118 protein-coding genes and 1 tRNA gene (1 of these 119 running past the window's edge) are annotated in these 115,343 nt (G+C 28.3%); 84 read left to right on the top strand and 35 right to left on the bottom strand.

Features of this window, described 5'->3' with window-relative positions:
• The 18 genes from J3E06_RS02555 to J3E06_RS02640 all read left to right on the top strand — a co-directional run.
• Positions 1-1,343: S-layer protein (locus J3E06_RS02555; RefSeq protein ID WP_259163851.1), on the top strand; the 1,343-nt coding region annotated here is incomplete at its 5' end.
• A 213-nt stretch (positions 1,344-1,556) separates the two neighbouring features.
• A complete protein-coding gene (locus J3E06_RS02560) occupies positions 1,557-2,201 on the top strand; it encodes a YczE/YyaS/YitT family protein (RefSeq protein ID WP_013180899.1) in 645 nt (214 codons plus the stop codon).
• A 609-nt stretch (positions 2,202-2,810) separates the two neighbouring features.
• Positions 2,811-3,125: a hypothetical protein gene (locus J3E06_RS02565; protein WP_013180900.1), complete on the top strand. Its 315-nt coding sequence runs from the start codon at positions 2,811-2,813 to the stop codon at positions 3,123-3,125.
• The gene (locus tag J3E06_RS02570; protein ID WP_013180901.1) at positions 3,125-5,050 is read left to right on the top strand and encodes a hypothetical protein; all 1,926 of its coding nucleotides are present in this window, start codon (positions 3,125-3,127) and stop codon (positions 5,048-5,050) included. The genes J3E06_RS02565 and J3E06_RS02570 overlap by 1 nt, the downstream gene beginning before the upstream one ends.
• Positions 5,047-7,083, top strand: a complete 2,037-nt coding sequence (locus J3E06_RS02575; RefSeq protein ID WP_013180902.1) for a hypothetical protein — start codon at positions 5,047-5,049, stop codon at positions 7,081-7,083. Before J3E06_RS02570 ends, J3E06_RS02575 begins: the two co-directional genes overlap by 4 nt.
• 12 nt (positions 7,084-7,095) lie before the next feature.
• Positions 7,096-7,587: a hypothetical protein gene (locus J3E06_RS02580; RefSeq protein ID WP_013180903.1), complete on the top strand. Its 492-nt coding sequence runs from the start codon at positions 7,096-7,098 to the stop codon at positions 7,585-7,587.
• Between the two features lie 15 nt (positions 7,588-7,602).
• On the top strand, positions 7,603-7,926 hold the full coding sequence (locus J3E06_RS02585; protein ID WP_013180904.1) for a hypothetical protein: 324 nt from the start codon (positions 7,603-7,605) through the stop codon (positions 7,924-7,926).
• A 287-nt stretch (positions 7,927-8,213) separates the two neighbouring features.
• Positions 8,214-8,336 (top strand): hypothetical protein, encoded by a 123-nt coding sequence (locus J3E06_RS02590; protein ID WP_013180906.1) that lies wholly within the window; start codon positions 8,214-8,216, stop codon positions 8,334-8,336.
• Positions 8,337-8,344: 8 nt separating this feature from the next.
• Positions 8,345-8,866, top strand: coding sequence for a hypothetical protein (locus J3E06_RS02595; protein ID WP_013180907.1), 522 nt, complete (start codon positions 8,345-8,347; stop codon positions 8,864-8,866).
• Between the two features lie 73 nt (positions 8,867-8,939).
• Complete coding sequence (locus J3E06_RS02600) at positions 8,940-9,338, top strand: hypothetical protein (protein ID WP_259163860.1); 399 nt, start codon at positions 8,940-8,942, stop codon at positions 9,336-9,338.
• Positions 9,292-9,849, top strand: a complete 558-nt coding sequence (locus J3E06_RS02605; protein ID WP_157209414.1) for a hypothetical protein — start codon at positions 9,292-9,294, stop codon at positions 9,847-9,849. The genes J3E06_RS02600 and J3E06_RS02605 overlap by 47 nt, the downstream gene beginning before the upstream one ends.
• A gap of 189 nt (positions 9,850-10,038) precedes the next feature.
• A complete protein-coding gene (locus J3E06_RS02610) occupies positions 10,039-11,382 on the top strand; it encodes an ATPase AAA (protein WP_048187254.1) in 1,344 nt (447 codons plus the stop codon).
• A 9-nt stretch (positions 11,383-11,391) separates the two neighbouring features.
• The gene (locus J3E06_RS02615; protein WP_013180911.1) at positions 11,392-12,183 is read left to right on the top strand and encodes a hypothetical protein; all 792 of its coding nucleotides are present in this window, start codon (positions 11,392-11,394) and stop codon (positions 12,181-12,183) included.
• Positions 12,176-12,547: a hypothetical protein gene (locus tag J3E06_RS02620; RefSeq protein ID WP_013180912.1), complete on the top strand. Its 372-nt coding sequence runs from the start codon at positions 12,176-12,178 to the stop codon at positions 12,545-12,547. Before J3E06_RS02615 ends, J3E06_RS02620 begins: the two co-directional genes overlap by 8 nt.
• Complete coding sequence (locus J3E06_RS02625; protein ID WP_013180913.1) at positions 12,547-12,954, top strand: hypothetical protein; 408 nt, start codon at positions 12,547-12,549, stop codon at positions 12,952-12,954. Before J3E06_RS02620 ends, J3E06_RS02625 begins: the two co-directional genes overlap by 1 nt.
• A 14-nt stretch (positions 12,955-12,968) precedes the next feature.
• The gene (locus J3E06_RS02630) at positions 12,969-13,328 is read left to right on the top strand and encodes a hypothetical protein (protein ID WP_013180914.1); all 360 of its coding nucleotides are present in this window, start codon (positions 12,969-12,971) and stop codon (positions 13,326-13,328) included.
• A 73-nt stretch (positions 13,329-13,401) separates the two neighbouring features.
• A complete protein-coding gene (locus J3E06_RS02635) occupies positions 13,402-15,483 on the top strand; it encodes a DUF262 domain-containing protein (protein ID WP_013180915.1) in 2,082 nt (693 codons plus the stop codon).
• Between the two features lie 238 nt (positions 15,484-15,721).
• Positions 15,722-16,279, top strand: coding sequence for a recombinase family protein (locus J3E06_RS02640; RefSeq protein WP_013180916.1), 558 nt, complete (start codon positions 15,722-15,724; stop codon positions 16,277-16,279).
• Here the strand turns inward: J3E06_RS02640 and J3E06_RS02645 are convergent.
• From J3E06_RS02645 to J3E06_RS02675, 7 genes are all read right to left on the bottom strand, one after another.
• Positions 16,274-17,296 carry a (p)ppGpp synthetase gene (locus tag J3E06_RS02645; RefSeq protein ID WP_013180917.1) on the bottom strand — a complete coding sequence of 341 codons (1,023 nt, stop codon included), beginning with the start codon at positions 17,294-17,296 and terminating at the stop codon, positions 16,274-16,276. The two genes, J3E06_RS02640 and J3E06_RS02645, sit on opposite strands and share 6 nt — an antisense overlap.
• A gap of 14 nt (positions 17,297-17,310) precedes the next feature.
• Positions 17,311-18,501: a hypothetical protein gene (locus tag J3E06_RS02650; RefSeq protein ID WP_013180918.1), complete on the bottom strand. Its 1,191-nt coding sequence runs from the start codon at positions 18,499-18,501 to the stop codon at positions 17,311-17,313.
• A 99-nt stretch (positions 18,502-18,600) separates the two neighbouring features.
• Positions 18,601-19,071, bottom strand: coding sequence for a hypothetical protein (locus J3E06_RS02655; RefSeq protein WP_013180919.1), 471 nt, complete (start codon positions 19,069-19,071; stop codon positions 18,601-18,603).
• Positions 19,072-19,596: 525 nt separating this feature from the next.
• Entirely contained in the window at positions 19,597-19,974 is a 378-nt protein-coding gene (locus J3E06_RS02660; protein ID WP_013180920.1) for a hypothetical protein, read from the bottom strand.
• 165 nt (positions 19,975-20,139) lie between these two features.
• Positions 20,140-20,466, bottom strand: coding sequence for a hypothetical protein (locus tag J3E06_RS02665; protein WP_013180921.1), 327 nt, complete (start codon positions 20,464-20,466; stop codon positions 20,140-20,142).
• Positions 20,467-20,673: 207 nt separating this feature from the next.
• Entirely contained in the window at positions 20,674-22,008 is a 1,335-nt protein-coding gene (locus tag J3E06_RS02670; RefSeq protein WP_013180922.1) for a restriction endonuclease, read from the bottom strand.
• 182 nt (positions 22,009-22,190) lie between these two features.
• Complete coding sequence (locus J3E06_RS02675; protein WP_013180923.1) at positions 22,191-22,574, bottom strand: winged helix-turn-helix domain-containing protein; 384 nt, start codon at positions 22,572-22,574, stop codon at positions 22,191-22,193.
• A 168-nt stretch (positions 22,575-22,742) separates the two neighbouring features.
• On the opposite strand from J3E06_RS02675, the gene J3E06_RS02680 reads away from it, so the two are divergent.
• From J3E06_RS02680 to J3E06_RS02710, 7 genes are all read left to right on the top strand, one after another.
• Positions 22,743-22,928 (top strand): DUF2080 family transposase-associated protein, encoded by a 186-nt coding sequence (locus tag J3E06_RS02680; protein ID WP_013180924.1) that lies wholly within the window; start codon positions 22,743-22,745, stop codon positions 22,926-22,928.
• Positions 22,928-23,089, top strand: a complete 162-nt coding sequence (locus tag J3E06_RS02685) for a DUF2080 family transposase-associated protein (protein ID WP_013180925.1) — start codon at positions 22,928-22,930, stop codon at positions 23,087-23,089. The genes J3E06_RS02680 and J3E06_RS02685 overlap by 1 nt, the downstream gene beginning before the upstream one ends.
• Before the next feature lie 13 nt (positions 23,090-23,102).
• Positions 23,103-23,273, top strand: coding sequence for a DUF2080 family transposase-associated protein (locus J3E06_RS02690; protein ID WP_013180926.1), 171 nt, complete (start codon positions 23,103-23,105; stop codon positions 23,271-23,273).
• 1 nt (position 23,274) lies between these two features.
• A complete protein-coding gene (locus J3E06_RS02695; protein WP_013180927.1) occupies positions 23,275-23,532 on the top strand; it encodes a hypothetical protein in 258 nt (85 codons plus the stop codon).
• Positions 23,533-23,601: 69 nt separating this feature from the next.
• Positions 23,602-23,847, top strand: a complete 246-nt coding sequence (locus J3E06_RS02700) for a DUF2540 domain-containing protein (protein WP_013180928.1) — start codon at positions 23,602-23,604, stop codon at positions 23,845-23,847.
• Positions 23,837-24,799 (top strand): tyrosine-type recombinase/integrase, encoded by a 963-nt coding sequence (locus J3E06_RS02705; RefSeq protein ID WP_013180929.1) that lies wholly within the window; start codon positions 23,837-23,839, stop codon positions 24,797-24,799. Before J3E06_RS02700 ends, J3E06_RS02705 begins: the two co-directional genes overlap by 11 nt.
• Before the next feature lie 102 nt (positions 24,800-24,901).
• On the top strand, positions 24,902-28,477 hold the full coding sequence (locus J3E06_RS02710; RefSeq protein ID WP_013180930.1) for a DEAD/DEAH box helicase family protein: 3,576 nt from the start codon (positions 24,902-24,904) through the stop codon (positions 28,475-28,477).
• A 365-nt stretch (positions 28,478-28,842) separates the two neighbouring features.
• Here the strand turns inward: J3E06_RS02710 and J3E06_RS02715 are convergent.
• Positions 28,843-28,927 (bottom strand) — tRNA-Leu (locus J3E06_RS02715).
• Positions 28,928-29,205: 278 nt separating this feature from the next.
• Here J3E06_RS02715 and J3E06_RS02720 point away from each other — a divergent pair.
• Entirely contained in the window at positions 29,206-29,964 is a 759-nt protein-coding gene (locus J3E06_RS02720) for a Bax inhibitor-1/YccA family membrane protein (RefSeq protein WP_013180931.1), read from the top strand.
• A gap of 182 nt (positions 29,965-30,146) precedes the next feature.
• On the opposite strand, the gene J3E06_RS02725 is transcribed toward J3E06_RS02720, so the two are convergent.
• From J3E06_RS02725 to comB, 3 genes are all read right to left on the bottom strand, one after another.
• The gene (locus J3E06_RS02725) at positions 30,147-31,463 is read right to left on the bottom strand and encodes a phenylacetate--CoA ligase family protein (RefSeq protein WP_013180932.1); all 1,317 of its coding nucleotides are present in this window, start codon (positions 31,461-31,463) and stop codon (positions 30,147-30,149) included.
• A gap of 153 nt (positions 31,464-31,616) precedes the next feature.
• Positions 31,617-33,188 carry a sodium:solute symporter family protein gene (locus J3E06_RS02730; protein ID WP_013180933.1) on the bottom strand — a complete coding sequence of 524 codons (1,572 nt, stop codon included), beginning with the start codon at positions 33,186-33,188 and terminating at the stop codon, positions 31,617-31,619.
• 506 nt (positions 33,189-33,694) lie between these two features.
• Positions 33,695-34,627 carry a 2-phosphosulfolactate phosphatase gene (gene comB / locus J3E06_RS02735; RefSeq protein WP_013180934.1) on the bottom strand — a complete coding sequence of 311 codons (933 nt, stop codon included), beginning with the start codon at positions 34,625-34,627 and terminating at the stop codon, positions 33,695-33,697.
• A 17-nt stretch (positions 34,628-34,644) separates the two neighbouring features.
• Between comB and J3E06_RS02740 the strand changes: the two genes are divergently transcribed.
• From J3E06_RS02740 to cfbA, 3 genes are all read left to right on the top strand, one after another.
• A complete protein-coding gene (locus J3E06_RS02740; RefSeq protein ID WP_013180935.1) occupies positions 34,645-35,301 on the top strand; it encodes a DUF116 domain-containing protein in 657 nt (218 codons plus the stop codon).
• A 280-nt stretch (positions 35,302-35,581) separates the two neighbouring features.
• On the top strand, positions 35,582-36,613 hold the full coding sequence (locus J3E06_RS02745) for a TRC40/GET3/ArsA family transport-energizing ATPase (protein ID WP_013180936.1): 1,032 nt from the start codon (positions 35,582-35,584) through the stop codon (positions 36,611-36,613).
• Between the two features lie 374 nt (positions 36,614-36,987).
• Positions 36,988-37,470, top strand: coding sequence for a sirohydrochlorin nickelochelatase (gene cfbA, locus J3E06_RS02750; RefSeq protein ID WP_013180937.1), 483 nt, complete (start codon positions 36,988-36,990; stop codon positions 37,468-37,470).
• 185 nt (positions 37,471-37,655) lie between these two features.
• On the opposite strand, the gene J3E06_RS02755 is transcribed toward cfbA, so the two are convergent.
• On the bottom strand, positions 37,656-39,038 hold the full coding sequence (locus J3E06_RS02755) for an MATE family efflux transporter (RefSeq protein ID WP_013180938.1): 1,383 nt from the start codon (positions 39,036-39,038) through the stop codon (positions 37,656-37,658).
• A 39-nt stretch (positions 39,039-39,077) separates the two neighbouring features.
• A complete protein-coding gene (locus J3E06_RS02760; RefSeq protein ID WP_013180939.1) occupies positions 39,078-39,554 on the bottom strand; it encodes a PadR family transcriptional regulator in 477 nt (158 codons plus the stop codon).
• A 227-nt stretch (positions 39,555-39,781) separates the two neighbouring features.
• On the opposite strand from J3E06_RS02760, the gene J3E06_RS02765 reads away from it, so the two are divergent.
• Both J3E06_RS02765 and glyS read left to right on the top strand, forming a co-directional pair.
• A complete protein-coding gene (locus J3E06_RS02765; protein WP_013180940.1) occupies positions 39,782-40,729 on the top strand; it encodes a triphosphoribosyl-dephospho-CoA synthase in 948 nt (315 codons plus the stop codon).
• A 195-nt stretch (positions 40,730-40,924) separates the two neighbouring features.
• Positions 40,925-42,679 carry a glycine--tRNA ligase gene (gene glyS, locus J3E06_RS02770; RefSeq protein WP_013180941.1) on the top strand — a complete coding sequence of 585 codons (1,755 nt, stop codon included), beginning with the start codon at positions 40,925-40,927 and terminating at the stop codon, positions 42,677-42,679.
• Between the two features lie 79 nt (positions 42,680-42,758).
• Here the strand turns inward: glyS and J3E06_RS02775 are convergent, their stop codons facing one another.
• The 4 genes from J3E06_RS02775 to J3E06_RS02790 all read right to left on the bottom strand — a co-directional run bounded on the left by J3E06_RS02775 (position 42,759) and on the right by J3E06_RS02790 (position 47,274).
• Complete coding sequence (locus J3E06_RS02775) at positions 42,759-43,277, bottom strand: nitroreductase family protein (protein ID WP_013180942.1); 519 nt, start codon at positions 43,275-43,277, stop codon at positions 42,759-42,761.
• Between the two features lie 201 nt (positions 43,278-43,478).
• The gene (gene hpt / locus J3E06_RS02780) at positions 43,479-44,042 is read right to left on the bottom strand and encodes a hypoxanthine/guanine phosphoribosyltransferase (protein WP_013180943.1); all 564 of its coding nucleotides are present in this window, start codon (positions 44,040-44,042) and stop codon (positions 43,479-43,481) included.
• A 260-nt stretch (positions 44,043-44,302) separates the two neighbouring features.
• The gene (locus tag J3E06_RS02785) at positions 44,303-45,718 is read right to left on the bottom strand and encodes an FAD-dependent oxidoreductase (protein ID WP_013180944.1); all 1,416 of its coding nucleotides are present in this window, start codon (positions 45,716-45,718) and stop codon (positions 44,303-44,305) included.
• A gap of 293 nt (positions 45,719-46,011) precedes the next feature.
• A complete protein-coding gene (locus tag J3E06_RS02790; protein WP_013180945.1) occupies positions 46,012-47,274 on the bottom strand; it encodes a THUMP domain-containing protein in 1,263 nt (420 codons plus the stop codon).
• A 249-nt stretch (positions 47,275-47,523) separates the two neighbouring features.
• Here J3E06_RS02790 and J3E06_RS02795 point away from each other — a divergent pair, with 249 nt between their 5' ends.
• The 3 genes from J3E06_RS02795 to J3E06_RS02805 all read left to right on the top strand — a co-directional run bounded on the left by J3E06_RS02795 (position 47,524) and on the right by J3E06_RS02805 (position 50,836).
• Positions 47,524-48,033 carry a DUF367 family protein gene (locus J3E06_RS02795; RefSeq protein ID WP_013180946.1) on the top strand — a complete coding sequence of 170 codons (510 nt, stop codon included), beginning with the start codon at positions 47,524-47,526 and terminating at the stop codon, positions 48,031-48,033.
• Positions 48,034-48,420: 387 nt separating this feature from the next.
• Positions 48,421-48,564, top strand: coding sequence for a 50S ribosomal protein L40e (locus J3E06_RS02800; RefSeq protein WP_013180947.1), 144 nt, complete (start codon positions 48,421-48,423; stop codon positions 48,562-48,564).
• A gap of 919 nt (positions 48,565-49,483) precedes the next feature.
• Entirely contained in the window at positions 49,484-50,836 is a 1,353-nt protein-coding gene (locus tag J3E06_RS02805; protein ID WP_013180948.1) for an SLC13 family permease, read from the top strand.
• A gap of 225 nt (positions 50,837-51,061) precedes the next feature.
• Here the strand turns inward: J3E06_RS02805 and yhbY are convergent, their stop codons facing one another.
• Positions 51,062-51,460, bottom strand: coding sequence for a ribosome assembly RNA-binding protein YhbY (gene yhbY, locus J3E06_RS02810; RefSeq protein ID WP_013180949.1), 399 nt, complete (start codon positions 51,458-51,460; stop codon positions 51,062-51,064).
• A gap of 404 nt (positions 51,461-51,864) precedes the next feature.
• Between yhbY and J3E06_RS02815 the strand changes: the two genes are divergently transcribed.
• The 15 genes from J3E06_RS02815 to J3E06_RS02885 all read left to right on the top strand — a co-directional run bounded on the left by J3E06_RS02815 (position 51,865) and on the right by J3E06_RS02885 (position 68,124).
• Positions 51,865-53,418 (top strand): methanogenesis marker 3 protein, encoded by a 1,554-nt coding sequence (locus J3E06_RS02815; RefSeq protein WP_013180950.1) that lies wholly within the window; start codon positions 51,865-51,867, stop codon positions 53,416-53,418.
• A gap of 298 nt (positions 53,419-53,716) precedes the next feature.
• Positions 53,717-54,886 (top strand): homocitrate synthase family protein, encoded by a 1,170-nt coding sequence (locus J3E06_RS02820; protein ID WP_013180951.1) that lies wholly within the window; start codon positions 53,717-53,719, stop codon positions 54,884-54,886.
• A 171-nt stretch (positions 54,887-55,057) separates the two neighbouring features.
• Positions 55,058-55,216 carry a hypothetical protein gene (locus J3E06_RS02825; RefSeq protein WP_013180952.1) on the top strand — a complete coding sequence of 53 codons (159 nt, stop codon included), beginning with the start codon at positions 55,058-55,060 and terminating at the stop codon, positions 55,214-55,216.
• Positions 55,217-55,515: 299 nt separating this feature from the next.
• Positions 55,516-55,941: a 30S ribosomal protein S19e gene (locus J3E06_RS02830; RefSeq protein ID WP_013180953.1), complete on the top strand. Its 426-nt coding sequence runs from the start codon at positions 55,516-55,518 to the stop codon at positions 55,939-55,941.
• A gap of 201 nt (positions 55,942-56,142) precedes the next feature.
• A complete protein-coding gene (locus J3E06_RS02835; protein WP_013180954.1) occupies positions 56,143-56,496 on the top strand; it encodes a DNA-binding protein in 354 nt (117 codons plus the stop codon).
• A 45-nt stretch (positions 56,497-56,541) separates the two neighbouring features.
• Positions 56,542-57,135, top strand: a complete 594-nt coding sequence (locus tag J3E06_RS02840; RefSeq protein WP_013180955.1) for a DUF7411 family protein — start codon at positions 56,542-56,544, stop codon at positions 57,133-57,135.
• 5 nt (positions 57,136-57,140) lie between these two features.
• The gene (locus J3E06_RS02845; RefSeq protein WP_013180956.1) at positions 57,141-57,296 is read left to right on the top strand and encodes a 50S ribosomal protein L39e; all 156 of its coding nucleotides are present in this window, start codon (positions 57,141-57,143) and stop codon (positions 57,294-57,296) included.
• 406 nt (positions 57,297-57,702) lie between these two features.
• Positions 57,703-58,374 carry a corrinoid protein gene (locus tag J3E06_RS02850; protein WP_013180957.1) on the top strand — a complete coding sequence of 224 codons (672 nt, stop codon included), beginning with the start codon at positions 57,703-57,705 and terminating at the stop codon, positions 58,372-58,374.
• A gap of 87 nt (positions 58,375-58,461) precedes the next feature.
• Positions 58,462-59,550, top strand: a complete 1,089-nt coding sequence (locus J3E06_RS02855) for a uroporphyrinogen decarboxylase family protein (protein WP_013180958.1) — start codon at positions 58,462-58,464, stop codon at positions 59,548-59,550.
• A 304-nt stretch (positions 59,551-59,854) separates the two neighbouring features.
• Positions 59,855-60,940, top strand: coding sequence for a uroporphyrinogen decarboxylase family protein (locus J3E06_RS02860; protein ID WP_013180959.1), 1,086 nt, complete (start codon positions 59,855-59,857; stop codon positions 60,938-60,940).
• A gap of 224 nt (positions 60,941-61,164) precedes the next feature.
• Positions 61,165-62,235: a methylcobamide:CoM methyltransferase MtbA gene (locus J3E06_RS02865; protein ID WP_013180960.1), complete on the top strand. Its 1,071-nt coding sequence runs from the start codon at positions 61,165-61,167 to the stop codon at positions 62,233-62,235.
• Between the two features lie 61 nt (positions 62,236-62,296).
• The gene (locus tag J3E06_RS02870; RefSeq protein ID WP_013180961.1) at positions 62,297-64,366 is read left to right on the top strand and encodes an ASKHA domain-containing protein; all 2,070 of its coding nucleotides are present in this window, start codon (positions 62,297-62,299) and stop codon (positions 64,364-64,366) included.
• Between the two features lie 106 nt (positions 64,367-64,472).
• Entirely contained in the window at positions 64,473-65,420 is a 948-nt protein-coding gene (locus J3E06_RS02875; RefSeq protein ID WP_013180962.1) for a CobW family GTP-binding protein, read from the top strand.
• A 203-nt stretch (positions 65,421-65,623) separates the two neighbouring features.
• On the top strand, positions 65,624-66,955 hold the full coding sequence (locus J3E06_RS02880; protein WP_013180963.1) for an MFS transporter: 1,332 nt from the start codon (positions 65,624-65,626) through the stop codon (positions 66,953-66,955).
• Positions 66,956-67,194: 239 nt separating this feature from the next.
• The gene (locus J3E06_RS02885; protein ID WP_013180964.1) at positions 67,195-68,124 is read left to right on the top strand and encodes a uroporphyrinogen decarboxylase family protein; all 930 of its coding nucleotides are present in this window, start codon (positions 67,195-67,197) and stop codon (positions 68,122-68,124) included.
• 116 nt (positions 68,125-68,240) lie between these two features.
• Here the strand turns inward: J3E06_RS02885 and J3E06_RS02890 are convergent, their stop codons facing one another.
• Both J3E06_RS02890 and J3E06_RS02895 read right to left on the bottom strand, forming a co-directional pair.
• The gene (locus J3E06_RS02890; protein ID WP_013180965.1) at positions 68,241-69,077 is read right to left on the bottom strand and encodes a helix-turn-helix transcriptional regulator; all 837 of its coding nucleotides are present in this window, start codon (positions 69,075-69,077) and stop codon (positions 68,241-68,243) included.
• 15 nt (positions 69,078-69,092) lie between these two features.
• Positions 69,093-69,695, bottom strand: coding sequence for a hypothetical protein (locus J3E06_RS02895; RefSeq protein WP_013180966.1), 603 nt, complete (start codon positions 69,693-69,695; stop codon positions 69,093-69,095).
• A gap of 353 nt (positions 69,696-70,048) precedes the next feature.
• Between J3E06_RS02895 and J3E06_RS02900 the strand changes: the two genes are divergently transcribed.
• On the top strand, positions 70,049-70,597 hold the full coding sequence (locus tag J3E06_RS02900) for a hypothetical protein (protein WP_013180967.1): 549 nt from the start codon (positions 70,049-70,051) through the stop codon (positions 70,595-70,597).
• Between the two features lie 641 nt (positions 70,598-71,238).
• Here J3E06_RS02900 and J3E06_RS02905 read toward each other — a convergent pair.
• Positions 71,239-71,853: a ZPR1 zinc finger domain-containing protein gene (locus J3E06_RS02905; RefSeq protein ID WP_013180968.1), complete on the bottom strand. Its 615-nt coding sequence runs from the start codon at positions 71,851-71,853 to the stop codon at positions 71,239-71,241.
• A gap of 526 nt (positions 71,854-72,379) precedes the next feature.
• Between J3E06_RS02905 and J3E06_RS02910 the strand changes: the two genes are divergently transcribed.
• From J3E06_RS02910 to J3E06_RS03010, 21 genes are all read left to right on the top strand, one after another.
• On the top strand, positions 72,380-73,015 hold the full coding sequence (locus tag J3E06_RS02910; RefSeq protein WP_048187642.1) for a helix-turn-helix domain-containing protein: 636 nt from the start codon (positions 72,380-72,382) through the stop codon (positions 73,013-73,015).
• Positions 73,016-73,217: 202 nt separating this feature from the next.
• On the top strand, positions 73,218-73,454 hold the full coding sequence (gene ehaA, locus J3E06_RS02915) for an energy-converting NiFe hydrogenase A subunit EhaA (RefSeq protein WP_013180970.1): 237 nt from the start codon (positions 73,218-73,220) through the stop codon (positions 73,452-73,454).
• 21 nt (positions 73,455-73,475) lie between these two features.
• Entirely contained in the window at positions 73,476-73,982 is a 507-nt protein-coding gene (locus J3E06_RS02920; protein ID WP_013180971.1) for a hypothetical protein, read from the top strand.
• A gap of 35 nt (positions 73,983-74,017) precedes the next feature.
• Positions 74,018-74,308: a DUF2109 domain-containing protein gene (locus J3E06_RS02925; RefSeq protein WP_013180972.1), complete on the top strand. Its 291-nt coding sequence runs from the start codon at positions 74,018-74,020 to the stop codon at positions 74,306-74,308.
• 72 nt (positions 74,309-74,380) lie between these two features.
• Positions 74,381-74,659 carry a DUF2108 domain-containing protein gene (locus J3E06_RS02930; RefSeq protein ID WP_013180973.1) on the top strand — a complete coding sequence of 93 codons (279 nt, stop codon included), beginning with the start codon at positions 74,381-74,383 and terminating at the stop codon, positions 74,657-74,659.
• Between the two features lie 109 nt (positions 74,660-74,768).
• Positions 74,769-75,044, top strand: coding sequence for an EhaE family protein (locus tag J3E06_RS02935; protein WP_013180974.1), 276 nt, complete (start codon positions 74,769-74,771; stop codon positions 75,042-75,044).
• Complete coding sequence (locus tag J3E06_RS02940; RefSeq protein ID WP_013180975.1) at positions 75,028-75,531, top strand: EhaF family protein; 504 nt, start codon at positions 75,028-75,030, stop codon at positions 75,529-75,531. Before J3E06_RS02935 ends, J3E06_RS02940 begins: the two co-directional genes overlap by 17 nt.
• Positions 75,532-75,708: 177 nt before the next feature.
• Positions 75,709-76,419: an EhaG family protein gene (locus J3E06_RS02945; protein WP_013180976.1), complete on the top strand. Its 711-nt coding sequence runs from the start codon at positions 75,709-75,711 to the stop codon at positions 76,417-76,419.
• A 158-nt stretch (positions 76,420-76,577) separates the two neighbouring features.
• Positions 76,578-77,240: a proton-conducting transporter membrane subunit gene (locus J3E06_RS02950; protein ID WP_013180977.1), complete on the top strand. Its 663-nt coding sequence runs from the start codon at positions 76,578-76,580 to the stop codon at positions 77,238-77,240.
• A 268-nt stretch (positions 77,241-77,508) separates the two neighbouring features.
• Positions 77,509-77,721 (top strand): hypothetical protein, encoded by a 213-nt coding sequence (locus J3E06_RS02955; RefSeq protein WP_259163931.1) that lies wholly within the window; start codon positions 77,509-77,511, stop codon positions 77,719-77,721.
• Position 77,722: 1 nt separating this feature from the next.
• Entirely contained in the window at positions 77,723-78,598 is an 876-nt protein-coding gene (locus J3E06_RS02960; protein ID WP_013180979.1) for a respiratory chain complex I subunit 1 family protein, read from the top strand.
• 185 nt (positions 78,599-78,783) lie between these two features.
• Complete coding sequence (locus J3E06_RS02965; RefSeq protein ID WP_013180980.1) at positions 78,784-79,023, top strand: hypothetical protein; 240 nt, start codon at positions 78,784-78,786, stop codon at positions 79,021-79,023.
• Positions 79,024-79,027: 4 nt separating this feature from the next.
• Positions 79,028-79,321 (top strand): energy-converting hydrogenase subunit EhaL family protein, encoded by a 294-nt coding sequence (locus tag J3E06_RS02970; protein ID WP_013180981.1) that lies wholly within the window; start codon positions 79,028-79,030, stop codon positions 79,319-79,321.
• Positions 79,322-79,407: 86 nt separating this feature from the next.
• Positions 79,408-79,821, top strand: coding sequence for a DUF1959 domain-containing protein (locus J3E06_RS02975; protein ID WP_013180982.1), 414 nt, complete (start codon positions 79,408-79,410; stop codon positions 79,819-79,821).
• Between the two features lie 160 nt (positions 79,822-79,981).
• Positions 79,982-80,443, top strand: coding sequence for an NADH-quinone oxidoreductase subunit B family protein (locus tag J3E06_RS02980; protein WP_013180983.1), 462 nt, complete (start codon positions 79,982-79,984; stop codon positions 80,441-80,443).
• Positions 80,444-80,615: 172 nt separating this feature from the next.
• The gene (locus J3E06_RS02985; protein ID WP_013180984.1) at positions 80,616-81,746 is read left to right on the top strand and encodes a nickel-dependent hydrogenase large subunit; all 1,131 of its coding nucleotides are present in this window, start codon (positions 80,616-80,618) and stop codon (positions 81,744-81,746) included.
• Positions 81,747-81,884: 138 nt separating this feature from the next.
• A complete protein-coding gene (locus J3E06_RS02990) occupies positions 81,885-83,144 on the top strand; it encodes a 4Fe-4S binding protein (protein ID WP_013180985.1) in 1,260 nt (419 codons plus the stop codon).
• 60 nt (positions 83,145-83,204) lie between these two features.
• Positions 83,205-83,687, top strand: a complete 483-nt coding sequence (locus J3E06_RS02995; RefSeq protein WP_157209416.1) for a 4Fe-4S binding protein — start codon at positions 83,205-83,207, stop codon at positions 83,685-83,687.
• A gap of 86 nt (positions 83,688-83,773) precedes the next feature.
• Positions 83,774-84,535 (top strand): 4Fe-4S binding protein, encoded by a 762-nt coding sequence (locus J3E06_RS03000; protein WP_013180987.1) that lies wholly within the window; start codon positions 83,774-83,776, stop codon positions 84,533-84,535.
• A gap of 378 nt (positions 84,536-84,913) precedes the next feature.
• A complete protein-coding gene (locus tag J3E06_RS03005) occupies positions 84,914-85,555 on the top strand; it encodes an HPP family protein (RefSeq protein ID WP_013180988.1) in 642 nt (213 codons plus the stop codon).
• Between the two features lie 262 nt (positions 85,556-85,817).
• Positions 85,818-86,207, top strand: a complete 390-nt coding sequence (locus J3E06_RS03010; RefSeq protein ID WP_013180989.1) for an HTH domain-containing protein — start codon at positions 85,818-85,820, stop codon at positions 86,205-86,207.
• Positions 86,208-86,238: 31 nt separating this feature from the next.
• Here the strand turns inward: J3E06_RS03010 and J3E06_RS03015 are convergent, their stop codons facing one another.
• Entirely contained in the window at positions 86,239-86,541 is a 303-nt protein-coding gene (locus J3E06_RS03015) for a monovalent cation/H+ antiporter subunit E (protein WP_013180990.1), read from the bottom strand.
• A gap of 356 nt (positions 86,542-86,897) precedes the next feature.
• Between J3E06_RS03015 and pfdA the strand changes: the two genes are divergently transcribed.
• On the top strand, positions 86,898-87,347 hold the full coding sequence (pfdA, locus tag J3E06_RS03020) for a prefoldin subunit alpha (RefSeq protein WP_013180991.1): 450 nt from the start codon (positions 86,898-86,900) through the stop codon (positions 87,345-87,347).
• 170 nt (positions 87,348-87,517) lie between these two features.
• The gene (locus J3E06_RS03025; protein ID WP_013180992.1) at positions 87,518-88,813 is read left to right on the top strand and encodes an amidohydrolase; all 1,296 of its coding nucleotides are present in this window, start codon (positions 87,518-87,520) and stop codon (positions 88,811-88,813) included.
• On the opposite strand, the gene pstK is transcribed toward J3E06_RS03025, so the two are convergent.
• On the bottom strand, positions 88,810-89,652 hold the full coding sequence (gene pstK / locus J3E06_RS03030; protein ID WP_013180993.1) for an L-seryl-tRNA(Sec) kinase: 843 nt from the start codon (positions 89,650-89,652) through the stop codon (positions 88,810-88,812). The genes J3E06_RS03025 and pstK overlap by 4 nt on opposite strands.
• A 207-nt stretch (positions 89,653-89,859) precedes the next feature.
• Between pstK and J3E06_RS03035 the strand changes: the two genes are divergently transcribed.
• The 5 genes from J3E06_RS03035 (at position 89,860) to J3E06_RS03055 (ending at position 96,247) form a co-directional block, all read left to right on the top strand.
• The gene (locus J3E06_RS03035; RefSeq protein WP_013180994.1) at positions 89,860-91,746 is read left to right on the top strand and encodes a bifunctional NADP phosphatase/NAD kinase; all 1,887 of its coding nucleotides are present in this window, start codon (positions 89,860-89,862) and stop codon (positions 91,744-91,746) included.
• Between the two features lie 262 nt (positions 91,747-92,008).
• A complete protein-coding gene (locus J3E06_RS03040; protein ID WP_013180995.1) occupies positions 92,009-93,118 on the top strand; it encodes an ABC transporter substrate-binding protein in 1,110 nt (369 codons plus the stop codon).
• A gap of 8 nt (positions 93,119-93,126) precedes the next feature.
• Positions 93,127-94,296: a FecCD family ABC transporter permease gene (locus J3E06_RS03045; protein WP_259163956.1), complete on the top strand. Its 1,170-nt coding sequence runs from the start codon at positions 93,127-93,129 to the stop codon at positions 94,294-94,296.
• Positions 94,297-94,383: 87 nt separating this feature from the next.
• Positions 94,384-95,160: an ABC transporter ATP-binding protein gene (locus J3E06_RS03050; protein ID WP_013180997.1), complete on the top strand. Its 777-nt coding sequence runs from the start codon at positions 94,384-94,386 to the stop codon at positions 95,158-95,160.
• A 286-nt stretch (positions 95,161-95,446) separates the two neighbouring features.
• On the top strand, positions 95,447-96,247 hold the full coding sequence (locus tag J3E06_RS03055; protein WP_013180998.1) for a Rossmann-like domain-containing protein: 801 nt from the start codon (positions 95,447-95,449) through the stop codon (positions 96,245-96,247).
• A 156-nt stretch (positions 96,248-96,403) separates the two neighbouring features.
• On the opposite strand, the gene J3E06_RS03060 is transcribed toward J3E06_RS03055, so the two are convergent.
• From J3E06_RS03060 to cfbB, 10 genes are all read right to left on the bottom strand, one after another.
• The gene (locus J3E06_RS03060) at positions 96,404-97,783 is read right to left on the bottom strand and encodes a TldD/PmbA family protein (RefSeq protein ID WP_013180999.1); all 1,380 of its coding nucleotides are present in this window, start codon (positions 97,781-97,783) and stop codon (positions 96,404-96,406) included.
• A 114-nt stretch (positions 97,784-97,897) separates the two neighbouring features.
• On the bottom strand, positions 97,898-99,304 hold the full coding sequence (locus J3E06_RS03065) for a lactaldehyde dehydrogenase (protein WP_013181000.1): 1,407 nt from the start codon (positions 99,302-99,304) through the stop codon (positions 97,898-97,900).
• A gap of 213 nt (positions 99,305-99,517) precedes the next feature.
• Positions 99,518-100,003, bottom strand: a complete 486-nt coding sequence (locus J3E06_RS03070; RefSeq protein ID WP_013181001.1) for a MogA/MoaB family molybdenum cofactor biosynthesis protein — start codon at positions 100,001-100,003, stop codon at positions 99,518-99,520.
• Positions 100,004-100,115: 112 nt separating this feature from the next.
• A complete protein-coding gene (locus J3E06_RS03075) occupies positions 100,116-100,970 on the bottom strand; it encodes an ATP-binding cassette domain-containing protein (protein WP_013181002.1) in 855 nt (284 codons plus the stop codon).
• A 198-nt stretch (positions 100,971-101,168) separates the two neighbouring features.
• The gene (gene cbiQ, locus J3E06_RS03080; protein WP_013181003.1) at positions 101,169-101,948 is read right to left on the bottom strand and encodes a cobalt ECF transporter T component CbiQ; all 780 of its coding nucleotides are present in this window, start codon (positions 101,946-101,948) and stop codon (positions 101,169-101,171) included.
• A 350-nt stretch (positions 101,949-102,298) separates the two neighbouring features.
• Positions 102,299-102,607, bottom strand: coding sequence for an energy-coupling factor ABC transporter substrate-binding protein (locus tag J3E06_RS03085; protein ID WP_013181004.1), 309 nt, complete (start codon positions 102,605-102,607; stop codon positions 102,299-102,301).
• On the bottom strand, positions 102,600-103,268 hold the full coding sequence (locus J3E06_RS03090) for an energy-coupling factor ABC transporter permease (RefSeq protein WP_013181005.1): 669 nt from the start codon (positions 103,266-103,268) through the stop codon (positions 102,600-102,602). The genes J3E06_RS03085 and J3E06_RS03090 overlap by 8 nt, the downstream gene beginning before the upstream one ends.
• A 409-nt stretch (positions 103,269-103,677) precedes the next feature.
• Positions 103,678-104,952 carry a homoaconitase large subunit gene (gene hacA / locus J3E06_RS03095; protein WP_013181006.1) on the bottom strand — a complete coding sequence of 425 codons (1,275 nt, stop codon included), beginning with the start codon at positions 104,950-104,952 and terminating at the stop codon, positions 103,678-103,680.
• A 290-nt stretch (positions 104,953-105,242) separates the two neighbouring features.
• On the bottom strand, positions 105,243-106,121 hold the full coding sequence (locus tag J3E06_RS03100; RefSeq protein WP_013181007.1) for a diadenylate cyclase: 879 nt from the start codon (positions 106,119-106,121) through the stop codon (positions 105,243-105,245).
• A 283-nt stretch (positions 106,122-106,404) separates the two neighbouring features.
• A complete protein-coding gene (cfbB, locus tag J3E06_RS03105) occupies positions 106,405-107,784 on the bottom strand; it encodes a Ni-sirohydrochlorin a,c-diamide synthase (protein ID WP_013181008.1) in 1,380 nt (459 codons plus the stop codon).
• Between the two features lie 363 nt (positions 107,785-108,147).
• Here cfbB and J3E06_RS03110 point away from each other — a divergent pair, with 363 nt between their 5' ends.
• Complete coding sequence (locus J3E06_RS03110) at positions 108,148-109,005, top strand: stage II sporulation protein M (RefSeq protein WP_013181009.1); 858 nt, start codon at positions 108,148-108,150, stop codon at positions 109,003-109,005.
• A 73-nt stretch (positions 109,006-109,078) separates the two neighbouring features.
• Positions 109,079-109,948 carry a TatD family hydrolase gene (locus J3E06_RS03115; protein WP_013181010.1) on the top strand — a complete coding sequence of 290 codons (870 nt, stop codon included), beginning with the start codon at positions 109,079-109,081 and terminating at the stop codon, positions 109,946-109,948.
• 53 nt (positions 109,949-110,001) lie between these two features.
• Here J3E06_RS03115 and rnp3 read toward each other — a convergent pair whose 3' ends face one another.
• A complete protein-coding gene (gene rnp3 / locus J3E06_RS03120; protein WP_013181011.1) occupies positions 110,002-110,793 on the bottom strand; it encodes a ribonuclease P protein component 3 in 792 nt (263 codons plus the stop codon).
• A gap of 152 nt (positions 110,794-110,945) precedes the next feature.
• A complete protein-coding gene (locus J3E06_RS03125; RefSeq protein ID WP_013181012.1) occupies positions 110,946-111,236 on the bottom strand; it encodes a DUF211 domain-containing protein in 291 nt (96 codons plus the stop codon).
• A gap of 372 nt (positions 111,237-111,608) precedes the next feature.
• Between J3E06_RS03125 and cfbD the strand changes: the two genes are divergently transcribed.
• The 4 genes from cfbD to J3E06_RS03145 all read left to right on the top strand — a co-directional run.
• A complete protein-coding gene (gene cfbD, locus J3E06_RS03130; RefSeq protein WP_013181013.1) occupies positions 111,609-112,823 on the top strand; it encodes a Ni-sirohydrochlorin a,c-diamide reductive cyclase catalytic subunit in 1,215 nt (404 codons plus the stop codon).
• A gap of 185 nt (positions 112,824-113,008) precedes the next feature.
• On the top strand, positions 113,009-113,953 hold the full coding sequence (locus tag J3E06_RS03135) for a replication factor C small subunit (RefSeq protein WP_013181014.1): 945 nt from the start codon (positions 113,009-113,011) through the stop codon (positions 113,951-113,953).
• A gap of 203 nt (positions 113,954-114,156) precedes the next feature.
• The gene (locus tag J3E06_RS03140; protein WP_013181015.1) at positions 114,157-114,606 is read left to right on the top strand and encodes a hypothetical protein; all 450 of its coding nucleotides are present in this window, start codon (positions 114,157-114,159) and stop codon (positions 114,604-114,606) included.
• A 176-nt stretch (positions 114,607-114,782) separates the two neighbouring features.
• Positions 114,783-115,343, top strand: partial view of a cobalt-precorrin-8 methylmutase gene (locus tag J3E06_RS03145; RefSeq protein WP_013181016.1) — the 5' portion only. 78 nt of this gene lie beyond the right edge of the window; 561 of the gene's 639 nt are visible here — the first part of the coding sequence; it begins with the start codon at positions 114,783-114,785; the stop codon falls past the right edge of the window.

The following is a 115,343-nucleotide window of genomic DNA, read 5'->3' on the forward strand; positions in this document are numbered from 1 at the left end:
TTCAAGATACATTATTAGCAGAATTAATACCAGCAGAAACATTAGATTTAGCTGCAGACTATAACGTATTATTAACAGCTGACAATGCTTCCGTAGATATCGGAACAATTACATTAAGCCAGTTAATAACAAACAATGCAAGCTTTACTATCGCTGGAATCACAGAAAATGGTACTATTAACTTAACAGTTAACGTAACAAACGGAACTAACAACTTCCAAGTAGCAACAGATGGTTTTAATGTATATATTATGCCATTAGACAGTGATGAAGAGGTTTCAGACGGTGAAACATTCGAAGTAGATGAAAATAAGAGTGTAGTTATCGTATCAGGCGAAACATCTGAAATTGTAGCTAATAATTCAATACCTGAAAATAAAACAATTAGTATTAAATTAAATGAATACAATGAAACAGGTACAAAAATAACATTGACACATAATATCACATTATGCAGAAATGTTACAGAAGATGAAAATAATATAAGCTATGTATTAGAACTTCCAAAAGATATAGTCATATCATCAACAAATAGTTCATGGAATAAAGAATTAATATTGCCTACAATTGTTACAACAAAACCTACTGTTGACGGCGCAAAATCCGTTGACGTAGTAATTAAAGTAGGTTCATATAATTCAACCATTAATTTCAGCAAACCTGTTAAATTAATTATACCAAATCAAAATGGTAAAAAAGCAGCTTTCAAAGATTTAGATGGAAACATTAATAAAATAACATATTACAGTACCTTAGATGCTTTAGAAACTGCTCTAAATACTACAAGTGAAGGTTATACCTATGTTGGAAACGATATGGTAATCTTAACAAAGCACTTCACTGAATATATTGCATATACCCAGGAAGACCCTGTTACACCAAGTTCGTCAGGCTCAAGCAGACATCACAGTAGCAGTGCTTCAGAATCAATAACTACAAGCAATTTAATTTCAAGTGCAAACATAGTTTATGCAAACTTAGACAAAAACTATGCAACAGAATTAAAGAGCTCAGTTAATAAATGTACAGAAGGATACACAATAAACGATGATACAATTATCGTAGGTGGTCCATTAGCTAACCCATTGGCAAAAGCATATATGAATGAATTTGCTGTATCAATCACAAATTCAAACCCTGGAGAAAATAAAGGTGTAATACAAATGATAACTGTTAAATCAGAAGGTGTTGGTATAATATCAGAGTACACCGTTGTATTACTCGCAGGTTCAGATAGATTTGGTACACAAGCTGCTGTTGAATACTTCAAAACACTTGAAGAAGTTCCCGAAGAACCTATTTACGTAGAATGGGTTGACGGAAAAGCAGTATTAGTTAAATAATCTTAAAACTTTACCTAAAAGTTTTATTACTTATTTTTTCTTTTTTTAATTTTTAAAATAATATTATCATTTAATTATATTATTGAGTATACTTTTAAAATATTTATTAATTTAGATTTATAAATTTTACTATATCTTTTTTATAAAAAGAAATAATATTAATTATATACTATATTAGTAAATTACATATTAAGTATATTAAGAGATGTAAAAATGAATAAATTTATATTACGGGTTATAACGTTTACAATAGGACTTTTCATCATGGCTTTTGGGATAACACTTTCAGTTAAAACTAATATGGGAATTTCTCCAATATCCTGTGTCCCGTATGTATACAGTTTTAAATTGCCTTTCACACTGGGGGAATTAACGATTCTTTTCAACGTTTTACTCATTATTTTACAAATGATTATATTACGTCGTAATTATCGTTTAATACACTTAGTGCAGTTGCCTGTTGTATTAGTTCTTGGTATATTCATTGATTTAACAATGTATATGTTTTCAGATGTGCATATTTCTAATTATATATTGCAAGTGTTATTATGCTTATTTAGCTGTGTTTTAATAGGATTCGGTGTTTTTTTGGAAGTAAAATCGAAGATTACATATCTGCCAGGGGAAGGGTTGGCGATGGCAATTTCTGACACGTTTGAAAAAGAGTTTGGTAAAGCAAAGGTTGGAGTTGACGTTTCAATGGTTGCCGTAGGTATTATAAGTTCTTTCATTTTTTTGAATCAACTACAAGGAATACGTGAAGGAACTATTTTTGCAGCCATATTGGTTGGTTTCTTTGTGAAGTTATTTAACAAAATATCTTTATCCTCAATTAGCAATAAGATTTGGATTAGGTAAACCTGTTTAATATTTTTTCTTTTTTTTAATTTTCTAAAATCGTAATTATTTGATATTATTTTTATTTTAAAATAGTATATTTATTAATTTAAATTTATAAATATTAATATATATTATAGAAAAAGGAGCTTGATAACTTAATATCAAACTCCTAAATCAGTTAGTGCAGGGAAAGGGATTTGAACCCTCGAACTCCTACGAGACTGGATCTTAAGTGCACCAGAGTTCAACATTTTATATAAATCTATAAAATGAACGTTAAATATTTTGTTAAGTTTTTTTAATTTAGCGACAGATTAAACCGTTAATTATTATTAGTTTTTAAGTTGTTTACGTAATTATTTTTATTTGTTAATATCCTTAATAAGTCGATTGTACCATATGCGACCGATTTATTCTTTAATATGGTTAACCTACCTTAGTATTTAGGGTTATATCGGTATATGTAGATATATTTATATATTACTTTAAACACATATTAAACTGTAATCTCCGTTTTGCCTTTTCTCCTCTGAGATTTTTCGATGATGAGGATGCTCATTTCCTAATATCTATCTCTATTTTTGTTATATCGAAATTTATGAATATATTATATTTTGAGGTGTTATTTTGATACATATTTGTCCTTATTGTATGAATCCTGTTCCTCACTATGATAATGATTACATTGGGGAACTTCAACCAGTAAACGTTGATAATGAAAATTTTAATTGTGGAGCTTTACAATCAAATGTAATTTTGAATAATGCAAAATGCTCAAATATTCAAGGATTAAAAGTAAACGGCGGTAAGATAGCTAAAAAGCTAAAACTTAACCAAGAACAAAAAGAATTATTTTTTAATAAGATAATTGAGATTAAACGAAAAAAGAACCGATTAAAAGATTATATTATTTTAGAAATCGCTATTAATTCGGTGATATAATGAAGAAAATTCTTTTATTTTTATTAATATTATTAAGCATTGCATCTGTTAATGCAACTGCTCCAACAATGCCTGTAAATTATACAACATCAGAATATAAAGTAGTTCTTGATGAACAAATGACTACTGAACAAACTACTTCTACATTATCTGTTTTTGATTATGTACAGTATGCTCCAGTAGTTTCGGGCATTAATGGAAGTACCATATATTTTGAATCTGAAAAAGATTTAGCACGTTTTTGTATGCATTTTACTCAATCAAATAAAAATTATGCATTTAATCATGAATACTCTGTTTTTATATCTGATAACCCAGTGCCTGTTTCTATAGTGTATGGTGAAACATACAGTTGTGGTAATGGGGCAAGACATGTATTGGTGAATGTAAATTCGAGTAAAATACAAACTGCATATGTGTTTGGTGCAGCTTACTGTGGTGGTTCTGGCGTTTCTTCTAATATGGTCTTAAACGGTAAAACTGTTACTAGTAGGGGTAGTCATGGTATGACGTATGGTTTTATAGATTCTCCATTTTATAAATCTAGCAACGTTTTTGATTTATATGCTTCTTCTTCTAGTTCTACAGGTGCTGGTGTAGATGGTTCTTTCTTAGTTTTTGATTCTATAACGTATACTGCAACAATGCCAGAACCCTCTGTAACACAAGATACTTGTACTCCATATGTTATTATTCCTCAAATGAATGTTATAATTAATTCTATCCCTGCTGTTTCCGTTTACGAAGGTGATAGTCTTTTAGGAACAACAGATAACGGCGGTTATTTAAAAATTAATTTACCCATTGGCGAACACTCTTTTAAATTTATAAAAGAAGGTTATTGGGATTATACTATTAATTTAAATGTTCAAAATGATACGACTATAAATCCTGAATTAGCACCTAAAACTTCACTATTCCATATTTCAAAACAGTTTGAGGAAAATATATATCCTAATTCTATTTCAAAAGTAAAATTAGACCTTGAACCTATTAAAAACGCTTACTCTACAAGATTAAGAGTTTCAGGGGCGGATGTAACCAAAGTATATTATAATACTCAAATATTACCAAAAACTACAGACGGTTCATATATATTAGGGGATATTTCAAACCCTCAAAGTTTAGAAATTGAATATAAAACTCCATCGTCTTGGGGTCAAAGAACATTTACTGTTGAATTAACTGCGACAGATTTGGAAGGTTCTGCATACACTAATTTAGAAACTATTAATTATGAAGTTTTAGAATTACCTTTCCTTTTAGAAATGCCTACTTTTGCAATAGGTAACAATAATGTAAAAATAACAGACCAATCTGGAAGTACTTATTCAGTATTATTATCATTATATAATTCTGAAGGTTCTGAAGTATGGAGTTCAAGTAACAATATTATAGAATATTGTGATTGTAGCTTTGAAGTTCCAATAACCGAACCAGGTAATTATATACTCGAATTAACTGCAAAAGCAGGAACTGTAAAATCTTATTATTCAATTGAGATAATAGAGCCTGTAAAATTAATTACAAATAAATTATCTAGTAATTTAGGAAAAGTAACCACTGCAAAATTTGCAATATATAATCCTACAGATAATGTAAAATATTATTATTCAACTTTAGAATGTCAATTTTTTAATGAATCAATTAATAAAACATTTTCAATTGCTCCAGGAGTTAATAAAACTGTAGAATTACCTTTTAAAGTTCCAGATAAACTTGACCTTGAAAATTACCAATTAAATTTAAAAATATATGATAATGAAAAATCAGAACCAATATGTTCTGAAGATATAATATTAACAATTTCTAAAAACTCATTTTTACCAATAAATATGGATTCTAATAATTATTTAATAATTTTAGGAATTTTAATTATAATTATTGGAGCTGTAATAATATACTGGAAATGGGGTAAAAAATGAATAAAATTCAACATTTTCAAATAATAAGTATTCTTCTATCTCTTTTTTTAATAACTCCTATTTCGGCATTTGAAATTGGAGGTCATGAATTTAATATCGGTGGTGATGACGTTGCAGCCACTGTGGCAGGTGCTGTTATAGGTGGTGCACTTGTAATCGGTGGTGCTGCAGTAATTGGTGTTACTGCACCCGTTTGGGCTGTAGCTGCTGGTGTTGTAGTTTGTGCGGTAGGGGTAGAAGCAGGATGGCGTTATTTAAATGGAAAGGATGCCGGAGACGTTGCAGTTGTAACAGGTGAGAAAAACGTAAGCAATACTAATTATATTAACAATACTGAAGCTTACCAAAAAATTGCAGGTTTTAAGCAGTATTCCGAAGAAGCATCTGCAAGAGATATTTTAGAATTAAGAAATACTTTAGATAGTTCAATCTGTAATTATAATTATAAAACTGAAGGTACTTTATCAGACGTCGTAATTAATATGGAAGGACCTGAAAAGATTTATGGATTTTCGGCTTTCCCAATTTCTGTTGAATTAACTGAAGCTATAACGGGTTCAGAAAATAAATCATACGTTGATATCGATTATATTTCCATATACTTGGTGGATTCCAGTGGTAGAAAATGGAATGAAAAAAGGATAAATGATATTCCTAAAATTTATAAAGATTGTGAAGAACATGAGTTTGACCCTCATAAATTATCATATAATGTAACTATGAAAGCACCTGACCCATACATTGGAAAGGCTAATTCTATGATTTCAAATATACCTAATAGGAATACTTTAAAAGAATTAATGGATGCAGAGGTCAATAAATTCGAAATAATTGTTGAAGTACACGGGGTTGCACAGTTGTATAAATTAGAACGTACTTCACACACAACAGAGGACGGACATACATACACCCGTGAAAGTGAAGAATTTGATAAAACTATTAATATAAATACTAAATTAAAATCTTTAGATGCTTGGAATAATGAAAAGAATGGTAAATATTATACTAATGGTGCATCTGCATCACTTCCTGTAGATTATATTAATAATTTGGAGTTAATCGCTTATGCTGGTTATTCTAACGGTGCAACATCTAATATTATTTCAAGAACCTGGGCAAGTTGTACCCACGTCTATAATTCAAGTTCAAAATACAGATTTGTAGCAATTGGACAACCTAACAACTTAGAACCAGTACCCGTTACTATAACTGATGATTATAGGGCAGTAGTTTTAAGATTAGATTCTAATTCTTCAACTTTAGTAAGTCAAACACCTGGAAACTTCCACGATATGGGTGTACACTCCGAGGTACAAACTGCATTAAATTATCTTTATAATAAAAATACTGAAACCTATGAAACTTATTTTTTAGTCGTTGCTGACGTGGATGACGGATATTCTAAAGTTCCTATTTGGTATATCACCAGACCCCTTATTTCTGTAATTAATAATCTCAAATATTCCATATCTGATGAAGATAGGAAAGAAATTGCAGATTTAACGGCTGATGGTTCAATATCTGAATCTGATAGAAAAAGGATTAATGAAATCATTGATTTGGCTGAAAAGTCTACAAAGCAAAAAAAGGACGTAGTTGAAGATAAGCAAAATTCTGGATATTATAAAAATAGTGACGCAGTGGATGCATCTAAAAACGCAATAAATGATTATTCTAAAGCTTTAGAATATTTGCAAAAGTCAAAAACGACTGATAATCCTGAAGATGTAAAAAGATATACTTATTTGTCGTCATCTTGCTATGAACCTGCTGGTGATTACTGGTCCCAAGCTGCTGAAAAGTATGAACAAGGATATACTGAAGAAGCTGAAGCACTTGCTAATAACGCTAAAAAATTAGAAGAGTTGGCTAAAGACTATGAACCTTCATTGATGTTCACAACAGGACAACAAATCATGGATAAAATACACGAATTAAAAGCAGGATTGGGTATTTCTCAAGTTCCAGATGCAGCAATAATTGTTATATTATTGATTATTTTATTTGGCATAATTTATTTAATTAAAAGATAATGAGGTGTTCTAATGGCTAAAACTAATTGGAATATGTGGATTATAAAGATGATAGCCACATCTTTGGGAGCTGGTGCAGTTTTCTGGTATGCAGGTCAGCACTCAATAGCATTAAATGAAATTATTACAACACTTGCAAGTGTCCCTTTTTTAATAATACTTTTAATTGAAGGTATTGATAAATTTGTAGATATGAAAGATGTTTTAACATCACTTTATCAACAGAGTTCTGGGACTACTGGATACATTTTAGTACTTGCTGGTGCAGTACTTGGATTTGCAGGTATTGTATGGGCTTTAGCTGGTACATTAACCTTAAATGTGGGTTCTATGAATCCAGCAATAATAGTAGTTGCAGGTCTTTTATCACTTTATATTCTAGCACCTGAAACTGGTGACGATGAATTAATTCTTTATATTTGGTTAGGGGCTACAATTGCAACAATGGCAAAATACTTTATTTTACTTCCATCGATTCCTGGATTGCCTGGATTAACTACTTAATTTCGGGTGATTGGAATGATTCAACAAATAATAGCAGTATTACTTGCAGCACTTGTAACTATTGCATATAATGAACCAATTTCTACCATCGGCAACATTTTGGGATTTTCAGAAGTGTTGGCGTGGGCAACCCCAACTGTTTTAATTTTGTTGTGTGTTTGGAAGTTAGCTTCTTCAGATTGGGGACTCGGTGATGCAATAGCGATAATTGTTTTAGCAACTCTTTCTATGTTGTATATTACTCAAAATATCGATAGCATACTTTTAGAAATCTCTAAATTACTGTTAGGTATTGGTACAGGGGTCATTATTGGTTATCTTGCAAAAGGTGGTAAGTAATGGCGATAGATACATCAACAATTTTAGTATTTTTTCAATCCCATATTTTAGAAATTATACTAATTGTAGCATTAATATTTATTTTAAAAAATTGGAAGTTGATTCTAATTTCTATTTTAATAATTGGTTTATTGAGTTATTTCGGATTTTTTGACAGTTTATTAAATAGTATTTTTCCAAGTACTGGGGTTATACCATTTAATTTTTTAAATAATTCATTATTGAATAATTCGATAAATCAAACATTAAATCAATCAATAATTAATTTTAGTTAACGGGGGTAAATTATGGCAAGAAATGTAGGTAAAATTAATAAAAAGAAAGGGGCGTTCTATTACGTTGATAAAGAGGGTAATGTAGTTGAAAAGTCACGTTCTGAAATGAATAAAAAGAAATCAAAAAAGAAATAGGTGATTAAATGATAAATAATAAAAATATTACAATCGGATTAATCATCGCATTAGTTTTAACCTGTGTCGGAGCTTATTGGATGGGTGGACACAGTGGCGATGGTGGCGGATTTTTATTCGATTTTTTAAAAAATAAAAATACAACAGATAATTCAACAAATAACGACACTAAAAATAATACATTAATAAATGATACTTTAATTAATTCAACAATTAATCAAACTACAAATAATACAATCAATTTTATTACATCTGCAGTATTTGATAATTCAACTAATAATTCAGTAATATCAATTGAAGCATCTTCTGAAAATATAATTGCATCACAATTAACAATATTTACAAGTTATACAAATGATTCATTTATTGAAGCTTACAGTTCTTCAGATGTATCATTGCCAAAAGTTGTAACATTGGCTGTAAATGCAAATAATTCAAATTTATATTATTACATAAATGTTGAATACAACAATAATACTTACAGAATTCCAAATGGAACAGAAGTTATTGAATTAAATTCTAATAATTAAGAGTGATAATATGAAAATATTAAAAACTCTTTTTTTTATTTTTTTAATTATTTTTATTAGTACATTTACTATTTTGAACATTCAGCAGTCTGAAGAAGATATTATAAATGAAAGAATGGAAGAATATGGCTATCCTTCATCAGGGTACATTATTACAAATAAAACCGTTCGTTATAGTGACGCTTCTTTTGTAATATTATCGAACTCACCTAAAAAGTATTCAATCGGTGGGATTCAAGCATTAAATAAAGCACGGGATTATTTAAATTCAGAATATAATCAAGAATTAGCAGAACATGACTATATGATTGATGTAGAACCTGAATCAATTGAAGAATATCGAGAGAATGATAATTATTATTGGATGTTTAAAATGAGATTTGGAAAGGTAGGAACCGAAGGCGATTTTATGGGTTATGTAATGGTTGATAGAAGAACGGGCCATTGTAAAATGGAAGGCTTATTCGGTTAATGGTGAGCGTGAGCTTATGAATAAAAATATAATAATATTATTAATATCGATTATATTAATTCAAATAATTCCAATTAATGCACAAACAACTAATACTAATCAAACTATGACTTTAAACGCATACGGTGCATTAGTGGAGCAACAACAAGAGAATATAACAAGTTTAGAAGAAGAATTAACTAAAAAAGATAAATTACTCGCTGAATATATATCATATAAAAAGAAAAATATTGAATTAAATAAAAATATAACAGAATTAAATAAGAAGATAATAAGCATAAAGACTGAAAAAGAATTCGTTGAATCTAAAAATAAAGATTATAAAGATATAATATCTGATTTAATTAACAAACAATCTAATGAAACAGCTAATAACTATGTAAATTCATACAACGATATGAAGAAAGATTTATTTAATTTTAAAATAGCTGGAATTTTTGGGGTAATAGTATGTTTAGTAATAGGTTTAATGATGATGAGAGCAAAGAAGAAGTACGAAATTCCATTGTAATTAATTTACAAGTACTAACTAAAATTTAGTTTTTTTATACTGTAACTACTACCACTACTACCACTACTAACGACCTATATGCCCTTCTTTTATTATGTTACTACTACCCAAACCCGGTGATTTGAGGGATTGAGGGTATGGCTAAAAATATCTACTCTTTATAATTATTAATTTGAATATAGTGATATTATGGATATAAACATGTTTATGGGATTAGGAAGAGCCGACACATCAAAGAAAAGAGACAAGACAAAAAGACATGTGAAGATGAGTGTAGGCGAAGCAAACCATATGATATTCTTAGGAAAATCAGGATATGGGAAAACTACACTAATGAGGGGCTTAGTTGAAGAAATAAATATCGCTCACAATATGGCAAAGATTCCTGCAATGATTATTGTATTGGAAAAGAAAACAGACCATACTAAAGCAGAAAAGATACATGAAATATATAATACGGAGACTGAAAAATCTTCAGACAATAAGATATATAAAAAATATGGGGAATGGGTTTGGAATTATATTGAAAATTATATTCAAATGCAAAATCAATATAAGGAACATTTGGGGATGATGGGAGATTTTGCTTTTGGTGTACCTAATATAATTGGAAAATTCTATAAATATGATGATAAAAATACATTTTTAGGACGTCAAGGCTTGCAACCTTATGTATTTCCAACAAGACGTTTTGTATTCAGACCAAGACGAAGGAAAGAATATATTTCAATGGATAATGGTTGGCATATGTGTAAGGTCTTTGATGGAAAAATACCCTATGATAAAATTCCATTCTCATTATTATCTGCATTAAGTAATTTGGGAGACCAGGCAATTTATGCTCAAAGATTAAAAAATATTTGGGAAGTTCAAGGAATAAAAGACCCTGATATAGTTAAAGGAATTGCATTGGAGTATGAAAATAATAAGTCTAATCCTTCAGCAACTTATTTAAGAATTGCAGAAACAATGTATCAAATAAAAAATGATAAATTATTTTCTAAAAAAGATACTTTATTTACTAACCTATCAACCGATGCAATAAACGTTATTGATTTTTCAAGTAATTCTGATTTAACCCATGAAGAAGAGTGTCTTATTTTTAAGTTTTTAGTAATGTATGCTATTAATTACGCATCACAGACACGAACACCTATATATTTTGTAGTTGACGAAGTTCAGAATATGTTAACCGATAAAAATGGACAATGGGCGGTTGATAAAATTTTAAGAGAAGGACGTTCTATGGGCATTAATTTAATTACTGCAACTCAATATATGTACGGTTTGCCTCAATCACTATTGATGGGAGCTTCACATGTTGGAATCATAGGACGATTAGCATCACATACAGACTGGAAAGTTTTAAATAAATTGATTGATGATTTTGAGGATTCGGTAGAACCACCAGACCCAGTTTCTACATATACTCAATATGAAGATTTTAAAAAGAAAATGAAATTTAAAGGGTGGTTTTCTTGGGATAAATCATATACTGATAGGATAGAATTCCGACAACCTCAATCTTTATAGGGTGATACTTTGGGGTTATTTAGTAAGTTTAAAAACAACTATTCAAAAAAAGAACAAGAATCTAATCAACAATTTAATAATAATACCAATAATAACAATAATAATCAATACACAAATCAGAACCAAGAGTCTGAAGAAGAAACTTCATCCAATCCACTACATAAATATCGAAGAAATAAAGAACAGAAAAATAAAGAGAATTTAATTATTAATTCATTAAAACCTTATTCGTGTACTCAAAAACTTATTTTATGGAACGATGGAGAAAAAGAAACTATTTATGGATACCCTGAAGCTTTAATTCCTTCTGAAACTGGTTATATAATATTGTATCGTAAACGAGCGATTGACTTTTTTGAAGAATTAATTATTAAATTAAGAAATATATTTTTAGGTTCCAAAGAACAATATAGAATTTTAAAAGTCCCTGAATACTGCATTCAAAAAGGAAATGAAGTATTAACAGTCTATGCACATAGTTTTAGAGTTATTAATCCATTAACTGAAGAAGTAATTCCAATAGAATGTAATGACCCACGACAACGAATATTTTGGGATATTGAAAGACAAAAAGCTGAAGCTTATAGGAATGCAATGACTAAAATTTTAGAGGATGAATTGCCTGTAATTTTAGAAAGAGCAATTGCATTAAATCCTACAATGAAAGCATACCAAGGTAGGGAAGGAATGAAAGGTAGAAAAGAGTCAAGAGCAAAAGAATTTTCCGGAATGGAAATGGGTTTTTCAGTATTTGATGAATTAGAGAATCAATTGAAAAAGGGGGCAGGTATTGATGAATAAAGTGAACATTCCACCAATGGAAGAAGTTATTAAAAAAAATAAAGAACCTGAAGCAATTGAAAATAAATTTGAAACAGTTGAAGAAGAACCTGCAGAACCTGAATTTAATATTCCTAATTTTAAAATACCGCCAATTAGTCCTAAAAAAGAAGTAATTGAAGATGACGATGAAGAAGAGAAAAAGAAACGAGGAAGACCTAAAACAGTTCAAGCTAAGATGGTATGTGCTAAAAGTATGCTTTTAATCTTTCAGAAATTACGAAAGATTCAATCAAAAACTTTACAAGACGAAATAAAAGAACTTGCAGATGATGCATTAATTGAATTAAATCATTTAAATCAAACTATAGATAAGGTGTTATAATGAACTTTTTAAACAGTATTAAAAGAAGCAATAACAGTATTGAGATACCAAACGAAGTAAAAGACTCAGAAACAAAGTATTCAGAATTACACAACGAAATAAAAGAACTTGCAAAAGATGAATTAAAATTATTTGAAAAAGATGCTTATTATTTAACATTAAATAAAATTGCTAATCAAAACGGCGTTAACGAAAGTGAAATATGGATTGATTATTATACTGGAAGGTTATCAACACATACTATCTGTATTACAAGATTATTAAGAATATTAGGACAAGATGCGAGTGTATTGGAAAATATACTAATCAATGAAAAGAATAGGGCTATTGAAGATATTAAAAGATGTGAAAACATTATGGATTTATTAAATACTGATAATATCAAGATAAAAAATACTGAAGAATAAATAAGGGTGGTAAAATGGGGTATAAAACTATATTAAACTACTATGAACGTTATTTAAATTTCATAGCAGTATTGATTATAATGATGGGTATATTTTATTATTTTAAATTAAATTATTTATTGGATGCAACTTTTTTAATCAGTTTAATATCATTGCTTTTAGCAAAACCATTAATTAATCATTATTATTCAAAATATCGAAGAAGTAATAAATTATTTAATTGGAAATTAAAAATAATATACAGTAACGGAACATCAAAAGTTTACACTCAAAAACATATTTATTCAATAAATTCATCCAGTGCAATTTTAGATGAGATTAATGAAAAATATAAGCAAGGTTTAACGATTGCGTCAGTTGAAGAAATAAAATAAATTATAATTTAAAATAATAAATTTAATATATGTTATGAAGCTAAGTTTCCATATCACTATATGGGGGGATAATTTGAATGCTGATGCAAAAAAATTATTAAGATATATGGAAGGAGCAGATAAACAATTCATAATTCCAGTATATCAAAGAAATTATGATTGGACTATTGAAAATTGCGGTCAGTTATTTAATGATATTGTTAGCATTGCTAAGGAAGAATATAATAATCACTTTTTAGGTGCTTTAGTCTCAATTTACCACGACGATGGTATTGGTCAGGATTATTTAATTATAGATGGACAGCAAAGAATAACTACAATATCTTTATTATTATTAGCCATATACAATTTAGTAAAAAATCAAAACTTAGAAACTAAATTTAATCCTGAACAAATATTAGAATCTTTTTTAATAAATAAATACACTAAATCTAAACGTATGAGATTAAAACCTATCAATGAAGATAATAGTGCATTTATTAAATTATTTAATAACGAAGAATCTGAATTTATACAAGAATCTAATATTACATCAAATTATCTTTTTTTCTTGGAAAGAATTAAAAAAGAAGAAGTAACCTTAGATGAATTATATACTGCAATTGGAAAATTGGAAATTGTTGACATTAAACTTCAAAGTAGTGATGACCCACAGTTGATATTTGAAAGTTTGAACTCAACAGGACTTAGTTTGCAACAGTCCGACCTTGTAAGAAATTTTATCTTGATGAATGAGGAACCAAAGGTCCAGGAAAAATATTATGAAGATTACTGGTTTAAGATTGAAAAAAATACTGGAAATCATATCAGCGACTTTATAAGGGACTATATAACATTTAAAGAACGAAATGCTCCAAAGACTAATAGAACCTACATAGCTTTTAAAAAATTTGTATCTCTTAAAGAACAAGATTATTCTAAAGAAAATTTATTAAAAGAACTCCTTAAATTTTCCAAATATTATAAAACAATCATTAACGAAGATGGGCCAAACGATGAAATTTCTAAAGAACTTAGTAATATAAATAAATTAGAGATCAAGGTTTGTTATCCATTTTTACTAGAGGTATTCGACGACCACGCCAATAGTATCATAAATGATGATGAATTATTAGAAATACTTAAAATTATTGAATCGTATTCATTTAGGCGCTCAATATGTAACGAGTCTACCGCATCATTAAATAAATTATTTATGACTTTAGGCAGAGATTTAAAGAAAAATGAGGATTATACGCAGAATTATTTGGACATTTTAAAATATGTATTGTCTAATAAAAAGTCAAAACAGCGATTCCCGAATGATGAAGAATTTAGTGAAAAATTACCCACTGTTGATATTTATGCGATGAAGAAAAAACTAATATATTTATTGCATACGCTAGAAAATTACGATAATAAAGAATATGTTGATGTAGAAAAATTACTTGCAAAGAATATGTTGACAATAGAACATATAATGCCCAGAACATTGACTAAAAGATGGAGAATAGCATTGGGTAGGGATTATGGCGAAATCCACGAAAAGTATGTGGATACAATAGGTAATTTAACGCTGACTGCATACAATAGTGAGATGAGCAATAAATCATTTAAAGATAAGAAAACTATGAAAAATGGATTTAATAGCAGTAAATTATCAATAAATGCAGGTATTTCTACATTTAAAAATTGGAACTCCCAGTCAATAGAAGAAAGAGCATTGAATATTACTAAAAAAGCCCTTAATATATGGAGTTATCCTACTACAAATTATATTCCAAAAATTGAATTAAAAAATATGTATTATTTGTCTGACGACTATGAATTTACTGGCAACAAAATAAGATCCTTCACTTATAATGGTAAAAAATATGAAGTTGATAGTTGGATTGAATTTTATCAGCGAATAATAGAAATCATATATTTGGAAAAAACCTCTGAATTTGAAAGTTTGCTATATGATACTGATAATAATGGTAAAAAACGTAATGGTAAAATATTATCTAAACAATCAAATACGTATACTAGACATTTTAAATTATCTGATAATATTTATGTAAATAAAAATCTTTCGGTGGATTCAATAATTAGCAATATAAAACAACTATTTAGAAAATGTAACATAAATTTAAATTCTATTACCCTATATTTAAGAGACTTGAATGATAATTAGTATTTAATAAATTAAAGGCCTAAAAAAATAGATATATTACTTCAACTACTACATTCTTTTTTAGTACCAATAACGGTCGTTATTGGGAATATTTTTATTTTATAAATTATTATTATTTTTTGTTAAAATATTGGTTCCAAAACTCGTACCAAAATCAAAGTATTTTTAGTAAATAATTTTATGAGTTTTGGGAATCTTTTTTATTTTATTAATTTATTATAATGTTATTGGTGATGTTATGATTATAGGTTATGCAAGAGTATCAACCAAAGAACAAAATATTGAAAAATATATTGATGAACTTAAAAGAGCAGGTTGTGAAAAAATCTATTTTGAAAAGATTTCTGGCGGTAAATCAGAACGTCCAGAATTCAATAAAATGATGGAAACTATTAGGGAAAATGATATTGTTGTAGTTTCAGATTTAACTCGTTTGTCTCGTAGTATGAAAGATTTAATAAATACTATGGAACTTTTTAAATCCCGTGGTGTTCAGTTAAAAAGTTTAAAAGAAGCTTGGATTGATACAACAACTGCACAGGGCGAACTAATGTTTAATATATTTTCAGCATTAGCAGAATTTGAAAGAAAACTAATAAAAGAAAGGACTAAAAACGGTTTAGAAGTTGCACGTTCACGTGGTAGAGTTGGCGGTCGTCCAAGAGTTGATAAAAATAAATTAGAAATGGCCATTAAACTTTATAATTCGGGTGAATGTACCTTAAAAGAAATAAAAGAGATTACTGGAATAAGTAAGACTACATTATATAGGTATCTAAGAAGTAATATATTATAGGTCAATAGCTAAATCAGTACGGAACGATTTAAGAAATTTATGTTGTGATGGCCATATATCTTTTAATTTATTTAAAATTATGTAGTTTTCCTTATTTTCTTCAAGTATGAAATATACTAGAATAGCAATTGGTTGTCTATATAGTTTATTTTTATGATAACCTGTATTAATATGGTAATCGTATTCATAGTATTTTATATCATCTAAATTATTGGTATCTTTTATTTTTATAAGTATATTATTGGAAATTAACTCATAAAGTTCTTCTATTATATATAAATTTAAGTTTTCAGAATAGTCTTCCTTAAATTTGTCCTTGTTTTCACTAGTTAATATTTTTTCATATATAATTTTAAGGTTTGATAGTATATCATTATACCTTTGATCCTTTTCAGAGACTATTTCATCAATTTCTGTATACATATCATCAACAACTTCTATAAGTGCCATACATCTAGCAACACATCGATCTGATTTATTATTAAGATTAACTGTTTTATATAATTTATCATGGGTAAGTTCACTATAAGAATGCTGCAATAATGTTCTAATTTGTATTTCACAAGGGGTATTTTTTGGAATAATGATATTATTTTCTAAAGTTATACTTTCCTTGTTTTTAACGATGTAATGGTCAGATTGGTAATCGAAAACTTTGGGATTGTTATTTCGTTCTTCTACAATATCTCTATCTTTACTATATTCCCATATATCTATTTCTTCAATAATTTTATTAATTTTTTTAATATCTTTATTTAATAATACTACGTATCTAATCCCTACTTTATCAGTTATTTGATTGTATGGATTCTCATAATTTTTGTTTCGATATAATGCTTTTTGAACAAGAGATTCTTCATTTTTTATGCGAACATTACATTCTATCTTCAAAAAAATGTTCAAATCAATCTTTTCTTTTATTAATTCTCCATTTATAGTATTTTTTACATAATCCCCCCAAGCTTTAAAAATATACTTTTCTTTTTTATAAATTGCTAGTAGTTCTTCTTCATTCATAATTATCCACATTATTATTTATTCAATTTTCCATTTATTTTAATAGTGGTATACTCTTCTGAGGATTCAATAATTTCGATGTCGGTAGATTTTTCCGTAGGGTATTTAATTTTAATGCCTGAAGAAAATTCAAGCGTAGTTGTAGATAATGTTAGTTGTATTGGGGCAGTATCTTTTGGAATACTGTTTAATGGATAACCTATATCATTAATCCCAATCATAAAGTCAGCCTTATATTTATTAGGTATATACTCATTTACAAAATCAGGGATATGTATTTCAGAGGTATTGGAGGATAAATAAGCACGTGCACTATTTTTAAGAGTTATTATTTCTGATGTAGATATGGTTTTTCCATCATTATCTTTTAGATTATTTATTATTTCAGGTATTTCTTTTAAAAATTTTTTAGTATATTGTGCAGGATCCTCTAATGAACATCCCAAAAAAGAGTCGTAAAAATATTTTGCAGCACCATTATTATCACTACTTTTACGAATCGTATCATCAAATACAAATGCTATAAAATCTTCCTCGTTTCGTATAGGTTCTCCCCTATTTTCGGAATTTTTATCGATAAACATTCCAACCTTATATAATTTTTGACTTTTGGTTAATAAAATGTTTGTAACATATTTTAACTTATTACTTTCATCATTATCATTATCATTATCATTATCATTATCATTAGCATTATCATTAGCATTATCATTAGCATTAGCATTAGCATTAGCATTATCGTTATATTCAAATCCATCATCTAATTCTGCTTTTATAATTGCTGAAAAATCATATTTGACACCCAATCCTGTTCGACCACTAATAATAATTACAATACCACCTGGCGTATTACTGTTTTTTTGAATATTATGCAATGTTTTTGCAATATTTTGGGTAGTTTCAATATAGTTTATCCAAAAATTTGGATCATTAATTCCTTCACGGGGTTTATTGTGTACATATGTGGCCAAATAAGACATTTTTTGAAATATGCTATCTTTCCCCGTATCTTTTATTTTTAAATCCATACGTTTGGATTTTTTATTTAAAACTGTTATTAATCGCTCTTGTAAATGACTTTTAATAGCATCATCCATATCTTCAAATTTGCTATTTAATATACAGCTATCTTCATCCTCATGTTTTCCAGGTATTTTGTGAGCAATTACTTTATCGATCCTAATATTTCTTAATATATCTGACATACTTCACCTTATTATTTTTAATCCTACTAATAAAAAGTGTTGTAACATATATTAATTAGTTATTAATTAACCATAATAAAAAGAGTTAAATATAATAATTTAGATTGAACTCTTTAAAACATTAATAAAAAAAATTAGCTTTCTTTTAACTATCTTTTCTAATTTATTGCTATAACTTATTTTTGAAAGTATGCTTTTGACATCTTTTTTGTCATATCCTAAATCTACTAAACATTTACCAACTTTTGTAAAATCTTTTTTTTCAGGACTATACTTCGTAAAATCCACCAAAATTTGTTCAATAAAATTTAATGACACAATATCTACATTTTCTGCGGTTATGCTTAGGAAGTATATTAGGGCTATTTCATCGTATCCCGGATATCCAGGATGGAGAATAACACATCGATCCTGGGAAATAATATACCTTTTAAGAATACTCCAAACGTCCGCTATGCCAAATTTATCCAATAATTTTTTAAAATTATCTGATATTAAATAATTTCCAATATCTAATAATATTAAATTTTCACATAATGGTATTATTTTTTTGTTAATGTTATAGTGCATATTATCACCATTTATTTTTTTTAATTATTACACGTAATATCTTCATAGAAAAAAACATTCTACAAATTGTAAGCTATATAACTAGTACGTATAATTTATAGAATATTTATTCGATACATAACATGATACTGTTAGGCCAATTTATAATTTAATTAGGATTCTATTAAATACGAAATTTAAAAAAGACAAAATAATACAATAAGACGTATAAAATTGTAGTAAATATAATCGCACTGTTGAATTCAACAGTAATAGTGTTAACCCATATAAAATAAGTTGTTTTTACCAATTACTGGATAATAGATTATCTTTAATTTTATAACTTGATAATAGCTTATATTTGATCAATTAGTTACTCATTATATTTTATTTTAAATATAATTGTAAAAAAGCATTATAATTTTGTATTTAATAGAATCTTATATATTACTTGCCCCCCCATATTATATAAATATAATCGTAATGATATTATCACCTTTAATAGTTACTAAATAAATTTATAAAAATAATAAAAACAATAAAATTTTAAACTAATTTTTTAAGTTCTTCATATAATTCTTTCATGGATTTACTGGAACCCTGAATTGTAATTGGCTTATATCCAACTGCATATATTTTAATCATAAAACTAAAAAGACTACCAACAATGATTACTGTTCCCATAATTATTGCAATAATTGGTATTAATATAAAATTTATTAAATAATATACTATTAATCCTGATAATATAACAAAGATACCGAAAAAAAGACCTGAAATAACCCATCCGTTGTATAATTCAACAGCAGTAATTTTATCAATCGAAACATAAGCTTTTTTAGATGAATTAATGCTTAATACATTATCTTCAATTTTAATTTTATATCTCGATAATACATCCGTATTTGGTGAAGTTTTTAACATATAAATCGCCTTTTTAATTATAAATAATAAAATAGTATATATATAATTATTAATTATTTTCTAAATAATCCCAATAAAAAGAGTTATATATAATAAGTTAGAATTCAAAAAAATGAATAAATATTTGGAATAATATTTGTAAGTATCTGTTTTCTATTTTGTTAGTTATATCTTATATTCTGGTTTTTCTTCAATAATTTTTTCATAGTATTCAATACCTTTTTCTGATATTTCATACCACTCTAGATAATTTTTTTGAATTTTTTCTTCGTTAGAGTCCGGAATTACCATAATTCCGGGGTTTAAAAGTTGATATTCCTGAGTATGCAAAAGAGCTATACTAAATTCTAGAAGTTCTTTAGCACCCTCAAACTGATCTTCCCTAATTTTTAAATTATTTAGTATATCACTTAATCCAAATTTTGGATTACCCTCCTTATACCGAAGCATTGCATATCTTAATATTGTTAATTCTGTAGCCCCCATTTCCATTTATTTCACCCTATTAAATATTTTAAAATGCTCATCTAAGACAAGACATATTAATATTTTTAATAGTTTGTATATGCTAATATCTATTAAGTTGTGATAAAAATGGATATTAATATATTTAATAAAATAAATATTTATATTTCTTAATAAATTAAATAAAAAAAATAAAATTTATAATTTTAAATTATTAATAAAAATAAATAATAATTAAATTATTAGGCTAAATATGACCACTCCTAGTAGTAATAACAACATTGAAACGTATTTATCACATATTATTTTATGGAAAATATTCATATTTGCCCACTGTTCAATAAACATATAATGAGATTGTGGTGAGGAAAAGTATATGTTTTGTAGGAGTAATTTTTGAGCGATACGATGTTCTTGACATACTGGGGACTTATCGAGGTAATCAAATATTGTATGCTTTTTACAAAGTATCTTTCCACAAACTGGACAAATGTATCGATTTTTGGCTTTTTCTCCGCATACTTTACAACAAGTTAATTCATTGTTTAATTCTAATACTGAAGTTTTATTTGTAATAATTTTTTGAGAATATTGATTCTGATTAATGTTTATAGTATTGTGATATGTGGGGGAGTATATTGCAGACGTTTTTTTAAGAAATATATCTTTTTTAAATGGATAACATTTTTTATTATAGGGTCTGTTGTTTTTACCTGTGTAATATACGATTTTGGTGTATTTTTTAATTATTAAATCTATTGCTTTATCTTCTATTTCTTTTTGAGAGAATTCAAAAGGTTTTAGATCTTTTAAATCATTTTCAGGAATTTTTATAAGTTTTGAGTTTTCATCATATATCATCTCGATATCTTCACAAGCTGCTCCAGAAACTCCATCCAATACAATTTTTTTATTCTTTTCATTCACCCTATAGATACAACCAACCATAGTTGAAGTACTTGAGTCTACGCTATAAGGAACAAAAAAATAAGGATGGTACGTTCTAAGGCATTTAATATCATATTGAACTTTTTCAATTCCTGTAATATTTTTTAAGTTATTAAGTGCATAATTAAACTGTTCTTCTTCAGAAATATTTTCAAAGGTTAAATCACTATTGATTTGTATTTTACCATTCTTTACAATGATGTTTGAAGCTTTACATCTTTTAATTAGTTCTTTTCCGTCAATTAATTCTAATTCCATAGTTTCGGAATACATATTATTTATTTCTTCAGTATATTCAATAGCACCTTTTGTAAATGTTCCTGAAGTTACTATCATACCTTTAATATACTGGCTATCACCGAGCTCGTGTAATAGTGCACCTTGTAATTTTTGAACTACGGGTCTTCCAACACTTTTTTGGTGCTTGCATTCTACAACAACGGGGTATTTAAATTTTTTACCCTTTTTTGACTTTGCTATAATGTCTTTACCTTTATCGTTGCTTCTTTGGGTTACAACTACATCTTCATAGTTATTATGTCTTAATATTTGTGCAACAAATTCTTCAAACTCATAACCATCTAAACTATCTAAATTATAGTATCCTTTTTTATTACTCATATAATTCCCCTGGCGTGTAGTTAATAGGTATATAATACTCTTATCATTAAATAATTAATATAATGGACTTGTATATAATAAATTAGCAACCATAAAATATAAATATTTGTATAATTATTTTAAAATTTAAAAGAAGAAGTTAAAAATAAAAATTAATGTTAACTTTTACAAAATAGCAGGTATTATTTTTTTATAGTAATATTGGAATCTTTAGTATCTCCAATTACTATTCCAGAATTATTTATAACTTTATTTTTAGAATTATCGATTATATTTTCATTTTCACAATTTGTATTATCTAAATTTTCAATTTTATTAATTTGACCGTAAACTTTCAATACTTCTTTTCCTTTTTTACTTATTGAATAATACGCTTTTGGAACTAAAATATCTTTATCTTCCCAGCGTTTACAAATTAAACCCTGTTCTAATAATCCATTTAATAATTCGCTTAAATTTCTCGAATTTATATTTAATTTCTTTTTTATTGCATTAAAGTGGATTTCTCCTTCATTTATACACTTTAATATTTCTTTCACGTGCTTTTTAGATATTAATTTTAACATTTTATAACCTTTTATAAGCTTAATAATATCAAATCTATAAATCAAAATATATATACATCAAGTTGTTAAATAACAACTAATTACAAATAATAACATTTATATAGTTCTATAATTATACAATTAATTGTAATAAAACAACTACTTGTATTATGATTTTAGAGGTGACTTATGGCAAATACTGCTAAACTCGATACTGATGTATATTGGGGCATTATATCCCCACACGGTAATTCAGCGAGATTTTCTTTACCTAAGGTCGAATTGGGTAAGGAAGCTATCTTAATAATCTTGCCAGATAATGAATCCATTAAAGAAAAAATAATCGGTTCATTGGTAAGTATTGAGGGTCAATAATGATTATCTTAGATGAAAAATTAGTAAAACCTTACGGAACAGGTGCTAAAATAAATCTGTCTCGTAAGTACTTAAGGAAACGTGCAATAACAATAATTATCGAAGATGAAGAAGATTCAGAGAATTTAAATGAATTATTTTCTAAAAATAATATTTTTTAAAAGATGATAAGCAATGATAATCACAAAAGAACGGTTAATAAAACCAAGAGGCAACGGGGCTGAAATTGGCGTATCCCGTAAACACTTGGGTAAATTAGGTATTGCTATAGTTTTAGAAGATGAAAACGAGCTTAAACGATTAAAAAATGACCTAATAAATTTAGGTTATAGTATTAGGGTATAATATGACGGTTAAAAAGAATGCTGAAAAAATTAATACTGTAAAAAAACTTGTTTCTGAAGGTTATGGTATCCAAGAAGCTTTGATTATCCTAAATGATGGAAAGAATGCAGACCCTTATTTTTCAAAATATGGCGTTGCAGTGGCAATTGTAGGTTCTAAACCCATAAATTTTTACATGGAATCAAAAACGGAATTATTAAACGTATGTAAAAAATTGTCTAGAATATCTAGGGTACCTTTCATTATTTCAGAAGACTAATAAAGATTTAAACGATTAAAAAATGACCTAATAAATTTAGGTTATAACATCCAAGCATAGGGTGGTTTGATGAGAAGATACTTCAATTTATACAAAAACATCGGAGCACGTGAATTAAGATATTACGTGCATAAAATGGAGAATTGTGAAAATATAGCCCCTGAAACAATCGCAGAAATAAAAAATAGAAACTTAAAGACTAAAAAATTATTAACATTATCCGATAAAGAGAATGAAATAGTTTCCAGGTACGGAATAGGGGCAAATTTTCTATTAAATTGCATAATATTCCAAGAGGAAGAATATGAATGCTAATATGAAAGATTTAATTCTCGTAAACACTGGTAGAAGCAAAACAGAGATTACAGACGAAAACAAATGGATAGCACAATTTAGAGAAGAACGAGAATTCGACCGAATAAAAGAAAACACGATTAAAAGCGATATTTCAAGACTCAAAGTCTTCTTAGCATTCTGTAAAAAATTAGACAAAGAACCTGACACCTTGAACAGGTCGGAGTTTACCAAATTTTTTAATTATTTGGAAAATGAACGAAAGTTGGGAAATTCAGTAATTCAATACTTTAAGCTTTTAAAAGTATTTTACAGGGTTTTAAGATTACACAACTTCAAAGAATTTGAAACAGAATGTAAAGAGCGAAGAAGATTCAGCAAATTTGAAGTAAAGCACTATGATTCAATTGATTCAAAAATATTAAATGAAATTTTAAAAGCAATCTTACAGCACCGCAGTAGGTCAAATTTAAGAGACGCTTTAATGATTAGAATGCTATGGGACACAGGTTGCAGAGTTTCTGAAGTAATAGGAATCACTTACGAAGACTGTGACTTTAAAGAAGCTAAATTCAGAATTAGGAATACTAAATCCAGTAATGAGCGGTTCGTAGTATGTTCAAGTGACACATTGAACGCTTTAAAGGAATACGTTAAATATAACGTTAACACTGGCAACAGCGACCCTATATTCCAAAGTATAAGGGGAGGACCTGTAAGAAGAGGCTGGTTAAGCCAAGTATACAGGAACGCAGTAGTCAAGCTAAAAGAGCAGGGCAAAATCCCCAAGAATAGAAGGGTAGTAGTTCATTCCTTAAGACACGGGAGAGCCGTGGAACTATTAAATAAAGGTGTTCCGATTGAAGTTGTTAAAGAATACTTAGGACATAGTAGTATTGAGACAACACTATTCTATGCACACAGCAAAGAAAGAACAAACATATTATTGAACACCATTAAAAAGAATTTATAAATTTATAAATTTATTAAATTAAAAGATAATAAAAAATTAAATTTAAAAAATAAAATTAAAACTAAAAAAATAATAAAAAGATAAAATAAAAGATTTGGTACTATGAAAAACTATAAACAATACAAAAAAACTGATAAGAAGCAATTAATTAACCATATCGGTGTATTATTAACTTCAATTGCTAATTTTAGAAGTAAAATAGTATTGGGCGTAGCTGACGGTTCAATCAAAGAACTTAAAAAAGATTTAACCAAATCTGCAAAGAATATGAACTTTTTTGAAGTAAGATATTTGGTAGAATTAGATAAGCAATATCAAAAGCCAAATAATAGAAATTCCTGGGCATACTCTGAATTTATAGAAATCCCGGATTTTAACAGCAGTATTAACATCGCAAATACTGCCGAAACCATTTCAAACAAAATTTACGAAAAAGAACAACAAATAAAACAACGAATAGGGGCAAGAGCAAGAATAACAACTGTATCAATAGGCATAGCTCCAAGACAAGAAAAGAAAGGTACTTCCAAATCATCAACCGCTTGGTCATACATTCCAATTGATTTTGATATCGATGAATGGAAAGACAAAGAACCAACAAAGGAAGAAATGAACCAAAAAATAAATAATATATTTAATAAATTACCTGATGATTATACAAAACCTCATTTAATAGTTTTTACGGGTGGCGGTTTAAGATTTATCTACTACATCGACAGACCTATTTCAAGATTAGAGCTTCCAATCTTCTCAAAAATTGCTGAAGAAATAGGACACGGTGCAGACTCTGCAATGTACGACATAGCAAGAGTTGACAGACTCCCTGGAACCAAGAACAGAAAAGAAAAATATAAATCTGAAAGAAATTGTAAAATTTTATACATAAAAAATAGTTTAGTTCCAATTACTCCTGAAGTATTTATATTTAAATTCGGAATCGAAAATAAAGAATATATATCAACCGTAAAGGAATCCAACGAGACAACCGAGTCATTTGAATTAATTAATAAATTAAAAAAAGCTAATATTAAAATAAAAGATTTTAAATCTTTATCTAAAAAAGAATATAAATTTACAAAATTTATTCAAACAAAACTTACTGAGAAGTATAACAAAGATTGGATAATTGAATTATTCGATTATTTAAAAATTGGTTACAAATCAAATGGTAAATATATCAGTATATATTCGATATATTACAACGATGGAAACAACCCAGATTGTACAATATACCCTAACCAAGCACACAACGCTGTAGCAGTAGATTGGCACAATAACAGTTTAAGAACCAACATTGTAGCATACTTATGGGGCGGTTTCAAAGATAAAATTTTAGAATTTATAAAATTAAAAGGAATTTCAAATAACTTAGGCGATTACGTATCTGCAGAAGAATATTTAATTGAATTATTAAATAAAAATAAAGAAGCAAGTACAATAAAGTGTAACAAATATCTTTCATATGATGTATTGCAAACTGCAATAAATAAATCTATAAAAACCAAAGAAAGTGTAATCCTACAAGCTGAAACAGGGCGAGGAAAAACCTACAATATCACAAATAACATTGATAAACTTACCAATGATTATAAAGATAAAACAATAGTGCTATTGTTCCCTTACAGAACCCAAGTAAAGCAAACACAAAGCAATTTACTAAATAAAGGAATTAGAGTTCCAGCATACTATGAAGGCAGTAAAGCAAAGCATAGAACCGCAAATGATACAAGATTAATCATAGGGACCTACAACCAATTATTTAACATTATGGATGATATCAAGTTCGAAAGTATCAAATTTGAGAAAACCAGCAAAGGAACATACGAAAGAGTACAAATAAGAGACGATGACGATGTAATATTAATCGTTGACGAATCTCACAATATGATACTTCAAAAGGACCTTAGAAGAGACGAAATTAATAAAATAGAAAATTATTCTGAAAAAGTTCATGCTTCAGTATATTTAACTGCAACGCCTGAACTTGTAAACCTTCAGAATAGAAAAATTGTAAAAGCTGAATTTAACGATAATAAACAATATTTTAAAAATACTTACGTTGTTGAATCAGACATTGGACATTTAGCAAATTATAATGTTATTAATTTCTGTAAATACATCACAACGGCATTCAATAGGGATTGTAAAAAGTCATTGGTATTAGTTGACTCTAAAAAAGAAATTGAAGTTATTAAAGAATTATTAAATATTTATAATTTTAATTCACCAATTTATGAAATTACAAGAGAATCAGTTGAGACCGATGAAGCTGCACAAATGATTATAAAACAAGAAAGAATTCCAGATGGTTTAATATTGGCTACAAGAGTCATTGCTGAAGGAATTAATATTAAAAATGGTTCTGAAAAAGAAGAATCAGTTCAAATGAACATTAAAGATAAAGTTGACATCGTTGCAGTTCTTAAAACTTCATCCGCTACCATAATGAGACAGTTTTTAGCAAGAGTTAGAAACGGCGGTAATACTTGTATCATATATTCACAAGCAGGTCACCAGCATAATATATTAAAATATAATAAAATGTTGGAGATTGCAAAAGAAGATTTATCATTATTCAATGAATATTTAATGACTGAATACAACGGCGAATTAATGAATAAAGATATGGAATTTAAATATACTAATATGATAAATCAGTTGCAAGTTTTAAAGTGGAAAGATGGTGAATATATCGTTGACGAATCTAAAATAGCGAGTCTTGTCAACAGAAAATTAGAAAGACAAATTGTAGCAGATTCAAGTTTATTAAAAACTTACTTTGAAGCAACAACCAATTCAGAATGGAAAATTCCTCATTTGGATATTGAAGGAACAGATGTTTCAGACATTATTGAAACAAGAAAATTTGTAAAAGAATTAAACCAATTTGAAGTTTTAAAAGTTGTAGAAATAATAAATGATAACTTTGAAGCTGTAGACACCGCCTTATTATATCATAAATATGATATGTTTACTGAAACTGAGAAATACCTCGTTATGAAGCACATAAAAATTTGTAAGCGTGTAATTAGCTACTTAAAACTACATAATGAATACCCTGAACTCTCAAAATTATTAATGGGTAAAGATGCAAGTACTGAAGAAATTGCTGAAGCGGTTTCAAGTTGTGCACCTGCCAAATGGGGTTCAATTAATAAAAGAATAAATATTGCATATAACATTGTTAAAGGACTTAAAAATAATATAAAGGATGTTAAAGGCTATAAACGAATATTTGAGTCAAAGATATTGATTAAGATATTCAAGTTAGGCAATAAATTAAACAATAAAAAAATAAACATCAAAAGCATCATTAACATCGTTAAAAGAGATTTAGGTATTAAGCTTAAATTTGAAGAGATAAAGAATATATTATCATCAATATACAGTTATAACTCATCAGAGTTAAAAACAAAGCGAGAAAATGCAACTATTCAAGTATTTGGGATAGATAACCTATTGAATAGTTTTGTAAAGGTATTTAATGATAATATTAAAATAGATTTAGATAAAGCAATCATCAATAAAGCTAAAGGTGGAATCTCAAAAACTGAGTTGTTGGAATACGTTACTGAAGTTTTAAAATATCCAATAGAGGCTTATGAACAGGTCATCAAAAAGTTAAAGATTGTCGGTGATTTGTTCGAACCTCGTAAAGGGTTCTTCATTAGCGAATAAATCTTAAAATTCTTTTTTTAAACTATATCCATATACTTAAATAAAACGATACATTTTTAACATAAATAATACATTTAACTAATATCTATACGTCAATAGACAAATAGATTTATACATTAAAATAAACCAATATTATAAACAATACTAAAAAAGCAAACTATCCAGTACCTACTCAATTTTTTTGAGAATATTATCTAAATGAGTATTCATTTACAACAAAGTCTCAATTTTATTGAACTGAATTTGTACCTATTTACTTACTGGATTAAATCCAGTCCCATAGGTATGGTACAATACCTAAAAAATTACTCCATATATAGAAAAAGGAGCTTGATAACTTAATATCAAACTCCTAAATCAGTTAGTGCAGGGAAAGGGATTTGAACCCTCGAACTCCTACGAGACTGGATCTTAAGTCCAGCGCCTTTGACCAGGCTCGGCGATCCCTGCTCATTACATTTGTACTTTTGTATTCTAATTCTTATTTCCATTTCATTAGTTGCAACTATACATATTACCACTTACTATATAAACCTTTCGTTGATTATATAATTTAAATATTTATATTTATCGAAAACTTATTTACAGTTATTTTTACTTCGAACAGTTTATATATTTAATTTCATATAGTATAGTTAAATAATTTATTATTTTATATATTATCTAAGAATATTATTAAATTATCTATATTCTGTATAATTTACATTAAATTAATTTAAGGTGAACATATGAAAAGTTCTAATCCAGTTTTCGGAAATCAGGTAATGGAAAGATATAGACAACTTGCAGGTAGTACTTCAAGTATGCCAATAACCGAGCAAATGACTATAAATGGTACTATAAACAAAATATTTATATTAACAATCTTTTTAATAGGTTCTGCAATCGTATCTTGGACAATATACTCCTCATCAGCAGGTTTTGCAAGTTTATTGGGTATCGGCGGTATAATCGTTGGATTTATATTGGCATTAGTTATCTCATTTAAAAATACAACAGCGCCTATTCTTTCACCCGTATATGCAATATGCGAAGGTTTAGCAATGGGTTTCATTTCAGCAGTATTTGAAACAATGTATCCAGGAATAGCTTTCCAGGCAAGTTTTGGTACTTTTGGGGTATTATTAACAATGATATTCGTCTATAAATTTAGGATTATAAAAGTGACTGAAAAATTTAAAACAGGTTTATTGATAGCAACAGGCGGTATTGCGTTATTGTACTTATTAACGTTTATATTAAGCTTCTTTGGAATATATGCACCGTTTATTTACGAAGGCGGATTAATTGGCATAGGATTTAGCGTACTTGTAATCGGTATAGCTTCATTAAACTTATTATTGGATTTTGATTTCATTGAAAAAGGTGCAGGATACGGACTTCCAAAATATATGGAATGGTATGGAGCATTTGGAATATTAGTAACTGTAGTATGGGTATATTTAGAAATATTGAGATTATTGGCAAAATTAAGACAAAATGAATAATATTAAAAATTAAAAATAAATTATTATATAATACTCTATCAAATAATATGGCAAATAATATAGCTAAAGTATTCTTCATTTTTTAACTTTTTTAAAAATAAAAATAAAAATAAAATTAATATTTAATATATTAATAAAAAAATGATTAAAATAGAATTAATTTTATACGTGATGTTAATTACTTATTCGCCAACATTTCTTAAATCTTTTATTCTTTTAGCTTTTCCTTCAAATCTCTCAAGTGTTTTAGGATTTACGAGGTTTACTTTAATACCTAATCCTAATACGGTTTTAAGCTTATGTTCTATGGATTTGCTAAGTTTTTCTAAACAACCGTAGCTTTCAAGGAGATTACTATCTAAAAGTTCTACATTAATTGCAATTTGGTCGAGATGACCTTTTGTAGTTACTACAATTTCATAATGTGGACCTATTTCTTTAACGTCAGACAAAACGGTTTCAATTTGTGATGGGAATACGTTTACGCCCCTAATTACCATCATATCGTCAGTTCTTCCTTTAATTTTAGACATTCTAACACTTTTCCTTCCGCACTCGCAAGGTGTATGTGTTAAACTTGTAATATCTTTGGTTCTATACCTTAATACTGGAAGAGCTTCTTTTGATAAGCTTGTTATAACTAATTCTCCTGTTTCTTCCTCGGGTAAAACTTCGCCAGTTTCGGGGTTTATAATTTCAGGTATGAAATGGTCTTCTGCAATATGCATACCACATTGATAGATACATTCTCCTGCAACACCCGGACCTATTAACTCACTCATTCCGTAGTTTTCAGTAGCCAATAATCCCCATCTTTTTTCTATTTCTTTTCTTGCATCTTCAGAACAACCTTCTCCACCAAATAGACCATATTTAATATTTAAATCTTTTTTAGGGTCGATTCCCATTTCTTCGGCAACTTCTGCCATATGTAATGCATATGATGGAGTACTTACTAATACGGTTGTACCGAAGTCCTTCATAATCATAATCTGTTTTTTCGTGTTTCCGCTTGACATGGGTATTACAGAAGCTCCTACTCTTTCCATACCATAGTGTAATCCAAATCCACCTGTAAATAATCCATATCCAAATGCAATTTGAACAGTATCTTCATCGCAAACGCCAGCTTGTGTAATTACTCTTGCAACTAAATCGGTCCACGTATTCATATCTTTTCTTGTATAGCCTACAACCGTAGGTTTCCCAGTAGTTCCAGAAGATGCGTGAATTCTAACAATCTCTTTTTTAGGTACTGCAAACATTTTAAAAGGATAATTTTGCCTGAAATCATCTTTTTCAGTAAATGGAATCTTCTTTAAATCGTCCAATGTTTGTATATCTTCAGGTTTAAGTCCAATTTTGTCAAATTTTTCCTTATAAAGTGGAACATTTTCATAAGCTCTTTTTATAGTTTCTTTTAATTTTGAGATTTGTATTTTTTCAATCTCTTTTCTATCCAATTTTTCCACTTCGTCCCATATTTTAATTTCAGACATCTAATCTCCTCAATTATGCTAAATTAGGTTATTGTATTATTAATTTACTATTAATTTACTATTATTTTACTATTATTTTACTATTAATTTACAATTATTATTTTATTTTTTATTTTTTAGTATTTTCTTTTTTCGGTATTTAATTATTTCTTCTTAATCTTTATTTTCTATTTTTTTATATCTTATATTTATCTTTTCAGGTATTTCGTGATTTTCAGAATTTTCTTCTTCTGCCGTATTATTTTCTATATTTTCTGAAATAAACCCTGTATCGTATATATAATCCAAATATCTTTTATCCATCTTTTTAGTGAACAAACTAACGAAGTAAACTACAAATATTGGTAATACGATTGATATAGCACTTAATGTAGGTATTAATGAACTATCCAATCCTACAACTGCAGAACCTCCTAACATAACAACCAATGCTGTGATAATACCTGCCCAAACACCTTTAATGGTTGTACCTCTCCAGTATAGTCCAAGTGCGTAAGGTCCAAGTAAACAACCTGAAACTAAACCCCAAGACAATGCAGCTAATGAAATAATCGGTGTAGGGAAGATTGCTAATAAGAATGATAGCACTACAAATACTAAACAGATTATTCTCATATTTTTCATTAATTCATTGCCTGTAATATTTGGTTTTACTTCTTTTAGGAAATCTACGACTACAGCGGAGCTTGAAGCAAGAACTAAAGATGCTAACGTTGACATTGATGCTGAAAGTACCAGTACTAAAATTATCGCAGCTACCCAGTCAGGTAATGCAGTATCTACCATTGTAGGAATTATCATATCGAAATTTGGTAATCCCATATACGAAGGGGGTGAATCGGGGAAAAATAACCTACCTAAAACACCCATAAAGTACGCTCCAAAGCTAATTACTAATGCAAATATTGTAGATACCCATTTAGCACTTATTACAGATTTTTCATCTTTAATCGTGTAAAATTTATGTATCATTTGAGGTAAACCCCAAGTTCCCAAACTTGTAAGAATTACCAATGATATCAATGGAATGAATCCAGGGGGTCCAATTGGGTCTACTAATTGCGTATTTATCGAGTATAACGCAGGAATTATGTTATCTATTCCACCAACAGTTGGCGTACCCACTACAAAGAATAACATTAATGCTACTCCGATTAACATAATAATACCTTGTATAAAATCCGCCAAAGTAGCGGCAACAAAGCCACCAAAGTACAAGTATAGTCCCGTAAGTGTGGTCATCAATAATAAAGCGTAAATCGTAGGAATACCGAAAATTTGTTCAAACAAATATCCTAAACCTTTATACACTGAAGCAGAATATGGAACCAAAAATAAAAATATAATAAACGATGTAACAGCTTTTAATTTTTTGTTATTGTATCTAATTTCTAAGAATTCCGGCATAGTTGATATATTGAGCCTTTGAGTCATTTCTCTTGTTTTTCTTCCCAAAATTCCCCAAGCTAAATAGCAACCTAATAACGAATTACCCAATACTATCCATAGGGCAGACATACCGAAGCCCCAACCAATTTTTCCAGCGTATCCAATAAATAGAACCGCAGAAAAATATGCAGTACCGTATGAAAATGCAGACATCCACGGATTAACGGAACGACCACCAAGGAAAAAGTCCGAAAAACCTTTTATTTTATTTTTGCTAATGTATGCAATAAATCCAATCATTGCAATGTATAATAAAATTGCTAATATATATAACATAATATCTCTCTTTAATTTTAGTAAATTATGATTAATCTTGTTATTTTTGAGTATATAATTTAAATTAGATTTTTGATTAAATAGGACTGATTAAATTGATTTTAAGACTTATTTTAATCGCAATAAAAATATTGTTTAATAATATAATCTTATACTATATGAGAATAGCGTACTTAATTTTTCGCAATTTTTAATCGAGTATATTACCCAATAGTTTCAAATAAAATAATTAATGTAATATAAAATCATAAGTTTAAATATTTATTAATTTCTATACATTGTATTGTACTCAATATATAACTAATGTACTTAAAATAATTAAATACGTAAACTACGTAAATATTTAAGATGTGTAAAATATACCATATATAAATTTTTAAAAATATTTTAACTATATTTAAAAAATGTTTAAAAAAGATTTATATTTCATATTATTATTATTATTATTATTATTATTTTAATTTTAATTTTATGATTATTCAGAATTACATTCTTCGATATCTAATTTATACTTTGTATATATAACTTTCTTTTTTATTATATTTGCCCACATTATTGCATATATTTTCTTGAACAGAGTATAATACATCGTAAGAATATCCTCTATCTCTTAAACCTTGCCCTGATTTTGAATTTAAGATGGTATTTTTCCAATCAAATTTTATAGTACTTCTTAACGGTATTAATTGTTCTAACTGGTTGGTAATATTATGTCCTGGAATTTTTAAAATATTTTCTACAATAATTGCAGCACCGATGTAGTCTTCAATTGCGAAATCACCACATCGATGTGAAGGTATTAATACAATATCTTTGTCTTTTTCAACTGCGGTGTTATATACTTCTTTTGCAACTGCTTCAGCAGTGTTTATTGAACCAACATATATGTCGTCGGATATTATACTGTTTAATACTCTAGTACCATTTGTAGTTGTAAGTACTAAATTACCGCCGTTTTTTGTAAAATCGATAATTTTATTTTTATCTTTTAATATTTCTATTGGTGAATTCCCATAATCAAATTCATCAATTTTTATGCCATTACGTTCTCCCATTTTAATAGAATTTGGGAAATTCATAGTTTTTTCGATACTATTTGTTATATATACTTTATCGTATAATTCTAATAATGTAGATATTGTTGTAGATGCTCTTAGTACGTCAATTACAATTGCACAATAGTTTGAATAATCTATCCTATCCTCACCTTTGAGGGGGGCATATTGTGAAACATGGTCTAATTTAGATAAGTCTTTAGAGTTAGTTAAATATACTAAATCATTAGGATTATTAACTGAAAGATTATTTTTAGATGATTCTGAATTAGAATTATAAGAATCTTCTATACAACAATCATCTGATTTAATATTTTTATGGTTTTCATAACCATATGCGTTATGGTCATAAAAATTATGGTCAATATATATATTTACACTCATAGAATCACCGTGATAACATGGATATATTAGGATTTGGAATTCAATCATTAGGAATTGTAGCTTTATTAATATTATGTGTCATTTGTACTATACTTACTTTGGCAATTTTTTTAGGTTATGTATTGATGAAAAGAGGAATTATATTATTACCTCGTGTTTCATTATATATACTAAATAATTACTACCCCATACTTTTAAAATTTTTCCTATGGATTGGTACAGAATACAGTTTTTACAACGTGGCAATAGATTTTTACAATAAATATTATTATAAAAAGTTCTTAGAATCCAAAAGGAAAGTTTTAATATTACCACACTGTTTAAGGGATTTAGAATGTCCTGCTAAGCTTGGAAAAGATGGTATTAAGTGCATACATTGTAAAAAATGCCCATTAGGCGACCTTATTAAAGCAGGTGAGGAATGTGGATATATGGCAACGTTTATCGTACCCGGCTCTACATTTATGAAACGTTTACTTAGGGAATGTAAACCCGACGGCATATTTGCAGTAGCTTGTCATGTGGATTTATTTATGGGTATGAATGGAGTATCTAAATTAGGAATACCTGTTCAAGGTGTTTTGCTACTTAAAGATGGCTGTGTATGTACTATAGTAGATAAAGAAGAAGTAATAAGACGATTAAAAGAAACTTGTGCCGAAAGTAAACATTAATACGTACAAAATTTAAATTGGATAAAATATAATTAAATTAAAAATACGAATATGATTATATAATTTATAATTTAGTAATTTAATAATTTAATAATTTTTATATTTGTTCAAATCAATGATTATAAATAGTTTAAACATAAATAACTTATAGAATTTACAATAAATATTAACTAATTAATCGATAATTATTTAAACATTATAATAAACATTATAAAATTATATATTTTATATGGAATTATATATCCTAATAATCATAGTTATGACACTATAAGGTGATAATTTGGTATTCTCCAAAATAAAAAATTCTTTAAAAGGAATTACTTCAAAAAAAATAGAAAGTGATGACGGAACAACAAAATACATCATGTTTGGTGGAAAAGGTGGAGTTGGTAAAACTACAATGAGTGCAGCAACAGGTATTTACTGTGCTGAACAAGGTTTAAAAACTGTTATTGTATCAACAGACCCTGCACACTCTTTAAAAGACAGTTTCGAGCAAGAATTTGGTCACGAACCAACAAAAGTAAATGGATTCGACAATTTATATGTTGTAGAAATTGACCCTGAAGCAGCAATGGACCAATATAAAGAAAAGTTAAAATCACAAATGGACGAAAACCCAATGATGGGCGGAATGTTAGAAGAACAATTGGAAATGGCTTCATTAGCTCCAGGTACTGATGAAAGTGCAGCATTTGATGTATTTTTAAAATATATGGATGGAAACGAGTTTGATGTAGTTGTATTTGATACAGCTCCAACTGGACACACTTTAAGATTCTTAGGTTTACCTGAAATCATGGATAAATATATGACAAAAATGATTAAGTTTAAGAAGCAAATGGGCGGCATGATGAAAATGATGAAAAAATTCATGCCTTTCGGTGGCGACAATGAAGAAGTTGACTACGATAAAGCTTTAGAAGAAATGGAAGTAATGAAAGCAAAAATCACAAAAGCAAGGAAAATTATGGCAGACCCTGAAAGAACTTCATTCAGATTAGTTGTAATTCCTGAAGAAATGAGTATTTTAGAAAGTGAAAGAGCAATGAAATCACTCGACAAGTTCAAAATACCTGTTGACGCAGTTGTTGTAAACCAGGTAATCCCTGCTGACGTTGAATGTGCTTTCTGTAAAGCAAGAAGAGGTTTACAAGAAACCAGATTGTCAATGATTGAAGATAAATTCGGTAGCAAGGTTATTGCACAATTAGAATTATTGAAAACTGAAGCAAAAGGTGTTGAAACTTTAAAAGAAATTTCACACAAGATATACGGCGAAGAAGCTGAAACAGAAGAAGTTAAAGCATAATATAGTTAATAAAATATAATAAATGCTTTGCTAACTTTTTTTAAGTTATTTAAGTTATTTAAGTTATATACTTTATGTTTATTTTTATTTTATTTTTATTATTATTAATTTTTATATGGTAAACATTATTGTATAATTATGCTATTTTAAGACATTATATTTTTGAAAAAAAATTCATTTTTAAAACTTCTGTGCCATATTTTTATGTTTTGAAGTGGATAGAAACATTTATAATGTATGATAACTACTTAAAATACAGTATTAAAAAGTTTAATAAAAATAATACTAAAAATATAAAATATCCAATATCGTAATACTATTATATAAGTTGTATGAAAAATGGTATTGGAATAATTTAGTATGAGGTTTTAACTATGGAAGCATTAGTTTTGGTTGGTCACGGTAGTAGACTCCCTTATTCAAAACAGATAGTTACAGAAGTTGCTGATAAAATCAGAGCAAAAGGACAGTTTGAAGTTGTAGAAGTTGGTATGATGGAATTTAACCACCCAACAATCCCTGAAACAATTCAGAAAGTAATAGATATGGGTTATAAAAAAATCATTGTAACACCTGTATTTTTAGCACCTGGAAATCACACCGAAAGAGATATCCCTACAATTTTAGGACTTTTAAAAGAAGAATGCCATGAAGAAGGTTGCGATTGCCACAACCACGCACATGAGCATAATCACGAACACGTTCACGGACATGACCATGCACATGCTCACGGACATGCACACAGCCACGGCGAACCAATGGATATACCAGAAGATGTTGAAATAATCTACAGAAAACCAATGGGTGCAGATGATAGGGTTATAGATATTGTTATGGATAGAGCAAAAGGATTATAATCTTTATAACCTTTATTAATAATTATATATCCTTTTAAATAAAAAATAGTTAAATAATATATATTTAATTACCAATTTATTATTCTATTTTTATATCTTATTTTAAAAATAATCTCAATTATGGATAATAAAATATACTATACTAAAATAATAAAATAATAAAATACTAAATAAAAAATAGTATTTTAAAAATCAACGGTACTTTTTGATAAAGTCTTTTTTAATTTGGTTATCACACTACGTCCTATTGCATACATAATTAGTACAGATATAATGTTTCCTACAAGGATTCCTATCCATACGCCCTCTAATCCATAGCCTAATGTAAATGCAAACACATATGAAGCTAATAACTGCATAAATATGGACCTGAATATAGTTAATACGAGGGAATAACGTCCTTTATTGATTCCTTGGAACATTGCAGATGTTAACATCCCTAATGGCACGGTTGGGTAGAATAAAAACATATATTTCATAAAGGTTATAATACCCCCATACAAATGTGCAGAACTCTCCGAATATGTAAACAAATATGCAATTTGTGGAGTAAGCATTAATATAATCACTGCGACTATTGCTTCGGCAATTACTGCAAATTTTATCGCAAATTTATACGCATCTTCTATTTTTTGAGGTTTACAAGCACCATAAGCAGCACCCGCAACTGCTACTACTCCACCAGCAATGGCGTGGAGTGGAATAACACCTAAAGAAACTATTCTCCAACCCGTAGAATATATTGCAATTCCGGCGGTTCCTCCTACAATTGCAATGATATAGTTCATTGCAAACATCGATAATGACATCGAAATTTGTGAAAGTGAAGCAGGAAATCCTACTTTAAATATTTCGTTGTATATCGCAAAATTCGGTTTTAAATTTTCCTTTGAAAATTTCATATTCACATAATTACTTTTACTGATAAATATCCAATATGCGAATAATAATCCGGTAATAAGCATTGAAATAACTGTGGCAAGTGCGGCACCTTTAATTCCCCAGCCTAATACATATATAAAGATTGGGTCAAGTATTATATTTACAATAGAACCTGCAATAATTGCATACATTGGTTTTTTAGTGTTTCCTTCGCCCCTAAGTATTGAAGAGCCCATATTCGTAAAGAATAATATAATTGAGCCTAAAATCATAATACTACCATAATCATATGCAAGATTAGATACGTCTTCTTCGAATCCGAGTCCTAAGAATATGGTTTTTAAAAATGGTATTACTACGATTACTACTATCCCTAATAATAGTGATAATAGTACACTCTGTTCAGCTATTGTAGAGGCTTTTTCTTTATTTTTTTGACCAATACGTCTTGATATTGCAGAACTGGCACCAATGCCGACACCGTTAGATATTGCCATCAATATGAAGAAGAAGGGGAAAAATACGCCCACAGCAGCAAGTGAACTATCTCCCAAGCCTGCAACCCATATTGTGTCCACTAAATTATAAAGGGACTGAATCAACATAGCAACTATCAAAGGCGTGGATATCTTAAGAATGGCTTTTTTAGGGTCCCCTAATAAATTGCTTACGCCTTGAGTTTCCATAATTTCTCCTTTTTAGTTTTTTTAATCTTTTTAATCATTTTAGTCTTTTAATTCATTTTCAGTATGATTTAATTTATATTCATAAACTATTTTTTCTAGTTCATTTGCAAAGTTTAGTATGCAACTGCTTACTTTTTTCTTTGTTTCAGGGTCAAACTTAGAATATTCTGTATGTATCACTCGATATACAGAATGTAGTTTATTACCTCCTAAAGAATGAAATTCTCGAATATTTTTTGTGCTTTCCAAAATTTCGTTTAATTTTTCGGAATTTTCTTTAAGGTATTCTACCCCTAAATCTGTAATTTCGTAAACTTTTTTATCGTCGTGTAAAATTACTTTAATATATTCTTTCTTTGTAAATTTTGATAAAACGGGATATATAAAACTTGGAGATATTTTAGGTACGCCAATATCTTTTGATATGTCGCAGATTAATTTATAACCGTGATATGGCTTTTCGCTAATATGGTGAAGTATTAAATATTCCATAAGTTCCTTTTTTTTTGTTCTCATATTTTTCCTATCTTTTATTTTATAATTTGATATAACGAATAATATATCATATGATATATTATTTTATATAATTTTATACACCTTATAAAATATATAAAGATATGTATTTTTTAAACAAAACAGTAGTATTTAAATAAAAATTAATAGGTATTATATTTTAAAAATAATGAATTTATCCATATATGATTATAGGATAATAATTTGTATGACTTGAAGGAAGTGTAATTATGAATTCTTTTGATATTATGAAAGCATCACAAATGGCCTGCTGTTTAGAGGTAAGTAGTTTTAAACCGGGAAATGTACACCGTAATCGTGATTACGACGATATAAAGTATCACCACTTTATAACTTCAGGGATAGCTTTTGGAAATGCGGTTTATGTGGCTTCAAACACTTTTAAAGATTTATGCTTATCCGAATTTACTAATAACAATACCAAAAATGAGCTTAACGTCGGTAAATTCATAAAAGAAGCGGTTGCTGAATCTGTAAAATGGTCACCTTCCAATGCAAATTTGGGTATTATAATGTTGCATATCCCGATTGCAATGGCGGCATCTAAATTGCAAGATAATAATTTTAATTTGGAAGATTTAAAAAAATATACGGAATATATAACAAAAAATACGACTGTAAATGACGCTATAGCAGTATATGAAGCAATAGAGATTGGAATGGCGTATGTAAACCCCCCTGAAGAAGGGCCTGATGTTAAAAATGATGATGCAAAAAAAGAGCTAATTGAAAAAAATTTAAACTTATATGACGTTTACAATATTTCTAAAGAGTGGGATACCATTTCTAAAGAATGGGTTTCGAATTTTAAAATATCTTACGAAGGTTATGAGCTTTTAAGAGCTAATTATATTAAATATGGCGAAATACACGAAGCTACGACAATTACATTTTTAGAAATTCTTTCAAAATATCCTGATACATTGATAGCAAGAAAAAAAGGTGAGGAAGTTTCCAAAATTGTTTCTGAAAAAGCAAAAGAAACACTTGAAAAATTTGAAAATACAAAAGATAGAACCGTAATTTTAGATTTTGATACATATTTATCTCAAGAATCAAATAAACTAAATCCTGGAACTACTGCAGACTTAATGGCTTCAGCATTATTTATTTATTTAATAGATAAGACCTTATCAAATGAAACAGTATTATTGTAATTATTAAAGTCATTATATTTACAATTTTTATTACACTTTATTACAATGTTAAAATTAAATAATATAAACAAATATATTAGAGTAATACATATATCTATCAAAAATAATAATTAATATTCAATTAATTAATTAATTATTAAAACAATGACCTTTAAGTTAATATAATTTAATTTATTTCATAATATTGGTGATTAAATGGAAAAAATCGATAAAAATGAAAAATATAATAAAATAATGGATTTAATCAAAAGAAGAGGTTATTTGTGGAATTCCTTTGAAATTTATGGGGGAATCGCAGGTTTCTTTGATTATGGGCCATTAGGTGCTATTTTAAAAAATAACATCGTAAATACGTGGAGAAAACATTATATTATTAATGAAGGATTTTACGAAATAGAGGGACCTACAATAAATCCTTATGAAGTTTTAAAAGCTTCTGGACACGTAGACAACTTTACGGACCCATTAGTACAATGTAAAGAATGTAATGAGTCATTTAGGGCAGACCACATAATTGAAGAAAATGTTGATATTGATACCGAAGGTAAAACACTCGATGAATTACAAGCTTTAATCACTGAAAACGATATAAAATGTCCACTTTGTGGCGGTGAATTTAAAGAAGTTGACACTTTCAATCTAATGTTTAAAACTTCAATCGGACCAAGCGGTAAAAGAGTAGCATTTATGAGACCGGAAACCGCACAAGGTATATTTATCCAATTTAAAAGAATAAACCAGTTTTTTAGAAATAAATTACCGTTCGGGGCTGTTCAAATAGGTAAATCATACAGGAATGAAATTTCACCAAGACAGGGAGTAATAAGACTTAGGGAATTTAGCCAAGCTGAAGCTGAATTTTTCATACACCCTGATAAAAAGAACTATGAGAAGTTTGAACGTGTAAAAGATATGGTTTTACCATTATTGCCTTCAAATAACCAAGAAGACGAAACATTGTCTGCAGAGGATAAAATCGTTAAAATGACTTTGGGTGAAGCTGTAGAAAAAGGTATCGTAAAAAATAAAGCTATTGCATACTTTATTTCAATAACTGCTAATTTCTTACTCGACGTCGGAATAGATGCAAGTAAAATGAGATTTAGACAACACTTGCCTAACGAAATGGCACACTATGCTTCAGATTGTTGGGATGCAGAACTTTATTCCGATAGATTTGGATGGGTTGAATGTGTGGGTGTAGCAGATAGAACCGATTACGATTTAAAATCACATATGGCTACAAGTGGTGAAGATTTAAGCGTTTTCGTAGAATATGAAGAACCTAAGGAAATTGAAACCTTTGATATTGAATTAAACTTTAAAGCACTGGGAAAAACATTTAAAGGAGATTCAAAAATAATTCAAAAATTAATTTCAGAAATGGATTATCAAAAAATTGAAGAAATGGTTTCCGGCATCGAAAATAATGAAAAAGGCAATAAATATATTTTAAAAGCAGAAGATGGTAAGGAATTTGAATTAACAAGTGAATACCTCACTGCTAAAAAGATAACTAAAACAGTAAACGGCGAAAAAGTAATTCCTCACGTTATTGAGCCTTCATACGGTGTTGATAGGATTACTTACTTTGTTATTGAACACGCTTTCAATGAAGAAGAAGACAGAACCTTTATGAAATTAGCACCAAGTGTAGCACCTATTAAAGCGGGCGTTTTCCCATTAGTAAATAAAGAGCAAATGCCAATTATTGCAAGGGAAATCGAAGAAACACTTAGAAATTCGGGAATAATCGCAGAATATGACGATAGCGGTGCTATTGGTAGAAGATATTTAAGAATGGATGAGGTGGGTACACCGTTCTGCATCACCGTTGACGGTGAATCCTTAGATAGCGGAACCGTAACAATCCGTGAAAGAGATGAAAGAACTCAAAAAAGATTAAAAATCGAAGAATTAGGTGAATATATTAATAATTCTTTAAAATAACCTATAATATGATATAATATTATATTATTAATTTAATACTCATTATTAATTTTTTTAGTAAATACACTTTTACCTATTTTTAATATCTATGTCTCCAATCATTATGGTAAACTCGTGAAATATCAAATTTTTCAATATCTTTTGGTTTTTCGGCAGGATATCCTAATGAAATCAATGAAAATGGTATTATATTTTCAGGAATGTTTAAAACTTTTTTTAAATCATTAATTAAGCTTTCTTTTGGATATACTCCAAGCCAAACCGCACCTAAGCCATTATCTTGTGCTTCAAGCAATATATTTTCTGTAGCTGCCGCACAATCTTGCTCCCAAAATGGGTCGCCTATAGTGTTAGTTCTATCTTTATTGCAACAAACTGCGATACAAACAGGAGCTTCTTTTAACATCTGTGAGTATGGGTGTACTCCTGTAATTTTTAATAAAATTTCGGGATTATCAATCACTAAAAATTCCCAAGGTCGTTGATTACACGCAGTAGGTGCGTACATTCCAGCTTTCAGTAAATCAAGAATTATATCTTTTGGTATTGGTTTTTCAAGGTATTTTCGTATGCTTCGTCTTTCAAAAATAGCTTCCACAGTATCACCTTCTTTATATAATAAATTATTAATTTTTTATTATAAATATTTGGTGAATTTAAAATTAAATAAAATATCTAAAAATAATTACTTATTTGGGTATTAACACTTATTAATTAAACAATTAGTTGATTTGAAAATAAAAAAAAGTTATGTTATTTAATTAGTTAATTAATTAATTATAAACTTATTATTTTGAAATTAATTTGATTCTAAAATTACTACACCGTTCTCTGTAACGTCTATTTTAACTAAAGTTTGTACATCATAGCCAGTTATTTCTTTAACTTTTGATTTTCCGTCGCCTCTTTCAATTACGCAAACTATATCAACTATTTCAGCACCTGCTTTTTCAAGAGCTTTAATAACAGCAATTAATGTCCCACCAGTTGATAAAACATCATCTACGATTGTAACTCTATCGCCTTTTTCAACACCGTTTAAGTATAATTCTCCTTTACTGTATCCGGTTTCTTGGTGAACAGGAACTTCCCCTTCTAAGAAGTACTGTCTTTTTCTCATAACTACGTAAGGAATATCTGTTGACATTGAAATAGCGGTGGCAATAGGGATTCCCATAGCTTCAGCAGTTACAATTTTATCAATATTTGTGTCTATTCTTTGAATGGTTCTTGTAGCAACATCTCTTAATAAATCAGATGTAAATAAAGGTACTCCATCAGCAATAGGGTGTATAAAGTAGTTATATTCTCCTCTTTTGATTATTGGGGAACTTTCCAATGTTTCATCTAAAACTTTTTTCAAAATTTCACCATTTTATTTTAACTAAAATGTTTTATATAATTTATATTTGAATACTTTTAATTATTTTTAAAATTTTAAAATAGATATAGTATAAAGTATCTTATTAATTTCAAAAATATGCAATATGGTAAGATAACTTTAAACATTTTTAAACTTTTCTAATATTAAAAAATATAAATATTGTTATATTATGATATTTGCATACTCGTATATTTACTAATTAAAAATTTTAGTATTACAAATTTAGTATTATAATGTATTTATTCTGATTGAATATTAACGTTGGTTGGTTGGTGTATGTTTTTAAACTCTGAAAGCATCATTTCGACTGAATAAGCTGCTCTCGTTATTCCCATACTACGAGGGTCTGAATCGGTGCCTACAACATAAAAATTATTTTTCAGTTTCGGGTATATGAAAAACTGGTCTATTGCACAGGAAGCATGTTCGGGAACTGTTTTTTGTACGTGCAACATATCAACTTTGTCGAGATTAATGTTTAATTTATTTTCAATTGCCATAATGGCATCTTTTTCAGGACTATTTACAAATGAAAAACCCATCAAATGTTTACCTTTTGGGGCAAGCCACGGGTCATAATTTGAGGTAGTTGTAGCCCAGCAAGGATAATCAACCCAAACCTCAGAACCTAAGTATGGGAAGTAATTTTCTTTATCGCCGACCCAGATGGTGGTAGATTTTGAGAATTTAATGTTTTCCAGTTTTTCATTATATTTATTAACTTCTTCAACGTTTTTAACAATATTAGGAATCGTTACGGCAGGTGCAGAATAAATTATGACATCTGCTTCATAAACATCATTTATAGTTTTAACATAATATTTATCGTTTTCTTCAACTATTTGCACAACTTCTTCATTAGTCTTTAAAGTGGTGTTTTTCATAGAATTACAGATACAATCGCAAATTGATTGCACCCCTCCCAAGGGATAACCTTGACTGCCGAATCTTGCTTCACCCATAAATTTAGTAATATATTTTTTTGATTTATTTTTAATTGATTTTAGTAATCCATCATCTACCATATTCCAAAGTCGGCCTGAATCAAATTTCTTGGAAATTGAAGTACGTAGTGGATTTATTCTTAAATCATTGTATATGAATGGAATAATATCATCTTCGGGGATATATCCAGCACCCGTAAATAACCTCCAAAGAGGCGTTTTATCCATTCCTTCACCACTTAAAAAGTATGAAAACGTGTCAAAAAATTCAGATGTAGGTTCGCTAAGGTTTAAATCTTTAACAATATCATATACTGAAGTATCTTTATCGAATCCAACAGTCATAAGGTCTATGATTTTCGAAGTAACCAATAATTTGTCTTTATGAGGAATTACTGCGGTTGTCATCCATTCGTGCATGGAAACAGGTATTTTATACAGTTGATTTGTTCTTATATAATATTCTCCGTACGGTTTAAAATTTGGAAGATACTGCGAGTACTGGTTTAAAAGTCTTATTAACGGTCCATTATTTAACATCGTAATAGCGTGAACTCCAATATCCACAGTATACCCGTGTATATTTTCGCTTCTGCATAATCCACCGATTTTATCGTTTTTTTCAAGTACTAATACCTCATGACCTTCTTTCCCAAGAGATAATGCTGAAAGTATTCCGGAGGTTCCCCCTCCTATGACTATGATTTTCATTTTAACACACTCCCTTATCTGCAAATTTATTAAAACTTTTTCATTTTCTTTTCCGATTGTAAACATTATAATTGGTATTATTTAAAAATTATAAATTTAAACTTATAAATTTATAAACTTATAAAATTTTATGCTATGAATAATACGTATATTAACCCATATTTTCAAGTATAATTATTAAATATGTTAAATATGCCATTAGTTTTATTTAAAATTTTTTAAAGTTATTTTAAATTATTTTTGCAAAAATATCCTATAACCATCATAATTAATTAATAATTAATAATTAATAATTAATTCACTTTTTTATAGACATGTATATATCGAGTTAAACTTTTATGAACTTTAATCGAATACAATTCTACTAATTCTAAGTTCAAATCCATAATACAAGGTGCTGCAAAGGACATATAACCGCCTTTTTTTAATAAAAAACATAATTTATCGAATATTTCAGACATATCTCCTTTTTTAGATGTAGAAATACCATATGGTGGGTCTGTAATCATAGCATCTACTTCCGTTAATCCTAATGAATTAATGTATGATTCGGCTTCATTTGCATCAAGTTGTTTTATGCAAATCACTTTATCGTTTAGTTCGTAAGTTTCTAAGTTTAATTTGGTTCCATTTACCATATTATAGTCAATATCGCTACCAATCAGCTTACAACCTATTAGTCCAGCTTCGATTAAAAAACCACCGGTTCCACAAAATGGGTCATATAATACATCATTTTCATTTACTCGGGATAAATTGACAATACATCTTGCTAATTTTGGCAATATACAACCAGGATGGAAATAAGCACGCATATGTGGGCGATTATGCTCAAAATATTCTACATCTCTTTTTGAAACCACCAATGATAGATAAATTTTGTTTTTTAATACAATAACTTTGATTATCCAGTCTGGATTTTTTAGGTCAACTTTTAAATTTCCGTTCATTTTTTGAGTTATGATACTTCCGATTCGTCTTTCGACAGGCATAGTTTTTAATTTACTATTTTTATACAATTTTTGAACCCTAACTGCAAAAGAACCACTTATTTGGGGGAATTCTATATTTTGAAGTAATTCATAAATGTTATTAATAATGTCTTCAGCACTTTTTAATTCCGTTTTTTGTAATTCATCTGATTCTTCGATGTATTCTGCTTCATATAATACTTTATGGGCTTCATTTACATAACCCGCCCGATTTATAATTTTAATCAACGTTTCGCAACTTAAGTTTTCATTATAAATTACATAATTGGACTTATTCGGGTTTTCTTTATTGTGTAAAGCATTATCCGAAAAATTACAAAATAGATTCTCTTTAACATATTTTTGTATATTAAAATCTTTGTTAATTTTTTTGTCCTGTTTTTCTGATTTCGAATTGATTTCTAAAAGTGCTTTTAATTCCGCAAATGGCAATTCAATATGCTCACCACTTAATAAAAATGCAGTTTTATAATTAAATTCGTTTAAATTTCCTATTTTATTTTCTAATTTATTATTAGTTATATTATTAGTTATATTATTGGTATTATTTGATAATATTTCCATATTCGCACCATTATGTATTATGTTTTAATTTTATATTGAAATATTGATTAGTTTAATAAAATTTTAAAAGTATAATATCTTAAATATCTTAAATATCTTAACAATAATGATATACTACATAATATATATAATTCTTTAAATATGTACAATGTATAATATATTGTAAATAACAATAATTGTAATAATATAATAATATAATAATATAATAAAAATAATAATATCAAATTAAAAAATTCAATAAGGGATTTTATGAATATATATATTTATCACGCCAAGCAATGCGACCCAAAACGTTGTACGGCTTTAAAAATGGGCAGATTAGGGTATGCAAAGATACTTACTAATCCTAAAAGACTACCCAGAAATGCCATATTGCTTAACCCATATGCTGAAAAAACGGTATCATTCGAAGATAGAGATATAATTGAGAAAAACGGGGTTATGGCATTAGATTGCTCATGGAAACAAGCTGAACAAGTTTTTAAAAAGACAAATTCAAAAACACAACGTAGTTTACCCTTTTTAGTTGCAGGAAATCCTGTAAATTATGGTAAACCCTGTAAATTAACTACTTTAGAGGCTACTATCGCTACATTATATATTGCAGATTATAAAGAAGAATCTTATAAACTTTTAAACGGTTTTAAATGGGCACATACGTTTATAGAATTAAATAAGAAGTTATTAGATTATTATTGTGGAAAAACGTCTGAAGAAATTATCGAATTCCAAAAAGAACTTTTAAAAGATGTTAAATAATTTAATAATAATGTATCAATTTTTATTTTTACAATCGCCTAATACTTAATTTAAAATTATTAATTTGGAGTATTGTAATAATATGATTTATATACTATAATGAAATATGTTTTATTAAATTAAGTCGTAATATATGAATCAACAATATTGCGCTATTAAATAATGGTAATGTTTAAATATCTTAGGAAACAATACCTATGAAGATATTTATTATACCTCATATTGCTATACAATTGTTATACAATATTTATTTATATTGGACTTGTATATTTATTATAAACAATGATAAATTATGATTTAGCAAAATAATTTTGAATTTTAGTCTGAACAAATTTAAAATTGGATATAATAATAGATATTGAATAAAACACAATAAATGGTGAAATTATGGCATTCGACGAAGCTATAAAAAGAGTTTTTACAAAAAAAATTTGTATGAAATGTAATGCAAGAAACGCTTGGAAAGCTACAAAATGTAGAAAATGTGGCTACTCAAACTTAAGACCTAAAGCTAAAGAAGCAAGAGCATAATCGAGCTACTTTATTTTTAATTTTAATATTAATATTAATCTTATTTTAATTTTAATTTTAATATTATTATGATATAATCTTATTTTACTTCTAATTTTAATTTTTAACTGTCGATTTTAAAAATGATAATTAATTGCTATTTTTGACTAATTTATCCGTGGTAAATTTGGTTTATACATATTTTATCTATTTTAAAGATATATAACAATTGCATAATTATCGTATTATTTTTGATAACATTTTACATAAAAAATATTATTTTTAAACAAGTATTTCATAAAAATAGTAAAATTAAATAAATAATAATATATATTATTAATACAATGTTATATTAGATGTTTTAAAACGTCGCTACTTTTTCTGTTTTGGATTTGTTATCTTTGTATGCTATGAACGTGTAATCCTGGGTGATTATGGCGAATAGTATAAAAAAATGTCAAAACAATTTATTTAGTAGAATAACTATCACAATTATAATCTTTAGATTGCTAACTTACTTATGATATGTAAAGTAGTGAATTAATTAGTATATTCTTAAATTGAAATATACTTAAACGTGAACTGTTAATCTTTATTACTATTTCTACAATAAAGTTTAAAAAATGTCTATATTTTTAATTTTTAGACCATAATGTAAATTTTAAACTATTAATTTAAAAAGATTCTCAATTATAACTTTATTTGTAATTGAAAGAATATATTGGTATTGTATTATTGTTTAAAACGGTATTTCTTTTTTAATGCAAGAAGAGAATCTATATAATATCGTTCCGTAAAATGAAAAAATATTAAAATCAAATATGTAAAATAAATATTCGAAAATAATCAAAAATGGGAACAATATTAAAAAATTAAGTTATATATTCAATTATTCGAGGTGAAATGAGCATATGATATAAGATAACAAGGAGGTGTAAATTTGAAAAAAGCAATAGTATTTTTTATAATATTTTTATTGGCAGTTGGGGCCACAAAATACGCATTTAATGGAGTCGAAAATACTGGAGAATTAAGCGCTGGAGATTTTGACCAGGAAAAAGCAATATTAACACTTATAATTTTAATAGTTGCGGGAGCAATGTTATTTACGGAAGCAGCACCCCTCGCAGCGACTGCGATGCTGGTACCCGTGGCGCTGAGTTTCCCCGGTATAGATGTACTATCAAGTGCAGACGCATTTAGTCAATTTGGGAATAAATGGGTAGTATTGTTTATGGCAGCGTTTATTTTGGGAGATGCCGTATTTAGGACAGGTTTCGCAGATAAAGTTGGACAATTAACAGTTAAAGGTGCAGGAAAAAATAAAAATTTATTATTAATCTTAGTTATGCTGGCAGTAGGTGGAATGTCCGCATTTTTATCAAATACGGGTACTACAGCGGTATTCATCCCTATTGTGATGGGGATATGTGCTTCTGCAAGTATAAAACCTGGTAAAATATTAATGCCAATGGCTTTTGCAGCTTCACTGGGTGGTACAATGACCTTAGTAGGTACGCCACCAAACGGTCTCGTAAACAGTACGTTAGAGCAAGCAGGATTGGCACAATTAAGTTTCTTTGACTTTGCACAAATGGGTTTAATCTTATTCGTAGCAGGTATCTTGTATTATGCACTATTGGGTCATAAATTTTTACCTGATTCAGATTCGGAATCTACTTTCGAAGAAGGAAATATTGTATATAGGCGAGAAAAAATGTGGGTTTCTATGCTTATATTCTTGTTCGTATTATTGGCGACAGTTTATAATATCGTTCCAATTACTACGGCTTTCATGTTAGGGGCTTGTTTAGTAGTTATTACAGGCTGTATAACAATGCAAGAGGCTTTTAATAGTATTTCTTGGACAACTATATTCTTATTTGCAGGTATGTTGTCTTTAAGCATTGCCTTAACAAACACTGGTGCAGCAGCAATGATTGCAAACATCTGTATCCATTACATAACTTCACCAATGGCTTTATTGGCTGTTACATATATATTAACGGCAATAACCACGAATTTTATGTCAAACACGGCTACAGCAGCTTTGATAATGCCAATAGGTTTAGCTTTAGCAGATGCGTTTGATGTAAGTGCCAAACCAATATTAATAGCGATTGCTATGGCAGCTTCAGCGTGTTTCCTTACGCCAATTGCAACGCCACCAAATATGATAGTTTTGGGGCCTGGTGGCTATAAATTTAAGGATTACTTTAAAGCAGGGTGGCCATTACAGTTAATATGTGGAATCTTGGTAATTACGATTACGCCATTGATTTGGCCTTTCTAATATGTATAACTTTAAAAATAATACAAAATGAAATAACCTAAAAAAAATAACCTAAAAAAAATATTATTATTCTTTTTTTAAATATTATCAAAATGAAAAAATATTCCATATACGTAAGTTAATTAATTTTAAAATAATAAAAAAAGTTTATTTTGAATATTTTAGATATATCCTTATTAATTTAAGTTTTACAATTTTTTTATAGTCGTTTCTTATAGGGTATATTTACCTATCCATAAGGTGTTTTCTTGAACGTAAACTTTCGAATTCTTCGATATATTTATCGCCAGTTTTAGCAGTTTTAGGCTTACACGTAGTGTATTTTTTCCAGCCTTCTTTTGGCTTAAATAATGTAATAACATTGCCTACTATCGAAACAACTTCTGAATCTGTTGAATCGGTTATTATTTTGGCAATTTCATCTTTTTCCATGCCTTCAATAGCACTTCTCCTAATTTTAATCTTTATGAGACTTTTATCTTTCAACTGTCTCCTTACTTCTTCAATAACCTTCTCAACGCCTTCTTTTCCAACCCAAACCACAGGTTCAATACTTTGGGATTGACTTCTAAGTATTTTTTTAGCTTTTGAGGTTATAACTTTGTTATTTTCTTCTGAATCCATATTATCACCGATAAATATCTATATAATTTTAAAAATATTATACGTCGTATAAAAGTAATAAATCAAATTATTTAATTTTAAAGTCTTAACTACTGTTATTTTATATAATAAAACTAACAGGTTAGATTTTAATATAATAGACATAATATAATAGAATTATTTCTATAATTATTTATTCTATAATATATATAATATACAGTTGATACATATAATTTAATATCGAATAATATATTATTATATAAACAATGTATGTTTAATTATATATTCTTATTGAAAATTGGATTATTTACTCCATTCATTTAAATATTTATTCTAATTATGTGTTTAATTTTTCAATTGTTATAAATTAATAATGGAATTGTTTAAAAAGTTAAGTTTATTTTTAATATCTTGGAGCGGTTAATATGGCAAGTAAAAACGTAAAAGTAAAAGTAAAAGTAAATAACGTCGAAAAAGAATTTAATGATTTTATTACTTTAAAAGATATTATAAAAGGGGAAACCTACCTCAAAGATTCGAATATTGCAATAGTAAAAGGTATTAATCAAGAAATATCCGAAAGTGCTATGAAATATCGGATAAAAACTACGGGGGGCACTTTCATATTAAAAGTAAGTGAAGAAAGTCAGGTGGTTGATTTTTGGAATAAACATTATAAGGAATTTGAAAATAAAAATTTAAGATGGAAATCAGTTTCTGATGCGGCTTTTGGAAGCATAAACATTGATTTAGATGTTAATACACAATCTGAAGATTTTGAACGTTGGGATGTATTATTGAGTATTTCAGGTCTCGATAAATCGGAAGGTCATCTCGTATTCATTAGAAAAGATACTACTGAAGCTTATGGACTTTATAATCCTAAATTAGGAACTTTAATCGGTGGTAAGCGACAATTGACTAATTTAAAACCTGGAGATAAGATATTATCGATTGAATTACTTAGGGAATCAAAAGAATCCATTGATTATGAAATTACAACCGATTTAACTACTAAAATTGAAGATGGTTGGGAAATTTACACTTATTCCGAGTTAAAGTTAAATGGTCCTGCTAAAACAACAGAACACGCTTTATCAATCTTTGAAAATGGTTATGCCGAAGTTTCTCATAATTCCAATACGTTTATCGCTGATTCAAGATTACAAACCTTAAAAATAGACGATTTAAATACATTACCTCGTGAAAAAGGTGCTATAACAGTTAGGAATACTGGGGTTGGTATGGGTAAAGTTTATATCTATAAAGAAGGTAGAACATCTTCTTTATCCCATACAAACGTTGGAAAAGTTGTAAATGGTCAGGAGTTGATTAATTTTTCAACAAATGGTATTATTACAACAGTTTGTAATCCTGAACGTATCAATTTAATTGGTAAATCGGTAAAAGAAGCTTTAACTTTATTGGATAAATATAGTATTGAATTAGAAAATAAAGATGAATTTTTAAATTCAGAAAAAGAAAACGCTGATGAAAATATAATCGTAGAGCAAACTCCTAATTACACATTGGAACTTTTAAATACCAAAAAAGTTTCAATAAAGGCCGTAAATCCTGAAAAAGTACTCCATATACAAATATATGACAAAGAAGCACCAAAAAGCGCCTGGTACTTTAGAAAATTAACGGGTTTAACCACAAAGAGAATTGGTATTCTTAAAACATACTTCACTCACCAAGACATGGCAATGTTCGAAAGAAATTTGGATTATGCAAAAGCGTTATTGCCCGAAAATACGCCGAAGAATAAATTAGATGCAAATAAAATAGCTATCACAAATATGGTTAAAAAATATAAAGGTTATGCAGGAATTAGAACCAGTGAAAGTGATAAATATGGACCTACTGGGGAAACTTTTGAAGGTACGAATATTGTAGGCGAAATTACTAAAAATGAAAACGTTTTAAAGAATTTAAAACCAAAAGATGAAATATACTTATATGAAGAAATCAAATAATTATCCGTTAAATATACGATAACTATAAAATGATTTAAAATTATGTAAAATAAAATTATGTAAAATCTTAATTATTTATGAAAACTTATTAATACTATAAAACATCATTTTGATATTTAATATAACATAATAATTGTCATAATTATGAATTCATATAGTATTTATACAATTTATATACTTTATAATAAATTTACTATTATTTTCTATATTGGACTATTTTGGCGTATGATACAAATAATAATTAAATAATTGTTAAATTAATTTAAACAGTAATTGCAATAATTAGGAGGAATAGTTTATGGAATGGAAAGCTACCTGTCCCTACAATCCAAAATTAGACTTAAAAGATTGTTATTTATACGATACTACACTTAGAGATGGCGAACAAACTCCAGGTATCTGTTTTACAAAAGAGCATAAATTAGACATTGCTAAAAAACTTGATGATATGGGTGTTAAACAAATTGAAGCAGGTTTTCCAGTAGTCTCAGCTTCCGAAAGGGATATTATTAAATCTATTTCTGCAGAAGGATTGAATGCGGATATTTTGGCACTTTGTAGGGTTGTAAAGGATGACATTGATAAAGCATTAGAATGTGATGTGGATGGTATCATTACATTTATTGCAACATCTCCAATACACTTGAAATATAAATTACATAAGGAATTAGATGAAGTTGAGCAAATGGGAATGGATGCTATTGAGTATGCAAAAGACCACGGACTTTTTGTGGCTTTTTCCGCAGAAGATGCAACAAGAACGCCCATTGAAGACGTTGTTAGGATTCATAAAAACGCAGAAGAACACGGAGCAAATAGGGTGCATGTGGCAGATACATTAGGATGTGCAACACCTCAATCAATGCAGTTCATCTGTTCAGAATTAAGCAAAAACCTTAAAAAAGCTCACGTTGGAGTACATTGCCATAATGATTTTGGTTTAGCAGTAATTAATTCCATATATGGACTTATAGGTGGTGCAAAGGCAGTATCTACAACTATGAATGGTTTAGGGGAGCGTGCAGGTAATGCATCACTTGAAGAGTTTGTAATGGCTTTAAAAGCACTTTATGAGTTTGATATGGGTTTAAAAACTGAAAATTTGAAATCTATATCTCAAACGGTTGAAGAATATTCTAAAATAAAATTAGCTGAAAATAAACCAATTGTTGGTAATATTGTATTTTACCACGAAAGTGGAATCCATGTAGATGCCGTTTTAGAAAATCCTCTTACATATGAGCCAGTATTGCCTGAAGTAGTCGGACAAGAGCGAAAAATTATATTGGGTAAACATTCTGGTTGCAAAGCAGTTGCAAGTAGGTTATTAGAGCAAGGAATTGAGACTGATAGAGAACACTTATGGGAAATTGTTAAAAAAACTAAGGAAACCCGTGAAAGTGGTGTGGAGATAACAGATAATGTATTTAAGGATATTGTAAAACAGATATTGGATAATAAAAACTAAATATAATTTTTATTTATTTTGCATTTATCTTTACACTTATTCTTACGTTTATATTTATCTTTGATTTTATTTTTTAAATTATCATATAATATTGTTATAAATAGAGGAAATTAGTTAAATATTATATGGAATTATATTAATTAATAATAAGGTTTACAAAATTGTGATAATATGTTTGATTTGATATCGATAATAGGCGTTATAGTTATAGCAATCGTAGTTTGGGTATTGCTTAGTTTATTCTTTAAAACAATGAAATTAATGATTAAAATTGCGTTGATTTTAGTCATAATGTTAATTGTGGCTCATTTTGTATTGGGTATTTTTTAAATAATTATTTTAATTTTTTTAATTTTTTATACGATTTTTACATTAATTTTATAAGATTTTTAAAGGATAAATAGCCTTTGATTTAAATTATCTATGTAAATTTAGCTTAATTTAAAAAATTAAGCGGTTTTATGGATTATATTCCCGATATTTCATAGGGGAAAATATTATATACTTGTAATACATAGTAGGAGTGCTCGGTTTTTAGGAAAGATTAATAATATATTTATTAGTTCTACGAATCCATAAGTAGTCAGCTTATTCGAACAATGGATTATATTAGAAAAAGAGGTGTTTACATGGTAACAGTTTACGAAGTATCTCCAAATGAATTAATTGAGAAATTAGCAGAAGAATTAAAAGAAATAGGCATTCAAGAACCAGAATGGACATTATATGTTAAAACAGGTGCACATAAAGAAAGAAGACCAGACGATGCAGACTGGTGGTTTGTAAGATGTGCTTCAATCTTGAGAAAAGTTAATATGAACGGACCTGTAGGTGTTGAAAGATTAAGAAGCGCTTACGGTGGAAGAAAAAACAGAGGATGCGCCCCTGAAAGATTCGTAAAAGGTAGTGGTAATATCATCAGAAAAGCTTTACAAGCATTAGAATCAAAAGATTTAATCTTAAAAGCTGAAAATGGCGGTAGAATTATTTCACCAAAAGGACAATCATTATTAGACAACGTTGCTAAAAAAGTTTCAGACGCTTCAAAAGAATAATTATTCAACACTAAAAAATAATTACATTTAAATAATTATATTTAAAATTTAAACGTTGAATTTAAAATATTATTATATAATATTAATTATTAATTATTAATTATGGAATTATAGATATTTTAATATGGATATTATGTAAATATAGTTAAAATGATTTTATTTACAATTGTAATGTAGTTATTTTAGTAGTTGGTGAATTATATGGACCCTGAAGAAATAAAACAACAAAAGTTAGCAGAAATGCAGCAAAGAGTTCAAAATGACCCGGAAGCTCAAGCACAAATGCAACAGCAACTTGAGGAACAAAGGGCACAACAAGAGCTTCAAAAACAAAAGTTAATGAGACAAATATTGTCTGAGGAAGCAAGGTCAAGATTGGCAAGAATAAAAATGGCAAAACCTCAGTTTGCAGAGCAAGTTGAGTACCAGTTAATTCAATTGGCACAATCTGGAAGATTACCTATTCCTTTAGATGATGATAGATTTAGAGTTATTCTTGACAAAATTCATGAAAGCACTAAACCTAAAAGAAGTTTCAGTATTACAAGACGTTAATTTTGTGAAACTATGGCATTACTCAATACGGCAGATAAAACCAATATGAACAAAGCTTATGTATTGTTCAGTGGTGGTAAAGATAGTTCTTTATCTTCTATAATCTTAAGTAATCTTGGATATGATATAGAATTGATAACAATAAATTTTGGAGTATTGGACTCATACATTCATGCTCAAAATACTGCTAAAATTATCGGTTATCCTCATAAAGTTATACGCTTGGACAGTGAAATTCTTGAAAAATCTGTCGATATTATATTGGATGATGGATTTCCATCAAATGGGATACAATATATCCACAAGGAAACATTAAATATCATTTCTGATGATTTTGAAGTTATTGCAGATGGAACAAGACGGGATGATAGAGTTCCGAAACTAAGTCATGCGGAAGTTCAAAGTTTGGAAATGAGAAAAAATGTTCAATATATAACCCCACTTATGGGTTTTGGACATAAAACTTTAAGAAATCTTGTTAATAATTATTTTGAAATTTCGGAAAAAGAGAGTGAAGAACTCTTAAAATCGGATTATGAAACTGAAATAAGGGCAGTATTACGGTCAAGAGGAGAAAATCCTTTGGATTACTTCCCTAAGCACATTCAATCAAGAGTGGTCGGATTAAAAAAGAGGTGAATTTTATGGCAAGTAATAAACCATTAGGTAAAAAAATAAGATTAGCTAAAGCTTTAAATCAAAACAGAAGAGTACCTTTATTCGCAGTAGCTAAAACAAAAGGTGCAGTAAGAAGCCACCCAAAAATGAGAAACTGGAGAAGAAAAACCCTTAAAAAATAAGGGTTATATCAAAATTTTCTTTATTTTTAATAAAATATTTATTTTCTATTTATTTTCTATTTATTTTACGATTATATCACATTTTTCCATATTTTTATTTTTAAAAACGCATATTTTTACATACTTTTTTACATACTTTTTTACGTAATTTTTCCATATTTTTATTTATGATTTTTTCCTTTTTTAATCGATATATCTTCCAAAATTACTTTATTTTGTAAATGTTATTAAATATAACTTTATTTTAATTAAAGAAATTATTAATAGGTTTATTTATAGTAATATTGGCTATTACGTTTCTTAATGAAAATTATAAATATCTTAATAGCCATACTATGAGGTGCTATAATCGAAACATTAAAAAATATAATTACCCTATTAAAAATATTAATATGTGAGGCTGAGTATGAGCGAATTACAAGAAACTATGATAAAGCAACTTTCAGAGGCTGTTTTAGAAATGGACGAAGATTTAACTGAAGAGTTATCTCAAGACTATATTAAAAATGGTTTTAACGCATTTGATGGAATTTCAAGAGGTTTGGCTGATGGAATGAATAGAGCCGGAGTCCTTTATGAAGAAGAAGAATATTTTATCCCCGAGTTATTGGTATGCTCCGATGCAATGTATAAAGGTTTGGATATTTTAAAACCCCATTTAGAATATGCAGAAAATGAAGAAAAAATGAAGGCAGTAGTTGGTGTTGTTGAGGGAGATACTCACGACATTGGTAAAAATTTATTTAAAATAATGTTGGAAACTCAAGGTTTCGAAGTTTACGACTTAGGAAGAGATGTACCGCCTATAGAATTCGTAGAAAAAGCTAAAGAAGTAAAAGCAGACGTAATCGGTTTATCCACACTTATGACTACTACAATGGACAATATGAAAGTTGTAATTAACATCTTAAAAGAAAAAAATATGAAAGATGATACTATTGTAATGGTGGGCGGTGGTCCTATCTCACAAAGTTTTGCAGATAAAATTGGTGCGGACGGTTATGCTCCTGAAGCATCAAAATCAGCAAGAATGGCAAAGGAATTGGTTTCAAAATTAAAAGATTCCAAATTAAACTAATTGAAAAATGTTATGGTAATTTTATATTATTTTACATTAATTTAATTCACATTGAACGATGTATAAACTATTTAAATTGTGATATAGATGACTGGCGACAAAATGAACCCTTTACAAAGAGCTAAAGCTAAAGCAAATGGGGAATCAATCGATAGATTACCTTGTAATCCAAATATTGGAAACGGTATTGCAAGAATTGCAGGTTATAAAATTTCAGAATTCAATCATAATTCTGATGCATTAGCTGACGCAGTTATACAATCATATAAAATATTTGGAATGGATGGTACGAGAGTTTTTACGGATTTATTTTTAATAGCTGAAGCAATGGGTGCAAAAGTTAATAAACCGGAAGATAACACTGCAGATTTAGAAGAACCTGCAATTGACGACGTTTCAAAAATTGATGATTTGAAAATAATAGACCCTTATAATGATGGTAGAATTCCTATACATTTAAGAGCTATGAAAAAAGTTAAGGAAGAAATCGGTGATGAAGTTTCAGTAACTGCTTCTGTGGTAGGTCCTTTTACAAATGCTTTCTTTTTGATAGGTATTGAAAGAATGACTAAAATGTTATTGAAAGACCCGGAATCCGTTCATAAATTATGCGAAATTTCTTTAAAAAATTGTATGAAATTAACTGATGCAGCATTGGAACAAGGTGTCGGTGTTACAATTTCAGAACCTTTATCTTCCTGTACTGTAATAAGTCCTAAACACTTTAGAAAGTACTCTGCACCTTACCTTAAAAGATTAATTGATTATATGCGGTCAAAAGGTATTGGAAATATTGTATTACACATCTGTGGTAAAACAGACCCTATATGGGATGATTTAGTTGACATGGGTGTTAATGTATTAAGTATTGATGATATAGCTGATTTAAAGCTTTGTGCAGACAGAGTTGGCGATAAAATGGCAGTTGCAGGAAACGTTGACCCCTCGGCAATAATGTATGCAGGAACTAAGGAACAAGTTAGAAAAGCTACATTAAAAAGTATTCAAGAAGGTTATAAGGCTAAAAAAGGCTTTATAGTAATGTCTGGTTGCAGTTTGCCCGTAGAGGTTCCAATTGAAAACATACAAGTTATGATGGATACCGTAAGGGAAGTGGGTTGGCCAATAACCGATGAGAAATTAGAAAATTTAATGAATAGTACAAAATATGAATAATTTAAAATTCGTTAAAAATGTTATAATTAATTTATAATATTTTTAAATTATCAAATAATCGTAAATTAATGGATATGTTCAAAATAAAAGGTTAATAAAGTTTATTAGATGTGTTTTTATTAATTTTAGTATAATGCCTTATAAATTATTCCTTATAAATTCATTAATTCTCCCCCGTTATAATATAACTCATCTAATGTATTATTTATTTACGATTAACCAAATTAAATTACTTTAATTTAAATTTCTTAAAGTTTGGTAATATATCAAGGCATACATAGTAAAATATTATTCGAGGCAAAATATGGAAGATAAGATGACTCCTTTACAAAGAGCTAAAGCTAAAGCAAACGGGGAATCAATCGATAGATTACCTTGTAATCCTAACCTTTCAAACGGTATTGCAAGAATTTCCGGCTGTAAAATTTCAGAATTTAACAATGACCCAAGAGCTTTAGCAGATGCAGTTATTGCAACGTACAGAAGATTTGGTGCAGATGGTGCAAAAGTTTTCACCGATTTGTTTTTGTTATCTGAAGCAATGGGTGCTAAAATGAAAATGCCTGATGATGATACCGTTGATTTATTAGAGCCTGCAATCAATGATATTTCAGAAATTGATAAAATACCGTTAATAGACCCTTATAATGATGCAAGATTACCTATTCATTTAAAGGCAATGGAATATGTCTACGAAGAGTTAAAAGACGAAGTACCTTGTACTGCTCTCATTGTAGGTCCTTTTACAAATGCTTTCTTTATAATTGGTGTCGAAAAAATGACAAAATTAATGATAAAAGACCCAGAATCAGTTCATAAATTATGCGAAATATCCCTTGAAAACTGTATACGATTTACCGATGCAGCCATAAAGACTGGTGTAGGTATAAGTATTGCAGAACCTATGGCTTCTTGTACCGTAATAAGCCCTAAACATTTTAGGGAGTTTTGCGCCCCATATTTATCAAAGTATGTTGATTTCATAAAATCAAAACTTAACGGTGTTTCCATACACATTTGCGGTCAAACTGCAGCAATATGGACTGATATCGCAGATATGGGTATTAATGCATTTAGTATCGATGATATCGCAGATTTGGAAGATTGTGCAAGTAAAATTGGCGATAGAATGGTTATTACCGGTAATGTTGACCCTTCAGCGGTAATGTATGCAGGAACTAAGGAAGAAGTTAGAAAAGCAGTCTTAAAATGTGTTCAGCAAGGTTATAAAGCTAAAAAAGGCTACGGTATTATGTCAGGCTGTGGATTACCTGTAGAAACACCTATCGAAAACATAGACGTAATGATGGATACTGCAAGAGAAATCGGTTGGCCTGTAAATGACGAAAAATTAGAATATTTATTAAGTATTGATAAATATGACGAATAATTTAGATTGTTTTATTTAATTAATACATAATATTGATTGAATGAACTATTATTTTTTAATTTTAATATTTTTATTAAAATTAGATTATTTTTATATGCATATTTCTATTTGTAAATTTTGTAAATTTATGCAGTTATATTTAATTTATTAATATATAATTTGGCTAATCAATAACGAATAACGTATATAATGGCATATTTGCAACAAATTATTTTGGTGATTATATGATATCCCCTAAAGAACGTTTAAAAATGGTATTGAAGGAAAAAGAGAAAACTGTGGATAGAAAACCTTGCATATGTCCTGGCGGTATGATGAATATGATAATCAAAGATATTATGGATATTACTGATATTTATTGGCCAGAAGCTCACAAGGACCCTCAAAAAATGGCCGATTTGACATATGCAATATACAAAAACGGTGGATTTGAAAATGTGGGCGTTCCTTTTTGTATGACTGTTGAAGCAGAAGCAATGGGTGCTAAAGTCAAAATGGGTACTGAAATAACCGAACCAAGAGTTACAGAATATCCAATAAATTCTGTAGTAGAATATACCAATTTAAACGAAATTCTTTCAAAAAATGGTAAAAATGACGAATACAACTACGTATCTCGAGAAGATGTGATATTAGATTCCATAAAAATACTAAAAAATAAAGATAAAGACGTACCGGTAGTTGCAAATTTAACAGGTCCTGTTAGTGTAGCATCTTCGCTAATGGAACCTATTACTTATTACAAAGAACTTAGGTCTAAACCTGAAAAAGTACACGAATATATGGATTTTATCACAGATAATTTAATAAAATTTGGTAAAGCTCAATTAAAAGCTGGTGCTGACGTTTTAGCGATTTCTGACCCCAGTGGAACTGGCGAAATTTTAGGTCCAAGAATGTTTAAACAGTATGCTACACCGTATTTAAATCGATTAATCGACGAAACACAAGATTATGCTGAAACGGGAACTATAATACACATATGTGGAAGATTAAAAAGTATATATGGTGAAATAAAAACTTTAAACAGTGATGCAATAAGTTTTGATTCAATCACCGACGTAAAACAAGTAGTTGAAAATGTACCTGGTAAAGCAATAATGGGTAATGTAAGCACTTTTACTTTAGAAAATGGCACCCCTCAGTCCATAGAACGAATGAGTAGTGCGTGCATAAAATTTGGCGTAGATATATTGTCTCCAGCTTGTGGTATTGGAGTTAGGACGAAATTGGAAAATATCCAAGCAATGGTAAATACTGCAAAAAATTTCGATAATTCAAAAATAAATAATTAAATATTAACTTATGGTATATTTAATAATTTTTTTATATGATAACCTTATTTAGAGGCTTAACATGGCAATAATTACAATAATTAATCCCAATATAAAAAATAATACTTTAAACTGTAGTTTTGGAGATTTACTTTTAAATATCTTACAAAAAAATGATTTAAAGATTGAAAGTCCTTGTGGTGGTGCAGGAACTTGTGGGAAATGCAAAGTTAAAGTTTTAAATCAAAATGAGAAAAATATTTCAAAACCAACCGTTGAAGAGTTAAATTATCTTTCAAAAGACGAATTAAATGCAGGAATTCGTTTAAGCTGTTTAACTACCGTATATGGCGATTTAACTATCGATTTACTCAAAGATGCAAATATTTCAAACAATGAAGAAAGTAGTTCTCATAAAATACTGGCTGAAGGTTATATTCCAAATTTCGACTATAATCCTAATATAATAAAAATATCTTGCCCTTTATCCAAAAATACCTTAAAATTAATGGATATAGATTATTTAAAGAATAAAAATATCAAAACTTTTGAAAATGTTCTGTTAAATTTGATTAAAGAGTATTTAATTGATAATTCAAGCAACATAAAAAAACTAAACAAAACAAACAAAACAAACAAAAAAATATTAAATAATGATATTAATAATTTAAATTTTACTGTTAATTTAAATGATTTGCAATTAATGGCATCAATACAAAAATTATCAGAAATATTGTCTAATAATTTATTCGATGACCAAAAAATATACGTTGATGCAATTTTTTCAGAAAATGAATTATTGGGTATAGAAATTAGGGGAAATAACTCAAATACCTCAAATACTTCAAATAATTCAAATAATCTAACTAATACCTTTGAAAACTCAAAATATTATGGTATAGCCATAGACATTGGAACAACAACCTTAGTGGCTTCATTAATTGATATAACTACTGGAAATGAATTATGTTCTGAAAGTAGGATTAATCCTCAAAAACAATATGGTTTAGACGTTCTTTCAAGAATTGATTTTGCTAAAAAGAATGATAATGGATTAAAATTATTACATAACAGTATAATAGACTGTATAAATGAAATGATAGCTGAGTTATCTAAAAAACAAGGTATATCTAACGAATTAATTTATGAAATTGCTATATCTGCAAATACTACTATGTTACACTTTTTACTTAACATAGATGCTAAAACAATAGGTAAATCTCCTTATTTGCCAATATTTTTAAATTCTAAGTATTTAAAATCAAGTGATTTGAATATTAATATTTCAAAATTTGGTAGAGTTTATTGTTTACCTGGAGTTTCAGGATATATTGGTTCTGATATCGTAGCAGGCGTAGAAGTTTCTAATTTAGGTAATACTGATAAATTAGTGCTTTTTATAGATATTGGCACTAATGGAGAAATAGTTTTATCTAACAAAGGTAAATTATCCGCTTGTTCGTGTGCAGCAGGTCCTGCACTTGAAGGTATGAATATAAGCTGCGGTATGCGAGCAGCGAATGGTGCAATCGAAGGTTTCAAAATAAAAGAAGATAATTCAACACCGGAAATAAACGTAATTGGAAATTCTGAACCATTGGGGATTTGTGGTAGCGGAATATTGGATATAATTTCAGAAATCAATAAAGCTGGTTTAATAAATAAAACGGGACGTATAAAATCACCTAATATGGTAAATGAACTATATAAAGATATGATACTAGAAAAAGATGGTAAAAGGGCAATATTAATTTATAATTCAAAAAATAAAGATTCTAAAGAAATTTATATTTCTCAGAATGACATTAGACAAGTGCAACTGGCTAAAGCAGCGATAGTTTCAGGTTTTGAGGCACTATTGGCTGAATTAAGTGTTTCAATGCAAGATTTGGATGAAGTAATAATTGCAGGTCAATTTGGAAAACACCTCAGTGAAGAGAGTCTCGCAGGTAGTGGGATTATTCCAAAGGAATTGAAAAATAAGGTTCGTTATATCGGTAATTCTTCAAAAATAGGTGCTTTAATGTGTTTATTGTCTAAAGAATCTCGCAAAAATATGGAAAATGTTGCCAATAAAATAGAATATTGTGAATTATCTACAAAAGAAGGTTATGAAGATTTATTCATTAAAGCATTAAATTTTAACAAGTAATTTTAACAAGTAATTTTAACAAATAATATTAAAATATCGATAATATCGCTTGCGGGTACATATATATGTATTTATATTAATTTAATACTATAACAGAGGGATAAAAATGAATAAAATAAAAATAGACGTTATTTCTGGATATTTAGGTTCTGGTAAAACTACATTCATACAAAAATTGATTAAATCTACTGAAAATGAGCGAATTGTAATTATTGAAAATGAATTTGGGGATATAGGAATTGATGGAGATATATTAAGAGATAAAGGTTTAGATGTAGTAGAACTTGAAAAAGGATGTATTTGTTGTACTTTGAAATTAAACTTTTTAAAATCGCTTAATAATATTATCGAATACATGAAACCTACAAGAATCATCGTAGAACCTACAGGAATGGGTCTTTTAAGTCAAATAATAGGTATAGTCCTTGATGAAAATAACGAAGATATTAAAAATAATTGCAAGTTGAATTCTGCAATTACTATAATCGACGGTGAAAATTACCTGGAACAAGTGGAATTGTTTGGAGATTTCTTCAATGACCAAATAAAAAATGCCAACAAGTTAATTATTAGTAAATCTCAATATATATCTCAAGAAGACTTAGATGATATTGTAGGGTCTTTAAGAGAGACAAATAACAATGCAGTAATCATTTCTGAAAATTGGGATTCCATTGATTTAGATAAATTTTTGAAAATCATCGACGAAAGTAATGAAAAAATTTCCCGTGAGTTGTATGTGGGGGATGTTCATAAAGCGATGCAAGGAGTTTCAAGCGTTTTGGTTAAATTTAATAATCCATTAAATATGGAATCTTTTAAAAACGCCGTAAATGAATTAAAAACCAATAAATATGGTCTAATTATGAGGGGAAAAGGATTTATTAATTATTTAGATGAAAAAAATCCTGAAATTCAACGTTATGCCGAATTTAATTATGTGGGAAGTAACTATGAATTTGAAAATTTAAATACCAAGAAATCTTCTGAAATTTGCATAATTGGCAAAGAATTGGATGAAAAAGAAATATTGAACTTATTTAATTTTAATTAATCGTTAAATAATTGATTAAAACTAATATCATACGTATTATTCATAGATTTACTATATTTTTATTTTTTTTAGTTATTATAAAATTTAATACCCATATTATATATATTAGTTAGATATATTACTTTATGGGAGAATTAATGATAACAGGTATTATACTAAAAAAATTGATAAAAATGATTTTAATTCAATTTTGAGGTATTAATATGTTATCGAAAGAAAATATATCTAAAATGATGAAATACAGATGGGTAATGTTTGCAGTTCTTGCAATAGTTTATTTCTTTGTATATTTCCACAGAACGTCTCTTGCAGTTATGGCAGGAGATTTAATGAGTACTTTCGGCGTAGGTGCTGGACAAATTGCGTTATTAGGTTCAGTTTATTTCTACGCTTATGCTTTAATGCAAATACCTTCAGGTGTTTTAGCCGATAAATACGGGCCTAAAAAAGTTGTTTCAATATTTACGTTAGTTGCAGCATTAGGTGCTTTAATCACTGGTATAGCTACCGATTTTAATATGGTAATTTTAGGTAGGTTATTAATTGGTATTGGTGTAGCTGCGGTATATATTCCAATTATGAAGGTACTTGCAACCTGGTTCAGAAAAAACGAATTTGCCACACAAAGTGGTTTAATGTTGGCAGTAGGTAATATCGGTGCTTTATCAGCAGCGGCACCTTTGGCAATGTTAAACACATCATTAGGTTGGCAAACTGTATTTTTAGGATTAGGTGTTTTTTCAGTACTTTTAGCAGTATTGTCATACATATTTATTAAAGATAAGCCATCAGATAAGGGATTCCCTACAATTGCAGAAGTTGAAGCTTTGGAAAGTGGTAAAGAAGTTTCAAAAATCGCTGTAGAATCTCAAAAAGCTGAAACTCCTAAAGCTGAAGATACTATCGGTATCAAAGATGCTATGAAAATGGTTATTAAAGAAAAATCATTTTGGGCATTAGGTATTTGGTTCTTCTTTTTCTATGGGTCTTTAATGGCATATCAAGGTTTATGGGCAGGTCCTTACTTCCAAGATGTATTAGGTTGGGATAAATTAAATTATGCAGGACTTTTAATGTTTATAGGCTTTGGTCTTATCTTAGGATGTCCTGTTGCAGGATATTTGGCAGATAAAGTTTTAAAATCAAGAAAAAAGACATTAATAATTGGTACGGTACTTTATACAATATTATGGTTCGCAATATGGGCCTTAACAGGTGTTGATAATCCATTGATTTACCAAGTATTATACTTCTTATTTGGTTTCTTCGGTGGTTTCTTCGTTGTATCATATGGTCAGGTAAAATCATTGTTCCCTATATCCATTGCAGGTACTTCCACAGCTATATTAAACTTCTTCCCATTCGTAGGTGGTGCAGTGCTCCAACAGGTTTGTGGTGCAATAATTGCAAGCTATGGTATAACGGCAGCAGGTGGATTTACAATTGCAGGGTATCAAACAGCGTGGTTAACATTAGCAATTGGTATGGTAATAGCTACTATATCCGTTTATTTCTCAAAAGAGAAAGGATTATAATTATTTCGTGAATAGTTGATTATTACTAATAATTATTTAATTATTATTTAATTATTATTTAATTATTGGTATACTACAATAAGATTATAGCAACCCCAAATATATTACTAAATCAATTATTCTATAAAATTTTTATTTTATATTATCTTATTTTTTACTACTTATTTTTTTTATTTTTAAGTTATAGAATTTATTAATTTAAAGGAGTACTAACCTTTAATTTGTCGATTGGTGAAATTATGGATATGGATGTTAAAAGTGATAAAAAAACTGATTTTAAATGTATTAGTGATAATTTCGAAACAATACCTGATTTAATCGCTAAAAATTTTGAATTCCCCAAAGCCCATACGAATCTTGAAGATATGATTAACTTATCGAAAGCGATGAAAGATTCTAAAAAAGATATTTTTTGTAGAGTTCCATTTTGTAATACTGTTGAAGCTGAAGCATTTGGTGCTATTATTAAATTAGGTGATAATAAGTATGGCCCCCGAGTTGAAAAGTATATAATAAATTCAAATGAAGAATTGGCTAATTTTGAGACTTTGGTGGATTTGACTATGCGAAAAGGTAGGATAACTAACGTTTTGTCTGCAGTAAATAACTTATCTGCTTCCGGAGAGTATGTTATTTTAAATATTTGTGGTCCTTTTACGGTTATTTCAGCTTTAATGGACCCTAAAATATTTTATAAGGAAATTAGAAAAAATCCGGAAAATGCAAAAAAATTAATAGATTATATCGAGCAAGGTATTATAAATTATATGATTGAAGGCGTTAAAAATGGTGCTAAAATTATATCGTACTCTGATTCCGTAGGTACTTTGGACATAGTAGGACCAAGAATTTTTAAAAATTATAGTGGAATATCCAATAAAAGAATAATTGAGCAATATAAATTAAAATTAGCGGAATTATCTGATTTTAACGAATATAATGTGATATTACACGTTTGCGGTAAATTATCTTCTTCTTTCGAAAATACGGAAATTTATACTCACTATCCTATTACTATGGATAGCAATGGTAAAAATTATGGGGAAATTCTATTGGATATCTTAAATACTTGCAATAATATTGGTTCCGACGTTAATGTATTAGGTAATGCTTGTATTAAAAAAACAAGTTCTAAATCAAAAAATAGTACAATTTATAAATTAAAATAGTATTTACTGAATAAATTGTCTATTAAATCATATTTTTCTTGTTTTTCTTATTAGATTAGTAGTATTTTATTATGTTATTACTCTTATTAGTATTACTCTTATTATTATTATTATTATTATTCATAACATTTTAATGATATTCGATTAGTGTTGCCATAGGGTTTTCTGACTACTATTCCATATAATTCCAACTTTCTAATGGTTCTCGAAACCTTTACTTTCGAGAGTCCAGTTTCTAAAACTATTTTATTTTGCAATAATTCTTTATTTTCACTTTCGTATAATAAATTATATATTTTTAATTCATCTTCTTTTAAATTCTTTAATTTTTCATTACTAATTCTAAATCTTTTTTCTTCTTTTTTTTCTTTTTTCTCTTCATTAATTTCTTTCGATTTAACTTCTTCATTTTTGAGAATATCTATTTTTTGATTTTCAACATTATTATCGTAATTCATATATTTTTTATTTGAAATGTTTTCATCAACAGAATTATTTAATATGATATGTTCGCTATTTTTTTCAATTTCGTTAATTTCTTCAACTTTAATGTCTTCTTCAAATTCGATATATGACGGTTCTTCTTCAAAATAGTCTAAATCTACAGTTTTATTTCCCATTTCAGAAATGTAATCGTTTTGGCTGTTTATATTATGAATTTTTTCGTTAATTTCTTCATTTTTGGCATATTTGTTGTCTAAACTTTTTATTAATTCATATTTAATATCTCCAATACAGGTAAGTTTTGAAAAGCAGTTTGTAGCAATTACTGAAAGCGCTAACATCATTATTACTTCATTAAGTGGATACATTTGTGGTGTAGCAATTGCTACAGGGTCTCCATTACCTATGGCTACCGAAACAGAAGTAATCCCTTTTGAAAACAACAATATGGATATGGAGAATACCGAACCTGCAAGTATAACTACATATGCCAAATCTTTTTTGTTCATATTACCACTTTATACCTATTGTACCTTTATAACTGTTAAATCTTCAGGGTGGTTGTTTATCATCTTTTTAAGAGTATTATTCAAACACGCTTCTTGTTGGGTTGTTAAATTGAGCTGTTTTATTTCATCGTCCGATAATGAAATATGACCATATATTTCCAATATTTTTTCCAATTGTTGTCTTGTTAAATTTAAATTTTTTAAATCATAATATGAATACACTTTATAAATCATGGGTCTTGATGAATTTTGTGATTCTTTAATATTAGGTACTAAAACCCAATCTAATTCTTTATCATCCTTTTTAAGCATCATACTTATATTTTCAAAAACTGATTTGTTATTAATATGAATATTACCATATGTATCATAATTCACACTGTTAGGATATTCTTCAGAAATGTTGTGTAGTGCATATTTTAATTCTCCATCTAAAGAGTCTAATGGTATGGTTGACACATATAATTCGCCACTGGTAATTTTGTAAGGTGGAGCATTGTTTTTAAAATTTCCTTCAATGTCATCGCCAAACACTGTCCACAATATGTTGGCGGATATCATTGCTCCACTAACAAATGCAAGGATGCATATTAAAATTACAAGAATTATTTTTTTCATGCTATTTACCTCCCAGCATATTTTAGGTGAAATACACTTTATAAATTATGTTGAAACGAGTTTTGGGGAATTTTAAATCTTGAAACGAGTTTTTTAAATTATAAAATAACTGAAACGAGTCATTATTTTTAATTTTTAAAAGTATTTAATAATTTATACATTATATACTTAACGATTTGAGTATATTTTATCCAATTTATGACGTTAATATAAAAAAATATAAAAAAATATAAAAAAATATAAAAAATAATATAAAAAATAATTTGCAATAAAAAAGATACTTAAAAACAGTGTTTATAATATAGTGTTTCAACCAAGTGTTTTTCGGGAGTAAGTCCCGGAGGCCAATACATATGAATAAATTTACAAAAACTTCAGTGTCCTTATTGGTCTTACTCATATGTATGATGGGTGTTTTTGCAAGTGATTTAAATGAATCTACTCAAACTGCAGACTCAAATAACATATGTGTGGAAAGTTGTGAAAATATTACGAACTACTTTAATCATTCGTATGAAGGTCATCATAGACCTATGTTAAGAAATATGAATGGCACTCACGAATTTGGAAATTTTATAGATTTCACAAATGATACTTTTGAGAATGGTAGACCACCATTTCCGATAGAAGTTATAAACTGTTGGAATTGTTCAAATGAACCATTAATTGAACCATTAAATGAAAGTATTTTGTGTAGCTATTATAATTATTCTCCAGAGCAGATGAATGAAAGTATTTTGAAATATATCGTAAATGGTCCATGTAATTTAACTTTTGAAAATGGTACGCCTGTCAGACCTGGCAATGACGTTAAATTTAGGGGATTTAAATTCAATGAATCAGATGTAAATTGTACTATGTTTCGAAATAGACTACCTGCTTTGATTAATGAAAGTAGTTAATTAAATATTGCTCATATTATCTATAAGGACATAATTTACGAATAAATATGATTTTAGTTTAATAACTTAATTTAATTTATAAAATGGTTGTATTACATAAATATAAAAGGATTAATAATATCACATAACTGAAAATATATTATAATAAGAACCTGATAATTATTCATCATTCGGGATATATTGTATATTTAATATGCCTCAAACTATTGCTATATCATATCAAAATATCATAAAAACTTAACAAAACATATTACAACAACATTACAACAATATCTAAATAACATAAATTTACAAACGCAAATGGGTATTTTAGTCTCAAAATAGTATTATTTTATAATATTCCTCCAAGTATTATAAAATATAATTATTAACCTCAAATTACATTATTTAATAGTTATATTGAATAAATAATTATAATGAATAAATTATTACCTCAATAGAGATTTAAAATATCCATTAAATTTACGAAACTGAAAATAGTATTATATACTTTATTTACACTTTTAAATATAATTTACGTATTTAATTTTTTATTTTTATTTTATTATATTTTTATTAATTTTATTAATTTTATTAAAATAATATATGGAATAATATTAAAAAAAGAATTTATATCTATTTAATTTTATATTTATTTAATTTTATTCGTGGACGCCATTTTCCATAATTGCAACGTCGTGGGTTAATTTTGCTATTTCTTCATCTGTTAAATCTTCTTCAACTACGCCATCTCCAATTATTGCACTATGTCCTAATGGGTCCTCGATTATTAACGTAATGGTTAATTTACCTTGTTTCACTTCTTCCAATTTAACAACAAGTTCTTTAGCTTTGATTATCTCATTTTCATCTTCTGCCCAACCCATAAGTGTCTTTAGTGCATCTTCTAACCGTGTAATAACGCCTTCTACATTAGAAACATACGCTTCTGAAGCAGGTCCTGGTGAAACTTCAAAGCCAAGCTCGGGAATTAAAATATGACCCGTGGAACCTCTAATGACCCTCTTGTTTAAGTCATATTCTTCGCTTATTTTTAAAATAAACCTTTTAGGTTCTTTAACTTCCGATGGGAAAATATCGCTTTTTTTATAGTTGCAATTACTACAATATAATGTGGTTTCGATAACCTTTCCAAAATAAGGTATTTCTAACTCCTGGGTTATTATCTTCAAACTGTTTTCAGCATGACAAATTGGGCAATCCATAACGTTAACTTGATTAATTCTACTTTTAATGTTTTTATCATTTGATTCCATAATTTCACCGATTGGATTATCCTTAATATATCATATTTGTTTTTTATCTTTATTAATTTCTTATTTCTTAAAGTATTGTATAACGCTGACTATATTTTTACTTAACGTTATATTAATTTGAATATTTTTGATTTTTTATTTTTCAATTAACCTATTTTTAGTTAATATTCTATTCAATATTATAATTATTTCCGTACAATAATACTAATTTTCTACTAAATATTACTCAGTTTTAAGTAAAAACTTATATATACAACATCCTACAAGAATATTAATATTCTTAGGAAATAATATTTACATATATTTTTAGGACATAACTTGCATATTAACTATATTGTAATTGTAATAAACGTATAAAAATTAATATTCCTAAATTAATTGAATAATATATTAATCTACTTTAAAATCTAATTTAAAACTTTATATTACATAATAACAAGTATATGAGTTTAAATTTACGAATGCGGATATATTTTACAACTTTAAATTTGTATTTTATATTTCGTGGAGTATTATGGAAGATAACATGTATTCTAAGCTTAATATTATTGAAAGAGTAATTTTACTCGACCCCAAATACATTAAAGTATTTAGAAATAAATTAAAAATAACTCAATCTAAATTGGCAGAAGAAAGCGGAGTAAGTCAGTCGCATTTAAGTATGTTGGAAAAAGGTAAAAGAGAGATAGGTGAAGCTCATGCAGCAGCTTTAACATTGGGTTTGTTAAAATCCTCTAATGCACTATCTAAAGAAGACCCTATTTCTTATTTGTTAGATGTACTATCGCTTACTAAGTTGGAATCTGCAATTGTTCAATTTATATATGATATTACTCATGAAAAAGACCACAAGTGTCGTCAAGAAGTAGAAGGATACCCCGTTTACATAATAGATAAGAAATATTTTTCTGAAGAATTGAAAAAAAGAGTTGACGTAATTGAAATTGAAAAAATAGATTTTTTCAGGGGTAAGATGAAAATAGAAGGTAAACACTTTGATAAAAAGGAAGTGGTACTTTTAGATTGTGCAGATATTCGAAGATTGGAAAAAAAAGTTTCTAATACCTTGAAAAATAAAACTATCATTCAAATATTCCCAAAATCAGAACTTCCTCCCATATACTCTTGCAGGGGCGACTGTATAATATTACACTGTTGGTAATTTAAAGTAAAAATAAATTAGAAATTATCTAATAACTAAAATTTATGTATTAAATTTAAAAATAATCTTTAATACGTCATAAAAAATAACTTAATAAACTATAATAAATTAATAAAATATAATAAATTAATAATTTATAATAAATTAATAAGATATAATAATATTATCAAATAATTAATTTTGTTAATAAAATGGTGTAATCATGATAGAATTATTTGTTATAGCAGTTTTGGTTTCAATGGTCGTTGCATATTTATTGAAGCTAAAAATTAGTTATGATATGAATTCTTTCGAACCTACAGTATTATTTCCTACTCCATTCATTGCTGTTGGTTTGACTGCAATAATGCACAAATTTATTGAGTTAGATGTGGTTGTTGTGGTATCTATAGGAATTATTTCCGCCATATTCTCAAAATATGTTAATAAAATCTTTTAATGGCTTTAGTAGGGTGTTTAAATGTCATCAATACTTTTAGAAGCAGGCTATATTATTATAGCATCGATAATATGTTGGTTTAATTTTGTAATTGTTGATACAATTTTTGGACTTCCAAAAGCTCCCGGTGTTCAAGGGGCTAATGTAATAGGTAATAAAATACAATCAATCGGCGGAAATCTAAATGGTGGCTATTTCATGGGAAATATTGTATGTTCACCAGATGCTTCGGCCGGGACACTTATGGCTTCAATATTTTACTACACAATGGGCTTAGAAGGTGGATTAATTGCCATACTTTTAATTTACATTGGAAATAGACTATGTCATGATACAGGATATGCTGGAACTATTGGAGCTACCACTATGACCTGTATAATTTACTTGTTAAGTGGTTTAACGGGTTTAGTGGAACCTAAATACTTTATTGCAGGAATGGTGATTGCAATATTTACAATACAAGGTTTAAACCATGAAGTAGCTTCTAAAGTACTATATTCTGTAGGTAAATCTTTAAAAGTACTATAACTTTTATATGACAAATATAATGATTTTGTGATATTATGGAAAGCTTAGTAATTCTAACAATAGGATTTATCGGGATAATTTGTGTCGCAAGGATATTCTTAACAAAAAGTAGGGCTTTAAAATTGCCAATACTTTGTTGTTTAAACTTTGCTGTTGCAGCATTAATTGCATTGTACATAAATTCCCCAATGGGTGCGTTAGTGTCCATAATTTACTTTGTATTTGCTACATTATCAAGTAATGCGATAGCTCATACAATAGGTGAATTAGATAAATTTCAAGATATTGATAAATTCGAAAAAGACGATGATGAATTTTTTAAATAAAATAATAATTAATATTATTAAAAATTGTAAAATATACTCATATCACATATGATTAATGATTTCGGTGATTATATGGAACTATTGGCTATAATTGCAATTGCCTGCTGTTTGCTTGGTGGCATTGGTACTATAGTTCACACAGACAATATTAATAAAATAATAATGTTTGCACTATTGGAAACTGGATTAATCGGCTTAATCGTTTCTTTTAGGTATTTAGACGTAGCAATTGTATCTTCTCTATTAGAACCAATTGGTACGGTCATCCTTTTATTAGGTATTGTAAAATACGAATATATTTTGAAAAATAAGAAAAAATATTCAAAAGAAATTCCTGTATTGACTAAATAATACATTAATACTGAATAAAATAATATTCCTAAAATAATAATGCAAAAATATGCAAAAAATTAATCAAAATAATTAATCAAAATAATTAAATTGCTAAAACTGTGATATTATGGAGCTTGTGCAATATACGATGTATACTGGTTATATTTTATTAATAATCGGCACAATAGGAGCGGTACTTGGACCAATGTCAAAAGACCCCATAAAAAAACTTCTAAATGTAGAAGTTCCTTCTGTAGGTTTGAGTCTCATATTACTTGCATATAATCATACCTTAGCATTAATGACATTCTTAGCAGTTAATGCGGCAATTGGTCTTGTTTTAATCAGGGCAGTAATAAAAACAGTAGAAAATGCGGAGGACTATCATGAAAAAAATAAATGATGCTTGGAATTATATTTCAAAGCCAAGCACTGTTTCAAGATTATTTTCAGGGTTTCTTTGTTTATCTTTATTCATAATGGTTTTTATGCCACTTGATTTTAACAGTGACCAATTATACCCTAAAGCAGATGTTCAAAGTCAAATTTTAAAAACGCCTTTAGCACCTTATGATAGGGGCGGTATACCTCTCGAAGAGCCTGCAGACGTTAAATCTCAATATCCGGAAAATGAACCTATACTGGGACAAATAACTGCTTATTTAACTCCATTGGCGACGTGGATTTCTCAAAATACTTATTATTTTGGAACAACCATTGTTTCAACGCCTGGGGGAATATTGGACGAGATATTGTATTATACAAGAGGTATGGATACAGTTCTTGAATCTTCAACCCTTTTGATATCATTTATGGTATTTGGATGGTTATATGTGAATAGAAATAGAGATGAAGACGAAAATGTGGACGAAATTGACAATAATCTCTAAAAAATAAATTTAGAAATAATTACATTATAGTTATTTAAATTTTAACTTTTAACTTTTAACTTTTAAAACTGTTAAAACTAATATAATACTGTTAAAATTAAATTAATTGAGTTATTGTTAAGTCAATTGATTAAATAATTAATAAATTAACAATTAGATTTACGATTAGGTGTAAAAATGCCACTCGACATTGTAAGTATGTTTTATAGTAATTCGATAATAGTAGGCATAATAGTAGGTGTTATCTCACTATACGCCATTTCTCGGGAAAAATGGGACGTAAATATGATAATACTCAGTGACGTCGTTGAATTGGCTATGTTAATTATTGTGGCGTCCGTAGGTTCTGACCTTGCTGAAGCTCTAATTCTTCCAGGTTTAGTTGTAGGTATGGCAGAATTATTGGCCGTTTCTGAAATATATATTTCCCGGAAAAATATTGCCGATGAAAAAATAACGTGTAAGTCAAAATCTCGAAAATCTAAGCTGTTAGAAGAGTTTACCATAAAAGGAAGCCCTAATTTGAACGTGGAATTTACTAAAATGCAAATCTTAAAGACAAGCCCTAAATTTATAGCAGTAGTTTTAATAATCTACGGGGCAATTTTAAGTGGTTTCACCGGTGGGGCAGTAATGGCATCAGGTTTGATATATTACTTATTATCTAAGCGAGTAATTGGTGAAAAGATATCTAAAGCGGACTTTTTAAATATCTGGGATGGTTTTATATCTTTTTCAGGTATTGCTTGGGCTTTATGGGTTTTGGGTTTTTTAGGATTTTTCATAATGCCTTCAAAATGGTCAGTATTCCTTTTAATAGCAGCTTTAGGATTGGTATTAAAGGTAGGCTCCAAATTAGGATTAATTGGTCAAGTATGGGAACCTTAGCTAATTTTAGCTTTGTATTTCTTAATATATTCCATAATTAATTACTTAATTACTTAATTACTTAATTATTTAAGTATCCATATTTTAAATTTTAATAAAACAAATAATAAAAGATATTGTTAATATTGAACACTTATTAGGTGTTTATTGGTGATTTGATGGTGTTTAGTACAATTTCTGGGTTTCTCTACGGAATTATACCGCTTGGCGATATCCGGTTTTATGTAACTGATTTCTCAATAATAGGTTTTATAGTTTCTATTATTTTTACAATATTAGTTTACTTCTCAAAACCAGAAAAACAAGTCGTAGCGCAGTTTGGTAATTTTGGAGATAAGTATAATTACGTAACCCCTAATGAATTAAAGATTAGAAGATTAATGTCTGTAATTTGTGGTATTGCAACAGCTTTTGCAATGTTAACGGGGGATATATTTAATTTTGCCCTGTTTTTGGCAGTTATTGGATTATCTAACATAGGTATTGTAGCAGCAGTAAAAAAAGAATGGGTTTTGAACGCAGCTTTCCATTATGGAATTATAGCGATGATTTCATCATTGCCATTGTTTGGTGCGGCAGCTTTGATATTGGCAAAATCTGGTACTTTATCAATCTTGGAACTGGCAAAACAACATAATAATTTGTTATTTCAAAAGGCAATCTACGCAATAGGTATGGTTGGAGAAACTGGTGTTGCACCATTTTATGCAGCTAAAGCAGAGATGTTTAGAGCTCCAGGAGCTCCCTATATCCTTATGATACACTTGTCATCGTTATTGGTGATTATTAGAACTGTTGAAATTTTATTGACAATATCTTAAAATAATTATCTCCAAAAGATTACCAAATTATAGTTTACTATATTTTATTAAAATATTATTTATATTTCATTATTTATTCACAATATATTATATACAAATATTCTATAAAAATATTCTATACAATATTTACTTATAAAATATCTTTAAAATTATAAAATATTACTTATTTATCGTTCTTATTAAATTTATAGTATTATAAAAATGTATGGTGAATTATAGACTACAAATCTATAATAAATTTACAAATACTCATCATTTTGGTGAAAATGTGAAGTTGACTCCAGAATTCAAAAGTGGTATAATTGCTCTTATAATCGGAATTGCAGGCTATTCATATATTTATATGGCTAATTTGGGTGATTTATTTACCTATTTGGGAATGGCGGTATCTACACCATTTTTAATATATGGAATCGGAATATTGTTAAACCCAAGTACTAAACGGGAAGGAATGGGCAAAATTCCATTTAGAGGTTGGTAATATGGAAACAGTTAGTTATATGGTAAATTCTTTAGTTTATGCGCTATATGCTTTTTTAGTGGGTGGCACATTACTCGGATTTCATCGTAAAGTAATAGCTCGTATACAAGGAAGACCTGGACCTCCAATAATCCAATATTTAATACACACCGCTAAATTTTACTTTAAGGAAATAACTTTTCCTTCAACAGCAGGTAATCCTCTTTACGTCTTTGTAGCCCTTATGGATATGATGGTATGGATGAGTGCATTATCTATCGCCATAATATTCCAATCTTCCTTATTAATTATGATAGGACTATACGTACTCCAAAAAATCGTTGAACACGGCTGTGGACTAAGTAGTGGTTCTCCTTATGGAAAAATGGGTGGTGTGAGAAGTGTTTTCTCAGCAGCGGCAGAAGTACCGCTTTTTGCAGCTGTTGGTATAATATACATCGTTACAAACACATTAATGATTGGAGATATTATTAACTACCAAGTCATAAATGGTCCTTTAATCTACCAATTGCCACTATGTGCATTTGCATTGTTTGTTTTGGTGGTTTCAAAAGCTCCTTACAGTCCTTTTGGTATTGTAAAAGGTAAGGACATTGTAAGTGGGTATATGACCGAACATTATGGTTTATTGGGCGGTATAATTATGATAGGTGATGCTTTAGCGTGGTTTGTGCTTTTATGGCTATTTATGGCATTATTCCTTGGTCCTTTGGTATTAAATCCTGCTACGGCTTTGTTTGGTATGGCAGTTCTAACATTCATAGTTTCCTTTATCTGTGCATTAACACCGATGTTAACACCACACCATTCTGTAATGATTCAAATCTCTATAGCTTCACTTACATTAATTGATTTAGCGTATAGATTAGTTCATTAAGTTAATAAATTGCCAATTTAATTTATATTTAAAAATTAATAGATTATTTTAAAATATTCCCTATAAATTTTTAATTATTAATTATTAATTATTAATTATTAAGTATTAAATATCAAGTATTAAGTATTAAGTTTTAATTATTTATTATTAATATTTATTGTATAAAAGATAACCAAGGTGTTATTATGAAAAAATACGGCCATATGATAGGATTAGCATCCATAGTAGTATTTTTGATGGTATTATCTGTAAATACTATGCAAATTGACGTTATTTGGGCACTGGCTATATTTACGGCTTTAACACTAATTGCATTAGTAATTCCTAAATTGAAAATAGCCCACAGTTTAGAGAATTTGGAACATTTATTAATGTTTTTAGTATTTTTGGCTTTTATATACACAGGTTTTACGTTATTAGGGTGATTAAATGACTATAGTACCTTATTATTTACTTTACTGTGTAATAGCATTTATAATTGGTTCTTCCTTTGGATTATCTTACAGTTATAAAAAATACAGTACGCCATACTCTGAAAAGAAAACTGATAAATTGGCTTTAATAATAGCTTTAATTGGTTCTGCGCTGTTTATAGTATATATGCCATTGTCAATAGCTTTTCTTTCATTTCCTTTGGGTATGCGGGCAGGTTATGGCTCAAAAGAGTTTTACATGGGCATATTAATTGCATTATTGATATATTTCATAACATTGGTTATCTAAGTAGTATATTTTATTAATTCTATATTCTAATAGATTATACTTGATTTAACGGTAATCTTGGAAGTTTTTACATTTATGGTGAAATCATGGCTGAAGAAGACAATTATGTTGATAAAACGTATGATAAAGACAGTTTGGCGCAGAAATACAATATTATAAAAGATAATCGTTATGTGATGGAAGATGCTATTATGCCTATTTCAAGAGCTTTAAAATTGCCAATTGATGAGGTCGTGGGCATATTTGCAAGTCATTATGACGGTACTTCGTTGTATGAGATTCACGCATATGTTGAGCAAGCTAAAATGGGTTGTTTGGGTAGAAAAGTCGATATTGATTTAGGACTTTGTTGGCTTTCTGATTTTTTAGGTATAATCTCTAAAAACGATGCAGATTTAATTAGAAAAAAAGTTGTGGAAGATACATTAATCAACAAGGTTGATTATGAAAAAGCACTCGATAAAGGGCGTAAATTGACCATAGCGCTGATGAAAGATTGATTAAGCTTAATTATCCTTATATTATATTATATTATATTATTATATATTCTAAATCTAACTTAAACGATAAATAATTAAAAATAATTAAAAATAAGGATAAATAATTAATTTTAATTTAAAATAAATTAAAATATTATATATTATTATTGCAAGTGGTATTATGATTAAAGATTTTGCAAGAAAACGTTCTATAAATGTTTGTATCGTAAATACGGGTGGTTGCAATGGTTGCGACATCGAAGTAGTATCTGCTTTAGCTCCTCGATATGATATTGAACAATATGGAATCTATGTACACAATAACCCACGTGAAGCCGACGTTTTAGTAGTGACTGGACCTGTGGTTTTACCTTGGAAAAAGAGATTAAAAGAAATATTTGATAAAACGCCCGAACCAAAGGTGGTGGTTGCAGTAGGGGCGTGTGCATTAAGTTGCGGTATCTTTAAAGAAGGTCACGTTTATGGGCCTGTAGATAAGATAATCCCCGTAAATGCAAAATTACCCGGCTGTCCTCCAAGACCTTCGGAAATAATCGAAGCAGTAGTTTCAATTGCTCCTGAAGCTTTAGCAATGAAAGAAAAAATGTTAAAAGAAATGGAATCAAAAAATAAGGATAAATAATTTAATTATATCTAAATACTAACGTAATTAATTTTTAAATTTAAAATAATCCTCAAAAACATATTTAATTAAAAAATACGTGTCAATAAGATTATATTTATTCATTCATATATTCAGTTATTAATTAATTATAATTATACCATAATCAAATTTAAATTAAAATGGAGATACTATGAACGTAATACCAATTGGACCAATACATCCGATTTTAAAAGAGCCACTAAGAATAAAGCTTTTAGTAGAGGGGGAAAATGTAAAAGGTGCCGAAATAGATATGGGGTATGTGCATCGTGGAATTGAGCGTATAATGGAAGGAAAAAGTTATATGAAAGGCATCCACCTTTCTGAAAGGGTTTGCGGGATATGCTCATACATTCATACTCAAACATTTGCAGAGTGTATTGAACATATGTGTAATATTGATACACCCGAAAAAGCAGGTCATTTAAGGGTTATTACCACTGAATTAGAACGTATCCATAGTCATTTAATTGCTGCAGCAGTTTATAATTTGACTATTGAGCACGAAACCATTGCAATGTGGATGCTAAATGCAAGGGAAATTGTAATGAACCTTTTAGAACTAATAACGGGTAATAGGGTCAATATGGGTTATAACGTTGTTGGTGGAGTTCGTTTAGACTTAAAAAAAGACATAATCGACCAAGTATACAAAGAGCTTGATTTATTTGAAGATGATATGAACAATATCATTGAAGTGTTCAGGTCTGGACCTATGATTAGATTAAGAAGTAAGGATATTGGAAGACTCGGTTATAAAGAATTAATGAAAACAAGAGCCGCAGGACCTGTAGCAAGAGCTTCTGGAATTCCTGAAAGTGATTGGAGACTTAGGTCAGATTTATACGGCCAATATAATTTTAAACCCTGTTGGAGAAGTGAAGGGGATAATTTTGCCAGAATGATGGTAAGACACGAAGAAATAATGGTTAGCATTGATTTAATAAGACAAGCTTTGGATATGTATCAAAAATGTTCTGGCCCTATCCGTACTAAGGCTATAATCCACGCAACAGAAGGGGAATATAGGAATGAAGCTCACAGGGGCGAGGTTTATTATAAAATGGCAATTACGGAAGGCGGTTTAATTAAAAGAATAATTATAAGAACTCCAACTGTTATGAACCTTGAAGCATACAAATATATGTTAAAGACTTGTCCAACAGTTCCCGATGCTGTGGCTACGTATACGTCTATAGACCCTTGTATCTCCTGTACTGAACGAACAATAATATTAAAAGACGTTATAACGGGTAAATCCACCAATTATAAAGATTTTTAATAAAATAATAACTAAAAATAAATTAATTTAATAATTAGTATCCGTATTATACATATTATATATTATACATATTTATTATAATTATCATAATTATCATAATTATTCGTATATTTTATAAAAAAATTAGGGAATCGTACTATGTCATCTTCAATTTGGTATCTTTACGAATTTGTAAGGAAAAAATGGTTAAAAAGATTTGCAAATGCAAAAACAGAGAAAGAAGCCTACGTACCGCCAGAAAGATACCGTAGAATTCCGGTAAGTATCGACCAACCCGATAATTGTATTAGTTGCAATGGTTGTTATCAATCGTGTCCTTCTGAAGCAATAGAAATGCAATATTCAGAAGAATATGGTAAAAATTTACCGGTTTTTTTTCCAGGTTCTTGCATAGCTTGCGGTAATTGTGTAGAAACCTGCCCAACTGGTGTTTTGGAGCAAGGTACTTTACGAAAAGAGGCTAAGCAATATATATGGACTGTCCCAAAAATAAATAATTACATAATCGATGATGAATTATGTGTAAAATGCGATAGTTGTAGACGAATTTGCCCTGTAAATGCAATAACTTATGAAAATAACGTTTATAGAATAAAATCAAATGATTGCGTGGGTTGTAATCGTTGTGCAACAGCATGCCCAGTGGAAAATGCAATTAAATCATACAATGAATATGAACTATCTGAAAAGATAAATAGGGCTCAAAATCTGAAATTCTTGAAGAAAAGTAAGAAAATAAAATATGAAACATTTAATAACAATTCAAATACTGAAAATATTGAGGGTATATCTAATAAAGATAATACTAATGATGATACTAACGATAATAATATCAAGAATATACTTATCGTTGAAGAATATGCGCCTGATTCAATAGATGAAATTCCAAGGATTGTGTCAAGTCTTTGTATAAAGTGCAATAATTGTGTTGATGTATGTCCTGGAAAAATAGACTTAAACGAGTTAAATGTTTTAGAATGTGTAAAATGTGGTTTGTGCATAGAAGTATGCCCTACTACTGCAATAAGAACTGGAAAAGTGGTTAAAAAGACATTGAACACTGAAAATTGTTATATCATAAATGAAGATAAGTGTATCGGATGTAGGATATGTAGCAAGGCTTGTAATGTGGAAAATGCCATATCTATTTCTTCAGAAACTAATATGCCCTATATAAACCCAGATTATTGTGTAAGATGTGGTTTATGCCATAGGGAATGCCCTGTTGATGCAATAGATTTCCCAGAAACTTCAGAATCTGAAAAATTAAATAAATATCGTTCTGTTAGGGGTAATTTCCAATTATTAATCGAAAAAGATTTGGAAAACTATGCTAAAAATTACGTTATTGCAAAAGATGAGATTCTTGAAAAGGGGAAAAATGAATTAAATTTATAAATTAGGTTTAAAATAAACTTAATTATAAATTAATTATAACTTATGACAATTGGTGTTAATATGTCATCTGAAATTCTAAAAAAATATTTTGGCGATTTAAATGTGGATTTAAATTTAAATAACCAATATATTAAAAGTTATATTGATATAGATAATGAAAAATGCGTATTTTGTAATAAGTGCATAGAAGTATGCCCTGTTGATGCTATAGATTTAAATTTTCCAGAAAATACGGTAATAACCGAAAAATGTGTACATTGCGGGACCTGTATAGATGTATGCCCTGTCAAAGCCATATCGCTTACACAAATAAAGCTTAAAATTAAAAATAACGAGTTAAAAATTAAAAAAAGCCACGAAAAACATAAATTATTGAATTATGATGCAAAAAAATGTATAATGTGCAATATATGTTTAAAAAATTGTCCTTTTGATGCGATATCCATTGAAAAAAATCAGAATAAAATGATATTCACTGAAAAATGCGTCCTATGTGGACATTGTGGTCAAATATGTCCTGCAAATGCGATTACATACGAATAACCAATATACTCAATATATTAAGAATAAATGATATATAATAATTTATAAATTGTAATTTTAGTTTATTAATATTCTTAGGTGGATATATGATAAAAATTAAAAAACCTGTTGATGAGTTAATTGACGTAATTTCCCAAGACTTAAGTTATGATAAAAAGGAAATTAAAGACCAATTAGCAGATGGTTTGAAAATTCCTTTACAAAAAAACCTATATATACAACCTAAAAAGTGTGTACACTGCGAATTATGCTTGGAAGCTTGCCCTGTCGATGCAATTGAAAAGCCAAATTTAAAAAATTCTGCAAAGATAATTCCAGAAAAATGTATAAAATGTGAAATATGTGCAAAAACCTGCCCTGTGGGCGCCATAGAAGTTTTAAATGGTGAGGCATTTTTAGATGAAACTAAGGAGAATGTAATATATAAAATAGAAGAGATGCCCGTAGAACATCGTAAAATAAAATTAATAAAACATAATTTGGATATGGACAAGTGTATAAAATGTGCCATTTGTGAGCGTTTTTGCGCCCCTAAGGCCATTAAAGTTGAGAAAAAAGTTTCCATTGATATAAATGAAGACTTATGTATGGGTTGTACAGCTTGTGAGAAAGTATGTCCAGTAAATGCAATAAAAGTGGATTATGAACTTAGCGATATCAAATTTGAAGATGAATTTGTTGTGGAAACCGATAAATGTATCGATTGTATGGTTTGCCATGACTTATGCCCAGTTTCTGCAATTACCTATGATGGAAAAATTATAATCGATAATGAAAAATGCGTACACTGTGGAATTTGTGAAAAAAATTGTCCAGTCTCCGCCATATCTAAAATAATTAAAAATTAAAGTTATAATTATATAGATATCTAATTAATAATTAAATATGATATTATATTTATATTATAAATTTTTTTTATTATATACTACACCTATTTAGAATATTAAATCAAATAATGTATAAAATATAATTTACAGAGTATATTATATTACCTTAACTTTATATTATTATATTTCTTTATTAATTTGTATTTAATCGATATATGTTAATAAATTGGCTATTTAATCGTTAAATGTATTAAATGTATTAAAGGTATTAATTTATTAAATTTATTACATTGTATTGAGGTACCAACCTTAATCGTAAATATATTCTTTATGGCGATTTATGAGTTATGAATGGGCTCATCTTAGGAATTAGTGTTATTTTTATATTGGAGGCGTAAAATGAAAGTAAAAGCATTAATGGACACGAAGTTTATAAAAGTATATCCTGAAGATACTGTGGAAGTAGTTTCAAAAATTATGCACAATCGTAAAAAGTTTAGTACTCCAATAATTGATAGGTCTGATAAATTAGTAGGTTGGGTAAATTCGATTGATTTATTGATAGTGGATGATAAAAAAACTCTCATAAAAGATGTAATGCATAATTTAGATACTATAATCGTTTTAAATAAAGAAGAACCTGCAAAAAATGCGGTTTTGAAGATTGTAAAGCATAAAGTTGTTAGCATTCCTGTTTTAACCGACGATGGCACTTTAGTTGGTTTGGTTAGGAATTGTGATATTACTAAAACTTTGGCAAAAATGTATGATATACCAGTTTATAAAATCTTTAAATCTTTAAATTCCGAATTAAAGGGCATTTCTTGGGACGAATTAATGGATTCAGCAGCAATTGTTACAAAACAGATAACTGGCGAAAATATAACGGGTAAGGAGTATGAATCAAGAATCAAAAAATCTACATTTGGTCAAGCAATTTGGTCATGTGGGGGTTTGGAGAGATTTTTCACTGGTTTGATAAAAATAGGTGAAATTGCAGTCGCTCGTAAAGTAAGCCATAAATCCATAGTTAGAAAATAATATTAAAAATTTCCATTATTGTAGTATCCTATTATTATTATTATTATTATTATTATTATCTTATTTATTTTTGATAATTTATAATACTCCGAATACTCAAAATTCTTCTTTTAATTACTAATTAAAGATAATTTAAATCTTATTTAATAATTTTTGACAATAGTTATAAATAATTAATAATACTTAATTTACTTATTAATTATATTTTATTATGCGTTTAATTTAAGATTAATAACGTTTTGTAAAATTTTGGTGTTGTTTAATGTTAAATAAATTAGATATTCATAAAAAGAGAGAGCTTGAATTTTGGACTTTTCTTGAAAAAGCTTTTGAAATTAACTTAAAATTAGATTTGGGTCATTTTAAAATCCTCTGTGTTTTTTTAGATATTAATGACTTTTATGAAGATATGTCAAGAAAAGGGATGTCCAATACTGAGATTATTGAAATATTGCGAAATAAGGGTATCTTGTCAAAGAACTCCGAATATATTTCGGGAGAATACTTAAAAAATTACATTGAAAGGGATAGCCGAGTTGCAGTCCACAATCGTATAAATGATTTGAAAAAACTGGGATTTGGTATTACTACAAAACCTGGACCTTTGGGAGGTTATAAATTATATGAATTTCCAAGCTGGTTTTTTCAATAAAAAAGAATTTTATTTATTTTTTAAAGATTAATTAATCAAATATATTTTTAATATATTTTTCAAAAGGTATTATTTCGTCTCTTTTTCTCGGACTTATTGAAGCTACTTTCAGAGTTTTTGAGTCGTGGTCTAAATCTATGGTTAAAGTACCCGGAGTTATTGTAATACTGCAGGCCAGCAAAACTTGACCATATAAACTGTTTATTTCAGTGTTTATATCCATTATTTCAGGGTTTATTTGATTATTCGTACATCTTCTGAATACATCAACCCAAGCCTCTGCAATTGCTTTTATCATAACCACAATATATTCAAAAATACTCAATAACTTCATCATTACACCTTTAAAAGAATCATAAACTAATTAATGGATATGCCGTATATTATATATTGTATGTATTAAATCATAGTTAAATTTAAAATTTATTAATCTGAAATTCATTATCATAAATATAAAGTTATACAAATATATGAATTGATAATTTATAAACTATTCGATTATTAATTCAAATTAAATGCAAAGATAAATAAATGTATACTGTATTATTTTATAGATATAAAACTAAAAAAATTTATACGAATATATTAATTCATATTTATAACTTATAACTTATAACTTATAAGTCTATAAATTATAAACCTATAAATCTATAAATTTTTAACAAAAGTTAGTAAAAAGGATGTGAGAGTATGCAAAATCAAGAAACTCAAAATCAATTTATGGCATTAGAAGTTTACGGTGAGCAAGTAAAAAAATTACAAGAAGAATCTTCCAGCATCGATGTAATGTTATCAGAACTTGAAAAAGGTATCGATTCAATGTATGGTACAAACACCGAGGGTGAAGTTATTATACCATTAGGTGGCGGTGCTTTTGTAAAAGCTGAGATTAAAACACCAGGTAAAGTAATTGTTGCTGTTTCTTCAGACATATTTATTGAAAAAGACGTGGAAAGTGCTGCAGAAGATTTCAAACATAGTATTGAAGAATTACAAAAAACAAAAGATGTAATTAACGAACACATTAAAAAATTAAACCAGGAAATAACAAATATTAGGGCAGATTTAGAAAAAAGAGCTCAGCAAATCGAAAAAAGACAAAAATTAATACAAAGAGGTAGAAATGCTCCAAATCAATAATGGAGCAATTATACATTAATCTATTAATCTATTATTCTTAAAATATTCAAATATGATATTCAAATATACTATTATTAAATTAACAGTATAAATTTTATTTTTTAAAAGATAGTTCTTTTGTAAAATTTTTAGATTCACTAATTCACTAATTCAATAACGAGTATGATAATATGATAGCAATTAAAAATATACTATTATTAAATAATTTTGAAGAACCACAAAAATGTAAGAAATCAGACATTTTAATTGAAAATAATTTGATAACTAAAATATGCAATGCGGGAGACCTTAAAATTCCTGAAGGAGCTACTATAATTGACGGCACTAAAAAAGCAATAATGCCAGGTTTAATAAATACGCATACGCACATACCTATGACAATATTTAGGGGAGTAGCAGATGATTTACCTTTAATGGACTGGTTAGGTAATCACATATGGCCTTTAGAGGCTAAATTGGATGAAGAAATAATTCACGCAGGCACTATGCTTGGATGTATGGAAATGATTAAAACAGGAACTGTCGCTTTTAATGATATGTATTTCTTCACTGATTCTATTATAAAAGCTGTAGAATCTGTTAATATGAGATGTACGTTATCATACGGGCTTATTGATTTATGTGATGAAGAAAAAAGAGAAAGTGAGATGAACTCGCAAAAAGATGTACTTAATTCTTTAGAAAAAGCACATAATAAAAATGAATTAATAAACGCAGCAGTAGGTCCTCACGCTCCATATACTTGTTCAGCAGAATTATTGCAACACGCTCACGATTTAGCAAAAGAACATAACGTACCTATGAATATACATATGAATGAAACAGAAGACGAAATAAAACAAATAAAAGAGAAAACAGGGTTAAGACCTTTCGAATTTTTAAATTCATTAGGGGTATTTGATGACATAAATGTAGTTGCAGCACACTGTGTCCACGTATCTGAAAATGAAATGAAGATTTTAAAGGATAAAAATATTTATGTTTCCCATAATCCTCTTAGTAATTTAAAATTAGGCTCTGGTATAGCCCCTATTCCAACATATTTAAAGAATAATATAAATGTTACATTGGGAACAGATGGATGTGCAAGTAATAATAATTTAAACTTATTTGAAAGCATTAAAGCTTGTGCAACAATCCATAAGGGTGTTCAACAAGATTCAACAGTCGTTAAAGTTTCTGAAGTTTTAAATATGGCAACTAAAAACGCAAGTAAAGCTTTAAACTATAATTCTGGTGAAATAAAAGAAGGAATGTGGGCAGATTTAGTAATTTTGGACTTAAAAAACCCTACCTTAATACCTAATAAGAATATTGTTTCACACTTGGCATATTCATTTAACGGCGTAGTTGAAACCGTAATTATAAACGGAAAAATAGTTTTAGAAGACGGAAAAATGACTACAATGGATGAAGATAAAGTTTATGAAAAAGCAGAAGAAGCTTATTTAAATTTGGTGAATTAAATAATTTTTTTTAATTCTTTTTTAAATTCTTCTAAATATTTTAAAGCATAATCGTCTAAATCTGAGTTATATTCTTTAATTTCAATATCTACAATTTTTTTAATGTTTTTAATATAATTTTTACGATAATTTGATAATTCCTTAATTGTATTTTTGGATAAATTTTTATTATTTTTAATAAATTCACCCATAACGTGCCTAGTTTCTACATCCACTCTATTTTTAAACTCTTTCAAGAGTTCATCGATATCATCAATATTTTTATTGTTATTACTGGAGTAATTATCTTTTTTAACATCTTTTTCAAGTTCTTTATTTTTTGTTTTAATATTATTCAATTCAATGATTTTATTGGCAACTTCTTCAAAGTTTATGTCATCTCGATGTGTATTTATTTCTAAATCTGGTTTATCCCATTTGTATTTTGTCCCCATTTCATCAAATTTAGAATACATATCTTCGATAACTGAATTGGGGATTTTAGCACCTCTCGCAATGTTTCGAGTAAGTAAAACGTCCAAAGGAGCTTTTAAATAAATAGATATGCAATTTTTATTTTTTGAATTTGCCATATGCATTAAATCTCTTCTTTTGGAGTTATAATAATTAGTGTCATCTATTATAACTGTAAATCCTTCGTTTAAAGCTTCACTTATCAAATAATTGTTCATTTTTTTGATGTAATCCTCATATTTTTCTTTCCAAACAGGAAAACTCTCTCTAATTAAATCTGTTCCTAATATTATATTGTCAAAATTCTTTTCACTTAATTTTTTTGATAAATTTTTAGAAAATGTAGATTTGCCCACAGAAGGCAACCCTACAAGCATAATCAACATAATTACACCTTTAAATTAAGATATTGAAATGTTTAATACTCCTTAAAATTAATTAAATAATATTATATGATTAGAATTACATATTATATTAAATATTAAATAAGATTTAATTAATTTATTCACATTCATATGTATTAATAATTTATTATTATGAGTATTCTATAATTGGAATTATATTAATTAATATGTAGTAATCAGGGTGTAAAAATGACCGCAGATATGCTTAAAATGGCAATAAAGGTGACAGAGAATTTAGAAAGAAGTATTCGCCCATTAATAGGTTGGGAGAAATCTAACGAAATCGTTAAAATAGGTGCTGATGGTACGCCAACTAAACGAATAGATTTGATAGCGGAAAATATTGCCATAAGTTCTCTTGAAAAGTCCTGCTCTACTATATTAATTAGCGAAGAAATAGGTTTTAAGATAATTGGTAGGGAAACGCCCAAGTATATTGTAATTTTAGACCCTATTGATGGTACATATAACGCTTTAAACGATATTCCCATATACTCAGTTTCATTGGCAATGGGTAAAATAAGCAACGATAAATTAGAGAAACTTAAGGAATTAATTTTAAACAATAATAATACCAATACTAATAATAATACTAATAATAATACTAATAATAATACTAATAATAATATTAATAATAATAAAAAATCAAAAGCCAATGAAAAGAATTTTTTAGATACTTTAAAAGATTTTGTAAAGAAAAATTTTACAATAAATGATTTAGACGTTGGCGTTGTAAAAAATATATCCACGGGGGATACATATTACGCAGAAAAAAATAAAGGGGCTTATGTTTTAAAAAATGGTAAGGAATGCGAAAAACGAAAAATCAATGTTTCAAATATTAAAAATTTAAAAGATGCTTCTATGGGCGTATTTGCATATGGTTTGTCTTCTGAAACATTAAATTTTATAAAAGACCGTAAAATAAGTAGGATAAGAATATTTGGGTCTATAGCCTTGGAAATGTGTTATGTGGCAAGGGGTTCACTTGACGCATACATAAATGTTAACGAAACAACTCGTTTATGTGATATGGCGGCAGGATATATCATATTGGAAGAAGCAGGTGGTGATATAACCACTAAAAACGGTATGCAAATGAATTTACCATTAGATATTGCAGAAAAAAGCTCTTTTATATGTTCGAATAAGGATTTACATAAAAAACTTGTGGGAACTTTTGGAAATAAATGGAGATTGAAACCCACTAAAATCGGAATAATTTCCAGATTTGACAACGAAGAATCTTTAAATGTTGCATACAACACTGTAAAATATTTGGAATCTAAAGGTATAGCCTATAAATTAGATAAAGGAATACACAATGCACTTAATAATAGATTGAATGCTAATTTAATGGATGATATACAGGATATTTCTCATATCATATCTATTGGTGGTGATGGAACAGTTTTAAGGGCTTCTAAACTAATAGAAGGTAATGAAATACCCATAATATGCGTAGATATGGGTACAGTTGGATTTTTAACAGAATTTGGCAAAGAAGATGTATATAGTGCAATTGATAGCGTTTTAAATGGTAATTACACTATCGAAAAACGTACTAAATTATCTGGACTTATAAATTATGATTTTAATGATAAAAATGCTGGAAAAAAAGAACTAAAAGAAATGCAAAAATTCATATCCGACGCTTTAAACGAGGTTGTGATTACGACAAACAATCCTGCAAAAATAATGGATTTTGAGGTTTATATAAACGGTATTTTGGCTGAAAATGTCCGTGCAGATGGTATTATAATTTCAACCCCTAATGGGTCAACTGCTTACTCATTAAGTGCAGGGGGGCCGATAATTGAGCCTACTGTCGATGCTTTCATAATTGTGCCAATATGTCCATTTAAATTATCCTCTCGACCGCTTGTGGTAGATGGAAATTCTGAAATAAAGCTTAAAATAATGAAAAAATCTGCAATGGTTGTAATAGATGGTAATAAAGAAGCATTGGTTTCTAAAGGTGATGAAATTACGTTTAGGAAGTCTAATTCTTATACGTATTTTGTGAAAGGTAGTAATTTCTATAATAAGGTCAAAAAATTAAGCTTAATGGAATAATTATCTTTTTATTTTTTATTTTTTATTTTTCAGTTATTTATTTTTTATGTTAGTACTTTATAATCTTTTCCTACTTTTTTTAAATATAATATGTTAATCAAAAGTTGTTATATTTATATATTAGATTAACCTAATATACTTACTGTAATTATATTATATTAATTTATTAATTCAAAAGTAATTATAATATATTACGATTTTGATTAAAATGCTAAATATATTATTTAAGAAGTTAATTATATTTATTAAAATGGTGTATTTTATGGAATTGAGTAATAATATAAGAAAAAATTTAAAAACAATCCTATTAACAATGTTTTTATCTGTTATCTTGGCAATGTCGGGATGTACTACAGTTCAAAGCGACAGTAATGCTAACAATACAGTAGTTAATAATACGGGGGTCGATTCTTCAACTATTTTATTATCTGATGATTTAAACAATAGTTTAACGATAAATTACCCTTGTAAAAGTGTGGTTTCTACATATGGAATGGTACCACCGATAATATATTCTTTAGACGCTCAGGATACGATTAAAGCCGGTAAAGGTATTCAGGGAAGCGATGAATTCTTAAAAATATTAAATCCTAATTTCGACAATATGGCACAAGTAAATACTGAAAATGTAGAAGAAATTAAGAAAACCAATCCAGATGTTGTTTTTGCACCATACTGGAATGAAAAAAGTGGCATATACACACAATTAACCAGCTTAGATGTGCCAGTATTTTTCGTAGATATTGAAACAGTGCCTAATTACTATAAATTATTATCAAATATGGGTAAAATGTTCAATAAATCTGAAAAAGCAGATTATTTAATTACATATTATAAAGAAAAAGTTCAATTCGTGAAAGACACTGTCGAAGGCACTGATAAACCTAAAGTTTTAGTATTGGCACACAGTGCTAAGAAAAACTCATTCTGGACACCAGGGGGAGATTTCTGGGGCAATGAAATGGTAGAAATTGCTGGTGGAGAAAGTGTTTCAAAAGAACTTGAAACTGGTAAAATGCCCGTAAATGTGGAGCAAATAGCAAATTGGAATCCTGATAAAATAATCGTAATCACATATTCCAGAGATTTCACCTCAATAGATGCTAAAAATCAATTGATGAATGACGAAGGTTGGAAAGAAATAAATGCTGTTAAAAACGGTGAAGTTTATGGAATGCCTAATGATGGAGATTCTTGGGATGTTTTAAGCCCTAAATTTACATTGGGTTTAATTTGGACTGCAAAAGTTTTGCATCCTGAAGCTATGAATATATCAATAAAAGAAGAAGCAATCCAACAATACATTGACGTGTATAATATGACTCCAGAGCAGATTTCTAAAGTGAATATCGTCGGAGACGAAGTTGATTAAGTGATAAAATGATAAAACTGATAAAGATGAAGAAATTAACTTTTAAAAATTCAAAGGACTTTAAATTTATTAAACATATGTTAATTGCACTTAATTTAAGTAATAAGTTTGATAAATCTAATGAAATTGATAAAAATACTAAAATTAACGATAATAATATCAATAATAATAGTAATAATAAACCTAATGGTAAAAAAACCAATTATTCATTAGTTTTATTTCCTTTAATTTTTATAATTTCCTTCATTTTATCTTTATTCATTGGAAGATTGTGGTTTGCCCCAAATGAAATATTTACTAATTCTTTAGCAAATAATATATTATTAAACGTTAGACTGCCGAGATTAATAGCAGTTTCACTTTCAGGTGCTTGTTTAGCTCTTTCAGGGGTGGCATTACAAAATTTATTTAAAAATTACTTGGCAGGACCTAATATACTAGGGGTGACAAGTGGTTCAGCGTTTGGTGCTGTTTTGGCAATTCTATTACTCTCATATAACCCATATGCAATACAAATGTCAGCTTTTACATTTGGTATTATGGCAATGGTACTCACATACACAATTGGGAAAAAATTAAATGGTAGTTTAAGAAATGAATCCGAATCCAGCATTATAAACTTAGTATTATCAGGTATTGCAGTTTCTGCATTATTTTCCGCAGGTGTAGGGATTATAAAATATGTTGCAGACCCTGCAGATAAATTGCAAGCAATTACATACTGGTTATTGGGTAGTTTTACCGGAATCCGGTGGGATGATGTGTATATTACAATAATACCTTTAGTTGTGTGTATAATTGGATTAAATCTATTAAAATGGCAGTTTAATATATTATCAATGGGTGAAGAAAATGCTAAATCTTTAGGTTTAAACGTTAAAAAGTATTCTGCACTTATAATATTACTTGCTACACTTGGAACGTCTTCCGCTACTGCAATGGCAGGTATGGTACAATGGATAGGATTGGTTAGTCCACATATGGCTCGTTTGGTGGTGGGGGTGGATAATAGACGTTTGATACCAGCGTCAATGTTTACAGGGGCGTCTTTATTGTTAATTTGCGATACGATAGCACGTTCTTTAACCCCTTCAGAATTACCGTTGAGTGTAATGACTTCAATAATTGGAGTTCCAATACTTTTAAAAATATTAATTAAAAATCAGAATAAATTTTAACAATCTTAATACTTTTAATACTTTTAAAATCTTAAAAATCTTAAAAATATCAAGAATTTTAAACTTAATATCGGTGGGATGAGTATTATGGCAAAAAAACTAATGTTAAATGTTTCAAATGTAAATTTTAATTATAAATTTGATAATCAAAAAATATTGAATGAATGCAATTTAAAATTAAAAAAAGGAGAAGTTGGATGCATATTGGGGCAAAATGGGGTCGGAAAATCCACATTATTAAAGTGTATTTCAGGACTATTAAATTATGATGGAAATGTAATAATTTCAAATAATGAAATATCAAATATAAAACCAAAAGAACGTTCTAAGCTTATAACTTACTCTGCACAGGAATTTAGTATTAATTTTAATTATTCTGTCTTTGAAATATTGTTAATGGGTAGAAACCCGTATGTTAATTTTTTCAATGGCCCAACAAATGAGGATGAAGAATTAGTTTATAAAACACTAAATAAATTGCAAATTGAGCATTTGGCAAATAAAAGTTTCCTTTCTTTAAGTGGGGGTCAAAAAAGACTGGTAATGATTGCAAGAGCTCTAATTCAAGATAGTAAAGTAATGATATTTGATGAGCCCACAAGTTTCTTAGATTTTAAAAATCAAGTTTTAATATTGGACGTAATTAAAAAAATATCTAAAGAATATGGTAAAACAATTTTATTCTCTTTACACGACCCTAATTTAACATATTTCGCTGATACGATATTCACTATGAAAAATGGGACTATTGTGAATAGTGGCGGTCAGGATTTACTTAATAAAGACACATTTATGGATATTTATGGATTATCAACGGATATACTTCAATATAATAATAAAAAAATAGTAATTCCGAATTTATAATTAATATATTGGTGTATAATAACAATAATAACAATAATATGTAAGTATATCCCTGTATCGATATATTTATCAAATATTTTAAAATAATCCTCTTAAATTTAAATTCATTTCGTAAGTATTATATGTAATTGGAATAATTGTATAATTAATATATAATAATTGCATAATTACAAAATAATAACTTAATTCCATTAACTTTGATATATAACAAGATATAACAAGGTATAACAAGATATAAAAAATACAACAAAATATAAAAATTAAAGAAATATCCCCTGGTGGCATTATGATAGTAGAACAGATGAAGGATAAAGCAATAGAATTAATAAAAACTGATTTAGAAAGCGGTAATTTAAAAGAAGTAATTTTAAAAGATTTTTCACTCGGAGTTCCTTACGCATACACGGTTTTAGAGTTCGTGAATAAAGATGGAACTTCAAAGGAAGTTTTAGGTGCAGCAATGGTATTAAATGAAGGTGGTTCTTGCAACAAAATAGAAAACACAACACCGGATATTTACTCATTACTCAATAAAATTTCAAGTTTTTCATATACTGACAGAGCTTTAGCAGTTTCAACCATAAACGCAATTTCTCAATACTACATAATCACGCAAGATTTAGAGAAGCAAGATGCTGTTGAAGTAATATTAAATTTAGATGGTGTAAAAAACATCGGATTTGTCGGAAATATTGCACCTATTGCAAAGGAATTGCAGAAAAAAGGCGATTACAACATTTATGTGTTTGATAGGGGTAGTTCTTGCTGTTCAACTGGTTCATTAATGGATACTTTTGAATACAGATTATTGCCCGAAATGGACGCTTTATTTATCACAGGTTCGACAATGGTAAATGATACAATTGATATGGTATTAGATAGGGCAATAAATTCAAAAATAAATGTTTTAACAGGACCTACTGCACAAATGCACCCAAAATTATTGGATGGAACAAAAATAACTCATTTGGGTTCTGTAATGGTAAATGACGTAAATGACACAGTTATGAACTTAAAATTAGGTTCTTCGTGTGGATTATTCCAAAAAGGGACTAAATATACAATAAATGTAGAAAATTACAAATAAATAACCCTTTTTAATATTCGATATTTAATATATATTATTTTTTAATACATAATTTTTTTATATTTTTTTTATAATTTATTATACGCCTACAATTTCAGTAAAATTAAAAAAGATTGATATAATTAAATATTTATATATAATTAAATATTTACATATTTAGCATAATGTGGTTTTGGTTCTTATGCAACCTCCCCCATCACCTACCGGTACACTTTGACCTCCTTTACCACAATATCCTTTGCTAAGGTAGAAATCATCACTAACTGCATCTACATCGTGTAATATCGACATAATTTCCCCACTTAATCCTGCATCTTTAAGTGAAACAGTTAATTCTCCGTTTTCAATCATAAAAGCTTCAACTGAATTGAATTGGAATAATCCTTTACCCGTATCGACTTGTCCACCTCGAGAGCCAATTAAGTAAATACCGTCTTTTGTATCTTGTATTAATTCGTCGAATTTCCAGTCTTTTGACTTTATGTATGTATTACTCATTCGTACGATAGGCTTATTAAGTGCTTGAGCTCTTGAGTTTCCAGTTGCTTCCATATTAAGCCTTCCTGCAGTTTCTCGAGAATGTAAATATCCTTTTAAAACGCCGTTCTCAATAAGTACTGATTTAGTTCCTTTCACACCTTCATTATCATATTTATAGAATCCAAAAGAACCTTCGATTGTGGAGTCATCTATTACACTTACTTCTTCACTACCTACTACTTCGCCTATTTTATCTTTAAATACGCTATCGTTAGATAATACCAAATCTGCTTCAGTAGCGTGTCCAACTGCTTCGTGTATGAATACACCAGCTAATTCGGGGTCTAAAACCACATTAAATTCTCCTTTTGGGCAAGGTTTTGCATTAAGTAATCTTAAAGCTCTTTCTTTAACTTTTCTACTTTTTTCTTCTAAATTATCGTTAGCTATGGCTTCAAAACCATCTCCGCCAGATTTATCAAATGCAAACTGTAAAGATTCCCCTTTTGAAACAGCCATCATTCTCATAAGTGTTTTTATCCCTTCACTCTCAATATGGGTTCCTTCACTTGTAAATAATAATGAAGCACCTTCTGCATCAGAATAATTGACAGATTTGCTTACAATTTGGTTATTTTCGTCTTTAAGGTTGTTATTTACAATATTCATATATTCTTTTTTTTCTTCAATTGAAATATCCAATGGGTTTATTTTAACTTTTGATACTACTTTATCATTTATTATGGGCACTTCTTTCATTATAACTTCTTTGTTGGTGTGCATATTTGATAATTTAGCACTTTTGTAGGCGCTATCGAATAATTCTTCGATATTGGTCATATTTATATTATTGGACGTTGCTAAGCCCCAACCGTTATTTTCAAGCACCCTAACAATAACGCCCCCATAATTTCCACCGGATATTTCGTCTACTTCGCCGTCTTTCATTACTATGTTGTTGGAACAGCTTTTTAATACCCTAATATCTGCATAAGTTCCTATTTCAAGTAATTTCTCGATTTTTTCAATATTTAAGCAATTTAAATTTAAGTCCATAACTTCACCAATAATTTTTATAAATATTATAATTTTTTTATAAATGATATAGATTATCATAATATTTTAAAATAAATATGTTTTATTTGAATGTAATATTATTTAAATTTAAATCTAAAAATTAAAATCATTATGTATTACAATAGTTTTAGTCTCTGTCATCTCTTCAACGGTGTATTTTATCCCTTCTCTACCCAATCCACTATTTTTAACGCCCCCAAATGGCATATTATCTTGTCTAAAAGTTGGGCTATTGTTAATCATAACTCCCCCATACTCAAGATTTTCTGCAAGATACATAGCTTTATTAATATCTTTGGTAAAAACGCCCGCTTGTAATCCGTAATTACCTTTATTTGCTAATTCAAGCCCGTGCTCCATATTTATAATTTTTGTAATGGGTAAAACTGGTCCAAAAGTTTCAACATTTAAAAGGCTATTATTTTCTCTAACTGATATTATTGTAGGGCTTATTAATGAATCTCGTCTCATGCCCCCAGTTATTAATTCCCCGCCTTCTGAAATGGCTTTTTTTATTAAATTTTCTACTTTATCCGCACTTTCTGAGGTAATAAGCGGTCCCATATCTGTACTATCCTCAAGTGGATTTCCTACGTTGAAATTTCGGGTTTTATCCATTAATTTATCTATAAACTCATCGTAAATATTTTCATGCACTAAAACTTTACCTACCGAAATGCAAACCTGTCCGGAATTAAGATATTTACTTTTTACTGCACTTTCTACGGCTTTATCAATATCACAATCGTCTAAAACTATTAATGGATTATTACCCCCTAATTCAAGAGCAATTTTTTTCATACCTGCATTTTTGGCAATATTTTTACCTACTTCCACACTACCGGTGAATGAAACCATATTAACATTGTCATTAGTGGCTATTTCATTACCCACTATTTCCCCGTGCCCTGTGATTAAATTAAATACCCCTAATGGTATTTTCATCTTTTTTAATGTATTTTCTATTAACTTTGTAAGTAATATTGCGGATAATGGAGCTTTAGAAGATGGATGTAATACTATTGTATTACCCGTAGCTATCGCAGGTGCTATTTTATGCACAACTAAGTTCAAAGGGTAATTAAATGGAGTAATAGCTCCAACAACACCCACAGGTTCTTTTTTAGTGTAAATAAGCCTATTTTCTGAATTAATCGTTTCCCCACGTAATTCTTTGGCATAAAAGGCAGATAATCTAAGTGCTGTAATGCTCCTATCTACTTCTATTCGCCCCTGTTTAACGGGTTTTCCTGCATCAACGGCCAATAATTTTATAAACCTATCTTTATTATTTGAAACAGCTTCTGCTAATCTCATTAATATTTTATAACGATTATTTGCCGATAATTTACGCATATGTTCTTTATTTTCCACAGCAACTTTTATTGCATTTTTAGTTTCATCTCTGGTATTTGCAGTAATTTTTTCAATCACTTTGTAGTCGTATGGGTTTATAACGTCGATTTCATCTCTTAATATCCATTTACCATCAATAAACATAAAATCACCTTTATAATCATCAACATAATTAAAATAATTTAATAATTTAATAATTTAATAATTTTTTCAATATGATATAACATTCCTTTTAATCAATTCTTTAAAATATTATCTATTTTAAAATATTAATAATCTTCGTAAAATAAGATGAATATTATTTAAAAATTTAACATATTATTAATTTAAAAAAAGAAATTAAAATAAAATAAGAAATTATTCAATATGACCTAAAATATGACCGCTTTCTTTTTTAATTATTTTTAAACCAGTTTTACAAGCATTAACTGAACCAGGCAATGAGTAAATAAGTTTTTTATTATATATTCCTGCAGAAGCTCTTGAGAGTATTGTCGAAAATTGAACTTCATCATAGCTTAATTTGTGGAATACTATACTAAAACCTTCGAGTTTTTTATCATATAATTCATTGACTACTTCTGAAGTATTATCTCTGTTAGATAGCCCCGTACCGCCAGTTAATACGATACACTCGACATCAGAATACTCTACAATATGTTTTATAAGACCTTTTATCATTTCAGGACTATCGGGAATTAATTCGTATATTTCAGCGTTTAATTCATCCCTCAATAACATACCTGAACCATCTTCAACAGTTAAACCCCTTAATTTTTCCATATACCTGCTATCGCTAATGGAAACTACTGCATATCTTATGTTTTGTACTTTAGTATGCATAAAATCCCTCATTTTTAATTTTATAATTATATTGTAATTTAATATATATTCATATGAATATATTAAATTTGATGCACTAATTTATTATTATAAATAACCTATATTTTATAAATTATTCTTTGATTTTCATTTTATTAGTTTTCATATAATCCAATAAATTTGTTCGAGCTTCGCCAATTGTATAGCCCATATCAATGTTTAATTTATCCTCACGCTTCAATATTTCTATTAAATGCGAAATACGAGGTAATCTTAATTTTGAATTTCTGATGGCTTCAGTATCGCTAAATATTTCTTTAGGAGTTCCATTTTTTATAATTTTTCCATTACTTATTAAGTAAACCTTATTAGCATAAACAGGAACTAAATCAACGTCGTGAGTTGAAATTATAATCGTAATACCTTGTTTATTCAAATCATACAATAATCGCATAATTTGAGATGCTCCAAGTGGGTCAAGACCTGCAGTAGGTTCATCAAGGACTATTATTTCGGGTTTCATAGCCAAAATACCTGCAATTGCAACTCTTTTTTTCTGACCCCCACTTAAATGGTGCGGTGGTTTTTCATCATAACCTTCCATATCGACCGCTTTTAAAGATTCTTTTACTCTTTTGGCCACTTCGTCGTGATTTAATCCTAAATTCATTGGTCCAAATGCAATATCTTGTGCAACAGTAGGGGCAAAAAGTTGGTCATCGGGATTTTGAAATACGATACCGACTGTTTTCCGTACTTCGAGTAAATCTTTATTTTTGTAGGATATGGGATTTTCTTTGACTTTAACAACTCCTTCTTTTGGTTTTAGAATGCCGTTAAAATGTAAAAATAATGTTGATTTTCCAGCCCCATTAGGTCCTAAAATCGCAATCATATCCCCTTTGTTAGCTTTAAAATTAATACCGTTTAACGCAGAAGTACCATCAGGATATTTATAAACTAAGTCATTTACTTCGAGAATTGGCAATATATCACCGCAATTATTATAAATTCTAATTAAATTTAATAAAAAATTATGGTATTATAAAAATATAAAACCATAAAAATATAAAACTGAAAATATAACTTATCTAAAATTATTATCTTGTAGATTATAAAATTTTGACATAAACATAATATACACATAATAATTTATTATATTATAAAAAATGTGATACATTATTTTTTAATATATTAAAGTGGGGATTAGCCCTAATAAAATAATAATTCCTTCAAATAAAAATATTCCAAATATTTGGCTTTTCGCAATTGATTGTTTTTCTCCAAAATGGTGGATATTCCCATCATAGCCTCGAGCGCACATCGTAGTGTATAAATTATCGCCTTTATCTAACGAGCGTAATAACATCACACCTGCAAGTATTCCCATTGATTTATACGAATTTTTAAATCCTGAATATCCAAATCTCGTTTTTTGAGCGTTTTCTATCATCAAAGCTTCATCAATCAATATGAAAATATATCTGTATATCAACATAGTAATTTCAATAACGCTTTGAGGTATCTTTAAATCTTTTAAAACGGTAAATAATTGCGTAATTGGGGTAGTAAGTGCTAAAAATAAAGTACAACTTACACCTGCAAACATTCTAAATAGGGCGTGATATCCTAAATTAAAACCCTCATAATATAAAGGAATTGAGAAATTTCCTACGTTTATACTAAACCAAACGTCTGTACCAAATAGTAATGTCATAAATACCAATGAAAATATTCCAAATAATACTGGAATTGATAATAATTTAAAATATATTCCTTTGGGAACTTTTGCTTTGAAAATTGTTAAAATAATCATTGAAATAGCCATTAAAATACAAATAGTTGGGGAATTAAATAATAATACTACAAATAAAGATATCATTGAAAATATTACTTTTAATTGGGGATTTATGTGATATAATCCATTAGAGTGAGCAATATCATCAATCAATAATTTTTGAACCATTTTATCGCCATAACCTAAATTAATCTGTATTTTAACGTTTTAATAGATTTATATCGTATTAAATTTTATTTTTAGTTGGTGTACATTATGCCATTAATGTTATTAAAACTTAATTGATAATTATTAAATAATCTTTAATTGAGTGTATTATTTTTAATTGATATATATATATATATATATATATATATTATTAAATAGTTAATCAACTAATCAACTACTCAACTAATTTAAAAAAATAAAAAATAAAAAATAAACAATAAAAAAAATTAAGAGATATGTCTAAATATGTAAAATAGGAGAGTTAAAGTATTTTATTATGTTATATTTTTATTTTGTCCCCATAACTAAGTTTATTCATTATTTTCAGGTTTATTATTCTTTTTAAGTCCTTTAAAGTATCCAATATAGTATCCAATTATTATGGCACCTATGGCAGCCTGTAAAGCAAATAATAAACTTTCTATTTCCCCACTTGGAGGTTCCCAGAATGAATTAAACCAAGGTTCATATTCTGGTTGTATTATGATAATTTGTTCTTCGGCAGCTCCATCAGCACCGCCGAAATATCCGTCGTCTTCACCAAGCCCACTGTATATAATCAAAGGTGCTACAATAATGGCAATAAGTGCTAAAATCATAAAGAGATGTTTATTACTCATTATTACCACCTTTTTTTATGTTTGTTATTTTTTCAAATAATTCAGGTCTTAATTCAGACAAGTAATCCCATAACAATGCAGTAATAAGACCTTCTGCTATTGCAAGAGGTATCTGTGTTATTGCAAATATTGTTCCAAATTCCGTGAATGACGACATAAAGTCTGGAACAGGGAATGCTAAAGCTAACTGTATTGACGTAGTCAAATATGTTGCCCAATCTGCAAATATTGCAGTAAGCATTACAACCCAAGTAATATTTAATTTTCCTCTCAAAGCTTTAAATACCAAGTATCCTACAAATGGTCCCATAATACCCATTGAGAATATATTGGCACCTAATGTGGATATACCACCGTGTGCAAGTACTAATGCTTGGAATAACAATACAATGGTTGCCAAAACTGATGTAATCGCAGGACCAAATAATATAGCACCTAAACCATTACCTGTTGGGTGTGAACAGCTTCCTGATACCGATGGTAGTTTTAAAGAACTTAAAACGAACATAAAAGCACCGGAAATAGCCAATAAAGGTTTAGCTTCAGGATTATTTTTAAGAACTTTATTTAAGTTTAATATCCCATATCCTACAACAATAGCGGATATAATATACCAAACTATTGCCCATTCCATGGGTAAATAACCTTCCATAATGTGCAAGATATCACCTCATTATTTTTTACGTTTTTAACATTTTTAACATCGTTGATTTTTAAAATTAACTTAAAAATATTCTATTTTTATTAATTATGTAGTATGGTATTTTTAATTTATTTTGAGTATATAGTATGCTAATTAAATATGCTAATTATGTTGTTATTTTACATAGTTAACTAGTAATTCTATTTAATTTTATATTATGCAATTTAAATTTACTACGTTTATAGTATATAAATATTGTTAATTAAATTTAAGTAGAACATTATTAAAGTTAATTTTAATAAATAAATATTTATTTTTAATTACATATAATTTTAAAATACCTTAAAATATACTTTAAAAAGTAGTAAAAGATAAAAAAATAGAAAAAAAGCAATTTAATTAGAAATAACGAGTATTTTTTTAATATTTAATGTTCATTTGTGATATAACCTTTAATGGCACTCATTGCAGCTATGGCAGGTGATGAAAGATAGACATCTGAATTTAGATTGCCCATTCTACCCTTAAAGTTTCTATTAGTTGTAGATAACGCAACTTCACCATCTCCTAAAACACCTTGATGAGCCCCTAAGCAAGGACCACAACCTGGCGTACATATCATAGCACCTGCATCTATGAAAGTTTGTATAAGTCCTTCATTAAGTGCTTGATTGAATATTGTTTTAGAAGCGGGTATTATTATTAACCTAACATTTCTATGTACTTTACTGTTTTTTAAGTACTTTGCAGCGATTCTAAGGTCGTTTATTTTACCATTGGTGCAAGAACCGATGAATACCTGGTCTATTTCAAGCCCTTTAATATTTGAAACGTCTGTCACGTTATCAGGATGATGCGGACAAGCAACTTGCTCTTCCATATCGGTAATATCAAATTCTACAACGTCATAATAAGAATCATTTTCAAGATTAGAATTGTAATAATCAGAAGTTAATCTTTCTTTTTTAAGTTCTGCTATTTTTGACTCATTAACTCCCGCACGTGCTAAATAGTTATAGGTAGTATCGTCAGCTTCAATTAAACCAGTTTTACCGCCCATTTCTATGGCCATATTACTCATAGTCATTCTGTCATCCATATCTAAATTTTTGACTGCATTTCCACCGTATTCAAGAGCCATATACGTTGCTCCACTTCTACCAATTTCTTTGCAGGTTTTTAAGATAATATCTTTACCGAATATACGTTCATTAACGCCAGATACTTCTATACGAATTGTTTCAGGCACTTTTAACCAAGTTTTACCCATAGCATATATATAACCCATATCTGTAGCTCCAAAACCTGTAGCAAATGCCCCAAATGCCCCGTGTGTACAGGTATGGCTATCGCCACCTGTTATAATGGTATTTGGTAATACATGACCATTTTCGGGTAATAATTGATGACAAATGCCTTCTCCACCTTTGTAATAGTTTTTGATACCTTGTTCATTTACAAAATTTCGAGTAATTACTTGCATATTTGCCGCTTTTGCAGTATTTGCAGGTACGTTATGGTCAAATACTATAACGATTTTATCTGGGTTCCATACTTTATTTGCAATTTTTTCAAAAGTTTTAACAGTTAAAGGAGTAGTTCCGTCATGCGTCATTGCAATATCGACATCAACTTCAACGGTTTCGCCTGCAACAACTTCCCTACCCATTTTTTTAGACATTATTTTTTCCGCAAGTGTCATAATTTCACCAAAATGTATACGTTTTTCAAAGAATTATGTTAAATTTTCATACTTTAAACTTTTTAAATTAAATTATTTATTTACAATCTTATTATTTTGTATTTATTATATATTTATCGATTATATCTGATATATTTTTAGTATTAAGGACATCATATTTTAAAATAAATGTCAAATAATAAACTAAACTAAAAATAAAATAAAATAAAAATAAAATAAAAATAAACTAAAATAATAAAATAAAAATTGCATAAAATATTTTTATGTAGTATTGTATATACTCAATTAATTTATGAATTAGGCTTGAATTCAGCCAATATTTCCCCATTTTTGAATACTCTTACTATGCCTCCACTCGCAGATAATGTAATTGCAACACAATCTAAATATTTAGTAATTGTTGCAGCAGAGTAGTGTCGGGCACCTAAACCGTGAGGTAAATTGATATTGGCACCTCCACAATTTATATATCTACCGCCTCCGAAGACATTACCAATATAATCAACTAAAAACGCCCCATCAATAGTGGATAACTCTTTTAGCGTTCCTTTAACTTTTTTATCAAATATTATGGCATCGTGGCATTCAAAAGGATTTAGTATCAAAGGGGTGGTCATTTTTAATAATTCCGATTTTTCACCGATTAAAAATGTAGTACCTATAGATTTACCTTCTCTACCCTCAACAGAAAGTTCTATACAGATAGTTAAAGATTCTAAGACTACTTTTTTCTTAATATCCTCTAATGAGCTAATATACTTATAAAATTTTACAAAGTCCGGATAATCATCCACTTCTAAGACTGAAATATTATTACTTCGAGTTATTTGCGAAGTACCGAAGATTGATACTATCAATTCGCCCATATTCAATAATCCATTTTCCAATAATACAATCATAGCTTGATTAACTGTTGAAACTTTGCTATTTTTACCATAATTCATTAATATGGGTATTATGGGTTCATTTTTAAGTTTAAAGTATGTATCTTTATTTGGAGTGGCCGTTATTACTTTTAAACCATTTTTTAATAATTTAGGATTTTCTTGCACAAATTCTTTATAAATTTCGTATGATAGGCCTGATTCGGTGAATATTATAACCGTGTCTGCGTTTAAATCGTTAGACAACTCTAAACCATGCTTTATAACATATTTAATTTTATCCATTAAAAACACCAATAACAATTAAAATTTAGAAGTTCGAATTTATAATTTACATATTTCGCAACTCTGAAAATACACAAATGTTTATATTTATAAATTTACGTATATTAGATAGCTTAATATAATTTTAAATTATGAAATGTTGTTATATTTTAAACTGTGAGTTAATATGCCGAATTTATATTAATTTAATCTAATATAATCTTTGTATTTGCAGATATATGTATTTTTTGATATAATTTTTTTAACACTTTAATTTTAATATGATTTTCTTAAAAAAGTAAATTTATTGAATGTAATTAACAAGAGAACTTGCAAAATACGGATTTCCGATACAATGCTGGTGAGTATATCCTCCTAATACTGTTTTGTCTTCGTTTAATAGGCCATCATAATTATTTGATATTCCTACGCCCCTATTAATTTTATATGCAAATTTAGCATTTTCCTTGATATTTATTAATTTTGAGTAATGGAATTCGTGCGCTCTAAATTTAAAACCTGATTTACCAATATGGCAATCTTCTGAAAATTCTCCTTTGACATAACTCAATCCTTGTACATTTTTGGTAGTAATAGAATCACAATTTAGTAATCCAAGGGTTTTATGCCCATCAACAGATTTAGCAGCATACATTAAGCCACCACATTCTGCATAAATTTTAGATTCTTTATTTTCAACTTTTTGACAAATTGAATTTAACATATCTTTATTTTCACTCAATTCTTTTGCGAATATTTCGGGGTAGCCACCCCCAATATATATAATATCTGAATCAGGAACTTCAGAATCGTGTAAAGGACTGAAGAATTCTATTTTAGCACCATTATCTTTTAAAGCATCAACATTGTCCCAATAATAGAAGTTAAACGCTTCATCGTGCGCAATAGCTATTTTACACTTATTTTTATTTATATCCCATAATATATTTTCCTCGGAATCCGGTATTAAATTGTCAAATTCGAAATCTGCTTCAAAATCTACATCACTTATTTCTTTTAAAAGTTCCATATCCAAATTATTTTCAATAGTTTCCGCCCAAAGCCCTATTTGAGAAGCCATTTCATTTTTCTTTTCAGGAGTTGGTACTAAACCCAAATGTCTTTGCGAAACTGTCAATTCTTCACTTCGAGGTATCGCACCAATTATTTTTATTTCTTTATCATAGTATTCTACAGCATCTTTTAATTTTTCATAGTGTTTTTCCCCCCTTATTTTATTAAATATGACTCCTTGAATATTAATATCTTCATCAAAACTTTTAAAACCTTTAATTATTGCAGCAGCACTCCTTGTAAGACTTCGTGCATCAATTAACAAAATTACCGGACTTTTTAAACTTTTTGCAACTGATGCAGTACTTCCTACGTCGTTATATGGGGATAATCCTTCATAAAGTCCCCTTACTCCTTCAATTATACTTATATCGGCTCTTTTTGAGTTTTTAGCAAATAATTTTTTTATCTGAACATCATTCATAAAAAAACTATCTAAGTTCCTTGAATGGTTATTGGTGGCAGTAGTATGGTATGTAGGGTCTATATAGTCTGGACCTATTTTATATGGTTGTACATTTAATTTTTTACTGAGTGTTGCCATAATACCTGTCGATACAGTAGTTTTTCCCACCATTGAAGAAGTACCTGCAATAACTAATCGTTTCATAATTTCACGCAACTTTTGATATTATTTTCAAATAATACTAATAATAGTAATAATAATAATAATAATAATAATAATAATTTAACTAAATTTTAAGTATGATTATATTACGTATTACTATTATAAAAAATTATAATACTAAATATCCATATATTTAAATTATATATTATTATGATATTATAGTATTCAAAAGATAGGGTTATTAATAGTTTTAGATAGTAATTTATGTTTAAAGAATTATGACTAAAAAGATATATTGTAGAATAAAAATAATAAAAATTATAAAAATAATCTAATAAAAAATAATAAAAAATAATAAAAAATAACGTAAATAATAAATTAAAAAGACACAAATAAGGGGAAATATTGTTAAAAAACACTTATAATTATGTGATAGGGAGATATACTAAGTTTTTAAGCTTATCCTTTTCAAAAAAGTTTTTAATAACTTATTTTTTATGTATTATAGGCTATCTTTCAATAACTTTATTAAGTATATCCATAAATTCATTATATTCTCTAAAACATGCCGATTTTATCGCCACTAAAAAATTTGAAATCGTATCCAGCGCCGTAGTTTCACAAACGGGTTCAGAAGTATCTTATTTGTCATTAGCTTTGACATATATCGTTAACAACTTTTTAGCCTGTTTTACAATATCTTCTGCGATAGTTGCAGTAGCTTTATTGTATAAACACGATTTAAAAAAAGAAAATGAAGTTGTAATCTCATATATAAATGTTTTATTTATATTTTATTTAATAACCATATTAAATCCATTTACTGGACTTTCAGGTGCTAAATTAAGATATTTGGATTTGCTTGCCGTTATACCGCATGGAATTTTTGAATTTGCAGCAGTAGCTTTGTCTATTTGTTTGGGTATACACTATGCTTTAAAAATATTGCCTGTATCAATTACTTTAAATTTAGACTCAAATTCAGATTCGGATTCAAATTCTGAAAAAAATATAATTGATTATAATACTGTTAAATCAATTCCTAAATTAAAATTAAGAGATTATTTAAATTATTTGGGTCTTTTAATCTTAATTTTACTACTTGTAAGTATAGCTGGTATATTAGAACCTATAGATTGGGCTTTACGTAATTATTCAATTGCTAATAATTTAAATATGGTAGATTTATTTATAGAATCGTATAAAAATATAATATATTATATTATTCCGAATATACTAAATGATTTATTGTCTAAATTTTAATAATAACTTATTATTTATAAATAATATATACTTGACATAAACATAACATATACATTTTTATTTAGGTGATAATATGTTGATTGATAGCCATATTCATTCAGATACTCGTTCATTTGAAGATTTACAAGCTTTATCTACGTTTTTAGATTGTGTAATTACGCATGCTCACGACCCAATGCCAGTTTATTCATTCGAAGTTTGTAGGGCTCATTTTGATAAATTGTTAAAATTTGAACCAAAAAGGTTTGAAAAAGCAGGTTTAAATTTTTATATCTGTATTGGAATCCATCCGAGGGCAATACCTGAAAAAATAGACGATATTGATTACCAAATATTAAAAGAATACCTAAAAGATAAAAAAGTCGTAGGTTTAGGTGAGGTGGGGCTTGAATTAGCCACCGACACAGAAATAGTAATTTTAAAGAAACAAATGGCTTTAGCCGAATGTTTAAAAAAGCCGATAGTATTGCATACTCCAAGGACTAATAAATATGAAATTACTAAAAAACTGTTAGAAGTAATTGAAGACAGCGATTTAACTACAAATATTGCCATAGAGCACGTAGATTTTGAAAATATTGATTTAATTTTAGATTATATTTTAAAGAATAATAATTTAAAAATTTCTGAAAATCCTGATTATAAAAATAATATACATTTAGGTATCACAGTACAGCCTCAAAAGTTAACCCCTGAATCTGCAATGGACTTAATAAAATATATTTACCAAAGAGATGATTTAAAACCATTGAGGGAGTCAAATAATTTAAAAATAATGATAAACAGCGATATTTCAAGTGCCCCATCAGATATATTTAGTCTTTTAAAAATGAAGGTAATTTTAGAAAAAAATTCAGGAGTTTTGAAATCTGTAAATTATAGTGCAAATGACATAATAAATAATATATTGGGAGATAATGCAAAAGAAATATTTAATTTATAATTTTAGTTTTTATTAATATTTTTAATTTTTTTTTGCTGAATTTTAATTATGGGTTAATCGTTTTTGTTTTTGTTATTTTCAACTTTTTCATATTCCATTCCGTAAATTAAAACATTATTTTCTTTCAATTTGACTCGATATTTTATAATATTATCCAACTGATTCATACAATGTTTAGCATATTCTAAATCGGAAACTGTTGTTAAAAAACTCCTTAAATTTTCTGGAGACTTTATTTGATACATATTTTTAGCACCCGTGGACAATACAACGGGAGTATTGTATTTTTTAGCAAGTTTGATATTTCTTTTATATGAATTCAACAATCTGGCAATTTCATATCCTTTTTTAACCAAAAGGTCTGAAAAGTTTAAATTAAAGCCCACTCTGTGGATACTTCCTAATCTTGCAGTAATATGGTCTATTCCAGAGTCTAAACGTCTGAATGCAGGAGATGTTAGTATATCAACGTCGTCTTTTTCAAGAGCGTATCTATTGATATCTAAATCTCCACCTTTTACCATTAATACCTCACATTTGCCCCTATATTTTTTAATCCCTTTTTCTAAATCTCTTGTATTTGATGCATATAATAATATTCCTGAATAAACTGATAAATCAAAAGATTTAGCCAGTTCTTTGCATTCTAAATATTTATCTTTACTATAATCTGCTGGTTCTTCTTCTGTTTTCCCTTTTTTAGATAAATATACATTTTGGGTAAAAACAAATCCTTTCCACCCAATTTTTTTTAAATATTCGATACCTTCAAACGTATTTATATAATTTATATCAATATATTCTTTTTCGTCCTTTTTAAATTCATTTTTGAGATTATTGGTCATATTTGTCCTTTTTGAATTTTTATACATAATAAAATTTTAAGTTTAAAACTTTATAAAACACTGTTAACGCTAAAATTAGTATTTATACTAATATTTTATACTAACATTATTAGCTTAAATTTCAAAAATAATAAAAATTATGTTTAATTAAATTATCTGTCTTGAGGAGTTTTAACTTCATCTACAATTTTAGTACCTGCAGCTACTTCATCGATACTATGAATAACTCCGTTCATAGTTTCAATTACGTCTTTAATAACGTCGTAGTCTAAATCGTAGCCTTCAACAGTGATTTTGACACTTTCAGTAGATTTGTCGATTTCATGTACCGTGATGTTTACACCATCAATACCTTCCAAAGCACAAATCTCAAGTGCTAAATCCGTTAATTTGGGTTCGTGTGTTTTTAACACGTCAAGAACTACTCTTCTAAGTTTGGTCACGCTTTTCTTCCTCCGAAGCACGTTTTAACATTTTATAAGTTGTTTAGTATTTTAAGCCACGCTTTTAATGTGCAATGTCTATTTTAAATCTAAAATTTACTATTAAAATATATTATAATTTACCATATAACTGATAATTGACTTTATAAATTTTAATATATCTTATAATATATAAAATATATTATATTTTGTACTATATTTTTAGACCTCTGTCTCATAACTTAATTTTTAATAATACTAAAATATGATAAAATATTAATAGTGTATAAACAATATTCTTATAAATATAAAATTCTTACAATTTAAAAAACTAATACTAATCTTACTTTTTATCATAAAATTATCAATTATAAACAATATACGAGTGATAGCATGATATTACACCCTCGACCTTCACCAATCGCAGCAACAATGTATCAATTAAGAGATATGGGTGTAGATGCAATAATAATGCACGGACCAAGCGGTTGCTGTTTTAGAACTGCGAGACTCTTAGAAATAGATGGTATAAGAGTTTTTACAACGGCTATGAATGAAAATGACTTCATATTTGGCGCAACCGAGAAATTAAAAAGTGTAATTGACGATGTAATAGCTTATTTGCGAGAAAACGATGTAAAAGAATCGAAAGAATCGAAAGAATCGAAAGATACCTCTAAAGAAAGAAAATTAAAAATAGGGATAGTGGGTACTTGTGCGAGTATGATTATAGGCGAAGATATAACTGGTTTAAACGACGAATATAGTGATAATGAGATAATTATCCCTGTTGATATTCATAGTGGACTTGCAGATAATACCATAGGGGCTATTAGGGCAATGGAAAGTGCTATGGATGTAAATTTAATTTCAGAAGAAGAATTCAATAGACAAGTGCATTTATTAAATAAAGCTACAGAAGTGGAAAAAACTAAAGGTATGGCAAAGCAAAAATATTTACAGCCCACTTATGATGATGACATTGACGAAGTAATGCGTGAATTTAAAGAAAAATTAATCAATTCAAACAAGGCTAATAATAAAGAGCTAAAATCAAAACCTGTAATTGTATGTATATTAAACGCAAAAAAAGAGACTTCTTATTTATTTTCCCATCCAATTTTAGAAATAAATAAAGCTTTTAAAAATAATGCAAAAATTATAAATATTGCAAATTTAGACGATAGTTTAGGGTTTGAAAAAGTAAGAAAAGATGCAAAAAATGTTTTATCAGAATTTAAAGAAAATAATGTAAAGATTGATTATATAACTGGTGGTTTAGATGAATATGCAATCACGGGTTTAAAAGCTACTGAAATCTTGGAAAAATTATCTAATTCAAATAATATCGATGAAATTCCTGATATAGTATTTGTTTCAGGCGTTCCACACGCTTTAGATGATAAAAAGCTCAAGGATATCAAAGAAAAGAATCCAAACGTTATTACGATAGGTATCAGTGATGGTCCGAGATTATACCACCCTATAAAAGATATGTACGATTACGGAATTATAGAATTGGATGCACACGCAAAAGTTTTGGGCAAAAAAAATATTGTAAAATCTCGTTTTGGCGAATTAATAAATTATACCTTTCAAAATGAATAATAAGAATAATACGAATAATAAGAATAATAAGAATAATAAGAATAATAATATTTAAAAAATAATAAATTAATAACCTTTAATTTAATTATAAATATATAAATAAATCTTAAAATATATAGATATTATAGATTATGATATATGATATTTTTAATTTTATCGAGTTTATCAAGTATTTGAGGGAAATTATGCAAAAGCCATGGGTTGAGAAATACAGGCCAACTACACTAAGCGAAATCGTTGGTCAAAAAGAAATAATTGAAAGACTTAAAAATTATGTTGAAAAGCAATCAATGCCACATTTATTATTTAGTGGTTCTCCAGGTATTGGAAAAACAACTGCAGCATTATGCTTGGCGAAAGACCTTTATGGGGATGATTGGAGAGAGAATTTTTTAGAATTGAACAGTTCTGATGAAAGAGGTATCGATGTAATTAGGACGAAAGTAAAGGATTTTGCGAGGACTAAGCCAATAGGGGACGCACCATTTAAGGTTATATTCCTTGATGAGAGTGATGCTTTAACTTCTGATGCTCAAAACGCTTTAAGGCGTACTATGGAAAAATATTCTGATATTTGTAGGTTTATATTAAGTTGTAATTATCCAAGTAAAATTATTCCCCCAATACAGTCCAGATGTGCAATATTTAGATTTTCTCCGTTAAAAACAGAGGATGTTTTAGATTATATGAATTATATCTCAGAAAATGAAAATATAACAATTGAAAAAAGTGGTAGCGATGCAATAATCTACGTTTCTGAAGGGGATATGAGAAAATCCGTAAATGTATTACAAACTGCTGCGGCAGTTTCAAACGTAATTGATGAAGATATTGTTTATAAAGTATCTTCGAGAGCAAGACCTGATGAAATCAAGAAAATGATTGATTTGGCAATCAATGCACGATTTATGGAAGCAAGAGAGCAATTATACAAATTAATGATTGATTGGGGTATGGGTGGACAAGATATACTTACGCAAGTATTTAGGGAAGTTCCATATCTTGATATTGAAGAAAATGAGAAAGTATCTTTAATTGAAGCTATAGCGGAATGTGATTTTAGAATTGTAGAAGGTGGAAACGATAGAATTCAATTATCAGCGTTATTGGCAAAATTAGGTACTTTATAATACCATTTTATATTATTTTATATTATTTTACATTATTTTATATTATTTTACATTACATTTAATATTCATTTATTATTTTATAATCTTAAAATATTTTATAATTTTAATATCAATATTTTTTCAATAACTATATATTGCAGTAATCCATATTTTTGATAACTTTTAGAAAACTTTTAGAAAATGTAGTATGATGATGTGAAAAAATGGATGGAATTAATAATTCAAATGAGCAAAATAATGAGCTTAATAATCCGGAATTTGAAGTAATAGAAGTAAAAATACCTGCAGGTTTACCTCAATCTGTAATCGGTAGAATGTTATCTAATTACGACGTTCAACACGAAATCAAGAAAGATGAAATAACACAACAAGAATACCCCGTGTTATTTGGTTTTAAAAAGAATGTGGAAGAAGCAATGGAACACGTTGTTTTATACACCGAAATGAGATTGGCTTTAAGAGATATTGCGAGATTATCAAAGCTTCACAAAATACCTGTTAAATTGTATTCAAAAGATGAAACTGTTAACCATATTTTAACCGTGGCAATACAGGACTGTTTAAAAGCAGATATCGAAATAGTTAACGAAGAATTAGAGCAAGAATTTGAAGTTATACAAGTTTTAGACAATGATATACAAGTATATATTTAAATTAACCTTTTAATTACTCTTTTTACCTTTTTAATTTTTATGATAGAACAATTTCAATATCTTTTTATAATATTGTATTTTATAATAATATAGTAAATTAAACAATAATATAATTAAAAATAACTTTACTAAATTGAATAATATTATCATATATTTTGGTGAATTTTGGTGAAAATATGTTTATGGGAGCAATTACAAAAGACGGGTTAGATATCGCTGAGAAATCGAGAGAAATCGTTAAATCAAAAATAAAAGAAGTTTTAAACGAAAAATATGACGAATATACCAAGGAACAAATGGGTATAATTGAGAGGGTTGTGCATGCTACAGCAGACCCAGAATACGCAAAACTAATAGCTTTTACAGATGATGCAATAAAAAACGGCGTAGAAGCTATAAAAAATGGAAAACCGATAATTGTAGATATTTCAATGGTTCAGGCAGGAATTCGATATGATAATATTTACAACTATATTAAAAATGAAGAAGCAATCAAATTGGCAAAGAAAGAACAAATTACCAGAGCAGAAGCTGCAATGAGGCTATTAAAGGATAAAATCGATGGCGGAATTGTTGTAATCGGTAATGCACCAACTGCATTGATAGAAGTTGTTAGATTAACAAAAGAAGAAAATATAAAACCTGCATTAATTGTGGGGGCACCTGTAGGCTTTGTAAAAGCTGCAGAATCAAAAGAATTATTGCGAAACTCGGAAAATAGTTCTATATCAGCAATC

This window comes from Methanococcus voltae (genome assembly GCF_024807655.1).
Classification (GTDB): Archaea; AGJL01; Methanococci; order Methanococcales; family Methanococcaceae; genus Methanococcus; species Methanococcus voltae_D.

Coding starts and splice junctions, on each gene's coding strand:
- J3E06_RS02560 (WP_013180899.1), top strand. CDS start 1,557: ATGAATAAATTTATATTACGGGTTATAACGTTTACAATAGGACTTTTC.
- J3E06_RS02570 (WP_013180901.1), top strand. CDS start 3,125: ATGAAGAAAATTCTTTTATTTTTATTAATATTATTAAGCATTGCATCT.
- J3E06_RS02575 (WP_013180902.1), top strand. CDS start 5,047: ATGAATAAAATTCAACATTTTCAAATAATAAGTATTCTTCTATCTCTT.
- J3E06_RS02580 (WP_013180903.1), top strand. CDS start 7,096: ATGGCTAAAACTAATTGGAATATGTGGATTATAAAGATGATAGCCACA.
- J3E06_RS02585 (WP_013180904.1), top strand. CDS start 7,603: ATGATTCAACAAATAATAGCAGTATTACTTGCAGCACTTGTAACTATT.
- J3E06_RS02590 (WP_013180906.1), top strand. CDS start 8,214: ATGGCAAGAAATGTAGGTAAAATTAATAAAAAGAAAGGGGCGTTCTAT.
- J3E06_RS02595 (WP_013180907.1), top strand. CDS start 8,345: ATGATAAATAATAAAAATATTACAATCGGATTAATCATCGCATTAGTT.
- J3E06_RS02610 (WP_048187254.1), top strand. CDS start 10,039: ATGGATATAAACATGTTTATGGGATTAGGAAGAGCCGACACATCAAAG.
- J3E06_RS02620 (WP_013180912.1), top strand. CDS start 12,176: ATGAATAAAGTGAACATTCCACCAATGGAAGAAGTTATTAAAAAAAAT.
- J3E06_RS02625 (WP_013180913.1), top strand. CDS start 12,547: ATGAACTTTTTAAACAGTATTAAAAGAAGCAATAACAGTATTGAGATA.
- J3E06_RS02630 (WP_013180914.1), top strand. CDS start 12,969: ATGGGGTATAAAACTATATTAAACTACTATGAACGTTATTTAAATTTC.
- J3E06_RS02640 (WP_013180916.1), top strand. CDS start 15,722: ATGATTATAGGTTATGCAAGAGTATCAACCAAAGAACAAAATATTGAA.
- J3E06_RS02645 (WP_013180917.1), bottom strand. CDS start 17,296: ATGAATGAAGAAGAACTACTAGCAATTTATAAAAAAGAAAAGTATATT.
- J3E06_RS02650 (WP_013180918.1), bottom strand. CDS start 18,501: ATGTCAGATATATTAAGAAATATTAGGATCGATAAAGTAATTGCTCAC.
- J3E06_RS02655 (WP_013180919.1), bottom strand. CDS start 19,071: ATGCACTATAACATTAACAAAAAAATAATACCATTATGTGAAAATTTA.
- J3E06_RS02660 (WP_013180920.1), bottom strand. CDS start 19,974: ATGTTAAAAACTTCACCAAATACGGATGTATTATCGAGATATAAAATT.
- J3E06_RS02665 (WP_013180921.1), bottom strand. CDS start 20,466: ATGGAAATGGGGGCTACAGAATTAACAATATTAAGATATGCAATGCTT.
- J3E06_RS02670 (WP_013180922.1), bottom strand. CDS start 22,008: ATGAGTAATAAAAAAGGATACTATAATTTAGATAGTTTAGATGGTTAT.
- J3E06_RS02675 (WP_013180923.1), bottom strand. CDS start 22,574: ATGTTAAAATTAATATCTAAAAAGCACGTGAAAGAAATATTAAAGTGT.
- J3E06_RS02680 (WP_013180924.1), top strand. CDS start 22,743: ATGGCAAATACTGCTAAACTCGATACTGATGTATATTGGGGCATTATA.
- J3E06_RS02685 (WP_013180925.1), top strand. CDS start 22,928: ATGATTATCTTAGATGAAAAATTAGTAAAACCTTACGGAACAGGTGCT.
- J3E06_RS02690 (WP_013180926.1), top strand. CDS start 23,103: ATGATAATCACAAAAGAACGGTTAATAAAACCAAGAGGCAACGGGGCT.
- J3E06_RS02695 (WP_013180927.1), top strand. CDS start 23,275: ATGACGGTTAAAAAGAATGCTGAAAAAATTAATACTGTAAAAAAACTT.
- J3E06_RS02700 (WP_013180928.1), top strand. CDS start 23,602: ATGAGAAGATACTTCAATTTATACAAAAACATCGGAGCACGTGAATTA.
- J3E06_RS02705 (WP_013180929.1), top strand. CDS start 23,837: ATGAATGCTAATATGAAAGATTTAATTCTCGTAAACACTGGTAGAAGC.
- J3E06_RS02710 (WP_013180930.1), top strand. CDS start 24,902: ATGAAAAACTATAAACAATACAAAAAAACTGATAAGAAGCAATTAATT.
- J3E06_RS02720 (WP_013180931.1), top strand. CDS start 29,206: ATGAAAAGTTCTAATCCAGTTTTCGGAAATCAGGTAATGGAAAGATAT.
- J3E06_RS02725 (WP_013180932.1), bottom strand. CDS start 31,463: ATGTCTGAAATTAAAATATGGGACGAAGTGGAAAAATTGGATAGAAAA.
- J3E06_RS02730 (WP_013180933.1), bottom strand. CDS start 33,188: ATGTTATATATATTAGCAATTTTATTATACATTGCAATGATTGGATTT.
- comB (WP_013180934.1), bottom strand. CDS start 34,627: ATGAGTGTAAATATATATATTGACCATAATTTTTATGACCATAACGCA.
- J3E06_RS02740 (WP_013180935.1), top strand. CDS start 34,645: ATGGATATATTAGGATTTGGAATTCAATCATTAGGAATTGTAGCTTTA.
- cfbA (WP_013180937.1), top strand. CDS start 36,988: ATGGAAGCATTAGTTTTGGTTGGTCACGGTAGTAGACTCCCTTATTCA.
- J3E06_RS02755 (WP_013180938.1), bottom strand. CDS start 39,038: ATGGAAACTCAAGGCGTAAGCAATTTATTAGGGGACCCTAAAAAAGCC.
- J3E06_RS02760 (WP_013180939.1), bottom strand. CDS start 39,554: ATGAGAACAAAAAAAAAGGAACTTATGGAATATTTAATACTTCACCAT.
- J3E06_RS02765 (WP_013180940.1), top strand. CDS start 39,782: ATGAATTCTTTTGATATTATGAAAGCATCACAAATGGCCTGCTGTTTA.
- glyS (WP_013180941.1), top strand. CDS start 40,925: ATGGAAAAAATCGATAAAAATGAAAAATATAATAAAATAATGGATTTA.
- J3E06_RS02785 (WP_013180944.1), bottom strand. CDS start 45,718: ATGAAAATCATAGTCATAGGAGGGGGAACCTCCGGAATACTTTCAGCA.
- J3E06_RS02790 (WP_013180945.1), bottom strand. CDS start 47,274: ATGGAAATATTATCAAATAATACCAATAATATAACTAATAATATAACT.
- J3E06_RS02795 (WP_013180946.1), top strand. CDS start 47,524: ATGAATATATATATTTATCACGCCAAGCAATGCGACCCAAAACGTTGT.
- J3E06_RS02800 (WP_013180947.1), top strand. CDS start 48,421: ATGGCATTCGACGAAGCTATAAAAAGAGTTTTTACAAAAAAAATTTGT.
- yhbY (WP_013180949.1), bottom strand. CDS start 51,460: ATGGATTCAGAAGAAAATAACAAAGTTATAACCTCAAAAGCTAAAAAA.
- J3E06_RS02815 (WP_013180950.1), top strand. CDS start 51,865: ATGGCAAGTAAAAACGTAAAAGTAAAAGTAAAAGTAAATAACGTCGAA.
- J3E06_RS02820 (WP_013180951.1), top strand. CDS start 53,717: ATGGAATGGAAAGCTACCTGTCCCTACAATCCAAAATTAGACTTAAAA.
- J3E06_RS02825 (WP_013180952.1), top strand. CDS start 55,058: ATGTTTGATTTGATATCGATAATAGGCGTTATAGTTATAGCAATCGTA.
- J3E06_RS02830 (WP_013180953.1), top strand. CDS start 55,516: ATGGTAACAGTTTACGAAGTATCTCCAAATGAATTAATTGAGAAATTA.
- J3E06_RS02835 (WP_013180954.1), top strand. CDS start 56,143: ATGGACCCTGAAGAAATAAAACAACAAAAGTTAGCAGAAATGCAGCAA.
- J3E06_RS02840 (WP_013180955.1), top strand. CDS start 56,542: ATGAACAAAGCTTATGTATTGTTCAGTGGTGGTAAAGATAGTTCTTTA.
- J3E06_RS02845 (WP_013180956.1), top strand. CDS start 57,141: ATGGCAAGTAATAAACCATTAGGTAAAAAAATAAGATTAGCTAAAGCT.
- J3E06_RS02850 (WP_013180957.1), top strand. CDS start 57,703: ATGAGCGAATTACAAGAAACTATGATAAAGCAACTTTCAGAGGCTGTT.
- J3E06_RS02855 (WP_013180958.1), top strand. CDS start 58,462: ATGACTGGCGACAAAATGAACCCTTTACAAAGAGCTAAAGCTAAAGCA.
- J3E06_RS02860 (WP_013180959.1), top strand. CDS start 59,855: ATGGAAGATAAGATGACTCCTTTACAAAGAGCTAAAGCTAAAGCAAAC.
- J3E06_RS02865 (WP_013180960.1), top strand. CDS start 61,165: ATGATATCCCCTAAAGAACGTTTAAAAATGGTATTGAAGGAAAAAGAG.
- J3E06_RS02870 (WP_013180961.1), top strand. CDS start 62,297: ATGGCAATAATTACAATAATTAATCCCAATATAAAAAATAATACTTTA.
- J3E06_RS02875 (WP_013180962.1), top strand. CDS start 64,473: ATGAATAAAATAAAAATAGACGTTATTTCTGGATATTTAGGTTCTGGT.
- J3E06_RS02880 (WP_013180963.1), top strand. CDS start 65,624: ATGTTATCGAAAGAAAATATATCTAAAATGATGAAATACAGATGGGTA.
- J3E06_RS02885 (WP_013180964.1), top strand. CDS start 67,195: ATGGATATGGATGTTAAAAGTGATAAAAAAACTGATTTTAAATGTATT.
- J3E06_RS02890 (WP_013180965.1), bottom strand. CDS start 69,077: ATGAACAAAAAAGATTTGGCATATGTAGTTATACTTGCAGGTTCGGTA.
- J3E06_RS02895 (WP_013180966.1), bottom strand. CDS start 69,695: ATGAAAAAAATAATTCTTGTAATTTTAATATGCATCCTTGCATTTGTT.
- J3E06_RS02900 (WP_013180967.1), top strand. CDS start 70,049: ATGAATAAATTTACAAAAACTTCAGTGTCCTTATTGGTCTTACTCATA.
- J3E06_RS02905 (WP_013180968.1), bottom strand. CDS start 71,853: ATGGAATCAAATGATAAAAACATTAAAAGTAGAATTAATCAAGTTAAC.
- J3E06_RS02910 (WP_048187642.1), top strand. CDS start 72,380: ATGTATTCTAAGCTTAATATTATTGAAAGAGTAATTTTACTCGACCCC.
- ehaA (WP_013180970.1), top strand. CDS start 73,218: ATGATAGAATTATTTGTTATAGCAGTTTTGGTTTCAATGGTCGTTGCA.
- J3E06_RS02920 (WP_013180971.1), top strand. CDS start 73,476: ATGTCATCAATACTTTTAGAAGCAGGCTATATTATTATAGCATCGATA.
- J3E06_RS02925 (WP_013180972.1), top strand. CDS start 74,018: ATGGAAAGCTTAGTAATTCTAACAATAGGATTTATCGGGATAATTTGT.
- J3E06_RS02930 (WP_013180973.1), top strand. CDS start 74,381: ATGGAACTATTGGCTATAATTGCAATTGCCTGCTGTTTGCTTGGTGGC.
- J3E06_RS02935 (WP_013180974.1), top strand. CDS start 74,769: ATGGAGCTTGTGCAATATACGATGTATACTGGTTATATTTTATTAATA.
- J3E06_RS02940 (WP_013180975.1), top strand. CDS start 75,028: ATGAAAAAAATAAATGATGCTTGGAATTATATTTCAAAGCCAAGCACT.
- J3E06_RS02945 (WP_013180976.1), top strand. CDS start 75,709: ATGCCACTCGACATTGTAAGTATGTTTTATAGTAATTCGATAATAGTA.
- J3E06_RS02950 (WP_013180977.1), top strand. CDS start 76,578: ATGGTGTTTAGTACAATTTCTGGGTTTCTCTACGGAATTATACCGCTT.
- J3E06_RS02960 (WP_013180979.1), top strand. CDS start 77,723: ATGGAAACAGTTAGTTATATGGTAAATTCTTTAGTTTATGCGCTATAT.
- J3E06_RS02965 (WP_013180980.1), top strand. CDS start 78,784: ATGAAAAAATACGGCCATATGATAGGATTAGCATCCATAGTAGTATTT.
- J3E06_RS02970 (WP_013180981.1), top strand. CDS start 79,028: ATGACTATAGTACCTTATTATTTACTTTACTGTGTAATAGCATTTATA.
- J3E06_RS02975 (WP_013180982.1), top strand. CDS start 79,408: ATGGCTGAAGAAGACAATTATGTTGATAAAACGTATGATAAAGACAGT.
- J3E06_RS02980 (WP_013180983.1), top strand. CDS start 79,982: ATGATTAAAGATTTTGCAAGAAAACGTTCTATAAATGTTTGTATCGTA.
- J3E06_RS02985 (WP_013180984.1), top strand. CDS start 80,616: ATGAACGTAATACCAATTGGACCAATACATCCGATTTTAAAAGAGCCA.
- J3E06_RS02990 (WP_013180985.1), top strand. CDS start 81,885: ATGTCATCTTCAATTTGGTATCTTTACGAATTTGTAAGGAAAAAATGG.
- J3E06_RS02995 (WP_157209416.1), top strand. CDS start 83,205: ATGTCATCTGAAATTCTAAAAAAATATTTTGGCGATTTAAATGTGGAT.
- J3E06_RS03000 (WP_013180987.1), top strand. CDS start 83,774: ATGATAAAAATTAAAAAACCTGTTGATGAGTTAATTGACGTAATTTCC.
- J3E06_RS03005 (WP_013180988.1), top strand. CDS start 84,914: ATGAAAGTAAAAGCATTAATGGACACGAAGTTTATAAAAGTATATCCT.
- J3E06_RS03010 (WP_013180989.1), top strand. CDS start 85,818: ATGTTAAATAAATTAGATATTCATAAAAAGAGAGAGCTTGAATTTTGG.
- J3E06_RS03015 (WP_013180990.1), bottom strand. CDS start 86,541: ATGAAGTTATTGAGTATTTTTGAATATATTGTGGTTATGATAAAAGCA.
- pfdA (WP_013180991.1), top strand. CDS start 86,898: ATGCAAAATCAAGAAACTCAAAATCAATTTATGGCATTAGAAGTTTAC.
- J3E06_RS03025 (WP_013180992.1), top strand. CDS start 87,518: ATGATAGCAATTAAAAATATACTATTATTAAATAATTTTGAAGAACCA.
- pstK (WP_013180993.1), bottom strand. CDS start 89,652: ATGTTGATTATGCTTGTAGGGTTGCCTTCTGTGGGCAAATCTACATTT.
- J3E06_RS03035 (WP_013180994.1), top strand. CDS start 89,860: ATGACCGCAGATATGCTTAAAATGGCAATAAAGGTGACAGAGAATTTA.
- J3E06_RS03040 (WP_013180995.1), top strand. CDS start 92,009: ATGGAATTGAGTAATAATATAAGAAAAAATTTAAAAACAATCCTATTA.
- J3E06_RS03045 (WP_259163956.1), top strand. CDS start 93,127: ATGATAAAACTGATAAAGATGAAGAAATTAACTTTTAAAAATTCAAAG.
- J3E06_RS03050 (WP_013180997.1), top strand. CDS start 94,384: ATGGCAAAAAAACTAATGTTAAATGTTTCAAATGTAAATTTTAATTAT.
- J3E06_RS03055 (WP_013180998.1), top strand. CDS start 95,447: ATGATAGTAGAACAGATGAAGGATAAAGCAATAGAATTAATAAAAACT.
- J3E06_RS03060 (WP_013180999.1), bottom strand. CDS start 97,783: ATGGACTTAAATTTAAATTGCTTAAATATTGAAAAAATCGAGAAATTA.
- J3E06_RS03065 (WP_013181000.1), bottom strand. CDS start 99,304: ATGTTTATTGATGGTAAATGGATATTAAGAGATGAAATCGACGTTATA.
- J3E06_RS03070 (WP_013181001.1), bottom strand. CDS start 100,003: ATGCATACTAAAGTACAAAACATAAGATATGCAGTAGTTTCCATTAGC.
- cbiQ (WP_013181003.1), bottom strand. CDS start 101,948: ATGGTTCAAAAATTATTGATTGATGATATTGCTCACTCTAATGGATTA.
- J3E06_RS03085 (WP_013181004.1), bottom strand. CDS start 102,607: ATGAGTAATAAACATCTCTTTATGATTTTAGCACTTATTGCCATTATT.
- hacA (WP_013181006.1), bottom strand. CDS start 104,952: ATGACACTTGCGGAAAAAATAATGTCTAAAAAAATGGGTAGGGAAGTT.
- J3E06_RS03100 (WP_013181007.1), bottom strand. CDS start 106,121: ATGGATAAAATTAAATATGTTATAAAGCATGGTTTAGAGTTGTCTAAC.
- cfbB (WP_013181008.1), bottom strand. CDS start 107,784: ATGAAACGATTAGTTATTGCAGGTACTTCTTCAATGGTGGGAAAAACT.
- J3E06_RS03115 (WP_013181010.1), top strand. CDS start 109,079: ATGTTGATTGATAGCCATATTCATTCAGATACTCGTTCATTTGAAGAT.
- rnp3 (WP_013181011.1), bottom strand. CDS start 110,793: ATGACCAATAATCTCAAAAATGAATTTAAAAAGGACGAAAAAGAATAT.
- cfbD (WP_013181013.1), top strand. CDS start 111,609: ATGATATTACACCCTCGACCTTCACCAATCGCAGCAACAATGTATCAA.
- J3E06_RS03135 (WP_013181014.1), top strand. CDS start 113,009: ATGCAAAAGCCATGGGTTGAGAAATACAGGCCAACTACACTAAGCGAA.
- J3E06_RS03140 (WP_013181015.1), top strand. CDS start 114,157: ATGGATGGAATTAATAATTCAAATGAGCAAAATAATGAGCTTAATAAT.